Consider the following 115,343-nt stretch of genomic DNA (forward strand, 5'->3'; position numbering starts at 1 on the left):
GGATTGGTCGCGATTACGTCGAGCGTCTAGCTGGACTGGCCTTTGCTGCCGTTGCCGAGGGGCGAATTACTGCTGAACCCCCCGGATCCGCCGGCGTTTGTGGAGGCGCCAACAGCGCCTCCGTTGCCGCCACCGTTCGCGTGGCCGGTTGCCCCGGCGCCTCCGGCACCTCCAAGATCACCATTGGTACCCGGACCGCCGTCACCGCTATTGACAGGACTATCGGCGACGGCGCCGCCGCCGCCGCCCCCGCCGGTGCCGAGACCGAATGTTCCGGCTGTGCCGCCGCTGTAGTGCTTCTTAACGCCACCGGAGTAGTTGAAGGCGTCACCTCCCGCGCCACCATTGCCAGCCGCGTGGGTAATGGAGTTCGAGGCGCCGCCACCGCCCCCACCACCACCAAAGGCCGAACCTTGCGCCGCCACGCCACCTGCCCCGCCGCCGCCACCCCCGCCGCCTGATCCGCCGCTAGTGGCCGAGGGGCCGGATCCGAGTCCGCCTCCGCCGCCACCGCCGCCTACGCCCTCGGCCTGAGTAGTGCCGGCAAACACCGAGGTAGCGGTGCCCCCGGCTCCGCCGCCGCCGCCGGTACCTCCGGCCCCCCCGTGGCCGGCGTTACCGCTGCCGGTACCTGCGTCACCCCCTCCGCCACCCGCGCCCCCGCCGCCGCCTCCGCCGCCGATGGTGGACACTAGGGACTTGATGCCGGTGGAGTTGGCGCCGCCGTGACCGCCCGCCCCGCCGCCGCCACCGTCGCCGCCGTTGCCGTTGGTGCCCCCGTTGGGGGTGCCGCCTCCGACGCCGCCGGTTCCGCCGTGGCCGCCGTTACCACCCTGCCCACCGACAGTGGTCAGAGTCGGATCTCCCGTATTGCTGTCGCCGCTGCCGCCCGAGCCGCCGCTACCACCCTGCCCGCCGGTACCGCCAATTCCACCGCTGCCCGTGCCGGTGCCGACGTCGCCGCCCGCGCCGCCCCCACCACCGTCGCCACCGCCGCCACCATTGCCGCCGGTGCCTTTCGCGGTGGTATAGCTGTAGCCGTCTCCGCCCGCACCACCCTTGCCGCCGTTACCGCCGTCGCCATGGGTTCCGCCATCACCTGCGCTGCCGCCATTGCCGCCGGCACCTCCCGTGCCTCCCTTGTAACCCGTGCCCGCGAGGGTCTGGCCGGCGCCACCGTCGCCACCGTCGCCACCCTGGCCGCCGTCGCCGCCGATGCCCGCAGCCCCGACGTGGCCTGCGGTCAAACCCAGTAGCCCGGCCGTGCCAGCGGCTCCGCCCGCTCCGGCGCTACCACCGCCACCGCCGTGGCCGCCCATGCCGCCGTTCGTCGCAACGCCGATGCCGCCCGCACCGCCCGCGCCTCCGAGGCCGCCGGCACCGCCCAGCCCGCCGTCGCCGCCGCTACCGAATAGCGCGCCAAGCCCGAATAACCCCGAGTTGGCGCCACCGGCGCCGCCGGCGCCACCGGCGCCACCGCTCATACCGAGCCCGCCGGTTCCACCGCCCGAGACGCCCACGCCACCGGCGCTCCCTGCGCCACCGTTACCGCCAGCGCCGCCGGCACCGCCCGAAAAGCCCAGCAACGCTCTGTCTGCGCCACCGGCCCCACCGGCCCCACCGGCCCCACCGGCCAAGCCGAGCAGACCGGCCGGGCCGCCAGCTTTCCCGTTACCGCCCATCCCGCCGGCCCCGCCGCTGCCGGCCAGCCATCCCCCCGCACCGCCCGCGCCACCAGCGCCGCCGGCGCCGCCTGGGGCAGTGGCATTACCGCCTTGCCCGCCGACGCCGCCATCGCCGAAGAGACCCGCCGACCCGCCCGCTCCACCAGCTTGTCCAGGGGCTCCGGAACCGCCTCGGCCACCGTTGCCCAACAGGATGCCGCCGGCCCCGCCGGATTGACCGGTCCCCGCAGCCCCGTCGGTGCCATTACCAATCAGGGGACGCCCCAGCAGCGCGTTGGTCGGCGCATTGATGACCGCCAATAGGTCCTGTCCCCAGGTCTGCAGCTGCGACGCGGCAGCTGCCTCGGCGGTTGCGTAGCTCAGCCCGCTGCCGGTGATGGTCTGTACGAACTGGTCGTGGAACAGCGCGACCTGGGCGCTCAAAGCCCGATACTGCTGCGCGTAGTCGCCGAACAGCGCAGAAATCGCCATTGATACTTCGTCTTGCGCGGCGGTCACGATCGTCGTCGTTGAAATCGCCGCCGCCGCGTTGGCCTGCCGAATCGCCGAACCTATTTCTGTTAGCTGTGCGGATGCGGCCGCAATGCCATCCGGTGTGGCGATCAAGTACGACAACGTTGGTTCCCCCATGCGTCTGGTTTGACATCCCCGATCAGCTCGGGATGCGACTCTACTGAAGTTAGGCGGCTCAAGGCCGGGAGATCGTTTGAACCTTGTTCTAAGAGTGGCGGATCCGGCGAGGAGCCTGGGAGATCGGATTTTCCGTTGGCACAATCCTCTTGACACTTCGGTTTCCACGAGTGTCGCCGCCACAACGACCGCATCGATTAATCGGCTCCGCCGGATCTGCTGGCCTGGGCGCACCAGGGACGCCAGGACTGCGACCCCGCGGATTAGTCGCACGACGGTTTCGGTTGCGCAAAGTTACGGCAGCTTCGCGGCTGCGGGTGCGCCGATATGGCCACCTTGGCGATAGCGTTGGCTGCTATGGCCACACCGAACCGCTACGTGAAGCGCTGGCGCACAGCGCTTCACGTAGCCATGTCGGCGTTGGCAGGTGCCCTGCTCGGACTCGGCGCAGCTCCGGTGGCTCAGGCGGCCGCGGCCACGGCGACTTTGTCGGTGACATCGACGTGGCAGACCGGCTTCATCGCAAGCTTCGTCGTCACAAACCCGAACCTGGCGCCGATGTCAGATTGGCGGCTTGAATTCGACATGCCGGTGGGGCAATCCGTCTCGCACACGTGGAATAGCTCCATTGCCCAATCCGGCACGCACTTTGTGCTCACCCCCGCGAACTGGAATCGCATTATTGCGCCGGGTGGTACGGCCACCGGAGGTATGCGAGGTGTGCTGACCGGCACCTACTCGCCACCGGTGAATTGCCGGATCAACGGGCAGCCCTGCTCCTAGCGGCGGTACTTCGCCGTCGTTGACCCATCCGCCGAAACGGCGCAGTGACTGGTGTGACACGTGTGGTCCCGCGGCTCGATGCCGCCCGCGCGGCAACCATCGTGCCCGTCGGGGCGTGCTAGGCTGCCCGGCAGTCGACATCCTTTAACGGACCGTCCAGAGAGGCGGAGAAGGAGGTCAAGCGCTCGCATGTGTGCTGCCCAGAAATCGCGAGAGTTGATGTCAGCGGCCGACGTTGGTCGCACAATCTCCCGCATGGCGCATCAGATCATCGAGAAGACCGCCCTGGACAACCCCGATTCGACGCGGGTGGTGCTGCTCGGCATCCCCACTCGTGGAGTGACTCTGGCCAATCGCCTGGCCGCCAACATCGCCGAATACAGCGGCGTCGACGTCGACCACGGCTCCCTGGATATCACGCTCTACCGCGACGACCTGATGATCAAACCGCCGCGACCCCTGGAAGTGACCTCGATCCCGGCCGACGGCATCAACGGAGCGCTGGTGATCCTGGTCGACGATGTGCTGTATTCCGGGCGCTCCACCCGTTCGGCCCTGGATGCGTTACGTGACGTCGGCCGCCCGCGCGCTGTGCAGTTGGCCGTTTTGGTCGACCGCGGCCACCGCGAATTGCCGGTACGCGCCGACTACGTCGGCAAGAACGTGCCCACCTCGCGCAGCGAGAGCGTGCATGTGCAACTCAGCGAACATGACGGCAGAGACGGGGTGGTGATAACCCGATGAGCACCGCGGCAGTGACGATGCACAGCGCAGCGATGAGGAGGGACGGCGCCAATGATGGCTAGGCATCTGCTCGCGGCCGGCGACCTGAGCCGCGACGAGGCGACCGCGATCCTCGACGACGCCGACCGGTTCGCCCAGGCGCTGGTCGGCCGCGACATCAAGAAGCTGCCGACGCTGCGCGGGCGGACCGTGATCACCATGTTCTACGAGAACTCCACCCGTACCCGGGTGTCCTTCGAGGTGGCCGGCAAATGGATGAGCGCGGACGTGGTGAACGTCAGTGCTTCCGGTTCCTCGGTGGGTAAAGGAGAATCGTTGCGCGACACCGCGCTGACCCTGCGAGCGGCCGGGGCCGACGCGCTGATCATCCGTCACCCAGCGTCCGGCGCCGCGCAGCTGCTGGCGGAGTGGACAGCCGGCGCGCACGGCGGCCCCTCGGTGATCAACGCCGGCGACGGCACCCACGAGCACCCCACCCAGGCGCTGCTGGACGCCCTGACCATCCGGCAACGCCTCGGGGGCTTCGACGGTCGCCGCATCGTGATCGTCGGCGACATCCTGCACAGCCGGGTCGCGCGGTCCAACGTGATGCTGTTGCACACGTTGGGCGCCGAGGTGGTGCTGGTGGCCCCGCCCACCCTGCTGCCGCGCGGTGTCGAAAGCTGGCCGGTGACCGTGTCCAACGACTTCGACGCCGAACTGCCCGCCGCCGACGGCGTGCTGATGTTGCGCGTGCAGGCTGAGCGGATGACCGGCGGCTTCTTCCCCTCCGCGCGGGAGTACTCGACCCTGTACGGGTTGTCCGCCCGCCGCCAGGCGCTGCTGCCCGGCCATGCCGTGGTGCTGCACCCGGGGCCGATGCTGCGCGGAATGGAGATTTCCTCATCGGTGGCCGATTCATCGCAATCGGCTGTGCTGCAACAGGTTTCCAATGGTGTGCATGTGCGAATGGCGGTGCTGTTCCATGTGCTGGTGGGGGCAGAAGAGGTCGCGGCATGAGCGTGCTGATCCGGGGTGTCCGGCTCTACGGCGAGGGCGAGCCCGTTGATGTGTTGGTCGACAAGGTGGGCTATGGATCGCAGATCGCCGAGATCGGTCCGAAACTCGATATCCCCGACGACGCAGACGTTATCGACGCCACCGGCCAGATCCTGCTGCCCGGCTTCGTCGACCTCCACACCCACCTGCGTGAACCGGGCCGCGAATACGCCGAGGACATCGAAACCGGTTCGGCCGCAGCCGCTCTCGGGGGGTATACGGCGGTATTCGCGATGGCCAATACGGACCCGGTCGCCGACAGCCCCGTGGTCACCGATCACGTCTGGCATCGCGGCCAGCAGGTCGGTCTAGTCGACGTGCATCCGGTCGGCGCGGTCACCGTCGGGCTGGCCGGCAAGGAACTCACCGAGATGGGCATGATGGCCGCGGGCGCCGCCCAGGTGCGGATGTTCTCCGATGATGGCATCTGCGTGCACGACCCGCTGGTGATGCGCCGCGCTCTGGAGTACGCGACCGGGCTTGGCGTTCTGATCGCACAGCACGCCGAAGAACCCCGGCTGACCGTCGGCGCCGTCGCTCACGAGGGGCCGGCAGCCGCACGGCTCGGACTCGCCGGCTGGCCGCGTGCCGCCGAGGACTCGATCGTCGCGCGCGACGCCATTCTGGCGCGCGATGCCGGCGCCCGCGTGCACATCTGCCACGCGTCCACCGCGGGCACCGTCGAAATCCTGAAATGGGCTAAAGGCCAAGGTATTTCGATTACAGCCGAGGTAACCCCGCACCACCTGCTGCTCGACGACAGCCGGCTGGCCAGCTACGACGGGCGTAACCGGGTCAACCCGCCGCTGCGCGAGGCCTCCGACGCGGTCGCGCTGCGCCAGGCGCTGGCCGACGGGATCATCGACTGCGTGGCCACCGATCACGCCCCGCACGCCGAGCACGAAAAGTGTGTCGAATTCTGCGCGGCGCGCCCGGGGATGCTTGGCCTGCAGACCGCGTTGTCGGTAGTGGTGGCGACCATGGTGCAGCCCGGGCTGTTGAGCTGGCGAGATGTGGCGCGGGTGATGAGCGAGAACCCGGCGCGCATTGCGGGGCTGCCAGACCAGGGCCGCCCGCTGCGGGTGGGGGAACCGGCCAACCTCACCGTGATCGACCCCGAGGCCAGCTGGACGGTCGCCGGCGACGAGCTGGCCAGCCGCTCGGCCAACACCCCCTACGAGTCGATGACGTTCCCTGCCACGGTGACCGCGACCTTGCTGCGCGGGAAGATCACCGCCAGGGACGGGAAGAGTCCGGTATGAACTCAGGCACGCTGGTGGGATCGCTGATCTTCGCGGCGGTGTTGGTGGTGGTTATTGCGGTGGTGATCCAGCTGATGATGCGCGGCTGGCGCCGCCGTGCCCAACGGCAGGTGGAACTGATTGGCGACCTGCCCCCCTTGCCCGACGAGGTGGGCGCCGCCTTGATCACCACCCCCGGCCTGTACGTGGGATGCACGTTGTCTCCGGCCTGGAACGACCGCGTGGCAGTTGGCGACCTCGGCTACCGCAGCAAGGCGGTGATGACCCGCTATCCCCGCGGGATTCTGGTGGAACGTATTCGCGCGCAACCTATTTGGATACCGAAGGAATCGATAGTGAACATCCGGACCGAACGCGGCGTCGCCGGCAAGGTGGCGGCACGCAACGGGATCCTGGCCATCCGGTGGCGGCTGCCGTCAGGCACCGAGATCGACACCGGATTCCGGGCGGACAATCGCGACGAGTACGCCAACTGGCTGAAGGAGAGCGCATGACTGGCGGGGGAACGGAGCGGCGGCCATGACTAAAGCCCAATTGGTGCTCGAGGACGGCCGCGTTTTCACCGGCACCGCGTTCGGGGCGATCGGACAAACTCTGGGAGAGGCCGTGTTCAGCACCGGCATGTCCGGCTACCAGGAGACGCTGACCGATCCCAGCTACCACCGCCAGATCGTGGTTGCCACCGCCCCGCAGATCGGCAACACCGGCTGGAACGGTGAAGACGGCGAGAGCCGCGGCGACAAGATCTGGGTCGCCGGTTACGCGGTGCGCGACCCTTCGCCGCGGGCCTCCAACTGGCGGGCCACCGGCACCCTCGAAGACGAGCTGGTACGTCAGCGCATCGTCGGGATCGCCGGAATCGACACCAGGGCGGTGGTGCGTCATCTGCGCAGCCGCGGCTCGATGAAGGCCGGGGTGTTTTCCGGCGCCGCACTAGCCGATCTCGAGGAGCTGCTCGAGCGGGTACGCGCGCAGGACCCGATGCTGGGCGCCGACCTGGCCCGAGAGGTCAGCACGCCCGAGACCTATACCGTCGAACCCGAAGGTGCGCAGCGCTTTACCGTGGTCGCCTTAGATCTCGGAATCAAGACGAACACGCCGCGGAATTTCGCTTGCCGTGGTATCCGCAGCCACGTGCTGCCCGCCACGGCGACCTTCGATGAGATCGCCGAACTCAAGCCGGACGGGGTGTTTCTGTCCAACGGCCCCGGAGACCCGGCGACCGCCGATCACACCGTCGCGCTTACCCGCGACGTGCTCGGAGCCGGAATCCCTTTGTTCGGAATCTGTTTCGGCAACCAGATCCTTGGTCGGGCACTCGGCCTGTCAACCTACAAGATGGTGTTCGGCCACCGCGGGATCAACATCCCGGTGATCGACCACGCCACCGGCCGGGTCGCGGTGACCGCCCAGAACCACGGCTTCGCGTTGGAAGGGGAGGCGGGTCAGACGTTCGACACCCCTTTCGGCTCCGCACAAGTCAGTCACACCTGCGCCAACGACGGTGTGGTCGAGGGTGTCAGACTCGTTGACGGGCGGGCGTTTTCAGTGCAGTACCACCCCGAGTCCGCCGCTGGACCGCACGACGCTGAGTATCTCTTCGACCAGTTCGTCGACCTGATGGAGGGCGGACGATGATCGCGAGCGCGTCCGTAGGTACGCCGAAACCCGCTTGTGGGCGTACATATGTGGACGCTCGCGCCCAGAAAGGGGCCCGCTAGTGCCGCGACGCCAAGACCTCAACCATGTGCTGGTGATCGGCTCCGGTCCCATCGTCATCGGCCAGGCCTGCGAGTTCGACTACTCCGGTACTCAGGCCTGCCGGGTGTTGCGGGCCGACGGGCTGCAGGTGAGCCTCGTCAACTCCAACCCGGCCACCATCATGACCGACCCCGAGTTTGCCGACCACACTTACGTCGAGCCCATCACCCCGGCGTTCGTCGAGAAGGTGATCGCCCAGCAAGCCGAGCGCGGAAACAAGATCGACGCCCTGCTGGCAACTTTGGGTGGGCAGACCGCGCTGAACACCGCCGTGGCGCTCTACGAGAACGGCGTCCTGGACAAATACGGTGTCGAATTGATCGGGGCCGACTTCGAGGCCATCCAGCGCGGTGAGGACCGGCAACGGTTCAAAGACATCGTGACCAAGGTCGGCGGCGAGTCGGCCCGCAGCCGAGTGTGTTTCACCATGGACGAGGTCCGCGAGACGGTCGCCGAACTCGGCCTGCCGGTGGTGGTACGGCCCAGCTTCACGATGGGCGGGCTGGGTTCGGGCATGGCCCGATCCGTGGACGAGGTCGAGCGAATGGCCGGGGCAGGGCTGGCCGCCAGCCCGAGTGCCAACGTGCTGATCGAGGAATCGATCTACGGCTGGAAGGAATTCGAACTCGAGCTGATGCGCGATGGCAACGACAACGTCGTGGTGGTGTGCTCGATCGAGAACGTCGACCCGATGGGCGTGCACACCGGTGACTCGGTCACCGTGGCCCCGGCGATGACGCTGACCGACCGCGAATACCAGAAGATGCGCGATCTGGGCATCGCCATCTTGCGTGAGGTCGGTGTGGACACCGGCGGCTGCAACATCCAGTTCGCCGTCAACCCCGACGACGGGCGGCTCATCGTCATCGAGATGAACCCCCGGGTGTCGCGATCCAGTGCGCTGGCATCCAAGGCCACCGGCTTTCCGATCGCCAAGATCGCCGCCAAGCTTGCCATCGGCTACACCCTCGACGAGATCGTCAACGACATCACCAAGGAAACCCCGGCCTGTTTCGAGCCGACGCTGGACTACGTGGTGGTCAAGGCGCCCCGCTTCGCCTTCGAGAAGTTCCCCGGCGCCGACCCCACCCTCACCACGACGATGAAGTCCGTCGGCGAGGCGATGTCGTTGGGCCGCAACTTCGTTGAGGCTCTTGGCAAGGTGATGCGGTCGCTGGAGACGACGCGCGCCGGATTCTGGACCAAGCCGGACACCGAAGGTTCGCTGGAGGACGCGCTAACCCGGCTGCAAACCCCCACCGAGGGGCGCCTTTACGACATCGAATTGGCGCTGCGGCTGGGCGGCTCGGTGGAACAAGTGGCCAAGGCCAGCGGCGTCGACCCATGGTTCGTAGCCCAGATAGACGAACTGGTGGCGTTGCGCGCCGAGCTCGTGGATGCGCCGGTGCTCGACGCCGACCTGCTGCGGCACGCCAAGCACAGCGGCCTGTCGGATCGCCAGATCGCCTCATTGCGACCGGAATTGGCCGGCGAAGACGGGGTGCGCTCACTGCGCGAGCGCCTGAACATCCACCCGGTGTACAAGACCGTCGACACCTGTGCCGCCGAGTTCGAGGCCAAGACGCCGTATCACTACAGCAGCTATGAACTCGATCCGGCCGCCGAGTCCGAGGTCGCCCCACAGACGGGCAGACCCAAGGTGTTGATCCTGGGGTCAGGCCCCAACCGCATCGGACAGGGCATCGAGTTCGACTACAGCTGTGTGCACGCGGCAACCACATTGAGTCAGGCTGGTTTTGAGACGGTGATGGTCAACTGCAACCCGGAGACGGTGTCGACCGACTACGACACCGCGGACCGGTTGTACTTCGAGCCGCTGACCTTTGAGGACGTGTTGGAGGTGTTCTATGCCGAGGAACAATCCGGCGCGGGTGGCCCCGGCGTCGCGGGTGTCATCGTGCAACTCGGCGGCCAGACTCCGCTCGGGCTGGCCCAACGCCTCGCCGACGCCGGTGTTCCGATCGTCGGTACCCCGCCGGAAGCGATCGACCTGGCCGAGGACCGCGGCGCGTTCGGCGACGTGCTGACCGCCGCCAGTCTGCCCGCGCCCAAGTACGGCACCGCAACCACCTTCGACCAGGCCCGGCGGATCGCCGCCGACATCGGCTATCCGGTGCTCGTGCGGCCGTCCTATGTGCTGGGCGGGCGGGGCATGGAGATCGTCTACGACGAGGAGACCCTGCGCGGCTACATCACCCGCGCCACCGAGCTCTCACCCGAACATCCGGTGCTGGTGGACCGGTTCCTCGAGGATGCGGTCGAGATCGACGTCGACGCGCTGTGCGACGGCACCGAGGTTTACATCGGCGGGATCATGGAGCACATCGAGGAAGCTGGGATCCACTCCGGTGACTCGGCCTGCGCATTGCCGCCGGTCACGCTGGGACGCAGCGACATCGAGAAGGTCCGCAAAGCGACCGAGGCCATCGCGCACGGCATCGGCGTGGTCGGCCTGCTCAACGTGCAGTACGCGCTCAAGGACGACGTGCTCTACGTGTTGGAGGCCAACCCCAGGGCGAGTCGCACCGTTCCCTTTGTGTCCAAGGCCACCGCCATCCCGCTGGCCAAGGCCTGTGCCCGGGTGATGTTAGGCGCCAGCATTTCTCAGCTACGCCAGGAGGGAATGCTGGCCGAGTCCGGTGACGGTGCCAGTGCGGCGCCCGACGCGCCGATCGCGGTCAAGGAAGCCGTGTTGCCGTTTCACCGGTTCCGGCGTGCAGACGGTGCGGCGATCGATTCGCTGCTTGGGCCGGAGATGAAGTCGACCGGCGAAGTGATGGGCATCGACCGCGATTTCGGCACTGCCTTCGCCAAGAGCCAGACGGCAGCCTACGGTTCGCTGCCCGCGCAGGGCACGGTGTTCGTGTCGGTCGCGAACCGGGACAAGCGGTCCCTGGTGTTCCCGGTTAAGCGACTGGCCGACCTGGGCTTTCATGTTCTGGCGACCGAAGGAACGGCGGAGATGTTGCGCCGCAACGGAATTCCGTGTGACGAGGTTCGCAAGCATTTCGAAGCGCCGCAGGACGGCCGTCCGGCGGTGTCGGCCATCGACGCGATCCGGGCCGGCGAGGTGGACATGGTAATTAACACACCCTTTGGCAACTCCGGCCCGCGGATCGACGGCTACGAGATCCGCTCGGCCGCGGTGGCCGTTAATATCCCTTGCATCACAACGGTTCAGGGCGCTTCAGCTGCCGTGCAGGGAATCGAGGCGGGGATCCGCGGCGACATCGGAGTGTTGTCGCTACAGGAACTGCATCGCAACCTCGGTGCCCGGAGCGGCCGCCGGTGAATAGCTTCGGGGTTCGGCTGGCTGCGGCGAAGGCGCAGTGCGGTCCGTTGTGTCTGGGCATCGATCCGCATCCGGAGCTGTTGCGGGCCTGGGATCTGCCGGTCGACGCCGACGGGCTGGCTGCGTTCTGCGACGTGTGCGTGCAGGCTTACCAGGGTTTCGCGGTGGTCAAGCCGCAGGTGGCGTTCTTCGAGGCCTACGGGTCGGCCGGCTTTGCTGTGCTGGAACGCACCATCGCCGCGCTGCGCGACAGCGGGGTGCTGGTGTTGGCCGACGCCAAACGGGGGGACATCGGGACCACGATGGCCGCTTATGCCACCGCGTGGGCCGGTGCTTCGCCGCTGGCGGCGGATGCGGTGACGGCGTCGCCCTATCTGGGGTTCGGCTCGCTACGCCCGTTGATCGAGGTCGCCACGGCCAATGACCGCGGGGTGTTCGTGCTGGCTACCACGTCCAACCCAGAAGGCGCGACCGTGCAGCGCGCCGACGTCGGCGGCCGCACGGTCGCCCAGCTGATCGTCGACCATGTCGCGGCCGCGAATCAGGCAGCTACCGGCGGTGCGCAGCCCGGATCGTTCGGCGTGGTAGTCGGCGCGACGGCCCTCGAACCGCCCGATCTGAGCGCGCTGGGCGGGCCGGTACTGGTGCCCGGTGTCGGTGCCCAGGGCGGGCGTGCCGAGGCGCTGGCGGGGCTGGGTGGCGCCGAGTCGCACCAGCTGCTGCCCGCGGTCTCCCGTGAGGTGCTGCGGGCCGGGCCGGGCGTCGCGGAGGTGCGGGCGGCTGCCGAACGGATGCGCGACTCGGTGGCCTACCTGAGCGGCAGCTAAGCCCCGCCGGAACCGGCGGTCTCGACGATCACTGTGGTGGCCTTGACGACGGCCACCGCGACACTGCCGGGTTGTATCTCGAGTTCCCGCGCGGCGTCCGTGCTCATCAACGACACCACGGAGAACGGGCCGCACTGCATCTCCACCTGGGTCATCACCCGGTCACTGGTGACCTTGGTGACGAGGCCGACGAACCTGTTGCGCGCCGAGCTGCCGACGCCGAGCGGGTCGGGCGGGGCAGGCGGCGCGTTCTCGCGGGCGAATTCGGCGAGCGCGTCGCTGGCGATCACCTTGCGCCCGGCCGCGTCGAGGCTGACCGGTAGCGCACCCTGCTGGATCCAGCGGCGCACTGTGTCGTCGCTGACGCCCAGGAGGCCGGCCGCCTGACGGATTCGCAGGTTCGGCACGGCGCGATCGTAGCCGACCTAACCGGCGGTAGGGGTCGTGGCGGCGTGGAGCCGGGCCTCGGCGTTCACGGTGCGACACGCGCGGACTCGCAGCCAAATGCGTGATTCGCGGCACCGTGCTCTCGCGCTGCTGCTCAGCTGGTCCGGGCGACGGCGGCCTAGGCGGGGCTGCCAGGCGACCCACCAAACCGAAAACCGCAGCTCAACGTGGTAATCGGGATGCGGAAGCCGGGTTCGCCGGCGCAATCGGTGGCGCCGCGGACGGCATCGGGCCATCGCTCTGGGCGCCGCGCAGGGGTGTGCACCAGTGCGTCGGAGATGGACCCAAGCTGGACAAATGACCGCCAAACGGGGGGGTCGGGTTAGATTTCGTCAGCAAGCGTGAGTACGGTCGTCTGCGCTGGCTGGAGTACCCGGCCGAGACAAGTTAGATCGACAGATATCCCGAAAGATATCGCTGAGAGACGGAGGAATCGTGGCCCTTCCCCAGTTGACCGACGAGCAGCGCGCGGCAGCGTTGGAGAAGGCTGCTGCCGCACGTCGAGCGCGAGCAGAGCTCAAGGATCGGCTCAAGCGTGGCGGCACCAACCTCACCCAGGTGCTCAAGGACGCCGAGACCGACGAAGTGCTGGGCAAGATGAAGGTCTCTGCGCTGCTGGAGGCCTTGCCGAAGGTGGGCAAGGTCAAGGCACAGGAAATCATGACCGAGTTGGAGATCGCCCCGACCCGCCGCCTGCGTGGCCTCGGCGACCGTCAGCGCAAGGCGCTGTTGGAGAAGTTCGGCTCCTAGTCGGTTAACCGACCCGGGAGCACCAGTGAGCGCCGGCGGGGGACCGGGCGCAGGACGCGTCGTCGTGCTGTCCGGTCCCTCCGCGGTCGGCAAGTCGACCGTGGTGCGGTGTCTGCGCGAGCGGATTCCGAACCTGCATTTCAGCGTCTCGGCCACGACGCGGACGCCGCGGCCGGGCGAAGTCGACGGCGTCGACTACCGCTTCGTCAGCGCGGCTGAATTCCAGCAACTCATCGACCGGGGTGAATTACTGGAATGGGCAGAAATCCACGGGGGGCTGCATCGGTCCGGCACCCTTGCCGAGCCCGTCCGCAGCGCAACCGCGGCCGGTTTGCCGGTGCTGATCGAGGTCGACCTGGCCGGTGCCCGAGCGGTCAAGAAAGCGATGCCCGAGGCGCTTTCGGTCTTCCTGGCCCCGCCCAGCTGGGCTGATTTGGAGGCCAGGCTGGTGGGCCGGGGCACCGAAACCGCCGACGTCATCGCCCGCAGACTGGACACCGCGCGCACCGAATTGGCCGCTCAGGACGACTTCGACGTCGTGGTCGTGAACAGTCGATTAGAGTCTGCGTGCGCCGAATTGGTATCCTTGCTAGTGGAATCTGCCCCTGGCCCTGCTTAGAGCAACACGGGCTACAGCGTGCGCCAGCGGAGACCTACCGAAAAATGAACTTCTAACCATGTCGCTCTACGCCGCCAGGAGATTTTCTACGTGACCATTCCGCAGTCCGACGCGTCGTTGGCCGCCGTCGATCAGTTCGATCCCGCGGCCGGAGGGGCCAGCGCCTACGACACCCCGCTGGGCATCACCAATCCGCCCATCGACGAGTTGCTGGACCGCGTCTCGAGCAAGTACGCGCTGGTGATCTACGCGGCCAAGCGTGCCCGGCAGATCAACGACTATTACAACCAGCTCGGCGAGGGCATCCTCGAGTACGTGGGCCCGCTGGTCGAGCCCGGGTTGCAGGAGAAGCCGCTGTCGATCGCGATGCGTGAAATTCACGCCGACCTGCTCGAACACACCGAGGGCGAGTAACAGGGTCCGGCGCGCGGTGGACAGTAAGCGGATCATCGTCGGCGTCTCCGGCGGTATCGCGGCCTACAAGGCCTGCACCGTTGTCCGCCAGCTCACCGAGGCCGGCCACCGCGTCCGGGTTATTCCCACCGAAGCCGCACTGCATTTCGTCGGTGCTGCCACCTTCGAGGCGCTCTCGGGTGAGCCCGTCGACACCGGTGTCTTTCAGGATGTTCCGGCCGTCCCGCACGTGCGCCTCGGCCAGCAGGCCGACTTGGTGGTGGTCGCCCCGGCCACCGCTGATCTGCTGGCCCGCGCCGTGTCCGGGCGCGCCGATGACCTTCTGACCGCGACGTTGCTCACTGCCCGGTGTCCGGTCATGTTCGCGCCCGCCATGCACACCGAGATGTGGCTGCACCCGGCGACCGTTGACAACGTCGCCACCCTGCGCCGGCGTGGTGCGGTCGTACTCGAGCCCGCCTCCGGGCGGCTCACCGGTGCCGACAGCGGGTCCGGCCGGCTGCCGGAGGCCGAGGAGATCACCACGCTGGCTCACCTGCTACTCGAGCGTCCCGAGGCCTTGCCCTACGACTTGGCGGGCTGTCGGGTGCTGGTGACCGCCGGCGGTACGCGCGAGGCGATCGACCCGGTGCGGTTCCTCGGTAACCGCAGTTCGGGCAAGCAGGGCTACGCGGTTGCGCGGGTGGCCGCCCAACGCGGCGCCGAGGTGACCCTGATTGCCGGGCACACCGCCGGGCTGGTCGACCCCGCCGGTGTCAACGTGGTGCACGTCAGTTCGGCCGAGCAGCTCGGTGAGGCGGTGTCCAAGCACGCCGCGGAGGCGAATGTGCTGGTGATGGCGGCGGCAGTGGCCGATTTCCGCCCGGCGCAGGTCGCCACCGCCAAGATCAAGAAGACGGCCGGCGGACTGCCCACCATCGAGTTGCTGCGCAACGACGATGTGCTGGCCAACGCCGTGCAGGCGCGCGCGCACGGGCAGCTGCCTAACATGCGCGCCATCGTCGGGTTCGCCGCCGAAACCGGCGACGCCAACGGCGACGTGTTGTTCCACGCGCGGGCCAAACTGCAGCGCAAAGGCTGCGACCTGCTGGTGGTCAACGCCGTTGGCGAAGGAACGGCGTTCGAGGTGGACAGCAACGACGGGTGGCTGCTGGCATCCGACGGTACCGAGTCCGCGCTACAGCACGGATCCAAGACCGCAATGGCGAGCCGTATCGTGGATGCAGTTGTCTCGTTCCTTCGGGCAGATCACGGAGCAGACAGCGGATAACGCGTGGCGGGCAGCGTCGCCCGACCGGAACCCCGAAATTTGCGCGGCATCGGGTCGCTCCGGTTTGCTTAGCGCAGCAAGAATAATTCGTCTAACTAATATTCGGGCGAAGTGACCGGAAGGATGACAAGAGTGAGCGAGAAGGGTCGGCTGTTTACCAGCGAATCGGTGACCGAGGGGCATCCAGACAAGATCTGTGACGCGATCAGTGACTCGGTCCTCGATGCCCTGCTGGCCGACGACCCCCGCTCGCGTGTCGCGGTCGAGACGCTGGTTACCACCGGGCAGGTGCACGTCGTCGGCGAGGTGACTACCACAGCCAAAGAAGCGTTCGCCGACATCACCAACACGGTGCGCAAGCGCATCCTCGACATTGGCTACGACTCCTCGGACAAGGGATTCGACGGCACGACCTGCGGGGTCAACATCGGCATCGGCGCTCAATCGCCCGATATCGCCCAGGGTGTGGACACCGCGCACGAGGCGCGCGTCGAGGGTGCGGCCGACCCGCTGGACTCCCAGGGCGCCGGCGACCAGGGACTGATGTTCGGCTATGCGATCAATGACACCCCCGAGCTGATGCCGCTGCCGATAGCGCTGGCCCACCGGCTGTCGCGGCGGCTCACCGAGGTCCGCAAGAACGGCACGCTGGCCTATCTGCGGCCGGACGGCAAGACCCAGGTCACCATCGCCTACGAGGACAACATCCCGGTGCGGCTGGACACCGTGGTCGTCTCTACCCAGCACGCTGATGGCGTCGACCTGGCGAAGACGCTGGACCCCGACATCCGCGAGCACGTGCTGCAGACCGTGCTGGAAGAGCTGGCCCACGAAACCCTGGACTCCTCGTCGACGCGGGTGCTGGTGAACCCGACCGGCAAATTCGTACTGGGTGGCCCGATGGGCGACGCGGGCCTGACGGGGCGCAAGATCATCGTCGATACTTACGGAGGCTGGGCCCGACACGGTGGCGGCGCTTTCTCGGGCAAGGACCCCTCCAAGGTGGACCGCTCGGCGGCGTACGCGATGCGCTGGGTGGCCAAGAACGTCGTCGCAGCCGGGTTGGCGGAGCGCGTCGAGGTGCAGGTGGCTTACGCCATCGGAAAGGCCGCGCCGGTTGGGCTGTTCATCGAGACGTTCGGCACCGAGGCGGTCGACCCGGTGAAGATCGAGAAGATCATTCCCGAGGTATTCGACCTGCGTCCCGGGGCGATCATCCGGGACTTGAACCTGCTCCGGCCCATCTATGCGCAGACCGCCGCATACGGGCACTTCGGGCGCACAGACGTCGAGTTGCCGTGGGAGCAGCTGGACAAGGTCGACGACCTCAAGCGGGCCATCTAAGCGTTAGGTGGGCGGCAGCGGATGGTCGGGCTCCAGCCCGGCCAGGCCGTCGATGCTGCGCTGGTTGCGGCCGATGGCTTGCGAGTACGCCTGTGGTGGCTGTTTGCCGTGAAACGTGTCGAGTACTGGCCGCTCGTCGATGAGTTCGTAGTAGGGCACCGCGAAACCGCAGGCATCGGCGATCCGCTCCACCTCGACGACGATCGCGCCACGTACGCCCGACCGCTGACCGAAATGGCTTCTGATGCGGGCGAATTCGTCGTCGTCGGGACGCAGTAGCCGCCCGGTGCCGAACAACCGCAGAATGCGGGAATTGCGGTTGAACGAGCAGAACATGATCGTGATGCGGCCGTTGTCTCGCAGGTGGGCGATGGTTTCCACGCCGCTGCCGAACAGGTCGAGGTAGGCCACGGTGTGGTCGTCGAGCACCGCGAAGGTGTCGGTGTAACCCTTGGGGGACAGGTTGATTCTGCCGCCCTGCGACGGTGCGGTCGCGACGAAGAACATCGCCTGCTCGGCGATGAACTCTCGCAACGACGCGTCGATGTGCGAAAACTCCTTGGCCACCCTTCGAGGGTAGTGCAGCAGCGGCTACCGGCCGGGCTTCAAGGCGGTCAGGCGGACGTCGCCGCCGTAGAAAGCAACCACTCTCGGGTCCATCACCCGTCGCCATAACGGCGGGATCATCGCCAGCGCGATCATGGCGCTGTAGCCACTGGGCAGCTGCGGTGACTCTTCGACGTGCCGCAACGCCTGATAGCGGCGTAGCGGGTTGGCGTGATGGTCGGAGTGCCGCTGTAGGTGGAACAGGCAGACGTTGGCGATCACCGTATCGCTGTTCCAGCTGTGCGATGGGCGCACCCTTTCGTAGCGTCCGCTGGGCAGCTTTTGCCGCCGCAGGCCGTAGTGCTCAACGTAGTTGACCGTTTCCAGCAGACCGATGCCGATGATCGCCTGGCCGATCAGCCAGGGCAGGACGACCGGCCGGAACCAGACGGCCAGCACAGCGAACAAGACGACGCTGATCAGCCACGCGTTGAGCACGTCGTTGCGCAGCGTCCACCGGGACTTGCCGTCTCGGGCCAGCCGGGCGGCTTCCAGGGTCCATGCAGAGCGCAGACCGCCGGTCACCGACCGGGGCAGGAAGGCGTACAGGATCTCACCGAAACGGGCGCTGGCCGGGTCTTCGACCGTGGCCACCCGCACGTGATGGCCGCGGTTGTGCTCAACAAAGAAGTGCCCGTAGCAGGTCTGGGCCAATGCGACTTTGGAGAGGCGTCGCTCGTGCACTTCTCGGGTATGGCCCAGGTCGTGTGCGGCGTTGATCGCTAGCCCGCCGATTAGTCCCACGGTCGTCATCAGGCCGAGCTTGTCGACGAAAGTCATTGTGACCCAGCCCCCGCCGGCCCAGATCCAGCAGGCAAGCAAAACCGATCCGTATTGGTTCGGCAAGTACAGGTAGGTGGCACAGCGATAGAACCGGTCGCTCTCCAGCCGAGCGAGAACCTCGTCGGGCGGATTGCCGCGGTTGGGTCCGATCGCATGGTCGAGTACCGGGATGACCACGAATGCCAGGAACGGACCGCTCCACCAAAACAAGCCGACGCCGGTCACCTTGACCAACAGCCACGACGCCGCCACCAATCCCGGTACTGCGGCGGCAAGCAGCCACAGGTATCGCTTCGGATCTCGCCATGCCCGCGGCTTCAATGGCCGAGCAGCTGCCCCTTCAGCAGATTCGTTCAGTCGCGATTCATTCCTGAAAAACGTCTGGACACTCATGTATATGAGTATTACCATACTATAAGTACGTATAAACCTGCAATATGATTAACAACAGTCTGTTCAGTTGGGGGGCCAGTCGTGGATCAGGCGGGAAATACGCAGCAGGGGCGGCGCCTTAACCGACGTCGCTTCCTGGGTGCCGCCGCGTGCGCGGCTCTCGGGGCCGTCGGTGCCGGTGCGTATGAGCTGGGGACTAGCCGTACCGTCTCCGCAACGCGCCCCAAGAGCCACTACCGCGCCATCGTGATCGGCAGTGGTTACGGCGGCGGAGTGACCGCGTTACGGCTCGGTGAAGCCGGAATTAACACCCTGATCCTGGAGAAGGGCAGACTCTGGGACGCTGCCGACCGCGACGGTAAACGCTTCTCCCGCATGCTTCCCGCGGACAATCGGGCCGGATGGTTCACGTCGGTACCACCCAGCCTGGTGCCGTCGTTCCGTGGGGTTTCGATGGAACAGGTGGCCCGCCGCGCTCCGTCCTCGCAGCCGGTCCAGGCCGGCATCTGTGACAAGGTGCAGCACGGCGCGCACAACGTGTTTCGCGGCGTCGCCGTAGGCGGAGGGTCGATGATCAACGCCGCCATCGCCGCGATTCCGACCGCGGCGCAGATCCGGGCGGCCTTTCCCGACATCGACCCTAATGTCTTCCTCGGCACCTACATCGAACGCGCAAAAGCCATGCTGCGCATCAGCTATCGCGATCCGAACTGGTTCGAACGTACCCCGTATTTCCAGTACGCGCGGGTCGGACGGCAGTACGCGGCCACCGCAGGTTACGGCGTCGATTACAACGGCAGCGCCTACTCCTTCGACTACATGAGAAAAGAAGAAGCGGGTCAGGTTCCGCGCTCGGCGCTCGATTTCGAGCAGCAGTACGGCAACAACTACGGCAGATTCGGCAGCGTGGATCAGACCTACATCGCGGCCGCGCTGCGGACGGGCCGGGTTACGCTGCGGCCGCTCACCGAGGTGACCAGCATCCGGCGCGAGCCGTCCGGCGAGTACGTGGTGGCCACCCGCGAGATCGATAGATTCGGCAAGGAGTTACACCGCGACGAAATCGGTTGTGACGAACTGTATCTCGCTGGTGGCGTGCTCGGCACCACCGAACTTTTGCTGCGAGCCCGGGAAACCGGGTCGCTGCCCGACCTGAGCGACGAGATCGGGCGGGGCTACGGCAACAACGGCGACATCATGGTCGCCCACATGCTGGCGCCTAGCGATCCGGCCGGGACGCAGCAGTCCTTGATGGGCATGATCAACCTGGATGGCCGCGACGACCCGGACAATCCGGTCTACGCCAGCATGTTCTCGCTGCCTCTCCCGGTCGAAACCTATGCGCTGGGCTACTACGTGATGGTGCGCACCGGCGACCGCGCCGACATTCGGTTCGACCGGGCCGCCGACGCGATTCGCATCGATTGGCCCCAGGGACACACCGAACACCTTCGCGAACGCGCCAAGCTGGTGTTCGACCGGATTACCGCGGCCAACGGAGTGGATTATCGCGACGACCTCTTCGGTGGAAAGGTGTTCAAGTCCAACACTGTTCACCCCATGGGTGGCGTGGTGCGGGGTAGGGCCACCGACGCGTTCGGCCGAGTCAACGGCTACCGGAAGCTGTACGTCAACGATGCGTCGCTGCTACCGGGCTACCTGGGCTGCAACCCGTTCATGACCATCACGGCCCTGGCCGAGCGCAATGTCGAGGCGATTCTGCAGGGCCGTTGATCAGGCGCTGAACCGGTAGTCTTCGAGGTCGAAATGCCTACTGCGCCAATAGGCTTCGACGGTGGTGGTGGGACGCAACGGCACGTCGCCGTTCTTGTCGAAGTAATAGCTATTGGCCAATCGGCAACTGTCCTGCCAGAAGATCTGCCGGTAGCGGCGGCGCATCATTTCGGCGAAATACCTGTCGTTGGCCTCGGCTCTCACCTCGACCCGGGTGGCGCCGTCATCGCGGGCCCGTTTCAGGCAGCGCAGGATGTGGTGGGTCTGGGTCTCGATCAACGCGAAGTACGACGATCCGACATAGCCGTAGGGGCCGAACACCGCGAAGAAATTCGGAAAGCCGGGGATGCTCACCCCCTCGTACGCCTGCGTCCGATGCTCGTCCCAGAACTGGCTTAGTGACTGCCCGCCGGAACCGGTGATGGTGAAAGTCAGCACCTCGTCGGTGTCGAGCACTTTGAAGCCGGTGGCCAGGATCAGCACGTCGACTTCGTGGCCGGTGCCCTCGGCGGTCACCACCGACGTCGGGGTGACTTTAGCGATCGGATCGGTGACCAGGTCGACGTTCTCGCGGTTGAAGGTGGCCAGATAAGTGTTGTGGAATCCGGGCCGCTTACAGCCCACCGCGTAACGTGGGGTGAGTTTGTCGCGCAAGGCCGGGTCCTTGACCTGCTGGGCAAGATATCGCCGGCCGGCCACTGCGGTCCCCCGGGCCAGCGGGAACACCTTGAAGTAATGCGCTGAGATGGGAAAGGTGGCCTCGACGTAGGCCTGGCTGAGCCAGCGCTGAATGACGTTGCCGCCCGGTACCCGCATCGCCCAACGGACTGGGGCCGGCAGCGGGAAGTCGAGTTTGGGGAAGCACCAGATTGGGGTGCGCTGAAATACGGTGAGCCGACTGACAATCGGCGCAATCTCGGGGATGATCTGGACGGCCGATGCACCGGTGCCGATGATGGCGACTCGTTTGCCGGCCAAGTCCTGACTGTGGTCCCAGCGCGCGGTGTGCATACTGATGCCGGCGAAGGAGTCCACGCCGTCGATGTCGGGCAGCTTGGGCGCCGTCAGCACGCCGCTGGCGCCGATCACGAAGCGGGCCGTGATCTCGCCGCCCGGATCGGTCTGCAGCCGCCACAGGTCGTTTTCGTCGTCGAACTCGGCCGAAATCACCCTGGTGTTGAATCGGATTCGGGACCGGATCCCGTACTTGTCGACGCAGTGCTCGGCATAGGCTCGCAGCTCGTGCCCGGGTGCGTAACTGCGCGACCAGTTTGGGCTCTGCTCGAACGAAAACTGGTAGGAGAAGGACGGAATATCCACCGCGATACCGGGATAGGTGTTCCAGTACCAGGTGCCGCCGACTCCGTCGCCGGCTTCGATGACCAGGTAGTCGGGCAGGCCGGCCTCGTCGAGCTTGATGGCGGCGCCGATGCCGGAGAATCCAGCGCCGACAATGACGACATGATGGTCGGGTGCGATTGTCATGAACGACCTTCTGCGAGAGGGTGCACCCCGCACGGGGCACCTTTTAGGAATACAACGCCTTCTTCAATGCCGCTAGCCCGCGGCCGGTGGCCTCGGCGGCGGCTGGCACCACCAGGGCGAAGCTGGCGTAACCGTGCACCATCGTCGGTTCGATGCTCACCTCCACCGGGACCCCGGCGGCAGCGAGCAGCTCCGCATACCGTGCGCCGTCGTCGCGCAGCGGATCGTGCTGGGCGATGCCGATGAATGCCGGCGGCAGATCCCTGAGCTCGCCGTTGCCGGGAGCGAGGTGGGCGGGCAGCATCGTGTGGTCGCTGAGGTCGAGGTGCGGCACGTACCAGGCCAAGAACGCGTCGATGACCTCTTCGTCCAGGATCGGGTCCTGGCGGTGCTCCAGGAACGACGGCAGCGTCCGGTCGCCGATGCACGAGGGGTACCACAGCAGCTGATAGACCAGCGTCGGACCACCCTGGTCGGAATTGTCGCGGGCCAGTTGAGCCATGACCGCCGAGATGTTTCCGCCCGCTGAATCGCCGGCGACGGCGATGCGGCTGGGGTCGCCGCCGAGCTGAGCGGCGTTTTCGCCGACCCACCGTAGCGCCGCCCAACTGTCCTGCACGGCGGCGGGAAAAGGATGCTCGGGCGCCAGACGGTAGCCCACCGACACCACGATGGCGTCGGCACCAACGGCATGGGCGCGCGCGACGTGGTCGTGAGTGTCCAGGTCGCCCAATGACCAACCGCCGCCGTGGTAGAAGACGACCACCGGCAGGTTGTCGTGCGCCGCGGTCGGCGGCCAGTAGATCCGCACCGGGATGTCGGTGTGTTCGCCGTGGCCGATTCGGCGCTCCTCAATTCGCAGCTGTGGGAGTAGCTCCGGGGGCGCTTTCAGTGCCGCCAATTGGGCGCGGGCCACCGCGACGCCGTCAGCGGCGTTGAAGGTCATCGGGAGGGCATCGAGCAACATCTTGAGGAGCGGATCGATGCTGGCTGGTTCGATGGGCGGCTCCGTCATGGCATAACGGTACGCACAATCGCAACTATCCGTGCAGCGCAACGCGCAGTCTTGTTAACCCGCGGTCCATCGCGGCGGTGGCCGCGGGCACTACCCCGGCGTAGCCGAGGTAGCCGTGCACCATGGTCTCGGCGTTGTGCACCTCTACCCGGACTCCGGCGTCGGCCAGCAGCTCGCCGTACCGGATGCCGTCGTCGCGCAGTGGGTCGTAGGCAGCGACCGCGATATAGGCGGCTGGCAGGCCGGACAGGTTCTCCGCCCGGCCGGGGGCCATCCCCGATGGCGGATCTGACATGTCGACGTCGCCCGCATACCAACGGGAGAAGTCCGAGATCGCCTTGGCGCCCAGGATTGGCGCGTCGGCGTTCTCGGTGAACGACGGCAATGACGCATCCCACATCGTGGACGGGTACCACAGCAGTTGGAACGTGATCGGTGGCGCGCCCTCGTCGCGGGCCTGCTGCGCGATCGCCGCCGCGATGGTGCCGCCCGCCGAATCTCCGGCCACTGCGATCCGGCGGGTGTCGGCACCGAGATCGGCCCCGTGCTCGGCGACCCATCGCGTTGCGGCCCAAGCGTCCTCGACCGCGGCGGGGTAGGGATGTTCGGGGGCCAGTCGGTAGTCGACGGACACCACGATCGCCTCGGCGCCCACGGCGTGCTGGCGCGCCGTGCCGTCGTGGGTGTCCAGGTCACCCATCACGAAGCCGCCGCCGTGGAAGAACAGTACGACCGGCGCGCAGTCGGATGCTATTGGTGGCCAATAGATCCGGATCCCGACGGGGCCGCCGGGGCCGTCCAGTGTCCGGTCTTCGACGCGAAGTTCGGGATGCAGCGGCCGGCGCGGCAGGTCTCGCAGACGTTGCCGGACGGCGTCGAGTCCATCTTCGGTCGATAGCCGAAACGGAACGGCATCCAGTACCTTCAGCAGGATGGGGTCGACACCGGGTTTCTCATCGGCGGCGTTGTCCAAAGTGGGCATGGAGGTACCGTACGCACCGCGGCTGATGGTCGGTGGCTGGGTGGCCGCCGGATGGGCGGGCATTGCGTACGGCATTTACCTGACCGTGATCGCCGTGCGCTTGCCTCCTGGTAGCGAACTCACCGGGCAGTGGAGCTTGCAGCCGCTCTTCAAGGCATCGATGGCGGTGCTACTCGCGGTCGCCGCGGTCGCGCATCCGGTGGCCCGTGAACGGCGCTGGCTGCTGCCCGCACTACTGTTCTCTGGCGCGGGTGACTGGTTGCTTGCGATGCCGTGGTGGAAGATGTCGTTCGTGTTGGGGCTGGGCTCATTTCTGTTGGCGCACATATGTTTTTTGCTCGCGCTGCTGCCGCACGTCGCTCCGTCGCGAGGGCGGGTCGCGGCGGCCGCGGTGATGGTCTTGGCCTCGGCTTCGATGCTGGTCTGGTTCTGGCCGCACCTTTCCCAAGGCAGCGAGAATTTGACGGTCCCGGTAACGGTCTACCTCTCCGTGCTATCGGCGATGGTGTGTACGGCGCTGCTAGCGCGGTTGCCCACCATCTGGACCGCGGTGGGCGCGGTGTGCTTCGCCGCATCGGACTCGATGATCGCGATCGGCAAGTTCATTCTGGGCAACGAAGCGCTGGCGGTACCGATCTGGTGGTCCTACGCCGCTGCCGAGATCCTGATCACCGCCGGGTTCTTCTTCGGCCGCGAGGATCTGAAGGGGCCCTCGGACATCGTCGTGGCCGCTGGTGAGTCAGACCAGAAAGACCTTGACTAGCAACATATCTCGCGTTGCCGCCGAGGTAGAACCGGTCGCGCGGGTGTTGCCGATGCTGTCGGTACCGCATCTGGACCGCGAGTTCGACTATTTGGTCTCGCCCGAGCAGTCCGACGACGCGCAGCCGGGCGTCAGGGTCCGGGTGCGCTTCCACGGGCGTTTGGTCGACGGGTTCGTGCTGGAGCGTCGCAACGACACCGATCACCACGGCAAGCTGGGCTGGCTGGATCGCGTCGTGTCTCCCGAGCCGGTACTCACGCCGGAGATTCGCCGGCTGGTGGAGGCGGTTGCAGCGCGCTACGCCGGCACCCGGGCCGACGTGCTGCGATTGGCGATCCCGGCTCGGCACGCCAGGGTGGAAAAAGAAGTGTCCGCCGTCGCGGCGCTACCCGTGGTGGCGCCCGTCGACCCGTCCGGCTGGCAGGTCTACAGCCGCGGCGCTCAGTTTCTGGATGCGTTGGCCGCCGCCCGGGCCGCTCGCGCCGTTTGGCAGACGCTGCCGGGGGAGCAGTGGGCAGACCGCCTTGCCGAGGTGGCGGCCCAGACCGTGGCTGCGGGACGAGCAGCCTTGGCGATCGTGCCAGACCAGCGCGACATCGACACGTTGTGGCAGGCGACGGTCCGACACGTCGACCCCAGCGGCGTCGTCGCGCTGTCCGCCGGGCTCGGGCCCGCCGCGCGGTACCGGCGCTGGCTGGCCGCGTTGCGGGGCAGCGCGCGGGTGGTGATCGGTACGCGCAGCGCCGTATTCGCCCCGATGTCCGACCTCGGTCTGGTCATGGTGTGGGCCGACGCCGACGACAGCCTCGTCGAGCCCCGCGCACCGTACCCGCATGCACGGGAGGTCGCGATGCTGCGCGCGCACCAGGCCCGTTGCGCCGCCCTGATCGGCGGTTACGCCCGAACTGCCGAGGCGCAGGCGTTGGTGCGCAGCGGCTGGTCACACGATGTCGTCGCGCCCCGGCCGCTGGTACGAACCCGCGCGCCGCGGGTGGTGGCCCTCGACGACAGCGGTTATGTCGACGAACGCGACCCGGCGGCACGGAGCGCGCGGCTGCCGTCGATTGCCCTGCGCGCGGCGCGTTCTGCACTTGACGCCGGAGCCCCCGTGCTGGTCCAGGTGCCGCGGCGCGGGTATGTGCCGTCCTTGGCGTGCGGGCGTTGCCGCGCTATCGCGCGGTGCCGGCACTGCACGGGCCCGTTAGCGCTGCAGGAGCGAGGTGGGGGCGCGCAGTGCCGGTGGTGCGGCCGGGTCGACCTGGCGCCGCGGTGCGCGCGCTGCGGGTCGGATGCGGTGCGGGCCGTGGTGGTGGGGGCCCGGCGTACCGCCGAGGAACTGGGCCGCGCTTTCCCTGGCACCGCGGTGGTCACGTCGTCGGGCGAAACCGTGGTGTCGGAGGTGCCCGGGCTGCCCGCACTGGTGGTCGCGACACCGGGGGCCGAGCCGCGCGCGGTGGATGGCTACGGGGCCGCGCTGCTGCTGGACACCTGGGCCTTGCTAGGCCGCCAGGATTTGCGTGCGGCCGAGGATGCACTGTGGCGCTGGATGGCTGCCGCCGCACTGGTGCGGGCCCGTGGCGAGGGCGGCGTGGTCACCGTGGTGGCCGAATCCTCCCTTCCCACGGTGCAAGCGCTGGTCAGGTGGGATCCAGTGGGACACGCCGATGCAGAGTTGGCGGCACGTGCCGAGGTGGGTTTGCCGCCCAGTGTGCATATCGCCGCCCTGGACGGCGGCGCCGGGGCGGTGGCCGCGTTGCTGGCAGAGGCGCGGTTATCCGACAGCCCGGGCCTGGGCGCGGAGTTGCTGGGACCGGTGGAGCTACCGGCGGGTGCGCGGCGCCCGGCGGGGACCGCTGCCGAGGTTCCGGTGATCAGGATGCTGGTCAGGGTCCCGCGGGATCGCGGTCTTGCATTGGCGGCGGCGCTGCGCTCTGCCGTTGGCGTGCTCAGCGCCCGGCAGACGCACGACCCGGTTAGGGTGCAGATCGACCCGCTGCATATCGGCTGATTCGCAACGAATTAAGACTGAGAAAGTATGGCCCTCAGTAACATTTGATTCTAGAAACAATCACTCCCTACGACTGTAAAGCTGTTACGCTTTCCTCGCTCTCGTGAGCGTCGAGCAAGCGTCCGGGAGACCCCGGGGAAAGGGGCCGAGATGCCGACGGAGAACGGGACGGTTGCCGACGAATCCGTTGACATGATTACCGACTCGTTGCTGACGGCCTCTCGGTTGCTGGTGGCCATCTCCGCTCGCTCGATTGCACAGGTCGACGACACCATCACCATTCCTCAGTTCCGCACCTTGGTCATTCTCTCCAATCGGGGCCCGGTGAATCTGGCGACTCTGGCCACGTTGTTGGGTGTGCAGCCGTCGGCAACCGGCCGGATGGTCGACCGGTTGGTCGGTGCCGGAATGATCGACCGGTTGCCGCATCCGACCTCGCGCCGGGAACTGCTGGCCGCGCTGACCAAACGCGGCCGCGACGTGGTCCGACAGGTCACCGCGCACCGGCGTAAGGAAATCGCGCACATCGTCGAACAGATGCCTGCAAGCGAACGGCACGGCCTAGTGCGTGCGCTCACCGCATTCACGGCTGCCGGCGGCGAACCCGACGCTCACATCGGCATCGAGGAGATGTAGGACCGCGCGTTGCGCGGCCGCTGTGACCCCGTCACCGCTTCTCTGCGGTGAGCAGCAGGTATTCCCATCCCATCACGCCGTCACTCAGGTACTCCTCAGCGAGTTCGATCAGCTGAGTGTCGAGTTCGGCGGACAGCACGGTGTTGCCGCCGATGTTCTCGTAGGCCTCGATGGTCGGGCCGTAGTGGTTTTTGAAGTATTCGTGGACACCACGTGCGGTTTCGAAGCGGGTCACCTCGAGCAGGCCGCGCTGCGCCTCGACGTTCGTGACATCGTCGCCGAGCATGCCGCGGATGTAGGCCTCGCGTCCCCACAGCGCCGACGGCGGCAGTGCCGCTGAAAGGCTCGGCCGGTAAGGCCGGATCGTGGCGAGCATCCGGCCGAAGAAGCCCTCGTGCGTCCAGCTGATCAGCCCGATTGTTCCGCCGCGTCGGCAGACCCGCACCAGCTCGTCGGCGGCCCGCTGGTGATCGGGTGCGAACATCACTCCGATCGCCGATATCACGGTGTCAAACTCGTTGTCCCCGAATGGGAGTGCATGAGCGTTGGCTTCCTGGTACTGCAGTTTTAGGCCCTCTTCGGCAGCACGGGCCTGCGACCGCTGCAACAGCTCCGGAGTCAGGTCGCTGGATACCACCGTCGCGCCGGTCCTGGCGGCGGGCAGCGAGATGTTGCCCGACCCGGCGGCGACGTCGAGCACCCGAACGCCGTGGCCGATGCCCGCGGCGGCGACGAGGATGGGCCCGAGCGGCGCCATCACCTCTTCTGCCATTAGTGCGTAGTCGCCCTGGGCCCAGATCTGGCGATGGGTGTCGGCCAGGGACTGGTGCTCGCGGATGGGTGTGCCGATGGTCATCAAACCTCCTGCGGAAAAGAGTTGAGGATGTGTACGACATCGTCGTCGCCGAACCGCATAATCGTGCAGCCAGACACAGTATGCATACGAAACATTGTTACTAGCTGAGAGTTTGCTGGGCGACTCGTGGTCCACGACACGTCGGGCAAGCTTTCTAGACTGTTGCGGTGCGTCTCGTCTTCGCTGGCACCCCCGAACCCGCGCTGCCCGCCCTGCGGCAGCTGATCGACTCGTCTGCGCACGACGTCGTCGCCGTTCTGACCAGGCCCGATGCAGTATCGGGACGACGCGGGCGGCCCGAGCCTTCGCCGGTGGCTCGGGAGGCGCTCGATCGCGGCATCCCCGTGCTGCGCCCGGCGCGGCCTAATTCGGCGGAGTTCGTCGCTGAATTGCGTGACCTGGCTCCGCAGTGTTGCGCGGTAGTAGCCTACGGCGCGCTGCTCGGCGATGGGCTTCTCGCGGTGCCCCTACACGGCTGGGTCAACTTGCACTTCTCGCTGTTGCCGGCCTGGCGCGGCGCGGCCCCGGTGCAGGCCGCGATCGCCGCCGGCGACCCGATCACCGGGGCGACCACCTTCCAGATCGAGCCCAGCCTCGACTCCGGCCCGGTATACGGCGTTGTCACCGAGACAATCCGTCCCACCGACACCGCCGGGGATTTGCTTGAGCGGCTTGCGGTTTCGGGTGCGGAGTTGTTGGCGGCCACCCTTGATGGCATAGCCGCGGGGACGTTGACGCCGCGGCCGCAGCCCACCGAGGGTGTCAGCCTCGCGCCCAAGATCACTGTGCAGCAGGCCCGGGTCCGCTGGGATCTGCCGGCCCAGGTGGTCGAACGTAGGATCCGCGCCGTCACGCCCAATCCGGGTGCCTGGACCATGATCGGTGATCTGCGCGTGAAAGTCGGCCCGGTGCAAATTGATTCGGGCGCTGCCGGTGAGCTCGCGCCCGGCGCGATCCACGCCGGACGCGCCGGCGTATGGATCGGCACCGCGTCGGACCCGGTGCGGCTCAACCAGGTCCAGCCACACGGCAAGAAGCTCATGAACGCCGCGGACTGGGCGCGCGGCGCCCGGCTGGACGACACGGCCACCGCGTCATGAGCCAGGACAGGCAATTCCGCAACCGGCCGAATCGGCAGAACCAACAAAACCGAAACCCACCCGGCGCTCAGCGCCCCAAGGGCCCACGCCGAAAACCCCTGGACCCCGCGCGCAAGGCCGCTTTCGATGCGCTACGTGCGGTCACCGAGCGCAATGCCTACGCCAACCTGGTACTGCCCGCGTTGCTGCGCGAACGCGCAATCAACGGACGCGACGCTGCTTTCGCCACCGAACTGACCTACGGCACCTGCCGCACCCGCGGCCTGCTGGACGCCGTGATCGGCGCGGCCGCCGGCCGCGCGCCGGAGACCATCAACCCGGTGCTGTTGGACTTGCTGCGGTTGGGGGCTTATCAGCTACTGCGCACCCGGGTGGAGGCGCACGCCGCAGTATCCACCACCGTGGACCAGGCGGGTATCGAATTCGATTCGGCGCGGGCGGGTTTCGTCAACGGTGTGCTGCGCACGATAGCCGGCCGCGAAGAGAAATCCTGGGTTGAGGAATTGGCCCCGCGCAACGACCCGGTAGGGCGAGCGGCGTTCGTCCACGCGCACCCGCGGTGGATCGCCCAGGCCTTCGCCGATGCACTGGGTGCGGACGCCGGCGAACTCGACGCGGTGCTGGCCAGCGACGACGAGCGCCCGCAGGTGCATCTGGCGGCCCGGCCGGGGACGCTCAGCGCCACCGAACTGGCCGCAACGGTGGAGGGCGCGGTAGGCCGGTATTCGCCCTATGCGGTGTATCTGAGTGGCGGTGATCCCGGCCAGTTGGCGCCGGTGCGTGACGGCCGAGCCCTGGTGCAGGACGAGGGCAGCCAATTGGTGGCGCGGGCGCTCACACTGGTCCCGGTCGACGGCGACACCGGGCGTTGGCTGGACTTGTGTGCCGGACCGGGCGGCAAAACCGCGCTGCTGGCCGCCATCGGAGCCCAGCTCGGTGCCACGGTGACAGCGGTGGAACCGGCCCCGCATCGCGCTGACCTGGTGATGGAGAACACCCGTGGGCTACCGGTGCAGGTGGTTCGGGGCGATGGACGGGACCCCCAACTCCTGGACGGTCCGCAATCCGGATTCGACCGGGTCCTCCTCGACGTGCCCTGCACCGGGCTGGGCGCTCTGCGTCGTCGGCCCGAAGCGCGGTGGCGGCGGCAGCCCACGGATGTTCCCGTCCTGGCCAAGCTGCAGCGCGAGTTGCTGGCCGCGGCGATCTCGCTGACCCGGCCGGGCGGCGTCGTGCTGTATTCGACCTGCTCGCCGCACCTGGCCGAGACGGTCGGCGTGGTGGCTGACGCGTTGCGCCGTCATCCGGTGACGGCGCTGGACACCCGGCCGTTCTTCGCGCCGGTGGAGCACGGTTTGGCGCAAGGTCCGTCGGATAACTATGTGCAGCTGTGGCCGCACCGACACGGCACCGACGCTATGTTCGCAGCGGCCCTGCGCCGCCAGTAAGGTGTCGCTCATGCCTTCTACGGGGGGGCCGTTGATCGCGCCGTCGATTCTGGCCGCCGATTTCGCCCGACTTGCCGACCAAGCCGCCGCAGTCGAAGGGGCCGACTGGTTGCACGTCGACGTGATGGACAACCATTTCGTGCCGAACCTGACGATCGGCCTGCCGGTGGTGGAGAGCCTGTTGGCGGCCAGCGACATCCCGATGGACTGCCATCTGATGATCGACAACCCGGATCGCTGGGCGCCGCCGTACGCCGAAGCCGGCGCCTATAACGTCACCTTTCACGCCGAAGCAACCGACAACCCAATCGGGGTGGCACGCGACATCCGGGCGGCGGGGTCCAAAGCGGGCATCAGCGTTAAGCCGGGAACGCCCTTGGAGCCTTACCTCGAGATCCTGTCGCACTTCGACACCCTGCTGATCATGTCCGTCGAGCCCGGCTTCGGTGGGCAGAGCTTCATCCCGGACGTACTCAGCAAGGTGCGCGTGGCGCGAAAGCTGGTGGATGCGGGGGAGTTGACGATCTTGATCGAGATCGATGGTGGTATCAACGAAGACACCATCGAGCAGGCCGCCGAAGCCGGCGTCGACTGTTTTGTCGCCGGATCCGCGGTTTACGGTGCCAGCGACCCGGCTTCGGCAGTCGAAGCGCTGCGCCGGCAAGCGCGCGCCAAGTCGCCGCACCTGTGGATGGGCCGGGGGAGCGGCGCATGACCAGCGTGGAGCAGGTCAAAAGCATCGAAGAGGCGATGCGCCTGGCTATCGAGCACTCCTACCAGGTCAAAGGCACCACTTACCCCAACCCGCCGGTCGGTGCCGTGATCGTAGACCAGGAGGGAAGGGTGGTGGGCGTCGGCGCCACCCAGCCGGCCGGCGGCGACCACGCCGAGATCATCGCGTTGCGCCGCGCGGGCGGGCTGGCCGCCGGTGGGATCGCCGTGGTCACCATGGAGCCGTGCAACCACTTCGGCAAGACACCGCCCTGTGTGAACGCGCTCATCGAAGCCCGGGTCGGGACGGTGATCTTCGGCGTCAACGACCCGAACGGCATTGCAGGCGGGGGCGCCGGCCGGCTCAATGGGGCGGGTGTGCAGGTGCGGTCCGGCGTCCTGGCAGACCAGGTCGCGGCCGGCCCATTGCGGGAATGGCTGCACAAGCAGCGCACCGGGCTTCCGCATGTGACGTGGAAGTACGCCACCAGCATCGACGGTCGCAGCGCCGCCGCCGACGGCTCCAGTCAATGGATTTCCAGCGAGGCTTCCCGTGCGGACCTGCATCGCCGCCGGGCCATCGCCGACGCGATTGTGGTCGGCACCGGCACCGTTTTCGCCGACGATCCCGCCCTGACCGCGCGGCTGCCGGATGGGTCGCTGGCCCCGCAACAACCGTTGCGCGTGGTGGTCGGCAAGCGCGAGGTGCCGCCGGAAGCCAAGGTGCTTAACGACGATTCACGCACCATGGTGATTCGCACCCATGAGCCCCTCGAGGTGCTCAAGGCGCTCGCGGACCGCACCGACGTTCTCCTGGAAGGTGGACCCACCCTGGCCGGGGCGTTCCTGCGGGCCGGCGCGATCAACCGGATCCTTGCCTACGTCGCACCGATTCTGCTTGGCGGACCGGTGACCGCGGTCGACGACGTCGGGGTGTCCAGCATGGCGCACGCTTTGCGCTGGCAGTTCGACAGCGTAGAACAGGTCGGTCCGGACCTCCTGCTCAGCCTGGTTGCTCGGTAGCCGCCGGCGCCGGTTGGGCTTCGTCGACGGCCGGCTGCCCAGGTGCCGGCGGTTCGGTAGCCGAACCTTCCTCCGCGTGCTCGTGGCGGGCGCCGATCAGCAAGCCGAGCAGGGCGCCGACTACACAGATCGCCACGGTGACCTTGAAGATGTCCCCATACATCAGCGCGAAGGCCTCAAGGTAGGAGCCGCCCGCGCGCGGCAACCCCGCCAAGATCTGATTGAACCGATAGAGCCCCCACGCGCTCAGCGCCGCTACACCGATCAACATGCCGGTCATCCTGGCCACGACGACGGCCGCCGACGCTATGCCGTGCTGAGCGGCCGGAACCACCCGCAGCGCCGCCGAGGACAGGGGTCCGATCACCAGGCCGAGTCCCAATCCGGCCACCAGCAGGTCGGTGTGCACCGCGGGAAGCGTGAACAGCCCGAGAATGTTGTGCTGTCGGGACAGCAGGTCGGCACGCCAATACGAAATGAGCCAATAGCCGCTGCCCGCGATCAGCAATCCGATGAAGACGATGATGCGGTCGCCAGTTCGGGTGGCGATCCACCCGCCGAGTACCGCGCCGATCGGCAGTGCGATCAAGAACCACAGCAACAGGCCCGCCGCCTGATTCTGATCCATCCTGAGGACGCCTTGGCCGAACAGTTCCACGTTGACCAGGGTCACCATCAGCGCCGCACCGGCGCACACCGATGACCCCAATGCGGACAGAAACGGCCCGAAATGCACGCCGGCCGGTTCGATGAGCCGGGTGCGAGCGAAGCGCTCCCACGCGAAGAACAAGACACCGACTGCCACTGCACCGACCACTAGCGGCAGACCGTAGCTCGGCAGGACTTGCTTGCCATCCGGATTGGGGTTGTACAGACCGATCACCGCCAAGCCCAGCGCGACCGCCAGCAACAAACCGCCGGCTATGTCGACCTTTTCCGGCTCTGCGCTGCGGTCGTGCGACGGCAGGCTGAAGTGGATCATCACCATGGCAATCAAGGTCAGCGGCACGTTGACCCAGAACACGTCGCGCCAATCGTGGAACAGCCACACGATGAAGATGCCGTACAGCGGACCCAGCACGCTGCCGAGTTCCTGGGCGGCTCCAATTCCGCCCAGCACGCCGGCCCGGTTGCGTTCTGCCCACAGGTCGGCGCCCAGCGCCAGCGTTACCGGTAGGAGGGCGCCGCTGGCGATGCCCTGAATGGTGCGCCCGGCAATGAGAATGTGAAACGCCCGGTTGGGGTCGGGATCGACCATGTAATCGCCGAATTCGGGATTCCAGGTGCCGAGTTTCACCGATAGCGCGGTGATCACCGAGCCGACGATGAACAGGGCCAGGCTGGATTGCAGGACAAACTTGCGTCCGAAGCGGTCCGATGCCCTACCCAGCAGTGGCATTGCGGCGATATAGCCCAGCAGGTACATCGTGACGATCCAGGTGATCCGCTGCAGCTGATTGACCGGTATGCCGACACTGAACATGATGTCGCGCATGATGGTGACCACGACATAGGTGTCGAGGGCGCCAAGCAGTACCGCAAGGCTGCCCGCGCTGATTGCTACTCGGCGTCCTGCTCGCATTGTCAGCTCCCCGGCTTCGTGACCTGGACGGGCTGGTTCCAATTCGACAAGGTCATCTGGATCGAATTGCCGGAACCCTTATCGAGCATCACCTGCGCGAGCTGGTGATCGCCGGTCTCCTGGATCCAGACGGTGGTGGGAATCGGGCCAGTCGCGTTCAGTGGTGCGAGTTTGTTCACAACGTCGGCGTTGACCTTTCCGCTGATGCGAATTGTGCTCTGCCCGTTGATCATGTCGCGGCCCTCAGCTTTCGGATCGTTGAGGTTTGCTACCACGTTCGCGACGCCTGTTTCGGGGTTGAGAATCGCTGAAGGGTCGTAATGCAGCAGCTCGTCGATCTTGCCCACGTCGGTCCATTGACCCGGGGACAGCGCGGTGGTGTAGAGCTCGCCGTCCAAAATGACGAAGTCGGCCTCAACCTCGCTGCCGAAGACGATGATTCTCGCGTTGCCCTTGCCCGCAGTGGTCGGAGTGGTGGTCAAATCTCCGCTCAGGGTCTTGAGAGGAAGCCCGGCAATCTTGCCGGTCACCGTCAGGTTCAGGTGCGCACTCTTGACGCCCTTGGTGACTTCGGCGGATTGGGTGACCAGAGTCTTCGCGTCGGGCAGTGGACCACCCTTGGCCTTCTTGCTGATCGAGCAGCCGGCGACAAGCGTGGTCGCGATGCTCAGTGCAGCAAGGACAGCCAGAAGGCGTCGGGGGGTTTGCATACCCAGCATCGTAGAGGGTGCCTATGAGTGGGCCCGGGAGCCAGGCGGGTGCGGGAGGCACGTCGTACTTATTAACCTGGTGCGATGTTCACCGGAATTGTGGAGGAGCTGGGTGAGGTGACCGGCCGTGATGGCCTGGCCGACGCGGCACGGCTGATCATCTGCGGACCCACCGTCACCGCCGACGCCGGTCACGGCGACTCGATCGCCGTCAACGGTGTGTGCCTCACCGTGGTCGACGTACTGCCCGACGGACAGTTCAGCGCCGATGTGATGGCCGAGACGCTGAACCGTTCCAATCTGGGCGAGTTGCGACCGGGCAGCCGGGTGAACCTGGAGCGTGCGGCCGCGATTAACAGCCGGCTCGGCGGTCATATTGTGCAGGGACATGTCGACGGGACCGGAGAAATTGTCGCCCGCACCCCCTCTGAGCACTGGGAAGTGGTGCGGGTGCAGATGCCGGAGACGGTTGCCCGCTACGTGGTGGAGAAGGGTTCGATCACTGTCGACGGGATCTCCCTGACTGTCTCGGCGCTGGGCGAACGGCCTTACGACTGGTTTGAGGTCTCGCTGATTCCGACCACGCGGGAGCTGACGACGTTGGGGTCGGCGCCGGTGGGGACCCGGGTGAACCTCGAGGTCGACGTGATCGCGAAATATGTGGAGCGGCTGCTGCACGTCCCGTTGAACAAGCAGGGGCAATAACTGAACCGCTGTGGTGGTTCATACTGAGTGGATCACGGGGGCTTCCCGTGGGCGCCGCGACAGCTTTAACAGCAAAAGGTAGCAACGATGACGAGGTTGGACTCCGTCGAAAGGGCGGTTGCCGACATTGCGGCCGGAAAGGCCGTCGTCGTCATCGACGACGAGGAACGCGAGAACGAGGGCGACCTGATCTTTGCGGCCGAAATGGCCACCCCGGAGTTGGTCGCGTTCATGGTCCGCTATACCTCGGGCTATCTGTGTGTGCCGTTGGACGGCTCGATCTGTGACCGTCTTGGGCTGCTGCCGATGTACGCGGTCAACCAGGACAAGCACGGCACCGCCTACACCGTGACCGTCGATGCGAGAATCGGTGTTGGAACTGGGATTTCGGCCTCCGACCGGGCCACCACGATGCGGTTGCTGGCAAATCCGACGAGTATCGCCGAGGACTTTACCCGGCCGGGTCACGTGGTTCCGTTGCGCGCCAAGGACGGTGGCGTGCTGCGCCGCCCGGGCCACACCGAGGCCGCCGTCGACCTGGCCCGGCTGGCCGGCCTGCAGCCCGCCGGCGCGATCTGCGAGATCGTGAGCCAGAAGGACGAGGGGTCGATGGCGCAGACCGACGAGTTGCGCGTCTTTGCTGACGAGCACGGTCTGGCCCTGATCACCATCGCCGACATCATCGAGTGGCGCCGCAAGCACGAGAAGCACATCGAGCGGATCGCGGAGGCCCGCATCCCCACCCGGCACGGGCAGTTTCGCGCGATCGGGTACGCCAGCATCTACGAGGACGTCGAGCACGTCGCGCTGGTTCGCGGTGAGATCGCCGGGCCCAACGCCGACGGCGACGATGTGTTGGTGCGGGTGCACTCCGAGTGCCTGACCGGCGACGTGTTCGGCTCGCGGCGCTGCGACTGCGGCCCGCAGCTGGACGCCGCGATGGCCATGGTCGCCCGGGAGGGCCGCGGGGTGGTGCTCTACATGCGCGGCCACGAAGGTCGCGGCATCGGCCTGATGCACAAATTGCAGGCCTACCAGTTGCAGGATGCCGGCGAGGACACCGTCGACGCCAACCTCAAGCTCGGATTGCCAGCTGATGCAAGGGATTACGGCATCGGCGCGCAGATCCTGGTCGATCTTGGCGTTCGTTCGATGCGGCTGTTGACCAACAACCCGGCCAAGAGAGTCGGCCTGGACGGTTACGGGTTGCACATCATCGAGCGGGTGCCGCTGCCGGTGCGGGCCAACGCCGAGAACATCCGCTACCTCATGACGAAACGCGACAAGATGGGCCACGACCTGGCCGGGTTGGACGATTTTCACGAATCCGTGCATCTGCCCGGTGAATTCGGAGGTGCGTTGTGACCGTCTTCGGCGATGCAGAACCTAGTGATGCTGAGGAGCGGCCCATATGAGCGGTGGCGCCGGTGTGCCGGACATCCCGGCGCTCGACGCGTCGCAGGTGCGGCTGGCCATCGTCGCCAGCACCTGGCACGACAAGATCTGCGACGCGCTACTCGATGGTGCCCGTAAGGTGGCCGCCGGTGCCGGGATCGACGAACCGACGGTGGTTCGAGTGCTGGGCGCGATCGAGATCCCGGTGGTGGCGCAGGAATTGGCCCGCACACACGACGCCGTCGTCGCGCTGGGCGTCGTCATCCGGGGCGAGACCCCGCATTTCGACTATGTGTGCGATGCGGTGACCCAGGGCCTGACCCGGGTCTCGCTGGATGCCTCCACTCCGGTGGCTAACGGGGTGCTGACCACCAACACCGAAGCGCAGGCACTCGACCGCGCCGGGCTGCCCACGTCGGCCGAAGACAAGGGCGCGCAGGCGGCGGCGGCGGCGCTGACGACCGCGCTGACCTTGCGCGACCTGCGCGCTCAATCGTGACACCCGAATCGGCAGCGGACGACTGGGATTTCGTCTGCCGTCCGCATTTGACGCCGATTTTCGCCTATGTTGCAGCATTTCTGATTTTGGTGGCGCACATCGCGGGTGGGCTGGTGCTCAAGATCGGAGCCACCGGCGTGGTGTTCCAGACAGCCGACCAGGTTGCGATGGCACTGCTGGGGGTGGTACTGGCGGGTGCCGTGTTGCTGTTGACGCGGCCGCGGCTGCGGGTTGGATCTACCGGTATATCGGTGCGTAACGTGCTGGGGGACAAGCTGATTCCATGGCCTGATGTGGTGGGGGTGTCGTTTCCGCTCGGTAGCCGGTGGGCCCGGGTCGAATTGCCCGACGATGAATACATCCCGGTGATGGCGATCCAGGCGGTGGACAAGGAGCGCGCCGTGCAAGCCATGGACGCCGTTCGCTCCCTGCTGGTGCGCTACCGGCCGGACCTGCACGCGCGCTGAGCCCCGGTCCGGCCCACGCGAGGCCCGTCGCGGCTGCCGAACGACGACGTGGCGCACGCTGACTCCAGGCGGAATTGCGTATTGCGCAGTCTTGCGCGAATCGCTCGGCCGCTATTGCGGTGAGCGGCCTCGTACGTGCAGTGAAATGGCCTTATGACCGGCATTTTGGGGTCGGCCGCGGGTGGGGGACTCCGCCGCCCACCCGGCAACCACTAGCCTTGATCACGTGCCAGATCCCGCCACCTACCGTCCGGCTCCCGGGTCTATTCCCGTCGAGCCGGGGGTGTACCGATTCCGGGATTCGCACGGTCGGGTCATCTACGTCGGCAAGGCAAAGAGCCTGCGCAGCCGGCTGACCTCGTACTTCGCCGACGTCGCCAGCCTGCATCCGCGCACCCGACAGATGGTGACTACCGCGGCCAAGGTCGAGTGGACGGTGGTCAACACCGAGGTCGAGGCGCTGCAGCTGGAATACAACTGGATCAAGGAGTTTGATCCGCGCTTCAACGTCCGCTACCGCGACGACAAGTCCTACCCGGTGCTGGCCGTCACTCTTAACGAGGAGTTCCCTCGGCTGATGGTGTACCGGGGGCCACGGCGCAAGGGGGTGCGCTATTTCGGGCCGTACTCGCACGCCTGGGCGATCCGCGAAACGCTGGACCTGCTCACCCGGGTGTTCCCGGCACGCACCTGCTCGGCCGGGGTTTTCAAGCGGCACAACCAGATCGACCGGCCTTGCCTACTGGGTTACATCGACAAGTGCTCGGCGCCCTGCATCGGCCGGGTGAGCGCCGAGCAGCACCGCCAGATCGTCTTGGACTTCTGCGACTTTCTGTCCGGCAAGACCGATCGCTACGCCCGCGAGCTGGAACAGCAGATGCAGGCCGCGGCCGCCGAACTCGACTTCGAGCGCGCCGCCCGACTGCGTGACGACCTGGGCGCACTCAAGCGGGCCATGGAGAAGCAGGCGGTGGTGCTCGGCGACGGCACCGACGCCGACGTGGTGGCATTCGCCGATGACGAACTCGAGGCCGCGGTTCAGGTCTTCCACGTCCGCGGCGGGCGGGTACGCGGCCAGCGCGGTTGGATCGTCGAGAAGCCCGGCGATCCCAGCGAGTCCGGCGAAGAACAGCTCGTTGAACAGTTTCTCACCCAGTTCTACGGTGATCAGGCCGAATTAGACGGCGCGGCAGACGAATCCATCAACCCGGTGCCGCGCGAGGTGCTGGTGCCCTGCTTGCCTTCCAACCACGACGAACTGACCGACTGGCTGTCCGGCCTACGCGGGTCTCGTGTCGCGTTACGGGTGCCGCGCCGCGGCGACAAACGCGCCCTCGCCGAGACCGTCGAACGCAACGCGAAAGAAGCTCTGCAGCAACATAAGTTGAAGCGAGCCGGCGATTTCAACGCCAGATCCGCGGCGCTGCAGAATATTCAGGAAGCCCTGGGGTTGGCCGACGCCCCGCTGCGCATCGAGTGCGTGGACATCAGCCACGTGCAAGGCACCGATGTCGTCGGGTCGCTGGTGGTGTTCGAGGACGGTTTGCCGCGCAAGTCGGACTACCGGCACTTCGGGATCCGCGAGGCTGCCGGACAGGGCCGCTCCGACGACGTCGCATCGATCGCCGAAGTGACACGGCGCCGTTTCCTGCGCCACCTCAGCGACCAGAGTGATCCGAATATGCTTTCCCCGGAAGGTAAGTCGCGACGATTCGCATACCCGCCCAATCTGTATGTCGTCGACGGCGGCGCGCCGCAGGTCAACGCCGCCAGCGCGGTGCTCGACGAACTGGGTATCACCGACGTCGCGGTGATCGGTTTGGCCAAGCGGCTGGAGGAGATCTGGGTGCCGTCGGAGCCCGACCCGATCATTATGCCGCGCAACAGCGAGGGCCTGTACCTACTGCAGCGGGTGCGCGACGAGGCGCACCGGTTTGCCATCGCCTACCATCGCAGCAAGCGATCCAAACGGATGACAGCCTCGGCGCTCGATGCGGTTCCCGGACTGGGCGAGCACCGCCGCAAGGCGCTGGTCACCCATTTCGGATCGATAGCACGCCTCAAGGAGGCCACCGTCGACCAGATCACTGCCGTCCCCGGTATCGGCGTGGCCACCGCCACCGCCGTCTTGGAAGCGCTGCGGCCGGACTCCGCAGGAGCGGCCGAATGACCAACGGCGAAGATGGCCCCGCAGGCATCGACGTGGTCCTGGTGACCGGTCTGTCGGGCGCCGGGCGCGGTACCGCGGCCAAGGTACTTGAGGACCTCGGCTGGTATGTCGCGGATAACCTGCCACCCCAGTTGATTACCCGCATGGTCGATTTCGGGTTAGCCGCAGGGTCGCGGATCACCCAACTCGCCGTCGTAATGGACGTGCGGTCGCGCGGATTCACCGGAGATCTGGACGAGGTCCGCACCGAGCTGGCCACCCGCAACATCAGCCCGCGGGTGGTCTTCATGGAGGCATCCGACGACATGCTGGTCCGCCGCTACGAGAACAACCGCCGCAGCCATCCGCTGCAGGGTGAACAGACGCTGGCCGAGGGCATTGCCGCCGAGCGCCGGATGCTGGCCCCGGTCCGCGCCACCGCCGATTTGATCATCGACACGTCGACGCTGTCGGTGCGGGGTCTGCGGGAAAGCATCGAGCGCGCTTTCGGCGGCACCGCTACCGCGACCACCAGTGTCACCGTCGAATCCTTCGGCTTCAAATACGGACTTCCGATGGATGCGGACATGGTGATGGATGTGCGTTTCCTGCCCAACCCGCACTGGGTGGACGAGTTGCGGCCGCTGACTGGGCAGCATGCACCGGTGCGCGACTATGTGTTGAGCCAGCCAGGCGCGGCTGAATTCCTGCAGACCTACCACCGATTGCTGTTGCTGGTGGTCGACGGTTACCGACGAGAGGGCAAGCGCTACATGACGGTGGCGGTCGGGTGCACGGGGGGTAAACACCGCAGCGTGGCGATCGCTGAGGCCCTGATGGGCCTGCTTGGGGCAGACCCGCAACTGACGGTGCGGGTCTTGCACCGGGATCTGGGCCGCGAATGAACTCGCCGGCAAATCCGAGCATCGTCGCCTTGGGCGGCGGGCACGGCCTGTATGCCACGCTGTCGGCGGCTCGTCGGCTGACCCCCTACGTCACCGCGATCGTGACGGTCGCCGACGACGGTGGCTCCTCGGGTCGGCTGCGCAGCGAACTGGACGTGGTGCCGCCGGGTGATTTACGAATGGCGTTGGCGGCGTTGGCATCCGACAGTCCCTACGGGCGGTTGTGGGCGACCATACTGCAGCACCGCTTCGGTGGCAGCGGGGCGCTGGCCGGGCACCCGATCGGCAACCTGTTGCTTGCCGGCCTGTCAGAGATGCTGGCCGACCCGGTCGCGGCACTCGACGAAATCGGGCGTGTCCTGGGCGTCAAGGGCCGGGTGCTGCCGATGTGTCCGATCGCGCTGCAGATCGAGGCCGACGTCTCCGGCCTGGAGTCCGACCCGCGGATGTTCCGGCTGATCCGGGGCCAGGTCGCCATCGCGACGACACCGGGCAAGGTGCGCCGGGTGCGGTTGCTGCCGACCGACCCGCCGGCCACTCGGCAGGCCGTCGACGCCATCATGGCCGCCGATCTTGTCGTGCTCGGACCCGGCTCGTGGTTTACCAGCGTGATTCCCCATGTGTTGGTGCCCGGCCTGCTTAAGGCGCTGCGGGCGACCACCGCACGTAAGGCGCTGGTGCTCAACCTGGTGGCCGAACCGGGGGAAACCGCCGGGTTTTCGGTGGAGCGGCACCTGCATGTGCTGGCACAGCATGCACCGGAGTTCCGCGTCGACGACATCATCATCGACGCAGAACGGGTGCCCAGCGATCGTGAGCGGGACCAGCTGCGTCGGACCGCAACACTGCTGCAGGCCGAGGTCCACTTCGCGGATGTGGCCCGACCTGGTACACCTTTACATGACCCGGGCAGGCTGGCCGCTGTGCTGGACGGGGTTCGAGCAGCTGGCAAGAATCCGGCAGGGAGATCCGAGCCGTCGGTGACGGCCACGGAAGAGATACCGATCGACGGCGGCCGTCGGGAACGAACCAAGGGGTGACGACGCGTGGCGATGACGACTGAAGTCAAGGACGAGCTGAGCCGTCTGGTGGTCAAGTCGGTCAGCGCTCGGCGCGCGGAGGTCACCTCGCTGCTGCGGTTCGCTGGTGGCTTGCACATCGTGGCTGGCCGGGTGGTTGTCGAGGCCGAGGTCGACCTCGGTAGCATCGCGCGGCGGCTGCGCAAAGACATCTTCGACCTGTACGGCTACAACGCCGTGGTGCATGTGTTGTCGGCCAGCGGAATTCGCAAGAACACCCGGTACGTGCTGCGGGTCGCCAGCGACGGGGAAGCGCTGGCTCGCCAGACGGGCCTGCTGGACATGCGCGGACGTCCGGTGCGCGGCCTGCCCGCCCAAGTGGTGGGTGGCAGCGTCGGCGATGCCGAAGCCGCCTGGCGGGGAGCCTTTTTGGCCCACGGGTCGCTGACCGAGCCGGGTCGTTCCTCGGCGCTGGAGGTCAGCTGCCCCGGGCCCGAGGCCGCCCTGGCGCTCGTCGGCGCGGCGCGTCGGCTGGGAGTCAGCGCCAAGGCTCGCGAGGTGCGCGGCGCCGACCGGGTGGTGGTTCGCGACGGTGAGGCCATTGGTGCGCTGCTCACCCGGATGGGCGCGCAGGACACCCGGCTGGTCTGGGAAGAGCGCCGGCTGCGCCGGGAGGTGCGGGCCACCGCTAACCGGCTGGCCAATTTCGACGACGCGAACCTGCGCCGCTCGGCGCGCGCGGCGGTGGCGGCGGCGGCCCGGGTGGAGCGCGCGCTGGAAATCCTCGGCGACACCGTGCCCGACCACCTGGCCACCGCGGGTCAGCTGCGCGTCGAGCATCGGCAGGCCTCACTGGAGGAGCTGGGTCGCCTCGCCGACCCGCCGATGACCAAAGATGCTGTGGCAGGACGTATTCGGCGTCTGTTGTCGATGGCCGACCGTAAAGCAAAGGTCGACGGCATTCCCGACACCGAGTCTGCGGTCACCCCTGACCTGCTAGAAGACGCGTAACTTCCCTTCCCGCCTTCTTTTCCCGCGGGTACGACCGGGCTGTGATTTCGCCCCCAGGATTTCTGGGTGTAGTTACATTCGTGGCCGGGGGCGGGCTACGGTCTTCTAATGAAACGGCTCTCGAGTGTTGATGCGGCGTTTTGGTCGGCCGAAACTTCCGGCTGGCACATGCACGTCGGTGCACTGGCGATCTGCGATCCCAGCGATGCGCCCGAGTACAGCTTCGATCGCCTGCGGGAATTGCTGATCGAGCGGCTGCCGGAAATCCCGCAGCTGCGTTGGCGGGTGACCGGGTCTCCGCTGGGCCTGGATCGGCCGTGGTTCGTCGAGGACGAGGAACTCGACATCGACTTTCATATCCGCCGCATCGGTGTGCCGGCGCCGGGCGGCCGGCGCGAGGTCGATGAACTCGCTGGCCGGCTGATGTCTTACAAGCTGGACCGGTCCCGGCCGCTGTGGGAATTGTGGGTAATCGAGGGTGTCGAAGGTGGCCGCATCGCGACGCTGACCAAGATGCATCACGCCATCGTCGATGGTGTCTCGGGTGCCGGCCTGGGCGAAATCCTCTTGGATATCACGCCCGAACCCCGGCCGCCGCAGAAGGAGACGATCGGATTCGTCGGGTTCACCATTCCGGGCCTCGAACGGCGCGCGTTGGGTGCGCTGGTGAACCTGGGCATCATGACTCCCTTCCGGATCGCCCGGTTGGTGGAGCAGACGGTGCGTCAACAGATCGCCGCACTGGGGGTGGCGACCCGGCCACCGCGCTTCTTCGAGGCGCCCAAGACCCGATTCAATGCGCCTGTGTCGCCGCACCGCCGGATCACCGGCTGCCGCATCGAGCTGGAGCGGGCCAAGGCCGTCAAGGACGCCTTCGGGGTCAAGCTCAACGACGTCGTCCTGGCGATCGTGGCCGGCGCGGTCCGGGAGTATCTGCTCAAGCGGGACGAGCTGCCGTACAAGCCGTTGATCGCGCAGATCCCCGTCTCCACCCGTACCGACGAGAACAAGTCCGATGTCGGCAACCAGATTAGTTCGATGACGGCGTCGTTGGCCACCGATATCGAGGACCCAGCCGAGCGGCTGAAAATCATTCACGAGAGCACTCGCAGCGCCAAGGAAATGGCCAAAGCGCTTTCCGCACACCAGATCATGGGGCTTACCGAGACCACTCCGCCGGGCCTGCTGCAGTTGGCAGCGCGGGCGTACACGGCCACCGGGTTGTCACGCAACCTGGCGCCGATCAATCTGGTGGTGTCCAATGTGCCCGGCCCGCCCATTCCCCTCTACATGGCCGGCGCCAAGCTAGACTCGCTGGTTCCGTTGGGGCCGCCGGTGATGGATGTCGCTCTCAACGTCACCTGCTTCTCCTACCAGGGATACCTGGACTTCGGTTTCGTGACGACGCCCGAGGTGGCCAACGACATCGACGAGATGGCCGACGCCATCGAACCGGCACTCGCCGAATTGGAGCGCGCCGCCGATCTGTGATCGGTTAACGGTCGCCCAGGTACTTCGTCACGTACACCCAGGACAGGAATCGCGCAACCGCCTCGGCGGACTTGCTGGCCCGCGGGGACGCGAAGATGTCGAAAGCGTGCTGCGCATTGGGCAGCTCGGCGTAGGCGACCGGCGCTTTGGACACCGCGCGCAGCTCGTCGACGAACTCCCGCGCCTCCTGCACCGGGATCAGCGAGTCGTCGGTTCCGTGCAGGACGAAGAAAGGTGGTGCGTCGGCCCGCACGTAGGTGATGGGGGAGGCGTCGACGTAGATGTCGCGGTGCGTGCTTATCTTCTTCTTGACTACCAGCCGGGCGAGCACCTCGAGGAACTCTCCCCGCCCTGGTTCGTCGATCGAGAACCAGTCGTAGCGGCCGTAGAACGGAACCGCGGCGGCCACCGAGGTGTCGGATTCTTCGAATCCCGGCTGGAACTTCGGGTCGTTGGGTGTCAGGGCCGCCAACGAGGACAGATGTCCGCCAGCCGAACCACCGCTGATCACAACGAAATTGGGGTCCCCGCCGTACTCGGCAATGTTGTCCTTGACCCAGGTCAGCGCGCGCTTGACGTCGACGATGTGGTCGGGCCAGGTGTGCAGCGGCGATACCCGGTAGTTCATCGACACACATACCCAGCCACGCGAAACCAGGTGTTCCATCAGCGGATACGCCTGCGGGCGGCGCCACCCGATCATCCACGCTCCGCCGGGCACCTGCAGCAACACCGGCGCTTTGCCGTCTCGCGGCAGGTCGCGGCGGCGCCAGATGTCGGCCAGGTTCGCGCGCCCGTGCGGACCGTAGCGCACGATGTTCTGCTTGTCGACGTAGCGCCGCCGGGCCACCGTCGACCGCAGTGGCGGGTTGCGCCGACCTGGCCGGTCGGCAAGCTCAGTGGGCAGTTCGCGCAGCGCGTCGGAGTAATTCGGGCCGAGCTGTTCGGTCAGCGCCGATTCCAGCACGGGCCCAGGGGTTTTCACGCCGCGGTAGGCGATCACGCCTAGGATCGCCCACGAGGCAGCGGTCAGTGCCAGCGCCACCTTGCCCTTGGGTCCGTCGAAATCGCCGCGCCGGCTGCGACGTGCCGCGTCCAGGGCCGAGACGGCGGCGTAGACACCCGGCACCTCTGAGGTCGGCCAGCCGAACCAAAACACTGTTGGAGCAGCCCAGGGATTACGGGTGATGGGACGTAACCCGTTGGCGGCGTTGACGATCTCGGCCGTCGCGCGGGTAAGCGGCCGGGGCCGGCGCAATTGCGTGATCACTTGACGAAGGTTCATGAGTCGCTCACCCGGGCCTTCAGTTCGTTGCGCAGAATCTTGCCGGTGCTGCCGCGGGGAAGCTCGTCGAGCACGGTGATCTCGCGGGGCACCTTGTAGTTGGCCAGGTTGTCGCGGACGTGTTGCTTGAGGGCATCGACGTCTGCGGTCGCCCCCGGTTCGAACACCACGAACGCAGCCAGCCGCTGTCCGTACTGCTCGTCGTCCACGCCGAGTACCGACGCTTCGGCCACCTCGGGATGGGTGGCCAGGGTTTTCTCCACCTCGATCGGGTAGATGTTCTCGCCGCCGGAGACGATCATCTCGTCGTCGCGGCCGACCACGAACAGCCGCCCGTCTTGGTCCAGGTATCCGAGGTCTCCGGAAGACATGAAGCCAGCGTGAAAATCCTTGGTCTTACCGGATGTGTAGCCGTCGAATTGGGTGTCGTTTCGCACGTAGATGGTGCCGACTTCGCCGGTGGGGAGTTCGTTCAACTCGGGGTCGAGGATCAGGATCTCGGTCCCGCCGGCTGGCTTGCCGGCGGTGTCGGGTGCGGCGCGCAGGTCCGTCGGCGTGGCGGTGGCGATCATGCCGGCCTCGGTGGCGTTGTAGTTGTTGTAGATGACGTCGCCGAACTGATCCATGAATGCGATCACGACGTCGGGACGCATTCGCGATCCTGAGGCCGCAGCGAATCGTAACGACTTGCCGCTGTAGCGGTTTCGCACCTCTTCGGGAAGGTCCATAATGCGGTCGAACATCACCGGCACCACCGCGAGTCCCGTCGCCTGGTACTCGTCGACGAGAGCCAGTGTCGCTTCCGGGTCGAACTTGCGTCGGGTGACGATCGTGCATGCCATGGACGCGGCGAAGATCAGCTGAGAGAAGCCCCAAGCGTGGAACATCGGCGCCGCGATCACAATGGTCTCCTCGGCCCGCCACGGCGTGCGGTCCAGAATCGCCTTGAGCGTGCCTATTCCGGCGCTGCCGCCAGATTGCTTGGCGCCCTTGGGTGCTCCGGTGGTGCCCGAGGTGAGCAGGATGATCTTCCCGGTGCGGCTGTGCCGCCGCGGCTGCTGACCGGCATGCGCGGTGATCAGCTTCTCCAGGTTTTCGAGGTGAGGTTCCTGCGCAGTGTCGGTCCACGCCAGAATGCGGGTGGCGTCCGGGACGTCGGCCAGCGCGCGGTGGACGGTGGCGGTGAACTCCTCGTCGTAAATCACGGTGTCGACGCCTTCGCGAGTCACCACCTCCGCCATCGCCGGTCCGGCGAAAGACGTGTTGAGCAACAGGATGTCAGCGCCGATGCGGCTGGCGGCCACCACCGCCTCGACGAAGCCTCGATGGTTGCGGCACATGATGCCGACCACCTTCGGTTGCCCGGACGCCAGCTGTTGCAGTGCCGCGGCCAGCGCGTTGATCCGCTCGTCGAGTTGCCGCCAGGTTAGCGGGCCCAGTTCGTCGATCAGGGCAAGACGGTCGGGGCAGCGCTGGGGCGCTCCGGCGAATCCCGCCGTCATCCCCATGCCTTCGCGGCGCATCGCGGCGATCATCTTCAGGTAGCGGTCGGGCCGCATCGGCGCGATCATCCCGGCGCGCCTCATGGTGCGGATGACGCCGAGGGCTTCCTCGATGCGGGACGCCATGGCTCAGCCGACAATCGGGAAGCGACGCTTGGCGGCCAGCTCGTTGAGACCCGCTTGCATCACCGACCGCACGTGCTGGTCGACCGAGTCGACATCGGGGTCCGCGCCGAATTCGGCGGCGATATCAATCGGTTCCAGCACCTGCATCACAATCTTGGCGGGCAGCGGCAGATTGGGTGGGATCGCCGCACTGAACCCGAAGGGAAAACCGAACGACAGCGGCAAGATGTCGCTGCGGATCAACCGCTTCAAGCCCAGGCGCTTGGCCAGCCAGGTGCCTCGGCTCAGATACAGCTGGGTCTCCTGACCGCCGATACCCACTACGGGCACGATGGGAACTCCGGCCGCGATTGCAGTGCGGACGTACCCCTTACGCCCGTTGAAGTCGATGACGTTCTCGGCGGTGGTCGGGCGGTATGCGTCGTAGTCGCCGCCGGGGAAGACGACCACCACTCCACCGGACCGCAGTGCCGCGGCGGCGTTCTCCGGGTTGGCCCGGATATAGCCGGTTTTGCGGAAGATGTCTCCGGTCGGGCCCATGAACAAGATGTCGTGGCTCAAGGTCAGCACCGGGCGCTCATAGCCGAACTTCTCGTAGAAGTCGACGCTGAAAATCGGTACGTCCATCGGGAACTGGCCACCGGAGTGGTTGGCGACCACCAGCGCGCCGCCGGACGGGAACGAGTCCAGGCCGTGCACCTCGCTGCGGAAGTACGTTTTCAACACCGGCCGCATGACGGAGATCATCCGTTGGGTCATGCCGGGGTCGAATTTGCCGATGTCGTCTTCGCTCACTGAGGCTCCTTTGCTGACGAGTTCCTAGATCGTAGCGACCGGGTCGGAACGCCAGATAGGAAACCTCAACGTAGGAGGGCTGTGATCGCTCGCTCGGCTCCGTCGATGTCGCGCTGCTCGCCGGTGATGAGGTCGGCGTAGAGGAAGGACTCGATGATTCGCATGATCAGGTAGGCCAGGTCGTGGGGTGGCAATGGCGGGTTTAGCCGACCACGCGAAATCTCTTCGTCCAGAAGGGTTTCGACGGCCTCAACGACACGCGCCTGGATGGTGCCGGCACGCGTGGTCAGAATCCGCAGTGCGCGTTCTGGTTCGCGACGCAGGAACGCCCTGAAGAACTCGGCGTCGTCCATTAGCCGGGCGAATCGTCCCGAGATCGCCGCGATGCGCTGGCCACCTTCACCGGGTGCCTCCTGAACCGCCAGTGCCAGTGTGGGTTTGGCCAGTGACCAGAGGATCTCGGCCAGTAGTTCGTCGCGGCTGCCGACCCACCGGAACAACGTGGCCCGGTTCACGCCGAGTTCGGTGGCCAGTTCCCCCATCTCGATGCGGCGGCCGTCGATGAAGCGGCGCCTGGCGATGCGGAACGCGGTCAGCGCGTCCGGCCGTCGCTCCTCGGCGAGCAGGCGCGCCAGTGGGGTCTCGCTCATCGACAACCTCCCCGGGCGCAGGTCGTAATGATGCATCAGGCTAGCAAAACGATACAAAGTGAAATATATCTCCAACTGCTGTAACTATGCAACAAATCACGATATGGTGCAAGACCACCTAACCCGACCGAAGGGACCGCGCAGTGACCATCCTCGACAGCTTTCGTCTCGATGACCGCGTCGCGATCGTCACCGGCGCATCCAGTGGTCTGGGTGTCGGCTTCGCCGCCGCCCTCGCGCAAGCGGGGGCAGACCTGGTCCTCGGTGCCCGGCGCGCGGATCGGATGGCTCGGACCCGATCGCTGGTTGAGCAGGCCGGCCGCCAAGCCGTCGCGGTCCGGACCGACGTCACTGAGCCAGGCGATTGCCAGAATTTGGTCAAGGCGGCGATGGACAGGTTCGGGCGGGTCGACATCCTGGTCAACAATGCTGGCGTGGGGACCGCGGTCCCGGCGCTGCGCGAAACGCCCGAGCAATTCCGATCGGTGATCGAACTCAACCTCAACGGCAGCTACTGGATGGCGCAGGCCTGCGCACAGGTGATGCGGCCCGGCAGCTCGATCGTCAACATCAGCAGCGTGCTCGGTCTGACCACCGGCGGCCTTCCGCAGGCCGCTTACTCGGCCTCCAAGGCAGGCGTGATCGGCCTGACTCGCGATCTCGCTCAGCAATGGACCGGGCGTAAAGGCATTCGGGTCAATGCACTGGCGCCCGGGTTCTTCGAATCCGAGATGACCGACGAGCTGCCGGCCGGCTACCTCGACAAGACGGTCATCCCGCGCACGCTGGCGGGCCGCATCGGCCGCGTCGAAGAGCTCAGTGCCGCGTTGATCTTCCTCGCCAGCGATGCCAGCAGCTACATCACCGGCGTCACGCTGCCCGTCGAAGGCGGCCTGCTCGCCAACTGAGCACCGAAAAACCAAGGAGCCGTTCATGAAACAACTCACCGGGCTGGATGCCGCGTTCCTGCACATGGAGACGTCGACGACGTTCGGGCATGTCACCGGGTTGATGATCTTCGAGCGACCCCGGCCGGACTACGACCCCTATGCCGCCGTGTACGCCAAGTTCGGGTCGCTGGTGGGTGAGCTCGAACCGCTGCGCCGGCGTCTGGTCGGGGTGCCGTTCGGGCTCGACCACCCTTATTGGGTGGCTGATCCGAATCTCGATCTCGACTTCCACATTCGTGAATTGCACTTGGCACAACCGGGTTTGGTCGACCAACTGGCCGAGCAGGTGTGCCGGATCGTCGGGCGCCCGATGGACCGGACCCGGCCGCTATGGGAGGTCTACGTCCTCGACGGCCTCGCCGACGGGCGGTGGGCACTACTCACCAAGTATCACCACGCCACGATCGACGGAGCCTCCGGGCAGCTGATGCTGCAGATCGTCACCGACACCGAGCCCGATGCCCCGCCGCCCGGGGAAAGCCCCTCGTGGCAGCCGGAGGTGCTGCCCAGCAGCGTCGAACTATTGCGCCGCACGGCAATCCGGTTGGCGGGCAACCCGTTCCGGGCAATGCGAGTGCAGGCCCGGATCGTACGCCAGCTGGCCGACGCCGCGGGTATCCGCGGCGTCGCTAGCGCGGCGGGAGTGGCCGGATCCGCGGTCAAGCGGGTGGCCAGGATTGGTGCCGGCGATCTGCCACGGGTCTCGTTACCGAGCGTGTCCGCCCCGCCGACGCCCTGGAACAGGACCATCACCGCACACCGCCGATTCGCAATGCGCACAACGTCTTTGGAGAATATTAAGCGACTCAAGAATGCAACGGGCGGTACCGTCAACGATGTCGTGATGGCTATCTGTGCCGGCGGGTTGCGCGAATACCTGTTGGCGCACGACGCGTTGCCCGATCGGCCGTTGCGAGCCATGGTGCCCGTCTCAATCCGCACGGGGGACGAAGACGACCCCTGGACTAATCGCGTCTCGGCAATCGTGGCCGACCTGCCGACCGACTGCCCAGATCCGGCCGAACGGGTCGAGCGGTGCAAGGCGGCCATGCGACAGGCCAAGCGCCGGTTCCAGCTGGTGCCCGCCACCGAACTGGCCGATCTCACTCAATACTCGGCGCCGGTGCTGTCGACCTCCGCGGTCCGGTTGGCCTCGCGGCTGCAGTTGGCCAACCGTGTCGGACTGCCGTTCAATGTGGTGATCTCCAACGTCCCCGGACCCCGGCAGTCGTTGTACTTCGCGGGCGCCAAGCTGTGCCACCAGTTCCCGGTGTCGATCGTCACCGACGGTCAGGGGCTCAACATCACCGTGGTCAGCTACCTGGACCGGCTCGACTTCGGGTTCATCGTCGACCGCGAGCTAGTGCCAGATGTGTGGGATCTGGCCGACATGCACGTCGCCGAGATTGGCCGGTTGTTCGATGCCACCGGCGCGCAGTGGGCCGAACCGCTGCAGCCGGCCGCGCCGCGCCGGGGCCGGCCTGGTGCAGACTGACGCTGACCAACGCCGGCAAAAGCGGTCCGTCGCCGCCTCGGGACGGGCAGAGTGTGGCGGGATACATTTGGATCCGCTGGTTTCACTTCGGGAATGAGGCAGTCATGGGGTTCATGTCACCAGACCTTCCGGACGTTGATCACGACACTTGGCCGATGCTGCCGCGCGCGACGCGGTTGCAGGTCGTCACCAGGCACTGGGCAGAAAACGGCTTCGGGACGCCGTATGCGGTGTATCTGCTGTACCTGATGAAGATCGGGCTGTACGTCGCCGCGCCGGCCGCCATCATCTCGCTCACGCCCGGCCTGGGCGGGCTGAGCCAGATCGCGCACTGGTGGACCGAGCCGATCGTCTACCAGAAGGTCGTCGTCTTCACGTTGCTGTTCGAGATTCTGGGCCTGGGTTGTGGGTCAGGGCCGTTGACCGGACGTTTCATGCCCCCGATCGGGGGAGTGCTTTATTGGTTGCGGCCCAACACGATTCGTCTTCCGGCCTGGCCGGACAAGGTGCCGTTCACCCGCGGCGACTCCCGCTCGGTCATTGACGTCGCGTTGTACGCCGTGGTGCTGGGCAGCGCAGTGTGGGCGTTGCTATCAGTTGGTGTACCCGGGCCGGGCACTGCGTCGATCCCCGCCGGTGTCGGGTTGATCGACCCGATGCTGGTCCTACCGGCGATCGTCGCCTTGGCGCTGCTCGGTCTGCGCGACAAGACCATCTTCCTGGCCGCCCGCGGCGAACACTATTGGCTGAAGCTGATCGTGTTCTTCTTCCCGTTCGCCGACCAGATCTCGGCGTTCAAGCTCATCATGCTGTGTCTGTGGTGGGGGGCGGCGACCTCCAAACTCAACCACCACTTCCCCTACGTGGTTGCGGTGATGACAAGCAACAATGCTCTGCTGCGCAGCAGGCTGTTTCTGCCGCTCAAGCACCTGCTTTACCGCGACCACGTCAACGACCTGCGCCCCACCTGGTTGCCCAAGCTGATGGCCCACGGCGGAGGAACTACTGCCGAGTTCATAGTTCCGACGGTGCTGGTGTTCGTCGCGGGCGATGCGCCATGGCGCTGGTTCTTAATCGCGTTCATGGTGATCTTCCACCTCAACATCCTGTCCAACCTCCCGATGGGAGTTCCGTTGGAGTGGAACGTCTTTTTCATCTTCTCGCTGTTCTACCTGTTCGGGCACTACGGCGCGATCCGTGCGACCGACATCCAGTCGCCGCTATTGCTGGCCCTCATCCTGGTCGCAGCCGCCGTCGCCATCGCGGGAAACCTGTTCCCCGCCAAGATTTCGTTCCTACCCGGGATGCGCTACTACGCCGGCAACTGGGCCACCAGCCTGTGGTGCTTCCGCCCCGGCGCCGAGGACAAGATCGAAGCCGATGTCGTCAAAAGCTCTGCGCTGGTTGTCAATCAATTGGCAAAGCTCTACGACGCTAAGACCGCCGAAGTGATGGCCGATAAGGTGGCGGCGTTCCGCGCCATGCATACCCACGGCCGTGCGCTCAACGGCCTGCTGCCCCGGGCGCTGGGCGCCGAAGAGGCCGGTTACAAAGTGCGCGAAGGTGAAATCGTGGCCGGCCCATTGGTCGGCTGGAACTTCGGGGAAGGTCACCTGCACAACGAGCAACTGCTGGAAGCCGTGCAGCGGCGTTGCAACTTCGAGGACGGCGATGTGCGCGTCATCGTCCTGGAAGGCCAGCCGATTCACGTCCAAAAGCAGTGGTATCGCATCCTCGACGCTAAGACCGGTTTGATCGAAGCCGGGTACGTCAATGTCTCGGACATGCTGACGCGCCAGCCGTGGCCGGAGCCTGGTGACGAATTCCCGGTCCACGTCACCTCGCAACGTTCCGTACCGGCATGACGACCGCGGTCGTTGTCGGCGCCGGCCCCAACGGCCTGGCCGCGGCAATACATCTCGCGCGCCAAGGCATCGACGTACAGGTGCTTGAAGCGCAGGACACCATTGGTGGGGGAGCGCGCTCGGGTGAATTGACGGTGCCCGGCGTCATCCACGACCACTGTTCGGCGTTCCACCCGCTCGGCGTCGGCTCCCCGTTTTGGAAGGAGATCGGCCTCGAGAGCTACGGGCTGTCGTGGAAGTGGCCGGAGATTGACTGCGCACATCCGCTCGATGACGGCAGCGCGGGTCTGCTCTATCAGTCAATTTCGAAGACGGCTAAAGGACTTGGTGCCGATCGCCGCCGGTGGAAGGCGGCGGTCGGTGGACTGGCCAAGGGCTTCGACGACCTGGCCGAAGACCTGCTGCGCCCGGTCCTCAACATCCCGCGCCATCCGATCCGGCTGGCGGCGTTTGGTCCACGGGCGGTGCTGCCTGCCACCGCGGTGGCCGGTTGGTTCCACACTGAGCAGGCGCGCGCCCTGTACGGCGGGGCGGCCGCGCACGCCTTCACCCGGCTGGATCGGCCGCTGACCGCCTCGCTCGGGCTGATGATTCTGGCCAGCGGACATCGCTATGGCTGGCCGGTCGCCGAAGGTGGATCCGGATCCATCGTCCGCGCGCTGGGTGCGGCGCTGAGTGCCGCGGGCGGACAGGTGAGCACCGGGGTCCCTGTCAGCCGACGCCGCGACATCCCGACCGCCGACATTGTCATGCTCGACCTCAGCCCAGCGCAGGTGCTCGAGCTCTACGGCGACGCGATGCCGACCCGAATCAGGCGGTCCTACCGGCGCTACCGCGAAGGGTCGTCGGCGTTCAAGGTCGACTTTGCGATAGAAGGCGACATCCCCTGGACCAATCCCGATTGCGGGCGGGCCGGAACGGTGCATCTGGGCGGCAGCTTCGAGGAGATCGCCGACATCGAAGCTCAACGCGCACAAGGCAAGATGGTGTCACGCCCGTTCGTGCTGCTGGGCCAGCAGTACCTGGCCGACCGGTCCCGGAGTGCGGGCAACATCAACCCGATCTATGCCTACGCGCACGTGCCGTACGGCTACACCGGGGATGCGACGGCCGCAATCGTCGAGCAGGTCGAGCGATTCGCTCCCGGATTTCGCGACCGCATCGTCGCGACCACGTCCACCAGTACCGGTGAACTGCAGGCCCGCAATCCCAGCTTCATCGGTGGCGACATCATCGGGGGCGCCAACGACCGGCTGCAGATCATCTTTCGGCCGCGGATCGCCGTCGACCCGTATGCAGTCGGTGTGCCGGGCGTCTACCTGTGCTCGCAGTCCGGGCCGCCGGGCGCTGGCATCCACGGCCTGTGTGGCTATCATGCCGCCGAGGCAGCACTGCGCTGGCTGCACAAGCGCTGACAGCCGGGACGCTCGTAAGTCCAGCAAGGGGCGCGGCGGGCCAAGCTCTTACGCTCAGCGGCGCCCAAACGCGGGCGTGGCCGAACCGTGACGAAGGCTTGACCGAATCGCCCATCATGCGCTGCGCTTTCCCTGATCAGCAGGCCTTTAGCATCGCTATTGCAACTATGTCAGTTAGAGGGAGTCCGAAATCAGTGCGCATGCGCCGCATAGCCATCGGGCTGCTGCGAAGGTCGGCAATGACCTTGCGCAGCGGTACGCCGTCCAACGGGCGTCCGCTGCGTCGACTTGTCGCCAAAGCGCGGCCTTCGCCGGCGCTGCGCCTGTTGCAAATCACCCGTCCACCGCCGGTGAATCGAATTCTGTAATGCGCGACTGATCATTCTGATCCCGCCGAATTACGCATGGTGCGTATCGGCGGCGTCGGCTATTCGCGTATAAAACCGAATTGAATTCTATTCGTATTTCTAATTCGGAAAACGGTGCGCGTTGCGTGACGAACTTTGCAAATTAGAATCGCTCCGAGTCTGCTGACCTAGATTGCGTGAACAGCACACGACGAATGGGCCCCCGGGTGGTGTTTCACTCGGGGGCCCATTCAACCTTGGAATCAGCCCGCAGGCCCGGGCCGGTAGGGCTGACCCGGCACCGGACCACCCGGCACTGGGCGAGTCGGTTCGCCCTTGCCGGTTCCCGACATATCGGTGATCGGGGCGGCGGCCGCCGCCGGACCGAGGTCGACCAACGGCGTGCCGGCCGCGATGACCGGTGCGATCGGCACGGGGACCCCTCCGGCGACGGGCGCGCCAATCGGGACCGGCGCTCCAACGGGTACGGGTGCGCCGATGGGGACGGGTGCGCCGATGGGTACGGGTGCGCCGATGGGGACGGGTGCGCCGATGGGGACGGGTGCGCCGATGGGGACGGGTGCGCCGATGGGGACGGGTGCGCCGATGGGGACTGGTGCGCCGATGGGGACGGGTGCGCCGATGGGCACGGGCGCGCCGACGGGCACGGGCGCTACCACCGGCACTGCGGCCGGACCTGGCACCACCACCGGTACACCGGCCATGTCGGTCAGTGGCGCGCTGGCCGGCGCGCACGCGCCAGCAGCTGCCGGCCCCGCGGGGGTCGTCCCCCCGGTGGGCGTTGTCCCTCCGGCGCCTGCCGGTCCGCCCCCGGCGCCACCGGGGTATGCGCAACAGGTCGTGGCTGTGCCGGTAGCTCCCGGAGTTCCGGCGGGCGCCGGGGCGCCGGCTGCTGCTCCCGCCGCGCCGTAGGCGCAGCACGCCGCGGCCGCTGCCGCCGCGCCTCCCGCTCCCGCGGGTGCGGCCTCCCCGGCCATACCCTGGATGCACGCGGCGCCGCCTGCTTTGAACGGGATGGCAGCTGCTACCGGGCTCAACGACAGCGCGGCCCCGCACAACCCGACGGAAGCGGCAATTACCTTGAAGTTGAATCGATCAAAGATCGTCATCAACGTCAACTCCTTTATTAGTGCTCATGCGTGCATGCTCAATTCTTGGCTGTCAGACGGACCCAATTCTCGGACGCCAACCGGAGCGTAATGCCGCGCCGCACCGCGTCGTATCCAAATGGTGACTTTCGGGCAGGTTTAACGCCAGGAAAAGGCACCGCACCCCAGGGTTAAAAGGGTCAGCCGGGCGCCCGCGGACGCGACCGCTCACCGGGGTGCGCTCGAATTTGGAGCGGTTGCGCAGTGGTCGGGGCGGCGAGCGACGCCACTGCGCGCGGGCGTGCGGTCTTACCGCCCCAGCACCGGTGACAGCCCTGTTCTAGGCTGACCACGAGCGCTGAATCAGCGGACACAGAAGACATAAGGAGAGACACGTGACGGTCCGAGTTGGCATCAACGGCTTTGGTCGAATCGGACGCAACTTCTACCGCGCCCTTTTGTCCCAGCAGGAGCAGGGCAAGGCCGCCGACATCGAGGTGGTGGCGGTCAACGACCTCACCGACAACGCCGCGCTGGCGCATCTGCTGAAGTTCGACTCAATCCTCGGCCGACTGCCCCAGGATGTCAGCCTGGACGGCGACGACACCATCGTCATCGGCGGCAACAGGATCAAGGCGCTCGAAGTCAAGGAAGGCCCGGCTGCGCTGCCCTGGGGCGATCTTGGGGTCGACGTCGTGGTGGAGTCGACCGGTATCTTCACCAACGCCGCCAAAGCCAAGGGCCACCTGGACGCCGGGGCCAAGAAGGTCGTCATCTCCGCGCCGGCCACCGACGAGGACATCACCATCGTGCTGGGCGTCAACGACGACAAGTACGACGGCAGCCAGAACATCATCTCCAACGCGTCGTGCACCACCAACTGCCTCGGACCCATCGCAAAGGTGCTCAACGACGAGTTCGGCATCGTCAAAGGCCTGATGACCACCATCCACGCCTACACCCAGGACCAGAACCTGCAGGACGGCCCGCACAAGGATCTGCGCCGAGCGCGTGCGGCCGCGCTCAACATCGTGCCGACCTCCACCGGTGCGGCCAAGGCCATCGGTCTGGTGCTGCCCGAACTCAAGGGCAAGCTCGACGGGTACGCGCTGAGGGTGCCGATTCCCACCGGATCGGTCACCGACCTGACTGCGGAGCTGTCGAAGTCGGCCAGCGCTGACGAGATCAACGCCGCGATGAAAGCCGCCGCCGACGGACCCATGAAGGGCATCCTGAAGTACTACGACGCCCCGATCGTCTCCAGCGACATAGTCACCGACCCGCACAGCTCGATCTTCGACTCGGGGCTGACCAAGGTGATCGACAACCAGGCCAAGGTGGTGTCCTGGTACGACAACGAATGGGGTTACTCCAACCGGCTGATCGACCTGGTCGGCCTCGTCGGCAAGTCGCTCTAGCCGTGAGCGTCCCAACTCTGGATGACCTGCTCGCCGAAGGCGTTTCGGGTCGCGGCGTGTTGGTGCGCTCCGACCTGAACGTGCCGCTAGACGACGGCGGCAACATCACCGATCCCGGACGTATCAGCGCATCGGTGCCGACGCTGAAAGCACTTCTGGATGCCGGCGCCAAGCTGGTGGTCACCGCGCATCTAGGCCGCCCCAAAAGCGGCCCGGATCTCCGATTCTCACTGGCGCCGGTGGCGGCGGCGCTCGGTGAACAACTGGGCCGGCACGTACAGTTGGCCGGTGATGTGGTCGGCGCGGACGCGCTGGCCCGCGCCGAGGGGTTGACTGACGGCGACATCCTGCTGCTGGAGAACATCCGCTTCGACAAGCGCGAAACCAGCAAGGACGACGACGAACGCCTGGCCCTTGCCAAGCAACTCGCCGAATTGGTTTCACCCGGTGGGGCTTTCGTGTCCGACGGGTTCGGAGTGGTGCACCGCAAGCAAGCCTCGGTGTACGACGTAGCGACGCTGCTGCCGCACTACGCCGGCAAGCTGGTCGCCGACGAGATCCGGGTGCTCAAGCAGTTGACCAGCTCCACCGAACGGCCCTACGCCGTGGTACTGGGTGGCTCGAAAGTGTCCGACAAGCTCGGCGTCATCGAGTCCTTGGCGACGAAGGCCGACAGCATCGTGATCGGTGGCGGGATGTGCTTCACATTCCTTGCTGCGCAAGGTCATTCGGTTGGCAAGTCATTGCTCGAAGAGGAAATGGTGCAGACCTGTCGCGACCTGCTGGAGACCTACCACGACGTGCTGCGACTTCCCGTCGACATCGTGGTGACCGAGAAGTTCTCCGCCGATTCCCCGCCACAAACAGTGGACGCCAACAAGATTCCCGATGACCTGATGGGGCTGGACATTGGCCCAGGCTCCGTCAAGCGGTTCACCACGTTGCTCCGCAACGCCAGGACCGTCTTCTGGAACGGGCCGATGGGAGTCTTCGAATTCCCCGACTACGCGGAGGGTACCCGCGGTATCGCCGAGGCGATCGTCGCGGCGACGGGTAAAGGCGCGTTCAGCGTGGTGGGTGGCGGCGACTCGGCCGCCGCTGTCCGAGCGCTGGGTATTCCCGAGGACGCCTTTTCGCACATTTCCACCGGTGGCGGAGCATCGCTGGAATACCTTGAGGGCAAGTCACTTCCCGGCATCGAGGTGCTTGGCAAACCCCAGCCCGATCAAGAATAGAGAGGCGAAGACCTGTGAGCCGCAAGCCGCTGATCGCTGGCAACTGGAAGATGAACCTCAACCATTTTGAGGCGATCGCCTTGGTGCAGAAGATCGCATTCGCGTTGCCCGACAAGTACTTCGACAAAGTCGACGTCACGGTGATCCCGCCGTTCACCGACCTGCGCAGCGTGCAGACCCTGGTCGACGGCGACAAGCTGCGTCTCACCTATGGGGCGCAGGATATTTCGCAACACGACTCCGGCGCCTACACCGGTGAGATCAGTGGTGCATTCCTGGCCAAGCTGGGCTGCACCTTCGCTGTGGTCGGGCACTCCGAGCGCCGGACTTATCACAATGAGGACGACGCGTTGGTGGCCGCCAAAGCCGCCGCCGCGCTCAAGCACGAGCTCACCCCGATCGTCTGCATCGGGGAGCACCTGGAGGTACGCGAGGCCGGAAACCACGTGTCGCACAACGTCGAACAGCTGCGCGGCTCGTTGGCCGGACTGTCCAAGGAGCAGATCGAAAAGGTCGTCATCGCTTACGAACCGGTTTGGGCGATCGGCACCGGGAGAGTCGCCAGCTCCGCCGACGCCCAGGAAGTGTGCGCGGCGATCCGTACCGAATTGGCGTCGCTGGCCTCGCCGGAAATCGCCGAGACGGTTCGGGTGCTCTACGGCGGATCGGTGAACGCCAAGAACGTCGGCGACCTCGTCGCGCAGCAGGACATCGACGGCGGACTGGTTGGGGGCGCGTCGCTGGACGGCGAACAGTTCGCGACGCTGGCGGCGATCGCGGCCGGCGGTCCGCTGCCGTAGCCCCTGCTCGTCAGAGGCTGATCAGTATCGTCAGCAACAGGAAGAGCAGTAGCACGGCGAACGGCACCACCATCACCGCGACGGTGAGGCCCACACCGTTGAAGCTCTGCGGCGGTGTTCCGAGTGAGCCGGCGCTATAGGACCACGCCGGCGCCTTGTACTCCAGCTCCACTACGTGACCGGGATGTACATCCACGACCGCGTCGGCCGGCCCGATCTTTGACGGCAGGAAATACGGCACGTGGACGTGCACGTGGTGCCGGCCGGGCTGGGCCGGCAGCATCGTGCGGCCCCACCCGGCCGGGGGCATCTCGTAGCCGTCGATGAAGACCTTCGGCTTGACGAGAGCAAGCATGAAACCCAGCGGGAAGTAGCGCGTGGTGACGCCGATGCCGCCAGCCCCGGCGGGTAGCTGTCCGGGTGGGCCATAGGGTTGGGGGACTGGTGGCCGGGCCTGCGGAGGCTGGTAAGGCTGGTGGGGCTGGTGCGCGCCGGGCGGATAGTTCGGGTAGGGCGGCCGATACGGCTGCTGGCGATATGGCTGCTGCGGATAGCTCACCAGAGCGTCACTTGTACTTGATCAGCAGCGCCATGCCGATGATGGAGACCAGCCAAATACCGACGATGAACAGCGTCAACCGGTCGAGGTTCTTCTCCACCACGGTCGACCCGGACAAGCTGGACTGCACACCGCCGCCGAACAGCGTCGACAGGCCGCCGCCCTTGGCGCGGTGCAGCAGCACCAGCAACACCACCAGCACGCTGGTGACCACCAACGTGATCTGCAGGGCCAATTCCATACCGGGCAGCGTACCGAACGATCACCCGATGACAGGCGCCGACCGCCCCGGTCGCTAATACTGGGACCCATGGTTGAGGCTTCCGACACCGCTCTTGAGCCGATCGGCGATGTCCACCGGACCAAGCTGGGCCGCGAGGCCACCGAGCCCATGCGGGCCGACATCCGGTTGCTCGGGGCCATCCTTGGCGACACCGTCCGCGAGCAGAACGGTGAGGAGGTCTTCGACCTGGTCGAGCGGGCACGAGTGGAGTCATTCCGGGTGAGGCGCTCCGAGATCGACCGCGCTGAGGTGTCACGCATGTTCGACGGCATCGACATTCACCAGGCGATTCCGGTCATCCGGGCGTTCACCCATTTCGCGCTGCTGGCCAACGTGGCCGAGGACATCCACCGGGAACGCCGCCGCAACATTCACGTCGCAGCGGGTGAGCCACCGCAGGACAGCAGCCTGGCCGCCACCTACATCAAACTCGACGCCGCCGGCCTGGATTCGACCACTGTGGCCGACGCCCTGCGGGGCGCGCTGGTCGCGCCGGTGATCACCGCCCACCCGACCGAGACTCGGCGGCGCACCGTATTCGTCACCCAGCACCGCATCACCGAGCTGATGCGCCTACATGCCGAGGGCCACACCGAGACCGACTCCGGTCGCAGCGTCGAGCTCGAGTTGCGCCGTCAGGTGCTCACCCTGTGGCAGACCGCCATCATCCGGCTGTCCCGGTTGCAGATCACCGACGAGATCGCGGTGGGGCTGCAGTACTACCGGTCGGCGTTCTTCGAGGTGCTGCCGAAGGTCAACGCCGAAGTCCGGGACGCGCTGCGGGCCCGCTGGCCCAACGCCGACCTGCTGTCCACCCCGATACTGCAGCCTGGATCCTGGATTGGCGGCGACCGCGACGGCAACCCCAACGTCACCGCCGACGTGGTTCGGCTGGCCACCGGCAGCGCCGCCTACACCGCGTTGTCCCACTACCTCACCGAGCTCGACCACCTCGAGCAGGAGCTGTCGATGTCGTCGCGGTTGCTCGACGTGACGCCGGAGTTGGCCGAGCTCGCCGCCGGCTGCCACGACAAGGCGCGTGACGACGAGCCGTACCGGCGTGCGCTGCGGGTGATCCGTGCCCGTCTGAGCGCCACCGCCGCCGAGATTCTCGACGAGGAACCGCTGCACCTGCTCAACCTTGGTCTGTCCGGCTACCCGACGCCGGGGGAGTTGCGGGCCGACCTGGACACCATCGACGCATCGCTGCGCACGCACGGCAGTGCGCTGCTGGCCGACGACCGGCTGGCGCTGCTGCGGGAAAGCGTGCACGTCTTCGGTTTCCACCTGAGCGGCCTGGACCTTCGACAGAACTCCGATGTGCACGAGGAGGTGGTCGCCGAGCTGCTGGCCTGGGCCGGCGTTCACGACGACTACGCCTCGCTGCCCGAAGACGAGCGGGTTGAGCTGCTGGTGGCTGAACTGAGCACCCGTCGGCCATTGATCGGTGACCGCACCGGATTGTCCGAGCTGGCCCGCAAGGAGCTCGAGATCGTCGGTGCGGCCGCCCATGCGGTCGAAACCTACGGTCCCGCAGCGGTTCCCAACTATGTGATCTCGATGTGCCGATCGGTGTCCGACATGCTGGAGGCGGCGATTCTGATGAAGGAGGCCGGCCTGCTGGACGCCTCCGGAGGCGAACCGTACTGCCCGGTGGGCATCTCGCCGCTGTTCGAGACGATCGACGACCTGCACAACGGAGCCGCGATCCTGCGGGCGACGCTCGAGCTTCCGCTCTACCGGGGCATGGTGGCCGCCCGCGGAGACATGCAGGAAGTGATGCTGGGTTACTCCGACTCCAATAAGGACGGTGGTTACCTGGCCGCCAACTGGGCGGTGTACCGAGCGGAACTGGCCCTGGTGGAAGCCGCCCGCAAAGGTGGAATCCGGTTGCGGCTCTTCCACGGTCGTGGCGGCACCGTCGGGCGCGGGGGTGGGCCCAGTTATCAGGCGATCCTGGCTCAGCCACCTGGGGCGGTGAACGGCTCGCTGCGGCTTACCGAGCAGGGCGAGGTGATCGCGGCCAAGTACGCCGAACCGCAGATGGCGAGACGCAACCTGGAGAGCTTGCTGGCCGCGACCCTGGAGTCGACGTTGCTGGACGTCGAGGGTCTGGGCGATTTCGCCGAGCAGGCGTACGCGGTGCTGGACGAGGTGGCTACCCTGGCGCAGCAGGCCTATTCCGAATTGGTCCACGACACACCGGGTTTCGTCGAGTACTTCAAGGCGTCAACACCGGTTAGCGAGATCGGATCGCTGAACATCGGCAGCCGGCCGAGTTCCCGCAAACCCACCGAGTCGATCTCGGACCTGCGCGCGATCCCCTGGGTGCTGGCGTGGAGCCAATCGCGGGTGATGCTGCCCGGTTGGTATGGCACCGGGGCCGCATTCGAGCAGTGGATCGCAGCGGGACCCCAGAGCGAAGACGAGCGGTTGGCGGTGCTGCACGAACTCTACGAGCGGTGGCCGTTCTTCCGCAGCGTGCTGTCCAATATGGCCCAGGTGATGGCCAAGAGCGATCTGGGGCTGGCCTCGCGCTACGCGGGGTTAGTCGACGACGAATCGTTGCGGATCCGGGTATTCGACAAGATCGTCGACGAGCACAAGCGCACCATCGCAATGTACAAGCGCATCACCGGCGAGGAGGACCTGCTGGCCGACAACCCGGCCCTGGCGCGTTCGGTGTTCAACCGGTTCCCGTACCTGGAGCCGCTCAACCATCTGCAGGTCGAGTTACTGAGGCGTTATCGATCCGGCGAGGATGACGAACTGGTGCAGCGCGGCATCCTGCTGACGATGAACGGGTTGGCAAGCGCGTTACGCAACAGCGGATAGCGGGCAATCCCTGCACACGGAGGGAGTCTGTTGTGTCAGAAAACGCGATGCCTGGAGGCCTGACGTCGGCCACCGCGGCGCAGGTCGCCCAGAACGGCGTGTTCGAAAGACTCGCCCGCGCCGGGTTCGTGGTCTCCGGTCTGCTGCATCTGATCATCGGGTACCTGGCCATCCGCATCGCCCTCGGCGACGGCGGTACCGCCGACCAGTCCGGTGCGTTGGCCACCCTGGCGGCCCGACCGGGCGGGCCCGCCGCCCTGTGGCTGGCCGCCGTCGCGCTGTCGACGCTGGGTTTGTGGCGGATCGTCGAAACCATCCTCGGGCGTTCGATCGACCGTGATTCGCCAGACGCCACACCCGGCATCACCGACCGCGCAAAGTCGCTGGGGATCGCGGTGGTCTATCTCGGATTCGCCTACTCCACATTCGGATTCGCCCGCGGCGCCGGCAAGTCCACCGGCGAGCAGAGCCTGGCGATGAGCGCGCGCCTGATGCGGACCACTGCCGGCACCGTCGCGCTCGTCGGCTGCGGCATTGGCGTCGTCGCGGTGGGCGCCTACCACGTGTACAAGGGCGCCGCTCGCACGTTTGTCGACGATCTCACCGACAGGCCCGGGAAGCTGGTTCGCCGACTCGGGGTGGCCGGTTACGTGGGCAAGGGCGTGGTGCTCGCCGCGACGGGATTGCTGGTGGTCCTCGCGGCGTGGCGCTCGGAGCCGGCAAAGGCCACCGGGCTCGACGGGGCGCTCAAGACGCTGGGGGCTCAACCTTTCGGGATGGCAATGCTGATCGCCGCCAGCACCGGATTCATCACTTACGGCCTCTACAGCTTCGTCCTGGCACGATCAACCAAGATGTGAGCGACCATCGAAAATGTTGTCGCGCAGCGTTCCCGGCGTCACCGAGGGGTCGACAAACCACTCGTACCTGAAGACCGCACCCAACACCGGGGGCGGCAGTCGCAACAGCGCGCCGTAAACCCGTGCACTCAGGCCGCTACCCAGCTGCGAGCGGTGTGCGGCCATCGCATCGCGCTTCTGCCGCGCGAATCGGCGCACGTCGACCCGGTGGGTGATGCTCGCGCCCACGGTGTAGGCGCTGCCGACGACTTCCGGATCGTACGGCGGCGGCAGCCGCAGCACCCGGCACACATCGCCGACCCGCTGCAGCACTTCGCGCGGCATTGTCGCCTCGAGAAGCTTTGGCGTGCGAGCTATTTCGGCTGCCCGCTGGCCGACATGATGCACTTGCACGTGGTCGCGGTGGCCGTAACCGCCGTTGGCTTGATAGCTCAGTAGCAGTTCGGCTTCTTCGGCGATGAGTATCGCGGCTAGACGGTGCGCCGCCTCGTCGACATCGGCCCGCGCGAACCGGACCCGGCCGGGTGGGTCGGCGTAGAAGTCGGGCCCGTACCCGCTATCGGCGTAGTCCAGGCACTCCGTCCGATGTGCGCCGAGAGATCTGGTGCTCGAACGCAATTCGTCTAGACGGATGTGATCGTCCTCGTTGCCCATCCGCCCGTCGGTGGCGGTTACGACCACCACCCGATGCCCGTCCGCGACGGCTTTGGCAATGGTGCCGCCGGTGAGGATTACCTCGTCATCGGGGTGGGCGTGGAAGGCGACGACGGTGGACATGGGTGCCCGTTTCAGGATGCCGTGCGGCGGTGCGATCGAGGCGCGGGGACGGCCGTTTTCGCTATCGGTTCCAGTGCGCCGGCCAGTCGTGGATACATGATCGCCGGCCCGACCCAGCGGGCCAGAAATCGGCGCAACTCATCCGGCCTTCGAGTATCGCGTTCGGTGAGGAACGAGTACAGCAGCCGGATGCTGAACTCCGACAATTCGTCGAGGGCGGCCTCGTCGAAACCGTGTGCCTCCCAGTCGACATCGAATCGGTGCAACATCGAACGACTGAAGGTCAACGCGGTGTCCGAGGCGATCGCGGTGGTGACCTTGCCGCCGGGCCGATTGGTCAGGATGAAGTTGATTCGTGGATCGTCGGCCAGCTTCTCCACCGCGAACGCCATGCCCTCCACGACGGCGTCGACGGGTTCGGTGAGTCCGCGCACGCGCGCGGCGAGTTGCTCGAGAAAGCCGTCTCCCGAACGCATCGAGGTGGTCAGGATGAGTTGTTCGGCGTTCGGGAAGTAGCGGTAGACGGTTTGGCGTGTCACACCGAGAGTCCGTGCCACGTCGGCGATCCGCAGTGACGGCCCCCGTTCGACGAGAAGTCGTTCCGCCGCGTCGAGGATGCGGCTGATCGCTTCCTCGTCGGAGCCCGGGGTGTCGCCCGACCATCCATGGCTGCGCATTGCTAGCCGACCGCCGCGTTGACAGACATAACCGGATCATAAACGGTGCACCGACGAACCTGCCCAAGGTTGACCATACGTGCGTGAGGGAATGTATGGTGAGGCATGGCTGAGTCGACGTTGCCTCACACTCGCGAATCGGATGTTCAGGCGCTGATCGGTCTGCCGTTCAACGACTCCGATGACGTCATTCGCGCCGCTATCGAGCAGGCCAGCGTGCCTGCCCTGCTCATGTCGATGGTCCACATGACCGGCGACATCAGCCTGCTCGAGGAACTGCCGAAACCGTTCATGCTGATTGCGATGGACCTGCAGGGCGGCATGAGCGAGCCCGACAAGCGGATCGTGCGCGAGCGCGCCTTCGACGTGGTGCGCGACTACCGCGATCGCGGTTGCCCAGCGCCGTTCGTTCCCACCGGCGAACAGATCCGGGTGATGCTGGACGTCATAACTGCAGGACAGGTCACCGACGAGTACTTCGACTACGTCGCCGCCGACCTGCGGTTCACCGACGAAGACCAGTACGGGCCCGCGCTGGCGTCCACTGTCCGGCAGCGCAGCGAATTCCCGGTCGTCATCGTGGGTTGCGGCGAGGCCGGCCTGCTGGCCGGAATCAAACTGAAACAGGCGGGCGTGCCGTTCACCATCGTGGAGAAGCAGGACGGAGTGGGAGGCACCTGGCGGGCCAACCGCTACCCGGGCTGCCGCGTCGATATCGCCAACCAGTACTACGCGTATTCCTTTGAGCCCACCGACCACTGGACCCACCTGTACTCCGAACAACCCGAGATCCTGCAATACCTGACCGACGTGATGGCCAAACACGGCATCGCCCCACACGTGCGCTTCTCCACCGAAGTCACCGCCGCGACGTGGGATGACCACACGGCTACCTGGCAGGTGCAGATCCGCGATGCCGACGGCTGTTCGGACACACTCACCGCCCGCGGGCTGATCTGCGCGGTCGGCCAGTTTAGCAACGCGGTAATCCCGGACATCAAGGGCGCCAACGACTTCCGCGGCCCGGCGTTCCACACCGCGCAATGGCCGGACGCCATCGACCTCGCCGGTCGGCGGGTTGCCGTGATCGGCGCGGGCGCCAGCGGATTCCAGCTCGTCCCCGCGATCGCGGACACCACCGCGCACGTCGACGTCTATCAGCGCACACCGCAGTGGATCGCTCCGAACGTGCACTACCACGAGCCGGTCGGCGCGGGCGCGCAGTGGGCCATCCGGCACCTGCCCTACTACGGGCGCTGGGTGCGGTTCGTGTCCTGGTGGCCGCTCACCGACGCCATCCGCGAACAAGGTCTGATCGACCCTGCCTGGGACACCGGCGGCAAGTCATGCAGCGAAAGCAACCAGGCGATCCGGGACATCTTCATCGCGTGGATGCGGGCGTTCACCGACGACGAGGAACTGCTGGCCAAGGTCGTCCCGGACTACCCGCCGCTGGGCAAAAGAACCTTGCAGGACAATGGAACCTGGATCACAACGCTACAGCGGCCCGACGTCGATCTGATCAACGACCGTATCGCCGAGATCACTGAGGACGGGGTCACCACCGTCGACGGTGTACATCGCCCGGCCGACATCCTGGTCTGGGCGACGGGATTCGACGTCAACCACCAACTCGGCCCGATCAACGTCCGCGGCCTTGACGGGATTGCCCTCAACGACGTGTGGGGCGACGCCCCGTACGCGTACCTGGGTGTCACCGTGCCCGGATTCCCCAACTTCTACTGCATGTATGGGCCAGGCACCAACGCCGTCAACGGAGCAAGCATCATGTACAACTCCGAGTGCCAGATGCGCTACGTCATGGCGTGCATCGACATGGTGCTCACCGCGGGTGTTAGGTCGGCGATGCCGCGCGCCGACGTGTGCGCGGAGTACCATCGCAACAACCAGGACAGGCTGCACCATGGTCTATTCCCACCCGAAAGTGGCGAGCTACTACAAAAATTCGTCGGGTGCGCTGCCGACTCTGTACGGCGGGCGGATCGTCGACTACTGGAAATGGACCCGTCAAGCCAACCCCGCCGACTACGAGTTGCGGCCGTAGCGGTAGGCGCAAACCCATGACAACCGTCGACTATGCCGAGATCGACCCCGAGTTGCGCAGGATCGCCCGGATCCTGCCGAAGGGTTACGCGCTGCACCGGGGGATCACGCTGCCGCGCGCGCTGATGGGCCTGGCCGGCAAAATCGGTGCGATGCGCGACGTCGAGGTGGCGCAGGTCGACAGCCACGTCAGCGTCCGCGTGCATCGACCAGTATCCACCAGGCGCCCCGGACCCGCGCTGCTGTGGATTCACGGCGGCGGAACGGTGATGGGCTCCGCGGCGCAGGAGGACAAGTACTGCCGCAAGCTGGCCAACTCCACCGACGTCACCGTCGTCGCGGTGGAGCACCGGCTAGCGCCCGAACATCCCTACCCGGTGCCGGTGCAGGATTGTTACGCCGCGCTGCAGTGGCTCGCCCGTCAACCGTGGGTCGACCCTCACCGGCTGGCGGTGGGGGGCGCCAGCGCGGGCGGCGGCTTCACCGCGTCAGTCGCCCAACTCGCTTGTGACCGTGGCGAAATCGCACTGTCGCTGCAGCTGATGGTTTACCCGATGCTTGACGACCGCACTGGCGCATCCCCGGACGGCAAGACCCGGGTGATGTGGTCGGAACGGGACAATCAGATCGCCTGGGGCTGGTATCTGGGCGGCGCGGATCCGGCCGAGGCCGCGCCCGCGCGTCGCGCGAGCCTGTCCGGGCTCGCGCCGGCCTGGATCGGCGTCGGCACGCTGGACCTGTTCCACCGGGAGTGCCTCGACTACGCCCAGCAGTTAGGGAAGGCCGGGGTGCCGGTGCAGCAAGAGATCATCCCCGGCGCTTTTCACGCCTTCGACCTGCTGGTCCCCAATGCCGCGGTGTCACAACGGTTCTTCGCCAGCCAATGTCGCGCCGTGCGCTGCGCGCTCGTCGGCAATTAGTGCACGGTTCGATTGCGCAGCCGGTCCAGCATGCCGCGCATCACGTGCTCGGTCATGTTGAGCGGCGTCATCATCGTCTCGCCCCAGCTGACGATGTTGTCCATCCGCTCAAGAATGGCTTCCACCGGCTGCAGCACCGTCAATAGCCTTTTGGCCAGGTCGTCCAGGCTCACCAGGGTGCCGTCCAGATGGTCCAGGCCGGCCTCCAGCCGCTCTACGGTGCCGTTGAGCGCAGCCAGTGACTTATTCAGCTCCACTAGCGAGGTGCCCAGGCCGTCGAGCACATCCTCGACCTGCTCCACAGTCTTGTCGGCGTTCAACGCCGCCTGGGTGAGCGTCTTCATTCTTTGCCGAGCCGGAGTGGTCCGCCCACCGCTTCTGTCTGCCATGAGGTCATTATGACCCTGTTGACAGCGGGCAACCTAGCACTGGTTGCAACCGTGCATTGTCAAGAAGGAAGTTTGCCCGCTGCGTCCTGGTCGAGTAGCCAGAGCGTGGTCTCGCTGCCGGTCGCCCCGGCGGCGGGCAGCGTCACCGGGGCGGCGCCGTTGACGGCGGCGGCCACTGCGTCGGCTTTGCCCGCACCCGACACCATCAACCAGACTTGACGGGAACGTCGAATTGCCGGCAATGTCAAGGTAATTCGCTGGGGCGGCGGCTTGGGCGAGTCCTGGACCGCGACTACCAGGCGACTGGTCTCGCGCACCGCGGGGGTATCGGGGAATAGCGAGTTGACGTGTCCCTCGGGCCCCATCCCCAGGAGGTGGACGTCGAATCTGGGCGCCGGGTCTCCGGGTGCGGCGTTGGCGGCCAGTATCTGCTCGTAGGCGAGGGCGGCCGCGTCGATGTCGGTGCCGTATTCGCCGTCGGCTGCGGCCATGGGATGCACCTGACTGGCCGGGATGTCGACATGGTCGAGCAACGCCTCGCGGGCCTGCTTCTCGTTGCGCTCGTCGTCATCCTCGGCGACGTAGCGGTCGTCGCCCCAGAACACCTGTACTTTCGACCAGTCGATGAGCCCTTCCCTGGTGGCCAGATAACGCAACAGCCCCGTCCCGTTGCCGCCACCGGTCAACACGACGGCGGCCTGGCCGCGTGCCTTCACCGCGTCTGCGATGACGCCGATCAGTCGTTCGCCGGCTGCTTCGACGAGTTCGTCGGTGCCGGGGAAGATCTCGATCTCGGTACTCACGCGTATTGCACTTTCTTGATGCCTTCCAGAGCTGACAGGTAGATCTCGTCCGCGTCGAGCCTGCGCAGGTCTTCGGCCAGGCATTCGCCGGTGTCCCTGCGCGGCAGCGGAACCAGGGCCTCCGGCTTGGACGTGCGGCTCAGCGTCGCGGTGGTCCCGTCCTGGGGCCGGCTGAGAGTGATAGTCTCGCTGGGCCGCACCAACTCGACCCTGAGGTCACCGACCTCCCGGCGCACCGGCCCGTCGATGCGGCTGGCCAGCCAGCCGGCCAGCACGTCGAGCGCGGGTTCGGTCCGCAAACCCGAGATCAGAGCTGATTCGATCGGCTCATGCGGCGGCTGGTCGACCGCCGAGGTGAGCAACGCCCGCCAGTAGGTGATGCGGCTCCACGCCAGATCGGTGTCGCCGGCGGTGTACCCGGCCAGCCGACTCTTGATCGCCGACAGTGGGTCCATGCCGTTCGTGGCGTCGGTGATGCGCCGAATAGCCAACTTGCCCAACGGATCCTGGGCGGGCACCGACGGCGCGACGTCGGGCCACCACGCCACCACCGGGATGTCGGGCAGCAGGAAGGGGAGGACGACGCTATCCGAGTGACCGGACAGCGGCCCCGATAGCCGCAGGATCAACACCTCGCCGGCGCCACCGTCGCGTCCCACCCGGATCTCGGCGTCCAGTCGCGGCTCGTCTGCGTAGGCGTCACCGCGCATCGCCACGATGACCCGGGCCGGATGTTCGTGGCTGGCGTCGTTGGCGGCTTGGATGGACTCTTCGAGCACGGTGTCGCTATCCGGGGCAATGATCAGGGTCAGGACGCGGCCCATCGTGATGATGCCGGCCTTCTCGCGTAACTCGTCGAGCTTCTTGTTGACCGCGGTGGTGGTGGTCTCGGGCACGTCAACGATCACTGCCGCCGCTCCTCCTCATCGCTTCGCTCTGCATCGTCGCTGCCGCGGGCAATCACTGGCGCCGCTCCTCGGTGTCCAGTCACGGCCGCCGCCACTCCCGGCCGGTGCGGCGCAGCATCTCGAACGCCGACTCCGGACCCCAGGTGCCGGCCTCATAAGGTTCTGGCCTACCGTGGGAGGCCCAGTTGTCAAGAACGGGATCCAATATCTCCCAGGCCAATTCGACCTCTTCGTTGACCGGGAACAAGGACGGCTCGCCGAGCAATACGTCGAGGATCAGCCGCTCGTAAGCCTCGGGGGACTCCTCGGCGAACGCCGAGCCGTAGGAAAAGTCCATGTTGACGTCGCGGACCTCCATCGCCGTGTCGGGCACCTTGGAGCCGAATCGCAGCGTGATGCCCTCGTCGGGCTGGACCCGAATTACCATGGCGTTGGCGCTCAGCTCGTCGGTCATCACCGCGTCGAACGGCAGATGCGGAGCCCGCTTGAACACTAGTGCGATCTCGGTGACCCTGCGCCCCAACCGTTTTCCGGTACGAAGATAGAATGGCACTCCGGCCCACCGGCGGGTGTCGACCTCGAGAGTGATGGCGGCGAAGGTCTCGGTGGTGGAGTCCTCGGCGAAGCCCTCCTCCTCGAGCAGGCCGACCACTCGCTCACCGCCCTGCCAGCCGGCGGTGTACTGGCCGCGACTGGTCGTCTCATCGAGCGGCTCGGCAAGCCGAGTCGCCGAGAGCACCTTGATCTTCTCTGTCTGCAACGACTTCGGGGTGAAGCTAACCGGTTCTTCCATCGCGGTCAGTGCGAGCAATTGCATCAGGTGGTTCTGGATCACGTCGCGAGCAGCGCCGATGCCATCGTAATAGCCGGCGCGGCCACCCAATCCGATGTCCTCGGCCATGGTGATCTGGACGTGGTCGACATAGTGCGCGTTCCAGATCGGGTCGAACAACTGGTTGGCGAACCGCAGTGCCAGGATGTTCTGTACCGTCTCCTTACCCAGGTAGTGATCGATGCGGAAGACGGATTCCTCCGGGAAGACCGCGTTGACCGACTTGTTCAGTTCCTGCGCACTTTTCAGATCGTGGCCGAACGGCTTCTCAATAACAACCCGAGCCCACCTGTCCTTTTGCGGGCGGGCCAGCCCCGACTTGTGTAACTGGTCGCACACCACCGGAAACGACTTGGGCGGAATCGCTAGATAGAAGGCATGATTACCGCCGGTACCGCGCTCGGCGTCGAGTTTCTCCAGCGTCTCGGCGAGTCGGCTGAAGGCGTCGTCGTCGTCGAAAGAGCCTGGCACGAAACGGAATCCCTCGGCCAGTCGGTCCCAGTTCTCCTGCCGGAATGGTGTGCGACAGTGCTCCTTGACGGCCTTGTACACAACGTCGCCGAAGTCTTCGGTGCTCCAATCGCGGCGCGCGAAGCCCACCAGAGCGAAGGTCGGTGGCAGCAGGCCACGGTTGGCCAGATCGTAGATCGCCGGCATCACCTTTTTGCGAGCCAGGTCACCGGTGACCCCGAAGATGACCATGCCGCAGGGGCCGGCGATGCGGGGCAGCCGCTTGTCTCGCTTGTCGCGCAACGGGTTACGCCACTGCCTGGCTTCCGCGGTACCCGGGTCCGCAGGGCTCATTTGTTGGCGCTGTCGAGCTGCCCTTGAGTCGCCTCCAGAAGTTCGTTCCAGGAATCCTCGAACTTCTCCACGCCCTCATCCTCGAGTACCACGAACACGTCGCTCAGGTCGATTCCCAGTGCTTCGAGCTTGTCAAACACCGCTTGGGATTCGGCGGCCGTACCCCTGACCGTGTCGCCGGTGACTATCCCGTGGTCGGCGACCGCCTCAATCGTCTTCTCCGGCATGGTGTTCACCGTGTTCGCGGCAACCAGCTCGGTGACGTACAGGGTGTCGGAGTAGTCCGGGTTCTTCACGCCGGTGGATGCCCACAGCGGCCGCTGCACCCGCGCGCCATCGCCGGCCAACGCCTGGAAGCGCTCACCACCTTCGAAAACCTGCTGGTAGGCAGCGTAAGCCAACCGGGCGTTGGCGACGCCGGCCTGGCCGCGCAGTGCGAGTGCCTCCTCGGATCCGATATCCTCCAGCCGCTTGTCGATCTCGGTGTCCACCCGGGATACGAAAAAAGAAGCCACAGAATGGATCTTGGCTAGATCGTGGCCGGCCTCGCGGGCCTTCTCCAGCCCGGCCAGGTAGGCGTCCATCACCGCCCGATGGCGCTCAACCGAGAAGATCAGCGTGACGTTGACCGAGATCCCTTCCGCCAGAACGGCGGTGATGGCCGGTAGGCCGGGCTCGGTGGCGGGGATCTTGATGAACAAATTGGGCCGGTCGACGATCTTCCACAGTTCGATAGCCTGCTGGACCGTCTTGTCGGCATCACGTGCCATGCGCGGGTCGACCTCGATCGACACCCGGCCGTCGACACCGTCGGATGCCTCCCACTGTGGGGCTAGCACGTCGCATGCGTTGCGCACGTCGTCGGTGGTGACGGTGCGGATCGTCGCATCCACGTCGGCACCGCGCTCGGCGAGTTCGGCGATCTGGCTGTCGTAGGCGTTGCCGTCCGACAGCGCCTTCTGGAAGATCGACGGGTTGGTGGTGACGCCGACCACGCTCCGGGTGTCGATCAGCTCCTGCAGGTTGCCCGACTTCAACCGGTCTCGCGACAAGTCGTCCAGCCATACTGATACGCCGGCGGCGCTCAGCGCGGCGAGGTTGGGGTTCTGGGTCATCTGAATCACCTTTTTCTAGTTGTCGAGCGCTTCCTCCGCCGCGGCAGCGACGGCCTCTGCAGTGAAGCCGTACTCCCGGAACAATGTCTTGTAGTCGGCGGATTCCCCGTAATGCTCGATCGACACGATCTTTCCGGTGTCACCGACCAACTTGTGCCATGACTGCGCAACGCCGGCTTCGACGGCCACGCGTGCCGACACCGTCGGAGGCAGCACGCTGTCGCGGTAGTCCGACGGCTGCGACTCGAACCACTCCACACACGGCATCGACACCACCCGCGCCAGAATGTCCTTGTCCGCCAACAATTTCTGCGCCTCGACCGCCAGCTGCACCTCGGAACCGGTGGCGATCAGCACCACGTCCGGATCTTCGGTATCCTCGCCGGCGCCGCCACCGAGCACATAGCCGCCGCGGGCCACGCCGTCACGGTCGGTGCCCTCCAGGATGGGGACGTTCTGCCGGGTCAGGATCAGGCCGACCGGCCCGCTGCCGTTGCCCCGGGCCAGAATCGTATGCCATGCGGAGGCGGTCTCGTTGGCGTCTGCCGGCCGTACCACCGACAGATTGGGGATGGCACGCAGCGCCGAAAGGTGCTCGATCGGCTGATGTGTCGGACCATCCTCGCCCAGACCAATCGAGTCGTGCGTCCACACGTAGATGGTGTCGATGTCCATCAGCGACGCGAGTCGCACGGCCGGCCGCATGTAGTCGGAGAACTGCAGGAACGTGCCGCCGTAGGCGCGGGTGGGTCCGTGCAGCACGATCCCGGACAGGATGGCGCCCATGGCATGTTCGCGAACCCCGAAGTGCAAGGTGCGGCCATACCAGTCCGCGGTGTAGTCCTTTGTCGAAATCGACGGTGGGCCAAAGGATTTAGCGCCTTTAATGGTAGTGTTGTTGCTGCCTGCCAGGTCGGCGGAACCACCCCACAGCTCGGGTAGCTTGGGTCCCACCGCGTCCAGCACGTCGTTGGAGGCCTTACGGGTGGCGATCGCGTCGGAGCCGGGCTCCCACCGCGGCAGGTCAGCGTCCCAGCCGTCGGGCAGCCGCTCGGCGGTCAACCGGTCCAGCAATGCCTTGCGATCGGACTCACGTTGCGCCCAGGCGGCGAACTCGGTCTGCCATTTCTCGTGCGCTTCCTTGCCGCGTTGGACCAGTTTGCGGGTGTGCTCGATGACCTCGTCGCGCACCTCGAAAGTCTTGTCGGGGTCGAAGCCGAGGATCTTCTTGGTGGCGGCCACCTCTTCGTCGCCCAGCGCGGCGCCGTGCGCCTTGCCGGTGTTCATCAGGTTGGGCGCAGGGTAGCCGATGATGGTGCGCAGCGAGATGAACGACGGGCGTTCGGTCTCGGCTTTCGCGTTGGCGATCGCCTGCTCGATGCCGACCACGTTCTCGCCGCCCTCGACCTCCTGCACGTGCCAGCCGTACGCGCGGTAGCGCGCGGCGGTGTCCTCACACAGGGCGATGTTGGTGTCGTCCTCGATCGAGATCTGGTTGTGGTCGTAGAACACGATCAGGTTGCCCAGCTGCTGCACCGCGGCGAGCGAGGACGCCTCCGACGTCACGCCTTCCTCGATGTCCCCATCGGAGGCAATCACGTAGATGTGGTGGTCGAACGGGCTGGTGCCCGGTTCTGCATCGGGGTCGAACAGTCCCCGCTCATAGCGAGCGGCCATGGCCATTCCCACCGCGGAGGCCAGGCCCTGACCCAACGGGCCGGTGGTGATCTCCACGCCGTCGGTGTGCCGGAACTCCGGATGTCCGGGTGTCTTGGACCCCCAGGTGCGGAGCGCCTCGATGTCGGACAACTCGAGGCCGAACCCTCCGAGATACAGCTGCAGGTACAGCGTCAGGCTGCTGTGTCCGGCCGACAGCACGAATCGGTCGCGGCCAAGCCAGTGGACGTCGCTGGGGTCGTGCCGCATGGCGCGCTGGAACAGCGTGTACGCCAGCGGTGCCAGGCTCATCGCGGTGCCGGGATGTCCGTTGCCGACTTTCTGGACCGCATCGGCAGCCAGTACGCGGATGGTATCGACCGCAGCCGAATCGATCTCGGTCCAGTCGTCGGGGTGGTGCGGTTGGGTAAGCGCAGAGATCTCTTCGCGTGTGGTCACTAATTCAGTCCTCAGTTCAGTCCGCAGGCCAGGGTCGTCAAACTGATCAATCCCACCCTAGTGCGGGATCGCGGGCGACCGCAGGTCCAGATTCGGGGTACCCAATGCGGCCGGTGTGAAAATATCGTGTCGGGGGTTTGGGGCTTGCAGTCAGCGCCGCAATACTTCGTTATCGGCTGCCAAACGGGAGGGAAAATCCTGCGAATCGACCCTGCGGGGCAGCGACCGAGGTCCCGCCGTCTACCATCGTGTGTAGTAGAAGCTGCGCGCGGCTGCGATTTTTCCCGAGGAGTTAATGCGTGAGCGTTCGCGGGCGCCCAGAAGTCGCGACCCCGGCCCGGACCACCAGCGAGGATCCGAGCCGGTTGGCCGGCCGGCTCACCAGTGCGGTCCTGGCTTATTTGGCGTTGACCAAGCCGCGGGTGATCGAGCTGTTGCTGGTCACCGCTATTCCGGCGATGCTGCTCGCACACCGCGGCAGCGTCCAGCCGTTGCTCATCCTCGACACGCTGGTCGGCGGGATGATGGCCGCGGGCGGCGCCAACACCCTCAACTGCGTGGCCGATGCCGACATCGACAAGGTGATGAAGCGGACCGCTCGGCGTCCCCTGGCGCGGGCCGCCGTGCCGAAGCTCAACGCGCTGATCTTTGGGCTTGTGCTGAGCGTGGGCTCGTTCTTTTGGCTGTGGTTGACAACAAACCTGCTGTCCGGCCTGCTCGCGGTGGCCACCATCGGGTTTTACGTGTTCGTCTACACGCTGCTGCTCAAACGGCGCACCTCGCAGAACGTGGTGTGGGGTGGCGCGGCCGGCTGCATGCCGGTGATGATCGGCTGGTCGGCGGTGACCGGGACCATCGGCTGGCCGGCGCTGGCGATGTTCGCGGTGATCTTCTTCTGGACACCGCCGCATACCTGGGCGCTGGCCATGCGGTACAAGGAGGATTACAAGGTCGCCGGTGTGCCGATGCTGCCCGCCGTGGCGACCGAGCGGCAGGTCACCAAGCAAATCCTGATCTACACCTGGCTGACCGTGCTGGCCACACTGACGCTGGCGTTGGCGGCCGGCTGGCTGTACGCCGCTGTCGCGGTGGTCGCCGGTGTGTGGTTCCTGGCAATGGCCCACCAGCTGTACTCCGGGGTGCGCGGCGGTGCGGAGGTCAAGCCGCTGCGGCTGTTCCTGCAGTCCAACAATTATCTTGCGTTGGTGTTTTGCGCGCTGGCCGTCGATTCGGTGATCGCGCTGCCGACGCTGCTCTGAGCGGCTATACCTGCCTGCCTTCCGAGCGCTCTCCGTCACACCGTTCATCATTCGCCCAAAATGGCCAAAATGGCTAAAATGGGCACTGTTCAGGTGAGCAAGGAGGGCAGCGCATGACCACTGTCTCGTTCCGCAACCGCGCCGGCCAGCTGGTCGACGTACCCACAGTGAGCGCCACCCGCCTCAAGAACGAGTTTGGCGCCGTGGTCGACCAAGCCGCACTCAATGGTGCGGTGGTGATCACCAAGCACGCCACCCCGAAAGCGGTGTTGATGTCGTACGCCGAATTCGAAGCGCTGACCACACCGGCCGTCCCCGCGCTCGACGACCTCAGCGAGCGCTTCGACGCGCTCTTGGCCGCCATGCAGACACCGAAGGCCAAGGCAGGTGTCGCCGCGGCATTCGATGCCGGCCCGGAGGAGCTGGGTGCCGCCGCGGTCAAGGTGGCGCGCGCCGCGCAGCCACGCTGACGCCGGCGCGGTCGGCGAATTCGCGAAGCTTCCATGGCGCCGCAGATTCATGTGGTGGCAGGCGTCAACGGCGCCGGCAAGAGCAGCATCGTCGGCGCCACGATCCGGGTGAAAGGTGGTCAGTACTACAACCCGGATGAAGCCGCCCGGGAAATTCGGGCTGCCAACCCCGGGCTGGGCCAGACCGAGGCCAACGCGGTCGCCTGGCAACAGGGACGACGTTTGCTGGAACTGGCTATCGAGAAGGGTCTGGACTTCACTTTCGAGACAACGCTCGGCGGAACTACGATGCCGCGGCTGCTGGCCGACGCCGCCAAGCGTGGCGTCGAGATTCACGTTCTCTATGTGGGGCTTGGCAGCGCCGAGGCACACATCGATCGAGTGCGTCAGCGGGTCCGCGCGGGTGGTCACGACATCCCAGAAGCCGACATCCGCCGCCGCTACCGGCACAGCCTGATCAACCTCCTGACATTGCTTCCGGTGCTGAGCGAGCTACGGGTGTACGACAACTCGGTGACCGCTGACCCCGCGACGGGCCGGGCGCCGCTGCCGGTCCTGGTACTGCACCTGGAACACGGCCGCATCGTCGGGCCGCCTGATCTGACCTTGACACCGATGTGGGCGAAGCCCGTCGTCGCGGCGGCGCTGCAGATTGGCTAACGTGCGCCGTGACTGCTTAAAGCCGAAACCTAAGGCACCAGGACGATCGAGCCGGTGGTCTGGCGGCCTTCCAAATCGGCGTGGGCGCGCGCGGCCTCGGCCAGCGGATAGGAGCCACCGACCGCGACTTGCACTGCGCCGCTGGCGATCACGCCGAACAGTTCGTTGGCTCGCCAGCTGAACTCCTGTGCCGTGCGGGTGAAATGGGCCAGCGACGGCCGGGTGAGATACACCGACCCCGCGGCGTTCAGCCGTTGCGGGTCGAATGGGGGAACAGGTCCACTGGCCGCGCCGAACAGGGCAAGCGTCCCGCGCACCGCCAGGCTCGCCAGGCTGGCGTCGAACGTCGTCGCACCCACACCGTCGTACACCGCGTCGACCCCGGCGCCGTCGGTGAGTTCGTGTACTCGCTGACCGAATCGTTCGGCGTCGTCGGGGTAGGGAAGCACCTCGGCGGCGCCCGCCTGCCGCGACAGCCGCTCTTTCTCCAGCGTCGACACCGTCGTGATCACCCGCGCCCCAAGGTGAGTCGCCCACTGGGTCAGGATCAGACCCACTCCGCCGGCGCCGGCGTGCACCAGCACGCTGTGCCCGGCCTGGACCGGAAACACCGATGTGAGTAGGTAATGCGCGGTGAGTCCCTTCAACAGGGCCGAAGCTGCCACTTCCGAGCTGACGCCGTCGGGCACTTCGCTCGTCAAAAAGGCTGGTGCAGTGCAGAATTCGGCGTAGCCACCGTTGGCTGCAGCGCTGACCACCCGGTCGCCCACGGCGACGGTGGAATCGGCGTCGGGTCCGACGGCAACGACCGTGCCGCATATCTCGGAGCCCAGCACGAACGGCAGCGGCCGCGGGTACTGGCCGGTGCGGAAATAGGTGTCGATGAAGTTGACGCCGATAGCTTCAGCTTTGATCAGCACCTCGCCGGGTCCGGCTTCCGGTCGGGGCACCTCGGTGTAGTTCAGGACTTCAGGGCCGCCGGTTTGGCTGACTTCGATGGCATGCATGTCGCTATCATGCCCGGGCATGAAGCTAGCCCGACCCGACACCTTCCATCCCCGCATCGTGTTGACGGGTGAACCGCAGGACGCCGCGGGTGATGATGGCGGGCTGGTGGCCGCACTGCGTACCCGCGGCCTGCATGCACGATGGCTGCCGTGGGACGACCCGGAAACCGCCACAGCGGATCTGGTGATCCTGCGCTCTGCGCGGGGCCATGCAAGCCGTCTCGACCGATTCCTGTCCTGGACTCAAGCCGTGCCGAACTTGTTGAACCCGCCTGCCGTCGTCGCTTGGAACAGCGACCGGCGCTATCGCGACGACCTGGCTGAACGCGGTGTGCCGATGCTGCCGGCCACACGCTACGCGGTCGGCGACGACATCCGATTGGCCCGCGGTGACCATTACTTCGTCGGGGCGTCGGGGACCGGGACGCGGCGATTCAGCGACCGGTCCGCGGCGCAACGCTACATCGCCGAATGTCATCAAGCCGGTCAGGACGTGTGGGTGCAATCGGCCCAGACGGCGCCCGAGACGGTACTGGTATTCCTCGGTGGAAAGCCGTCGCACGCGTTTGTCACCACCGGCGACGCGCTGCACCAAGGGGATGCCGACTTTGAACAATGGGATGCCGGCGCCGCCCCACTGACCGCCGCGCCGGGTGAGCTGCTGTATGCGCGGGTGCATTTAGTCGGGAAGCGGGTGCTGGAACTAGAGCTGATCGACCCGTCGCTGGGCTGGCTGCGGCTAGATGTCCAGACGCGTGGACTAGCCCAGCGTCAGTTCGCGCTGGCGGTGGAGTCAGCTCTGGAGCGACTCGGGCTGGGTCCGTTGTCGCATCGACGCCCATAGCGCCGCAGTGGCAGCCGTACACGCCGCCGCCCCGGCCACGTGGATGGCGACCAGGGCCGCGGGCACCCCGGCGTAGAACTGCGCGGTGCCCACCGCCGCCTGCGCGAACACCAGCGCCACCAACACCGCAAGGCGCCGAGTAACGGCGGGTGCGGCATGCACCGCGACGAGGCCGAACCCCAGACCCACCAGCAGTGATAGGTAGGACACCAGCAGCGACGAGTGCGCGTGCACCAAGGTGGTGATCTCGACCGTCAGGCGCGGCACGGTGCGGCTAGGGCTCTTGTCGCCGGCGTGCGGGCCGGCGGCGGTCACCAGGGTGCCGGTCACCAGCACCGCCGCAAGATTCAGCGCGCTGAGCGCGGTGAGCAATCGCAACGGTGTGGCGACCCGCTGTTCGACGACCCCATCGTCGGGCTCCCCGACCTTGACGTAGAGCAGCACCGACAGCCACACCATCGTCATCGACGTCAGCAGGTGGATAGCCACCGTCCACCAGAGCAGCCCGGTCCGTACCGTGATCCCGCCGATGACAGCCTGCACCACCGTGGACGCCGGCATCAGCCATGCATAGACCAGTACTTCGCGGCGTCGCCGGGCGCGGACCACCGCCAACACCGCCAGTGCGGCGGTGATGACGACAGCGAAAGTGATCATCCGGTTGCCGAATTCGACGGCCTGGTGGATTCGTGGCACTTCGGCGACCGCGACAGGGGTGAAACTGCCCGGAAAGCACTGTGGCCAGGTCGGGCACCCCAGCCCGGAGGCGGTGACGCGCACGATGGCGCCGGTCACGGCGATGCCACCCTGGCTGAGGATGACGGCGGCAGCGATGATGCGCTGGACGCGGAGGCTGGGGTCGGGGAGCAGGTCCACCGCGCGCATCAATGGTCGTCCGACAGCCACCGCCCGATCGTAGCGACAGCCGTTGTGTGCGTTGCCTCACCGCGCGATCATGCCCACGCAGAGCAATTACTCAGGTGAAGCGGAACCAGCGCCGCGCCGCCACCGCGGCCAACGCGCCCCAGCCGGCAAGAACGGCGATCCCGAACCAGTCCACTCGCTGCCCCATGGCCTGGGTCAGCGCCTCGGTGAGCGCACCGGACGGCGTGACCCGTGCCGCCCACTTGACGCCGGTGGGCACCAGGTTCGTCTCGAGCGTCAGCGCGCCCAGTCCGGCGAAGACGAACCACAGCAGATTGGCCAACGCCAGAACCACCTCAGCCTTCAGGGTGCCGCCGAGCAACAGACCCAGCGAAGCAAAACCCGCGGTGCCCAACGCTATCACCAGCGCACCCAGCGCCAGCGCGGCCAAGGACGGTCGCCAGCCCAAAGCAAAACCTATGCCGCCCAAGATGATCGACTGCAGGAACACCGTAAAGACCACAGCCAGCGACTTGCCGGCGATGATGCCCCATACCGGCAGCGGGGTGGCCCCGAGCCGCTTCAAGGCGCCGTAGCGACGGTCGAACGCGACCGCGATGGCCTGCCCGGTGAACGCGGTGGAGATGACCGCCAACGCCATGATCGCCGGGGTGAACACAGCGGCCCGCGGCTCGCGGAAGGATCCGAATGGAAGCAGGGTGAGCCCGACCAACAGCGTGATCGGGATGAACATGGTCAGCAGCAGTTGCTCGCCATTTCGCAAGAGCAACTTCGCCTCAAGACTGAACTGAGCGGCCAGCATTCGAGGCACCGCGCTGGGTCGCGGATCGGGGGTGAAGGTGCCAGGCGGAAACACGTCGCTCACTGCCGCAGCCTCCTGCCGGTGAGTTCGAGGAAGACGTCCTCGAGGCTGCGCTGTTCGACGCGCATGTCGGTGGCCAGGGCGTCGATCTGCGCGCACCACGCCGTGACCGTGGCCAGCACCTGGGGGCCCACCTCGCCTTCGACCAGGTACTCCCCGGGTGTCAGCTCAGTGGCCTGGTAGCCCTCCGGCAACGCCGCGGCCAGCAGCGACAGGTCAAGGCGCGGTGGCGCGCTGAAACGCAACTGCCCTTTGGCGCCGCTGCGCATCAGATCGGCGGGTTTGCCTGCGGCGACCGTCGTCCCGTGGTCGATGATGACCAAGCGGTCGGCGAGTTCCTCGGCTTCCTTGAGGTGGTGCGTAGTGAGCACCACGGTGACGCCGTCGCGGCGCAGTGCATCGATCAGCTCCCAGACCAGGACTCGGGCATGCGCATCCATGCCGGCGGTCGGCTCGTCCAGAAACACCAGCTCGGGGCGCCCCACTAGGGCGCACGCCAACGCCAGCCGCTGCTGCTGGCCACCAGAGAGCCGCCGATATGTGGTGCGCGCAGCATCAGTCAGGCCCAATGTCTCGAGCAGCCAGCCCGGATCGAGCGGGTCGGCCGCGTAGGAGGCGACCAAATTCAGCATCTCGCCGGCTCGCGCGGCGGGATAGCCGCCGCCGCCCTGCAACATCACCCCGATACGCGGGCGCAGCCGCGCGTTGTCGGCGATCGGATCGAGGCCGAGAACTTCGACGGTGCCAGCGTCCGGGCGCACGAAGCCCTCGCACATTTCTATGGTGGTCGTCTTACCGGCGCCGTTGGGACCCAGCAAAGCGAACACCTCGGCGGCATGCACCTCGAGGTCGAGATCGGAGACGGCCTGGACCGATCCGTACTTTTTGCACAGGCCGCGCAGCCGCACCACGATCTCGCGGGTCTGGGGGACGGGGCTCACGTGGAATCAGCGTAGGCGTCCGGGGTGTTGGTCGTCCGTAGGGTAGGTCCAGGGACATCGTCAGTGACCGGGGTCTCGGCCGTCTCCGGTGCCTTATCTTCGGGCAGCGGCCGCCAGGGCAGTCGGTGGTAGGTCACTGAAATCAGCGCGACCACGATGAATGCGCTGGCCAGCGTGGCGTCGACGATCTGGAACAGCGCGAAGCGATCACCGTTGGCGGTGGGGCCGAAGATGCCGACGATGAGGGTGATGACGATCGCGGCGGCACGGAATCCGGTTCGGGTGGCCCAGGCGGCCAGCGGGATGATTGCCCACAGCAGATACCAGGGCTGCACCACTGGAAACAGCAGTACGGTCAGGCCCAGCGCTACCCCAAGGCCGCCGATCGGGTGCAGTCGGCCGCGGAAGACAGCCAGTAACAGCCAGCAGACCATCACCATGATGATCAGGACACCGATGGCACGGGTCAGTGACAGGATCGCGGTGGTGTGATCGCCCAGGCCCAGCAGAATCCCTACCTGCCCGGTGCCCAGCGCCAGCAGGGTAGGCGGCGACATCCAGCTGCGCACCACGTTCGCGGTGCCCAGGGTGTACATCCAGCCGAATCCCAGGCCACTGGCCCAGCCGACAATGCCCATCACCGCTAGCGCCACGCCCGCCATGGCCGTGCCGGACAGCAGCAGCGCCTTGACGGTGCCGCCCAACCGGTAGGCCAACGCTCCGGTGACGAACCCCAGTGCCAGCAGCGATGGCAGTTTGACCTGCGATGACAGCACGATTAAGACGGAACCGGCCAACAGCATGCCCAGTGGTTCCCAGTCCGCGCCGATCCGCCACGACGGGGGCTTCAGTGGGCGTTTCGAATCGATACCCCGCAGCGCGAATTCGGCGCCACTGAGCATCAGCCCCAGCATCAGCGCCTCGTTGTGGATGCCGGCGACCAAATGCATGAACAGCAGCGGGTTGGCGGCCCCCAGCCACAGGGCGCTGACCTCGGCGACTCCGCAGCGCCGAGCCAGCCGCGGTGTGGCCCACACGATCAGCGCCACGCCGAACAGCACCACCAGGCGGTGGCAGAGCACAGCGGCAACGATGTTCTCCCCGGTCAGTGCCGAGATGCCGCGGCCGATCCACAGGAACAGCGGTCCGTAGGGGGCCGGTGTCTCGCGCCACAGGCTGGGTACCGACAGCGTGAACACATGGCCCAGCCCTAGGCCCGATGCGGGCCCCACCCGATAGGGGTCGAGTCCCTCCAGCGAGATCTGGCTCTGGGCCAGGTAGGAGTAGACGTCCTTGCTGTACATCGGCGGGGCGATGAGCAGCGGCAGCATCCACAGCACCAGGGTGCGGTCCAGCTCGCCGCGCGACATCCGCCGCTTACCCGACACGAACCGGCCCAGCATCAGCCAGGCCAGCGCCATCATCACCGCGCCGGTGGTGGTCATGGTCAAGGCCACCGTCTGGATACGGGACGGGAGGTTCAGCAGCCGCACCCCGAAGGTGGGGTCCTGGACGACGGGCCGGGCGCCGTCGCCCAGGGCGCCGATCGCCATCAGGACAGTCCCAGTCGCACCGAAGAGTCGGGTGCGTTTGAGCGCCGACAGCTCGGTGGCGTTGAGTGGTTTGCCCACCGTCTGCTCGTCGCCGTGCAGGGCGGCGATCGACGAGCTCAGCGTGTGGTGGCGGGCAGCCATCAGAGCAGCGTACTGGCAGCGATCGCGGGCCCTGTTGCCCTCGTCACGTAAGGGCCCCCTTGCTGGACGGGCTACCGGAATTGCGACACACTGGTGTTGTGAAAATCTATTCGGAGCTGGATGCTGCCGTGCCGGCAGCTGCGGTCGCCGGATCGGACGGACACACCCGGCGCGCGATCGTGCGCCTGCTGCTCGAATCGGGATCCATCACCGCCACCGAGATCAGCGACCGGCTGGGTCTATCGGCGGCCGGGGTGCGGCGTCACCTCGACGCGCTGATCGACGCCGGCGACGCCGAATCGGTGCCCGCCGCGCCCTGGCAACAGGTGGGGCGGGGACGGCCGGCCAAGCGCTACCGGCTGACCGCGGCCGGGCGGGGGAAGCTTGACCACTCCTACGACGACTTGGCTGCTGCCGCAATACGACAACTGCGCGAGATCGGCGGGGACGAGGCGGTCAAGACATTCGCGCGGCGCCGTATCGACTCCATCTTGTCTGGTATCACGCCCGCCGAGGGGCCCGACGACGGTGCCCTCGAAGCGGCTGCCGAGCGCATTGCGCAGGCGCTGTCGGAGGCCGGCTACGTCGCCACTACCACCCGGGTGGGCGGCCCGATTCACGGTGTGCAAATCTGCCAGCATCACTGCCCGGTCTCCCATGTCGCCGAGGAATTCCCGGAACTGTGTGAGGCCGAGCAGCAGGCCATGTCCGAAGTGCTCGGCACCCACGTGCAGTTGTTGGCGACGATCGTCAACGGGGACTGCGCATGTACCACGCACGTACCACTCAGTCCGGCGCCCAGCCCACGCCGAGTCGACACAAGCAACGAAGGAGCGTCCTCATGACACTCGAAGCGGCCAGGGAGCCCTTGACCCAGGAACAGACGATCGATTCGCTGGGACGGTACGGCTACGGGTGGGCAGATTCCGACGTCGCGGGGGCCAGTGCAGCGCGCGGGCTGTCCGAGGCGGTGGTTCGCGACATCTCGGCGAAGAAGAACGAGCCCGAGTGGATGCTGAACATCCGGCTCAAGGCGCTGGGAATCTTCGATAAGAAGCCGATGCCGAACTGGGGCTCCAACCTCGAGGGCATCGACTTCGACAACATCAAATACTTCGTGCGGTCCACCGAGAAGCAGGCGGCGTCCTGGGAGGATTTGCCGGCTGACATCAAGAACACCTACGACCGGCTGGGCATCCCGGAAGCCGAGAAGCAGCGGCTGGTGGCCGGCGTTGCGGCGCAATACGAATCTGAGGTGGTGTACCACCAGATCCGCGAGGACCTGGAAGCGCAGGGCGTCATCTTCCTCGACACCGACACCGGGCTGCGCGAGCACCCCGAGATTTTCCAGAAGTACTTCGGCACCGTGATTCCGGCCGGTGATAACAAGTTCTCCGCACTGAATACGGCGGTGTGGTCGGGAGGCAGTTTCATCTATGTCCCGCCCGGTGTTCGCGTGGACATCCCGCTGCAGGCTTACTTCCGGATCAACACCGAGAACATGGGACAGTTCGAACGGACCCTGATCATCGTCGACGAGGACGCTTACGTCCACTACATCGAAGGGTGCACCGCGCCGATCTACAAATCAGATTCGCTGCATTCAGCGGTGGTCGAGATCATCGTGAAGCCCGGTGGCCGTTGTCGTTACACCACAATCCAGAACTGGTCCAACAACGTCTACAACCTGGTCACCAAGCGCGCTCGGGCCGAGGCAGGCGCCACCATGGAATGGGTCGACGGGAATATCGGATCCAAGGTGACGATGAAGTACCCCGCGGTCTGGATGACCGGCGAGCACGCCAAGGGCGAGGTGCTCTCGATCGCATTCGCTGGCGAGGACCAGCATCAGGACACCGGCGCCAAGATGCTGCACCTGGCGCCGAACACGTCGAGCAACATCGTGTCCAAGTCGGTGGCGCGCGGCGGTGGCCGCACCTCCTACCGCGGCCTGGTCCAGGTGAACAAGGGCGCGCATGGCTCCAAGTCGAGCGTGAAATGTGATGCGCTGCTGGTCGATACGATCAGCCGCAGCGACACCTACCCCTACGTCGACATCCGCGAGGACGACGTGACGATGGGCCACGAGGCTACCGTGTCCAAGGTCAGCGAGAACCAGCTGTTCTACCTGATGAGCCGCGGCATGACCGAGGACGAGGCGATGGCGATGGTGGTGCGCGGCTTCGTCGAGCCGATCGCCAAGGAACTCCCGATGGAGTACGCGCTGGAGCTCAACCGGCTGATCGAGCTGCAGATGGAGGGCGCGGTCGGATGACTTCGCCTGTCACGCAAACCCCTTCGCACACACTGAACAAGGGGGAGCTTTTCTCCTCCTTCGACGTCGACGCGTTCGAGGTACCGCACGGCCGCGACGAACTCTGGCGGTTCACCCCGCTCAAGCGCCTGCGCGGTCTGCACGACGGCTCGGCCAACGCAACCGGTCGCGCCAACATCACCGTCACTGAGCACGAGGGCGTCACTACCGAGCAGGTACGCCGTGGCGACGAGCGGCTCGGTCAGGCTGGTGTGCCCGCCGACCGGATTGCGGCTCAAGCATTTTCGTCGTTCAACTCCGCAACGCTGGTCACCGTCGGACGAGACACGCAGATCGCCGAGCCGATCAACATCACGGTGGAGGGGCCCGGGGCCGGCTCGACCGCCTACGGGCACCTGCAGATCCGGGTGCAGGAGCTCGGTGAGGCCGTCGTCGCCGTCGACCATCGGGGCAGCGGAACCTACGCAGACAACCTCGAATTCGTGGTCGCAGACGCCGCCCGGCTCACCGTCATCTGGATTGCCGACTGGGCCGACGACGCCGTGCACGTCAGTGCGCACCACGGCCGCCTCGGTAAGGACGCGGTGCTCAAGCACACCACCATTACCCTGGGTGGCGAGGTGGTCCGCATGTCAGCCACCGCACGCTTCGCCGGCCCGGGCGGCGACGCGGACCTGCTGGGGTTGTACTTCGCCGACGACGGTCAGCACCTTGAGTCGCGGCTGCTGGTCGACCACGCCAAGCCCAACTGCCGGTCCAACGTGCTTTACAAGGGGGCGTTGCAAGGGGATCCGTCGTCCAAGCGGCCCGATGCGCACACCGTCTGGATCGGCGATGTTTTGATCCGTGCCGAGGCCACCGGCACCGACACCTTCGAGATGAACCGCAACCTGGTCCTCACCGACGGCGCGCGCGCCGACTCGGTGCCGAACCTGGAGATCGAGACGGGTGAGATTGCCGGGGCCGGACACGCCAGTGCCACCGGGCGTTTCGACGATGAGCAGCTGTTCTACCTGCGCTCGCGTGGCATCCCCGAAGAGCAGGCCCGTCGCCTGGTGATCCGCGGATTCTTTGGCGAGATTATCGCCAAGATCGCGGTGCCCGAGATTCGCGAACGCCTGAGCGCAGCCATCGAACACGAGTTGGAACTTACGGAGAAAGCCGAGAAGACCGAAGCCCTATGACCACTCTGGAAATCAAAGACCTACACGTCAGCGTCGCCGGCGACGGCGACGGTGAAATCCCCATCCTCAAAGGCGTCGACCTGACCGTGAAATCCGGTGAGACGCACGCCCTGATGGGCCCCAACGGCTCCGGCAAGTCGACGTTGTCCTACGCCATCGCCGGCCATCCTAAGTACCTGGTGAACTCCGGGTCGATCACCTTGGACGGCGAAGACGTACTGGCCATGAGTGTCGACGAACGCGCAAGGGCCGGACTGTTTTTGGCCATGCAGTACCCCGTTGAGGTGCCGGGCGTGTCGGTGTCAAACTTCCTGCGCTCGGCCGCCACCGCGATCCGCGGTGAGGCACCCAAGCTGCGGCTGTGGGTTAAGGAAGTCAAGGCGGCAATGGCCGCGCTAGAGATCGACCCGGCGTTCGCCGAGCGCAGTGTCAACGAGGGCTTCTCCGGTGGCGAGAAGAAGCGTCACGAGATCCTGCAACTCGAGTTGCTCAAGCCCAAGATCGCGATCCTCGACGAGACCGACTCCGGTCTGGACGTCGACGCGCTGCGTGTGGTTAGCGAGGGCGTGAACCGATACGCGCAGACCAACGATGGCGGCGTCCTGCTGATCACGCACTACACCCGGATCCTGCGCTACATCCACCCCGAGTTCGTGCACGTGTTCATCGGTGGTCGCATCGCCGAATCCGGTGGCCCGGAGCTGGCCGACGAGCTCGAACAGAACGGTTACGTGCGCTTCACGCAAGCGGCGACTGCCGGAGCGTAGCCATGCTGGATATCGCGGCAATCCGGGCTGACTTTCCGATCCTCAAGCGCGTTATGCGCGGCGGAAATCAGCTGGCGTATCTGGATTCCGGCGCCACCTCGCAGCGGCCTTTGCAGGTGCTCGATTCTGAGCGCGAGTTCCTGGTCACCTCCAATGGCGGGGTGCATCGCGGCGCGCACCAGTTGATGGAGGAGGCTACCGACGCCTACGAACAAGGCCGCGCGGATATCGCCGCGTTCGTCGGCGCTGACACCGACGAACTGGTGTTCACCAAAAATGCCACCGAGTCGCTGAACCTGGTGTCATATGTTCTGGGAGACAGCCGCTTTCCGGAAGCGGTCGGCCCGGGTGATGTGATCGTCACCACCGAACTCGAGCACCACGCCAACCTGATTCCGTGGCAGGAGCTGGCCAGGCGTACTGGTGCCACCCTGCGCTGGTACGGCGTGACCGAAGACGGCCGCATCGACCTGGACTCGCTACATCTCGACGGCAACGTCAAAGTCGTCGCCTTCAGCCATCATTCGAATGTCACCGGCGCACTGGCGCCGGTGAGCGAATTGGTGTCGCGCGCAAAGGCCGTTGGGGCCTTGACCGTCTTGGATGCCTGCCAGTCGGTGCCGCACCAGCCGGTCGACTTGCACGCGCTCGGCGTCGACTTCGCCGCGTTCTCCGGTCATAAAATGTTGGGGCCCAACGGTATCGGGGTCTTGTATGCGCGTCGTGAGCTGCTGAACGTGCTGCCACCATTCCTTACCGGCGGGTCGATGATCGAGACCGTCACCATGGAAGTTTCCACCTACGCGCCTGCCCCACAGCGCTTCGAGGCGGGCACGCCGATGACCTCCCAGGTTGTCGGACTGGCCGCCGCCGCGCGCTATCTCGACGCGGTCGGAATGGAGGCTGTCGAGGCCCACGAGCGCGAGTTGGTAGCGCTGGCCCTGGATGGGCTGTCGGCCATCAAGGGAGTGCGCATCATCGGACCCACTTCGATGCAGAACCGCGGGTCGCCGGTGTCGTTTGTTGTCGATGGCGTGCATGCCCACGATGTCGGCCAGGTGCTCGACGACGAAGGCGTTGCGGTGCGTGTTGGGCACCACTGCGCGCTACCGCTGCACCGCCGCTTCGGCCTGGCAGCCACCGCGCGCGCATCGTTCGCGCTGTACAACACGCCCGACGAGGTCGAACGCCTGGTTGCCGGTGTGCGGCGGGCGTTGGAATTCTTTGGGAGAGACTGACTTTGCGTCTCGAGCAGATGTACCAGGACGTGATCCTGGACCACTACAAGCACCCGCATCACCGTGGACTGCGGGAGCCGTTCGGCGCGCAGGTGTTTCACGTCAACCCGGTGTGCGGAGACGAGGTCACGCTACGGGTCGCGTTGTCCGAGGACGGCGGGACCGTCGCCGACATCTCCTACGACGGGCAGGGCTGCTCGATTAGCCAAGCGGCGACGTCCGTGCTGACCGACCAGGTGATCGGACAAAGCGTGCCGCAGGCGCTGCAGACCGTCGACGCGTTCACCGAGATGGTGTCCTCGCGCGGGAACGTGCAGGGCGACGAAGATGTGCTGGGCGACGGAGTAGCGTTTGCAGGTGTGGCCAAGTATCCGGCGCGGGTCAAATGCGCACTGCTCGGCTGGATGGCGTTCAAAGATGCACTGGCGCAGGCCCACGCAACCTTCGAGGAGGTCGACAAATGAGCGAAACCGCGCTGCCCGGTAGCGAGACCACCGGCCCCGACGAGGAACTGCTCGCCGACATCGAAGAGGCGATGCGCGACGTCGTTGACCCCGAACTCGGGATCAACGTTGTCGACCTCGGCCTGGTCTACGGCCTCAACCTGGAAGATGGGGAGGAAGGCACCGTCGCACTGGTCGACATGACCCTGACGTCGGCGGCCTGTCCGCTGACCGACGTCATCGAGGATCAGTCACGCTCGGCGCTGGTGGGCAGCGGCTTAGTCGACGAGATCCGAATCAACTGGGTGTGGAACCCGCCCTGGGGCCCGGACAAGATCACCGAAGACGGCCGCGAACAACTCCGGGCCCTGGGCTTCACCGTCTGACGGCCCGGCTCAGCGGTGATGGGGTTCGCCCCCTTCGGTGCACTTGCCCTTATGGGCTGGTTGCAGGCTGATGGACGTCGCCTGTAGCGCGCCGTTATTCTCGCTGCCGCGTGCGGTGAGGCACTTGCCCTGCGTGATGGCTTGTGAGTTGGTTGGGGCCTCTTTGGTGTACCTCGTCTTATCGGTGACCGTCACCGTCTGAGAACCTGAGGCGGTGTTCACCGTGATCGTGTTGCCCGCGACGGATGCCACGGAACCTTCGACCGCCGGCTTCTTGCCCGGGCCGGTCGTCGTGGGCGTCCCAGATGGCGTGGGCGTGGTTGGCTGCCTGGCTTCCGGGCATTTGCCGTTGTTGGCAGGGCTGACTCGCACCGATGCAGCGGTGACGGGGCTGCCGGGCTGAGATTCGTCCTTGGACCGCGCGGTGATGCAATTGCCCGCAGTGACGTCGGTCAGGGCCGCCGCAGCAACCTCGGTGACCTTTGTTGAATCGGTGAAATCGACTGTGGCAGTGCCATTTTGTTGAGTCACTTGGGCAGCGTTACCGGAGACCGAGGCAATCAATCCACGAACCTGCGTCTCGCCCTTGGGTGGTGCCGACGAGGCCGCCGTTGTCGGAGAGGCGACCGCCGTGCTCGACGTGGCGCTTGGGCTGGAGGTGTTGGACGAGCTACACGCCGCGGCGGACAACGCGGCGGCGCCGGCAATCGCAGCGAGTGCGAATCGAGTACTTAACAACGGTCCTCCCAAATCGTCGGTGGTTCTGACGATCGGGTCTACCTGGTGAAGCTGTGCGATATCTGTGTGCTACTTAGAAGGCATCTTCGTCCAAGCGCATGATGTCGTCATCGGTGTGCTCGATGACGGTGCGCAGGCCCGCCAGCTTGGGCAGCATGTTCTTGGCGAAGAAGCCCGACACCGCCACCTTGCCTTGGTAGAACGCGCGGTCGGTGTCGGAGACGTCGCCTTGCAACGCTGCCTGGGCGACGCCGGCCTGCACCAGCAGCCGCCAGCCGATGATCAGGTCGCCGACGGCAAGCAGGTATCGCACCGATCCCAGACCGACCTTGTAGATATCGGTCGGATTCTGGGCCGCCGACATCAGGTAGCCCATCAGCGCGGTCGTCATGGCCGTGACGTCTTCCAGCGCGGCCTGCACTAGTTCGGCTTGGTCCTTGAGCGACTCGTCGACGTTCTCCAGGGTCTTGTTGATTTGCGTCGTCACGTGCTCCAACGCCTGGCCGTGGTCGCGGACGATCTTGCGGAAGAAGAAGTCCATGGCCTGAATCGCGGTGGTGCCTTCGTAGAGCGAGTCGATCTTGGAGTCGCGGATGTACTGCTCGATCGGGTAGTCCTGCAAGAAACCCGAACCGCCCAGTGTCTGCAGGGATTCGGTCAGCACCTCGTAGGCGCGCTCGGAGCCGACGCCCTTGACGATCGGCAGCAGCAGGTCGTCGACGCGGTGCGCCATGCTCGGATCCGCACCCGAAACCTGTTGTGCGACAGCGTCGTCCTGATGTGCCGCCGCATAGAGATACAGCGCGCGCAGGCCCTCAGCGTACGCTTTCTGGGTCATCAGGCTGCGCCGCACGTCGGGATGGTGCATGATCGTCACCCGCGGCCCGGTCTTGTCGGTCATCTGAGTTAGGTCGGCGCCCTGCACCCGCTCCTTGGCGTAGGCCAGCGCGTTGAGGTAGCCGGTGGACAAGGTGCCGGAGGACTTGACGCCGATCGTCATGCGGGCGTGCTCAATCACGGTGAACATCTGCGCGATGCCGTTGTGCACGCCGCCCACCAGGTATCCGACGGCCGGAACGTCGGTGGCGCCGAAGGTCAGCTCGCAGGTGGGAGAGGTCTTGAGCCCCATCTTGTGTTCCAGGTTGGTGACGTACACGCCGTTGCGGGCGCCGAGTTCTCCGGTCTGCGGGTCGAAAAGATAGTTGGGCACATAGAACAAGCTCAGTCCTTTGGTGCCCGGGCCGGCGCCTTCGGGGCGGGCAAGCACCAGATGGAAGATGTTTTCGGTGGTGTCGCCGACGTCGCCGCCGGAGATGAAGCGCTTGACGCCTTCGATGTGCCAGGTGCCGTCCGGCTGCTCGAACGCCTTGGTGCGGCCAGCACCCACGTCGGAGCCGGCGTCTGGCTCAGTGAGCACCATGGTGGCTTGCCAGCCTCGCTCGATTCCCATTGCAGCCCAACGTTTTTGCTCCTCGTTGCCTTCGAGGAACAGCGGCTGGGACAACACCGGGCCGAAGTTCAAGAAGGACACCGACGGGTTGGCGCAATAGATCATCTCGTTGACCGCCCAGGTGAGGGGCGCCGGCGCGGCCATGCCGCCGATCTCCTCGTCCAGGCCCAGACGCCACCACTCGGCGTCTTTGATCGCCTGCAGTGTCCTGGCCACCTCCGGCGGGATGCTGACGCTGTGCGCGGCCGGGTCGAATACCGGCGGGTGCCGGTCGGCGAACGCAAAAGTCTCGGCGATCGGCCCCTCGGCCAATCGTGCCGCTTCCGCCAGGATGGTGCGTGCGGTGTCGATGTCCAGATCGGCGTAGCGACCGGTGCCCAGCACCGTGCCGAGGTCAAGAACCTCGAACAGGTTGAACTCGAGATCGCGCACGTTGGCGATGTAGTGCCCCAATGCGGTTCCTTCCACTCAAGCGTGGTTGGCCTAAGTGTGGACGACGCCGGAAAACGTACGCAACCGTAGGTAGCGACGGACTTGGTCGGGCAGTGGGTGGTTGACCGGCGCCGGGTGGGGTGCGTTGCTGCGGCGGCCTCGCGTTATGCGTTGTGCCATAGGTCAATTCGGTGGGATTCCGAAGGCATACCGAAACTGAACCGAGACCTCAGGCGATGTCTGCATCAATAGAATCGGTGCATCCTGACCAATTCCCACCCCTGCCTGAGGCTGCCGCAATGACCGTCACCGCAATCGAAGTGGCTGCCGCAGAGGCAGTTGTCGACCGCGTCTCATCCACAGCCGGCCGTCCGCTGGGTTGGCTCGCAGCATTGTGGTCGGTGATGTCGGTGCGCTGGGCGGCAGTGGCGCTGGTGCTGTTCGCCGCCGCCCTGGCGACTCAGGTCAGCGGTGCGCCGCCGGACGTCTGGTGGTCGCTGTATCTGGCCTGCTATCTGGCCGGTGGCTGGGGTTCGGCGTGGGCAGGTGCGCAGGCGTTGCGAAACAAGGCGCTCGACGTGGACCTGCTGATGATTGTGGCCGCGGTCGGTGCGGTGGCCATCGGACAAATCTTCGACGGTGCGCTGCTTATCGTGATCTTCGCGACCTCGGGTGCCCTCGACGACGTCGCCACCAGGCATACGGCGGATTCGGTCAAGGGCTTGTTGGACCTGGCGCCCGAAACGGCCGTGGTGATCGACGGCCACGGCGACGAGCGGGTGCTGGCGGCCGACGAACTGGTGGTCGGCGACCGGGTGGTGGTGCGGCCGGGGGAGCGCATCCCCGCCGATGGTGCGGTGCTGTCGGGGCGTTCCGACGTCGACCAGTGCTCCATCACCGGCGAATCGATACCGGTCGTCCGGACCGTCGGTGACGAGGTGTTTGCCGGCTCGGTCAACGGGTCCGGCGTGTTGCATATGGTCGTCACCCGCGACCCGTCACAGAGTGTGGTCGCCCGGATCGTCGAAATGGTGTCCGAAGCCTCGGCGACCAAGGCGAAAACCCAGCTGCTCATCGAGAAAATTGAGCAGCGCTACTCGGTGGGTGTGGTGGTGGCCACCCTCGCACTGGTCGTAGTTCCGTTGCTTTGGGGCTCGCCGCTGCAACCGGTCCTGCTGCGTGCCATGACATTCATGATCGTCGCCTCTCCGTGCGCGGTAGTGCTGGCCACCATGCCGCCCTTGTTGGCCGCCGTCGCCAACGCTGGCCGACACGGGGTGCTGCTCAAGTCCGCGGTCGTCGTCGAACATCTCGCCGACATCACCGTGGTCGCCTTGGACAAGACGGGCACGCTGACTGCCGGGACGCCCCGCCTCACTACGGTGCAAACGTTGCGCCCCGACTTGATCGACGAGCGAAGAATGCTCCAATTAGCTGCTGCTGCAGAGCAATTCAGTGAGCATCCACTGGGTCGCGCGATTGTCGAGGAAGTTCGCCAGCGTGGTCTTGCTATTCCGCCGGCCGAGGATTTCCGCGCCTTGCCGGGGCACGGCGTGCGCGCTGTGGTCTGCGACGATTTCGTCGAAGTGTGCAGTCCCCAGAGCTTTCGGGGTACGCCGCCGACCACGCTGGCACCGATTGTGCAGTCCGGAGCCACCTGCGCGCTCGTCGTAATGAATGGGGTCGCCGTCGGCGTGCTCGCGCTGACCGATGTGATCCGGCCCGACGCCGCGGAGTCGGTGGCGGCACTGACTGGGCTGATGGCGACGCCACCGGTGCTGCTGACCGGGGACAACGCGCCTGCGGCCCAGCGGGTAGCCCGCGATGCCGGGATCTCCGACGTGCGCGCGGCGCTCCTCCCCGAGCAAAAGGTGGACGCGGTGCGTGCTTTGCAGGCCAGGGGACACCGGGTGCTCGTCGTCGGTGACGGCGTCAACGATGCGCCTGCGATGGCCGTGGCTTGTACATCGCTGGCGATGGGCGCGGGTGCGGACCTCACCCTGCAGACCGCCGACGGTGTCACCGTGCGCGACGAGCTGCACACCATCCCGACCATCATCGGGTTGGCCCGACAGGCCCGCCGGGTGGTGACGGCGAACCTGGTGATTGCCGGAAGCTTCCTCACGGTGCTGGTGGTCTGGGATCTGTTTGGGCAACTGCCATTGCCGCTCGGGGTGGCCGGTCACGAGGGATCCACGCTGTTGGTCGCCCTCAACGGCCTGCGACTGCTGACCAACCGAACTTGGCGCGCCGCCGCGTCGCGGTGACGTACGCTCGACGCCAAATGACAGCAGCAGCGACGCGAGACCTCACCGTTGTCGACTTTCGGCAGGCGGTCAAAGGCAACGACCATGTCTTCGTCTACTTCTGGGCGCCCAACTGCGCGCCGTGTGAGCTGTTCACGCCGAACTACGAAAGGTCGGCCGCGGACTGCCCGGACATTGTGCACGCGAAGGTCAACTTTGAAACCGAGCAGGAGCTGGTCAAGACTGCCGGGATCAAGCTGCTTCCGACGCTGATGGCGTTCAAGAAGGGGCAACTGGTGTTCAAGCAGGCGGGCATCGCCAATCCCGCGGTGATGGCGGACCTGGTCCGGCAGCTGCGGGCGTATCGAACCTCGACCGCTAGTTTGCTGTAACCGTCGGGAACAACCACTGGGGGCGACGCGTTACCGCAGACGTGACTACCCAAGACCTGACTGCCGCGCAGTTCAACGACACCATCAACGGCAACGACATCGTTCTCGTCGACTTCTGGGCGTCCTGGTGTGGCCCGTGCCGGGCCTTCGCGCCGACGTTCAAGGCGGCCTCGGAGAAGCATCCCGACGTCGTGTTCGCCAAGGTGGACACCGAGGCCGAGCAGGAGCTGGCCGCGGCCGCCCAAATTCGGTCCATCCCCACCTTGATGGCGTTCAAGAAGGGCAAGCTGCTGTTCAACCAGGCCGGTGCGCTACCTCCGGCCGCCCTGGACGATCTGGTGCAACAGCTCAAGGATTATGAACAACCCGAGGTAACCGAGGTCTAGGCTCCGCGAGAGCTTCTGGGCGCCTGCAGCTGCGCTGCTATCGGGTGGCCCGGATTTCGAGGCGGCGTCACACCGGGGAAGCCGCGTCCTTCCTGCGATACCGTGCACGGGTGAATCTGGTCCTCCTGGAACACCCGCGCCCCGAGATCGCCCTAATCACCCTCAACCGTCCCGAGCGGATGAACTCCATGGCATTCGATGTGATGGTGCCGTTGCGGGAAATCCTGGAACAAGTCGGTTACGACAACTCGGTGCGGGTGGTGGTGCTCACCGGGGCCGGTCGCGGATTCTCGTCGGGAGCCGATCACAAATCCGCGGGCAGCGTTCCGAACGTCGACGGTCTGACCCGACCGACGTACGCATTGCGTTCCATGGAGGTCCTCGACGACGTCATCCTCAAGCTGCGCCGCCTGCACCAGCCGGTGATTGCCGCGGTAAACGGCGCGGCGATCGGCGGCGGACTGTGCCTGGCTTTGGCTGCCGATATCCGGGTGGCCTCTACCAGCGCTTATTTCCGAGCAGCCGGCATCAACAACGGTCTGACCGCGAGCGAGCTGGGCCTGAGCTACTTGCTGCCCAGGGCCATCGGGGCGTCGCGGGCGTTCGAGATCATGCTGACCGGCCGCGACGTCAGCGCCGAAGAAGCCGAGCGGATCGGTTTGGTGTCCTGCCAAGTGCCGGACAACCAGCTGCTGGACACCTGCTACGCAATCGCAGCACGCATGGCGGCGTTCTCCCGGCCCGGCCTTGAGTTGACCAAACGCACACTATGGAGTGGACTGGACGCCGGTAGTCTTGAGGGGCACATGCAGGCTGAGGGCCTGGGACAGCTATTCGTCCGTCTGCTCACCTCCAACTTCGAAGAAGCGGTTGCCGCACGTGCGGAAAGACGGCCAGCGGTGTTCACCGACGACAAGTGACAACTAAGGAGCAGATGTGATCACGGCAACGGACCTCGAGGTCCGCGCTGGTGCGCGCATCCTGCTCTCGCCGGACGGACCCGATCTACGGGTGCAGCCCGGCGACCGGATCGGCTTGGTCGGACGCAATGGCGCGGGCAAGACGACCACCATGCGGATCCTGGCGGGGGAGGGCCAGCCCTACGCTGGCTCGGTCAGTAGAAGAGGCGAAATCGGTTATCTGCCACAGGATCCCAAAGAGGGCGACCTTGACGTGCTGGCCCGCGACCGGGTGTTGTCGGCCCGCGGTCTCGATGTGCTGCTCACCGATCTGGAAAAGCAGCAGGCGTTGATGGCCGAGGTTGCCGACGACGCCGCCCGCGACCGCGCCATCCGTCGTTATGGGCAGCTCGAAGAGCGCTTCGTCGCCCTGGGCGGCTATGGTGCCGAAAGTGAAGCGGGCCGCATCTGCGCGAGTCTCGGTCTGCCCGAACGTGTTTTGACGCAAAAGTTGCACACTCTGTCCGGTGGTCAGCGCCGGCGCGTCGAACTCGCGCGCATCCTGTTCGCGGCGTCGGAAGGGGGAGCCGGCGCCTCAGGTTCGGGGACAACGCTGTTGCTCGACGAGCCGACCAACCACCTAGACGCGGACTCGGTTGGCTGGCTTCGCGATTTCCTCCGCTCGCACAACGGCGGGCTCATCATCATCAGCCACAACGTCGAGCTGCTCGCCGACGTCGTCAACAAGGTCTGGTTCCTCGACGCGGTACGCGGCGAAGTCGACGTCTACAACATGGGCTGGCAAAAGTACCTGGACGCCCGCGCCACCGACGAGCAGCGACGACGGCGGGAACGCGCCAACGCCGAACGCAAGGCCACCGCGCTGCGCAACCAGGCCGCCAAGCTGGGCGCCAAGGCCACCAAAGCCGTTGCGGCGCAGAACATGTTACGGCGTGCCGATCGCATGATGGCTGCCCTGGACGACGAGCGCGTCGCCGACAAGGTGGCCCGCATCAAGTTCCCCACCCCGGCCCCGTGCGGCCGCGTCCCGCTAGTGGTCAAAGGGCTGAGCAAGACCTACGGTTCGCTCGAGGTCTTTACCGGACTGGATCTGGCGATCGACCGCGGCTCGCGTGTTGTCGTGCTCGGTCTCAACGGTGCCGGCAAGACAACCCTGCTGCGGCTGCTGGCCGGAGTCGAGACACCCGACACCGGTGGTCTGGAACCCGGACACGGCTTGCGGATCGGTTACTTCGCGCAGGAGCACGACACCCTCGACAACGACGCGACGGTCTGGGAGAACATCCGCCACGCCGCACCGGAATCAGGCGAACAGGAGTTGCGGGGTTTGCTCGGCGCATTCATGTTCAGCGGCGCGCAACTTGAGCAGCCGGCCGGCACTTTGTCCGGCGGCGAGAAGACCCGGCTGGCACTGGCCGGTCTGGTCGCCTCGACGGCCAACGTGTTGCTCCTCGACGAACCCACCAACAACCTCGACCCGGCCTCGCGCGAGCAGGTACTCGACGCGTTGCGCAGCTATCAAGGTTCGGTTGTGCTGGTCACCCACGACCCGGGCGCTGCCGAGGCCCTCGACCCGCAGCGCGTGCTGCTGTTGCCCGACGGCACCGAGGACTTCTGGTCCGAGGAGTATCGCGACCTGATCGAGTTGGCCTGACCCGAACAAGTCCGTTTCGGCAAAACCTCCCATTTGTGGCGCCGGATTCTTACGCTATGTGCCATGCGGAAGTCAACCCAGACCCGCGAACAGTTGTTGCGTGAGCTGCGTAGCGCCTACGAGGGAGGCGCCAGCATTCGCAACCTGGCGGCCTCCACCGGCAGGTCCTACGGATGCGTGCACAGCATGCTGCTCGAATCGGGCGCCACGATGCGTGGCCGCGGCGGACCCAATCACCGCTCGCGCGCCTCACGCCTGACCTGACGCCGTGCCCACCGTTCGTTCGCCGCGAACGTGACGGGAAGGCAGAACCCCGGTGCCCGTAATCGCCGCCTCGTCACACTCGCTCAGGTGCGGACGGTGTTCGGACCGAGTTCTCCACCAGATCCAGCACGGCGGCCAGTCGCTGTGGGTCCTCGCCCGACGCCAGCCGGGCCACCAGGCCGTCGAGCACCAGGTCCAGGTAGCACTGCAGCACATCGGCGGGCACGTCGTTGCGCACCCGTCCGGCCTGCTTTTGGCGGCGCAGCCGCTCGGTGGTGGCCGCCGCCAGCTCCGCGGATCGTTCGGCCCAGCCGCGGCTGAACTCAGGATCGTGGCGAAGCTTGCGGGCGATCTCCTGCCTGGTGGCCAGCCAGTCGAATTCCTCTGGCGATGCCAGCATTTCGCGCATCACCTGGATCAGACCCGAGCGCTGCGTAACCTCTGCCATGCGTTGGGTGTCCTCCTGCGCTAAGGCGAAGAACAACGCATCCTTGTCGCGGTAATGGTGGAAGATCGCGCCGCGCGACAACCCGATCTCCTTTTCCAGCCGGCGCACGGTCGCCTGTTCGTAGCCGTATTCGGCGAAACAGCGGCGTGCGCCGTCGAGGATCTGGCGGCGTCGGGCCTCCAGATGGTCCTCGCTGACTTTTGGCACGAGCGCGGCCGGATCTTCGGGTACCCGCTAGCCCGACTTGAGCATGTTGCGCAGCACGTACTGCAGGATGCCGCCGTTGCGGTAGTAGTCGGCCTCCCCGGGGGTGTCGATACGCACCTTCGCGTCGAACTCGATCGGGTCTCCGGAGTCCTTGCTGGCCTTCACCTTTACCGTCTTCGGCGTCTTGCCGTCGTTGAGCACCTCGATGCCGGTGATGTCGAAGACCTCGGTGCCGTCCAGCCCCAGCGATTCGGCCGACTCCCCGTCGGGGAACTGCAGTGGGATGACGCCCATGCCGATCAGGTTGGAGCGGTGGATGCGCTCGAAGGACTCGGTGATCACCGCGCGCACCCCCAACAGTCGGGTGCCCTTTGCCGCCCAGTCGCGGGAGGAGCCGGAGCCGTACTCTTTGCCGCCCAGCACCACCAACGGAATATCTTGTGCCGCATAGTTTTGCGCCGCGTCGTAGATGAACGCCTGCGGGCCGCCGTCTTGGGTGAAGTCGCGGGTGTAGCCGCCGGAGACGTCGTCCAATAACTGGTTACGCAAACGGATGTTGGCGAAGGTGCCGCGGATCATCACCTCGTGGTTGCCGCGCCGCGAGCCAAAGGAATTGTAGTCCTTGCGCTGGACGCCATGCTCGTCGAGGTACTGGGCGGCCGGCGTGCCCGGCTTGATACTGCTCGCGGGCGAGATGTGGTCGGTGGTAACTGAATCGCCAAGCAGCGCCAGCACCCGCGCGCCCTTGATGTCGCTGACCGGCTCCGGCTCGGCGGGCATCCCGTCGAAGTACGGTGGTTTGCGCACGTACGTCGACTCTTCGTCCCACTCAAAGGTATTGCCGCTCGGGGTCGGTAGGTTCTGCCAGCGCTCGTCGCCTTTGAACACGTCGGCGTAGTTCTTGACGAACATTTCCTGGCTGATAGCCGCGGCGATGGTGTCCGAGACGTCCTTCTGCGACGGCCAGATGTCCTTCAGGTAGACCTCTTTGCCCTCTTTGTCGGTGCCCAGCGGTTCCTTGTCGAAGTCGAAGTCCATCGACCCGGCTAGCGCGTAGGCGACGACCAGTGGCGGCGAAGCCAGGTAGTTCATCTTGACATCGGGGTTGATGCGCCCTTCGAAGTTGCGGTTGCCCGAGAGCACTGCGGACACCGCAAGGTCGTTGTCGTTCACGGCTTTCGAGACTTCCTCGGGCAGCGGGCCGGAGTTGCCGATGCAGGTCGTGCAGCCGTAGCCGACCAGGTAGAAGCCCAGCTTCTCCAGGTACGGCCACAGGCCGGCCTTATCGTAATAGTCGTTGACCACCTGGGATCCCGGCGCCATGGTGGTCTTGACCCAGGGCTTGGATGACAAGCCCTTCTCGACTGCGTTGCGGGCTAGAAGTGCCGCGCCCAGCATCACCTCGGGGTTGGAGGTGTTGGTGCACGACGTGACGGCGGCGATGACGACGGCCCCGTGGTCGAGCACGAATTCGCCGTACTCGTCGGACTTGACCGTCACCGGGTTGCTCACTCGACCCTTCGAATGCACTGCGGCAGACTGCACCTTCGGGGCGTCGTCGGCGTGCCCGTTGTCGGGTGAACCTGGATCGCTGGCCGGGAACGACTCGTCGACCGTCTCGTCCAGCTTCGAGTACTGCTGCTGGCCGTCCTGGTCGCCGACATAGGTCGGAATCTGTTCGCGGAAAGTCGATTTGGCGTCCGACAGCGGAATCCGGTCCTGCGGACGCTTCGGTCCGGCGATCGACGGCACCACGGTAGACAGGTCGAGTTCGAGGTACTCGGAGAACTTCGGCTCGTGGTCCGGGTCGTGCCACAAGCCCTGCTCTTTGGCGTAGGTCTCGACCAGCGCCAGCTGTTCCTCGCTGCGGCCGGTGAACTTCAGGTAGTCGATGGTCTCCGCGTCAATCGGGAAAATTGCTGCGGTGGAACCGAATTCGGGGCTCATGTTGCCCAGGGTGGCCCGGTTGGCCAGCGGAACCTCGGCCACGCCGGCGCCGTAGAACTCGACGAATTTGCCGACCACCCCGTGCTTGCGCAGCATCTCGGTGACGGTGAGCACGACGTCGGTCGCGGTTACGCCGGGCTGGATCTCACCGGTCAGCTTGAAGCCGACGACGCGGGGGATCAGCATCGATACCGGCTGGCCCAGCATGGCGGCCTCGGCCTCGATGCCGCCGACGCCCCAGCCCAGGACGCCGAGCCCGTTGACCATGGTGGTGTGCGAGTCGGTGCCCACGCAGGTGTCGGGGTAGGCGACGCCGTCGCGGTTCATCACCACACTCGCCAGGTATTCGATGTTCACCTGGTGCACGATGCCCGTGCCGGGTGGCACCACCTTGAAGTCGTCGAACGCGCCCTGCCCCCAGCGCAAGAACTGGTAGCGCTCGCCGTTGCGTTCGTACTCGATCTCCACGTTGCGCTCGAAGGCGTCGGCGCGGCCGAACAGGTCGGCGATCACCGAGTGGTCGATCACCAGGTCGGCGGGCGCCAGCGGGTTGACCTTCTCGGGGTCGCCGCCCAGGTCACCGATCGCTTCCCGCATGGTGGCCAGGTCGACGATGCAGGGCACGCCGGTGAAGTCCTGCATCACCACACGCGCTGGCGTGTATTGGATTTCGATGCTGGGTTCGGCGTCGGGATCCCAGTTGGCAATGGCCTGGATGTGGTCCTTAGTGATGTTGCTGCCGTCCTCGTTACGCAGCAGGTTCTCGGCAAGCACCTTGAGGCTGTAGGGGAGTTTCTTGGTTTCTGGGACGGCGTCGAGGCGATAGATCTCGTAGCTGTTGTCGCCCACTTTGAGGGTGTCGCGGGCTCCGAATGAATTCACCGAACCTTTGCTGGTCACATCAACTCCCGTGGATTAAGTTCTTCGCCGCCGACGGGCCGTGTCGACGGTGCGGTGCAACTTTAACAGTACGCTTGTCCTGCAATGTGTGGCACCCGTGCTTTTCCAGTCTTGTCCTGTCGCGGGCCTGGCGAAACCCCTGGCGGCGAGCCCTTCGGTGAATCCTTTCTCGGCCTTTGGGCAGTGAACGGCGCACGTGATCACCGGTACCCAACCAGCGAGGGCCGCCACCGACACGGCACAGGTACGGTGCTCCTAGCACTACGGGAGGAGCGAGACCAATGACCGGACGCGAACTATTCGGCGAACTGCCGCTGCCGCAGACAATCCCGTTCCTGCCCGAGTACATCCCGGTCGACGTCGACATCGCCGCGGTCAAGGCCCAGGTCGCGGCCGACGGCGTGGCCGCCCCGCCGGGACCGGAGCCGGGACTGCTCGACGTCGTCAACCACGCGCGCAGCGACGGCATCACCCTCAAGATCGTGCTGCTCGATCACAACCCGCCCCACGACACCGCGCTGCGCGATATCGCGACCGTCATCGGCGCCGACTACCCGGACTCCACCGTGTTGGTACTCAGTCCCAGTTATGTCGGCAGCTACAGCTCGCACTTCGCACGGGTCACCCTCGAGGCGGGCGAAGACCATTCCAAAACCGGTAATCCGGTGCAGTCCGCGCAGAATTTTCTGCACGAACTCGAGACCCCTGAGTTTCCCTGGACTGCGCTCACCATTGTTTTGCTGATCGGGGTGTTTGCGGCCGCGGCCGGCACCCGCTTCCTGCAGCTGCGCAACAGGCAGCCAGCAACGTCGGAAGCTGGCGCTGTAGCGCCGTCCAGCAAAGACGCCTAGCGCATCTACACAGGTCACAACCCTGTAACAACTCTTCAGCGGTGCCTAGGCCGCCGCAGTTGGCAAACGGTTCAGGTCACTGTTCGGTCACAGTAAACGCACTTCCAGAGTGCGATTTGTGACTTGCGTTTCTTCAGCGTCATCTGTGACGTACGGTGCGAATGATGCTTCTGATGCTATTGGCGCTTTCAGCTAAAACGAGCGCCGTCCGTCCGATTTAAGCCCTAGGAGATTCAAGTCGTATGAGACGGACACGCCCCGGCACCGCCTCTCAAACCGCCGCCCGCTTGATGCGCCCAGCGGTTCCGGTGGTGCTGAGTGTGGCGTTGATGCTCTGCAACCCGGAGCTGGTCAGCGGAGTAGCAAATGCCGAGCCGGCCCCCGACTCGATGGCCATGCTGATCGCCAACGTCGCCAAGGCGAACCAGCGTCTCGAGGACCTCAGCTCTACCGTCGAGCAGGAACAGGAGAGCGTCAACAAGGCACTGGTAGCCGTCGAGGAAGCGCGCGAACACGCCGACGCGGCGGCACGTGACGTGGAAGCCAGCCAGCAGGCGGTCAAGGATGCCACCGCGGCGATCGCCACGGCCCAACAGCGGTTCAACACCTTCGCGGTGGCCACGTATATGAAGGGCCCGTCCGGCGGATATCTGATGGCGCGCAGCCCGGAGGACATGATCGCCGCGGCCATCGATGCCCGCGCCATAGCGACCAGTGCGCAGACGGTCATGGCCAAGTTGCAGCGAGCGCGCACCGAGCAGGTGAACAAAGAGTCGGTGGCCCGGCAGGCCAAGCAGAAGGCTGACAAGGCCGCGGCCGACGCCAAGGGGAGCCAAGACGCGGCCGTAGCGGCGCTGGCAGAGACCCAGCGCAAGTTCGACGAACAGCGTGACGAAGTCAATCGCCTGGCCGCCGAGCGTGACGAGGCCGAATCACGGCTGCAGCAGGCAAGGTTCGTGGCCTGGACCCAATCCGGCGGACAAGGCACCCCGCCCGGCATGTGGGACAGCGCGTCCGGCCCGAACGGCGGGCGCCGCTGGGACGGCTGGGACCCCACCCTCCCGCAGATCCCCAGCGCCAACATCCAGGGCGACCCGATTGCGGTGGTCAACCAGGTGCTGGGCTATTCGGCCACCTCGGCACAGGTCACCGCGCAGATGGGGCGCAGCTTCCTGCAGCAGCTGGGGATCCTGCGGCCCAACGACAGCGGCATCACCAACGCACCGGCCGGGGCCACCTCCGGACGGATTCCGCGGGTGTACGGCCGACAGGCCTCCGAGTACGTAATCCGTCGCGGCATGTCTCAGATCGGCGTGCCGTACTCCTGGGGCGGTGGAAACGCGGCCGGCCCCAGCCACGGCATCGACTCCGGGGCCAATATCACCGGTTTCGACTGCTCGGGTCTGGTCCTGTACTCGTTCGCCGGGGTGGGCATCAAGCTGCCGCACTATTCGGGCTCGCAGTACAACCTCGGGCGCAAGATTCCTACCTCCCAGATGCGACGCGGCGACGTCATCTTCTACGGCCCGGGTGGCAGTCAGCACGTGACGATCTACCTCGGCGACGGTCAGATGCTCGAGGCCCCCGACATCGGTTTGAAGGTGCGCACAGCGCCCGTGCGCACCAGCGGCATGACGCCCTTCGTGGTCCGCTACATCGAGTATTAACGAGGTTTTATGCGGCACAACAGATTTCGATTGATCGGTCTAGCCTGGATCACCACCTTGGTATCCGGGCTATTGATCGCTGTCGCAGCGCCGGCCGCTGCCGACCCCGGCGAATGGGACCCCACCCTGCCGGCGGCAACCAGCGCCGGGGCACCGGGCGACCCGCTGGCCGTCGCCAACGCCTCGCTGCAGGCTACTGCGCAAGCTACCCAGACCACTTTGAACCTGGGTCAGCAGTTTCTTAGCGGGCTGGGCATCAACTTGGGCGGCGCCACGCCGGCGGCCAACAACACCACCGGCAGTCGCATTCCACGGGCGAATGGCAGGCAAGCCATCGAGCACGTGATACAGCGCGCCGGATCGCAAATGGGTGTTCCCTACTCCTGGGGTGGTGGCTCGCTTGATGGCCCGAGCAAGGGCGTGGAGGACGGTGCCAACATCACCGGCTTCGACTGCTCGGGCCTGATGCGCTACGCCTTCGCCGGCGTTGGCGTGCTGATACCGCGGTTCTCCGGTGACCAGTACAACGCCGGACGCCACATCCCCCAGAACGAGGCCAGGCGTGGCGATCTGATTTTCTACGGTCCCAATGGCAGGCAGCACGTCACCTTGTATCTGGGCAACGGGCAGATGCTGGAGGCCTCCAGCCTGGCTGGCAAAGTCACCATCAGCCCGGTGCGCAAGCCCGGCATGACGCCCTACCTGACTAGGATCATCGAGTACTGAGCCGGATGCGCGGGGTGCATGCAGCCCCGTCAGCGATTCGGTGACGTCGACGGATTCCGGGACGCCTGGAATAGTTGAACGCGGGCACGAAGCTGCCCGGCGACATTGGTCGTGACAGCAAGTCGTGTCCGAAGAGCTGTGGAGGGTTATTTAATGACACAAGCAGGTGGCGGTTACCCGGGCCAGGGTGCTCACTCGGGCCCACCCACCCAGGAGGCGCCGGCGGGCGGTGCCGACGGGTTGGCCGCCGAGGTGCACACCCTGGAGCGGGCGATATTCGAGGTCAAGCGCATCATCGTCGGCCAGGACCAATTGGTCGAGCGGATGCTCGTAGGCCTGCTCGCCAAGGGGCACGTACTGCTCGAAGGTGTCCCCGGCGTCGCCAAGACGCTGGCGGTCGAGACCTTCGCGAAGGTCGTCGGCGGCTCGTTCGCGCGCATCCAGTTCACCCCTGACCTGGTACCCACCGACATCGTCGGAACCCGCATCTACCGGCAGGGCAAAGAGGAGTTCGACACCGAACTGGGTCCGGTGGTGGTCAACTTCCTGCTCGCCGACGAGATCAACCGCGCGCCGGCCAAGGTGCAGTCGGCGCTGCTCGAGGTGATGGCCGAACGCCACGTGTCCATCGGTGGCAAGACTTTCCCGCTGCCCAACCCGTTCCTGGTGATGGCGACGCAGAACCCGATCGAGCAGGAGGGGGTGTACCCGCTGCCGGAGGCGCAGCGCGACCGCTTCTTGTTCAAGATCAACGTCGGCTATCCGTCGCCGGAAGAGGAACGCGAGATCATCTACCGGATGGGTGTCACGCCGCCGCAGCCCAAGCAGATTCTGGGCACCGGCGACCTGCTGCGCCTGCAGGGCGTCGCGGCCAACAGCTTTGTGCACCACGCGCTGGTCGACTACGTGGTGCGTGTCGTTATGGCGACTCGACACCCCGAGCAGTTGGGGATGAACGACGTCAAGACGTGGATTGCATTCGGCGCCTCGCCACGTGCCTCGCTGGGCATCATCGCCGCCTCGCGAGCGCTGGCCCTGGTGCGTGGGCGCGACTATGTGATCCCGCAGGACATCATCGACGTGATTCCTGACGTATTGCGGCACCGGCTGGTGCTCACCTACGACGCGCTAGCCGACGAGATCACCTCGGAGACCGTGATCAGCCGGGTGTTGCAGACGGTAGCGCTGCCGCAGGTCAATGCCGTTCCGCAGCAAGGGCATTCGGTTGGTCCGGTTATGCAGGGTGCCACCGTGGCGGCTGGCGGTCGGTGACCGACTCGAAACCCGCCGCGGATAAGCCCGCGGTTCGTCATCCGCCGTCGATGATGCGCGGCACCATCGACGACCCAAAGTTGTCGGCGGCGCTGCGCACCCTCGAGCTGACGGTCAGCCGCAAGTTGGACGGCATCCTCCACGGCGACCATCTGGGGTTGATACCCGGGCCGGGCAGCGAACCCGGGGAGTCGCGCATCTACCAGCCCGGCGACGACGTGCGCCGGATGGACTGGGCGGTTACCGCACGCACCACCCACCCGCATGTACGGCAGATGATCGCCGACCGCGAGTTGGAGACCTGGCTGGTGGTGGACATGTCGGCCAGCCTGGACTTCGGCACGTCGACGTGCGAGAAGCGTGACCTCGCGGTGGCGGCCGCGGCGGCCATCTGTTACCTCAACGTCGGTGGCGGTAATCGGCTTGGTGCGCTGATTTCCAATGGCGCCAACACGATTCGAGTACCGGCGCGATCCGGCCGCGAGCACGTGCAGACGCTGCTGCGCACCATCGCGACCACGCCGAAGGCGCCGGTCGGGGTGCGTGGCGACCTGGCCGAGGCCATTGACGCGCTGCGCCGGCCGGAGCGCCGCCGCGGCATGGCGGTCATCATCAGTGACTTCCTGGGGCCCATCAACTGGATGCGGCCGCTGCGTGCCATCGCGGCGCGCCACGAGGTGCTGGCCATCGAGGTGCTCGACCCCCGCGATGTGGAGCTACCGGACATCGGCGATGTCGTGCTGCAAGACGCCGAGTCCGGAGCCGTTCGTGAATTCACCATTGATGCACAGCTGCAAACTGATTTCTCCAGGGCCGCGGCGGCTCACCGCGCCGACGTAGCCCGCACGATCCGCGGTTGCGGTGCCCCGGTCATGACGCTTCGTACCGACCGGGACTGGATTGCCGACATTGTGCGCTTTGTTTCCCATCGCCGGCGCGGGGCTATGGCGGGGCGCCGGTGACCGGCTGCTACAAGATGACGGGTCTGTTATGACGTTGCCGTTGCTGGGGCCGATGTCGCTGTCCGGCTTCGCACATTCCTGGTGGTTTCTTTTCCTGCTGCTCGTGGCCGGGCTGGTCGCACTGTATGTGGTGTTGCAGCTCGCACGGCAGCGGCGCATGCTGCGCTTCGCCAACATGGAGTTGTTGGAAAGCGTTGCGCCCAAACGTCCTTCGAAGTGGCGACACGTGCCGGCGATCCTACTGGTGTGTTCGTTGGTGTTGTTGACGGTCGCCATGGCCGGGCCCACCAACGATGTCCGGATTCCGCGGAACCGTGCGGTGGTGATGCTGGTGATCGACGTGTCGCAGTCGATGCGCGCCACCGATGTCGAACCGAACCGGATGGCCGCGGCTGAGGAGGCGGCCAAGCAGTTTGCCGGTGAGTTGACCCCGGGAATCAACCTCGGCTTGATCGCCTATGCGGGTACCGCCACGGTGTTGGTCCAACCCACTACGAACCGGGATGCGACAAAGGCCGCGCTGGACAAGTTGCAGTTCGCTGACCGCACCGCCACCGGGGAGGCGATCTTCACCGCCTTGCAGGCCATCGCCACCGTCGGCGCGGTGATCGGCGGAGGCGACACGCCTCCGCCGGCGCGCATCGTCTTGTTCTCCGACGGCAAAGAGACGATGCCGACTAACCCCGACAACCCGAAGGGCGCCTATACCGCCGCCCGCACCGCCAAGGACCAGGGCGTGCCGATTTCGACGATCTCGTTCGGCACCCCCTACGGCTTCGTCGAGATCAACGACCAGCGCCAGCCAGTTCCCGTCGACGACGAGACGATGAAGAAGGTCGCGCAGCTTTCCGGCGGTAACTCCTACAGCGCCGCGACGCTGCAGGAGCTGAAGCAGGTGTACTCGTCGCTGCAGCAGCAGATTGGGTACGAGACGATCAGGGGTGACGCGAGTACCGGGTGGTTGCGGTTGGGTGCGTTGGTGTTGGCGACCGCCGCGCTGGCGGCCTTGCTGATCAACCGCCGATTGCCGACCTAGCTTTTCTGGTGGCGCGAATGGCACCGGGTTGTGGGTTTCGGTAGCCGGGGGTGACGACAAAAACCCAAGGCGCGCCGTCGCGAGCCGATTTCGGCGCAACCACAGTGAGGCGATAGGTTGACGGGGTGACTGATACAGCCACCGATACAGCAAACGAGCCTGCCTCCGACGGCGCCAAACCCACATTCGTAGCCCGATCAGTCCTGGTCACCGGCGGTAACCGGGGCATCGGGCTGGCGATCGCGCGGCGGTTGGCTGCCGACGGACACAAGGTGGCCGTCACGCACCGCGGCTCCGGGGCTCCCGAGGGGTTGTTCGGCGTCGAGTGTGACGTCACCGACAGCGACGCCGTCGACCGCGCGTTTAAAGAGGTCGAGGAGCACCAGGGTCCGGTCGAGGTCTTGGTCTCCAACGCCGGCATCTCCGCGGACGCGTTCCTCATCCGAATGACCGAGGAGCGGTTCCAGAAGGTCATCGACGCCAATCTCACCGGAGCGTTCCGCGTAACTCAGCGGGCGTCGAGAAGCATGCAAAAGAAGCGCTTCGGCCGGATCATCTACGTGGGTTCGGTATCCGGCAGCTGGGGCATCGGCAACCAGGCCAACTACGCGGCGTCGAAAGCCGGCCTGATCGGTATGGCCCGCTCGATCTCGAGGGAATTGTCCAAGGCCAATGTCACCGCGAACGTGGTGGCCCCCGGTTATATCGACACCGAGATGACCCGCGCGCTCGATGAGCGGATCCAGAAGGGGGCGCTGGATTTCATCCCGGCCAAGCGTGTCGGCACCTCCGAAGAAGTCGCCGGGGTGGTCAGCTTCCTGGCGTCCGAGGACGCCAGTTATATCGCCGGTGCGGTCATCCCGGTCGACGGCGGCATGGGCATGGGGCACTAGGAACTAGGAGAGGGACGGACATATGGCAGGACTGCTCGAGGGCAAACGAATCCTGGTCTCCGGGATCATTACCGACTCGTCGATCGCGTTCCACATCGCCCGGGTCGCCCAGGAACAGGGCGCCCAGCTGGTGTTAACCGGATTCGACCGAATGCGGCTGATTCAGCGCATCGCCGACCGGCTGCCCGAGAAGGCGCCACTGATCGAGCTCGACGTGCAGAACGAGAAGCATTTGGCCAGCTTGGCCGAGCGCGTCAAAGCCGAGATTGGCGAGGACAACAATCTCGACGGCGTGGTGCACTCGATCGGCTTCATGCCGCAGACCGGTATGGGCATCAACCCGTTCTTCGACGCCCCTTACGAGGACGTATCCAAAGGCATTCACATCTCGGCGTATTCGTACGCCTCGCTGGCCAAGGCGCTGCTGCCGATCATGAACCGCGGTGGCTGCATAGTCGGGATGGACTTCGACCCTACGCGCGCGATGCCGGCCTACAACTGGATGACGGTGGCCAAGAGTGCGCTGGAATCCGTCAACCGTTTCGTGGCCCGTGAGGCCGGCAAGGTCGGTGTCCGGTCAAATCTCGTTGCCGCAGGGCCAATCCGGACATTGGCCATGAGCGCGATCGTGGGCGGAGCGCTCGGTGAGGAAGCTGGCGCCCAGATGAAGTTACTCGAAGACGGCTGGGACCAACGTGCCCCGATCGGCTGGGACATGAAGGATCCCACTCCGGTCGCCAAGACGGTGTGTGCGTTACTGTCGGAATGGCTGCCGGCGACGACGGGCGACATCATCTACGCCGACGGCGGCGCGCACACACAGTTGCTCTAGGGCGCAATGGATTTTGACGCTGTCCTGCTGCTCTCGTTCGGCGGGCCGGAGGGGCCGGAGCAGGTTCGGCCGTTCCTGCAGAACGTCACCCGGGGCCGCAATGTGCCGCCTGAGCGCCTCGACGAGGTGGCGGAGCACTACCTGCATTTCGGCGGCGTGTCGCCGATCAACGGCATCAACCGCGCGCTGATCGATCAGCTGCGAGCCGCCCAAGAGCTGCCCGTCTACTTCGGCAACCGCAATTGGGGGCCGTACGTCGAAGACGCAGTAAAAGAGATGCGCGACAATGGTATTCGTCGTGCGGCAGTTTTCACTACCTCGGCGTGGAGCGGCTATTCCAGCTGCACGCAGTACGTGGGGGACATCGCCCGGGCGCGCCAGGCCGCCGGCGACAACGCGCCCGACCTGATTAAACTGCGCACCTACTTCGACCATCCGCTGTTCGTCGAGATCTTCGCCGAAGCGGTGACGAATGCCGCCGAAAAACTGCCCCAAGCGCGCTTGGTATTCACCGCGCACTCCATTCCGATCATCGCCGACCAGCGTTGTGGTCCCAACCTGTACTCTCGTCAAGTTGCATATGCCGCAAAGCTTGTCGCGAAAGCGGTGGGCTACGCAGATTACGACCTGGTGTGGCAGTCGCGCTCAGGCCCACCGCAGGTTCCGTGGCTCGAGCCCGACGTCGGCGATCACTTGACCGTGCTGCACCAACAAGGTGTCAAGTCCGTAGTCGTCTGTCCCATCGGCTTTGTCGCCGACCACATCGAGGTGGTGTGGGACCTCGACCAGGAGTTGCGGCTGCAGGCCGAGGCGCTGGGGGTAGCCTTTGCCAGAGCCGCGACGCCCAATGCTGACCCTCGATTTGCCAGGCTGGCAACCGATTTGATCGACGAACTGCGCCAGGGCAGGGAGCCGGTACGGGTCGCCGGTGCCGACCCGGTCGACGGTTGCTTGGCCAGCGGCAACGGCGCACCGTGCCGTCCGCCGCATTGCGCGGCGAAACCCGGCTAGTCTGTCCAGGCCGAACTCAGGATCGCATCGACTGCGGCCATGCGCGCCGAGCGCACCACTGCGGTCAGCGGCCGGAGTGCGTCGGTGGCGATCCGGACCTCCGAAGATGATTGTGTCCCACCGAGTTCCGGTGCGGAGGTCACCCGGTCGGACGGCCGACTCGATCCGGCGCTGACCGCAATGATCGCATCGACATGCGCAGCGTTTTCTAGCACCCGCAGCGCGCGGGTGGGCGCATGATCGGGAACCCGGTGCTGGCGCGCGGATTCCAGCATCTGCTCGACGAGTCCTCGTGGATTGTCAACGTCGCTGGCAGATTCCAGACCCATGGCGCTTAATGCATCGGCGGCTGAACGCACTGCCGATCGCAGTGCGTATTCGGCCCCGCCGAGATCGTGACAGTCGTACGCCGGAGGACCGGGCAGCGAGTACACCATCCAGGTGAGAGCAAGCAGTTCGGGCTCGCCGCTTTCGGTGTCGTCGTCGGTGTCGCTGTAGGTGAAGTCGGGCACCAGGCCGATCGCGGTGTTTGGGTCGGTCGGATGGCTGATGATGACCGCCTCACCGGCAACCAGCGCGTCGCTCGCAAACTGTGTTCCGGCAAAAAGTCCGCGCACGTCGCCGGGCACCGGCAGCACCACGTTGATGGTGCCACGCAACGACGACGACGGCGCCGGCGAGCGCCCGACGGCCCCCCGCAGGGTCTGCAGTAGGCACACCGTCCCGGCGTCACTCACATCGGGCCAGGGCAATCCGGTGTGACCTGCCGCGACAGCGTCGTATGCGGCAACGGATTGCCTTGGCGCCCAGAGGGATAACGCGTCGAGAACGTCGTCGGGCGCAGCCTTTCCGGCGAGCCAGGCATTGGCCCACATCGACAGCGAGACACTCGGGCACCACATGGTCTCGCAGTGTAGTGGCTCGCCGCCGTTGACGTGGTTTGTCGGGGATCCCGCGTATTCTGTGCCCATGCCCGTCGCGCTGATCTGGCTAATCGGAGCGTTGGTTCTCGTCGGTGCTGAAGCGCTTACCGGCGACATGTTCCTGCTGATGCTCGGTGGGGGCGCGCTGGCCGCGGCCGGCGCCAGTTGGCTGACGGACTGGCCGCTGTGGGCAGACGGACTGGTGTTCCTGTTTGTCTCGGTGTTGCTGCTGGCTACCGTCCGGCCAACCTTGCGTCGTCGTCTGACATCGGCCAAGGCGCCGGTGATGGGAGTAAAGGCGCTGGAGGGCAAGAACGCGTTGGTGCTCGACCGGGTCGCCCACGACAACGGCCAAGTCAAGCTTGACGGTCAGGTGTGGACCGCGCGCCCGCTGAACGACGGTGACGTCTACGAGGCCGGTCAGTCGGTCACCGTCGTGCACATCGACGGCGCGACCGCGGTGGTCTTCAAGAACGCGTAGAGGAGGAATTTCGGTGGGTGTGACAGTGCTGGTTTTGTTGCTCGTGCTGGTGGGGTTCACCGTCATCATCGTGGCCAAGTCGGTGGCCCTGATTCCGCAGGCCGAGGCGGCGGTGATCGAGCGGCTAGGGCGGTACAGCCGCACCATCAGCGGACAGCTGACGTTGCTTGTGCCATTTATCGACCGCGTGCGAGCCCGGGTGGACCTGCGCGAGCGGGTGGTGTCGTTCCCGCCGCAGCCAGTCATCACCGAGGACAACCTGACGCTGAACATCGACACCGTCGTCTACTTCCAGGTCACCGTCCCGCAGGCGGCGGTGTACGAGATCAGCAATTACATCGTCGGTGTGGAACAGCTCACCACCACCACGCTGCGCAATGTCGTCGGTGGCATGACCCTCGAGCAGACGCTGACCTCCCGCGACCAGATCAACGCCCAATTGCGCGGCGTGCTCGACGAGGCCACCGGTCGCTGGGGCTTGCGGGTCGCGCGGGTGGAATTGCGCAGTATCGACCCGCCGCCGTCCATTCAGGCGTCGATGGAAAAGCAGATGAAGGCCGACCGGGAAAAGCGGGCGATGATCCTGACCGCCGAGGGCACCCGCGAAGCCCAGATCAAGCAGGCCGAAGGACAGAAGGCAGCACAGATCTTGGCCGCCGAGGGCGCCAAGCAGGCAGCCATTCTGGCCGCTGAGGCCGATCGGCAGTCCCGGGTGCTGCGGGCCCAAGGTGAGCGCGCAGCTGCCTATCTGCGGGCCCAAGGGCAGGCCAAGGCCATCGAGAAGACGTTCGCCGCCATCAAGGCCGGCCGGCCTACCCCGGAGATGTTGGCATACCAGTATTTGCAGACGCTGCCCGAGATGGCGCGCGGCGATGCCAACAAGGTGTGGGTGGTCCCCAGCGATTTCAACGCGGCGCTGCAGGGGTTCACCCGACTGCTCGGCAAGCAGGGCGAGGACGGGGTGTTCCGGTTCGAGCCCTCGCCGCCCGACGACACCGCCAAGCATGCCGCCGCCGACGACGACGCCGAGGTCGCCGACTGGTTCTCCACCGACACCGGCCCGGCCATCTCCCAGGCGAAGGCCACCACCGATGTCGTTGCCCGCAATCCGCTGGGTACCTCACCCGAGATTCGTCAATAGGATTGCGCAATGAGCCCTTTGACATCACCGAAGACCTATGCCGGCCTCGCCGCCTTCCACGCGGTAGATGCGGTGCTGTGTGCACTGCAGGTGCCACCGATCAAGAAGGCGTTGGACACCGTCGAATGCCCGGAAAACATCCGCCCGGTGTTTCCGGTGGTGAAGGTGGCGGCAGCGGTTGGGCTGGCCTCGGTGACCCGATTCCCGGGGTTGGCGCGGCTGACGACGGCAATGCTGACGCTGTATTTCATCTTGGCAGTCGGCGCGCATGTGCGGGTGCGCGACAAGGTCGCCAACACGATTCCAGCGGCGACCTTCCTGGCCGTTTTCGCGGCGATGACGGTGAAGGGCCCGGACACGGACGCTTAGTGTGGCCTCCGGATCCGGGCAATGGGCGTGTACTGAAGTTGGGTCCCAACGCATCCGACCTCAACGGGGTCGTTTCCCGGATTCGGCAGGCCCAGTGGCGTAGCGGTGGATGTGGCAGGCCGGTCTCAGCTCTGCGAGGGCGCTCAGGTGGCCCTGAGCGCCCTTGTGCAGAGTAAGGGCCTTAGCGCGGGGGAGTTGCCGACGCGCTCGGCGGCGGGGTCGGCGATGCCGGGGGCTGTCCCGGCCCAGGCCGTTGCTGTCCACCGGGTCCGCCGGGCGGCATAGGACCGCCCACCGGGGGCGGCCCAACGGGCAACGGAGGCGGCATCATGCCGGGCCCGCCCGGGCCCATGGGGGGAGCCATGCCCAACGGGCCGCGCGGTCCCGCCATAGGACCACCTGGCCCACCAGGGCCCGGGTAGCCGAAAGGCGCGGGCGGCCCAAACCCTGGTCCGGACGGCCCGAACCCCGGCCCGGCTGGCGCCGGGGGTCCTCCGAAAAACATCAGCAGCATCGCAGCACCCGCGGTGAGCACGGAGCCGACGAAGCCGCCCAACAAGCCGGCGCCGATCAGGACGCGGGTGGAGTGGCGTCGTTCCTCGGCCGCGGCGGGCGCCGCTGGCGTAACGGGAGCGGCGGGCGCGACGGGCGCCGCCGGGGCAGCGGGCGCGACGGCTGCCGGGTCGGTAGTCGGCGCGTGGTCGTCGGGGGTCATGTGACTCCTCGTGGTCGCTGGATTTGTTGGTAACTGCGACGGTAGAAGCCGAAGTTGAAGCGAATCTGAAGAAAGCAGGCCGGGCCGGGCGGTAAGCGCGCCGAGCGTAACGTCACGACGAAACCGGCCCGAAGTTCGCGGCCATGCCACGCACGCAACTAAGAAGGGATCATGACCGAAAGCCGTCCAGCGACCGACCAGTTCAGCGTCGGCGCACCCCGGGTGTTGGTGGTCGAGGACTCCGAAACGATCCGGGAAATGGTCAGCGA

General features: G+C 66.1%; 105 protein-coding genes and 3 pseudogenes (1 of these 108 cut by a window edge). 72 read left to right on the forward strand and 36 right to left on the reverse strand.

Going from position 1 to position 115,343, the window contains the following annotated elements; all coding sequences use genetic code 11:
* Positions 1–26 precede the first annotated feature (26 nt).
* A complete protein-coding gene (locus H0P51_RS28935) occupies positions 27–2,300 on the reverse strand; it encodes a PE family protein (RefSeq protein WP_281373980.1) in 2,274 nt (757 codons plus the stop codon).
* Between the two features lie 372 nt (positions 2,301–2,672).
* Here H0P51_RS28935 and H0P51_RS11920 point away from each other — a divergent pair, with 372 nt between their 5' ends.
* The 8 genes from H0P51_RS11920 to pyrF all read left to right on the forward strand — a co-directional run bounded on the left by H0P51_RS11920 (position 2,673) and on the right by pyrF (position 12,043).
* A complete protein-coding gene (locus tag H0P51_RS11920) occupies positions 2,673–3,098 on the forward strand; it encodes a cellulose-binding domain-containing protein (RefSeq protein ID WP_180918232.1) in 426 nt (141 codons plus the stop codon).
* 189 nt (positions 3,099–3,287) lie between these two features.
* Positions 3,288–3,842, forward strand: coding sequence for a bifunctional pyr operon transcriptional regulator/uracil phosphoribosyltransferase PyrR (gene pyrR, locus H0P51_RS11925; RefSeq protein ID WP_180918233.1), 555 nt, complete (start codon positions 3,288–3,290; stop codon positions 3,840–3,842).
* A 51-nt stretch (positions 3,843–3,893) separates the two neighbouring features.
* Positions 3,894–4,841, forward strand: coding sequence for an aspartate carbamoyltransferase catalytic subunit (locus tag H0P51_RS11930; RefSeq protein WP_180918234.1), 948 nt, complete (start codon positions 3,894–3,896; stop codon positions 4,839–4,841).
* Positions 4,838–6,142, forward strand: a complete 1,305-nt coding sequence (locus H0P51_RS11935) for a dihydroorotase (RefSeq protein ID WP_180918235.1) — start codon at positions 4,838–4,840, stop codon at positions 6,140–6,142. The genes H0P51_RS11930 and H0P51_RS11935 overlap by 4 nt, the downstream gene beginning before the upstream one ends.
* Positions 6,139–6,636: a PH-like domain-containing protein gene (locus H0P51_RS11940; protein ID WP_180918236.1), complete on the forward strand. Its 498-nt coding sequence runs from the start codon at positions 6,139–6,141 to the stop codon at positions 6,634–6,636. The genes H0P51_RS11935 and H0P51_RS11940 overlap by 4 nt, the downstream gene beginning before the upstream one ends.
* 25 nt (positions 6,637–6,661) lie before the next feature.
* On the forward strand, positions 6,662–7,780 hold the full coding sequence (carA, locus tag H0P51_RS11945) for a glutamine-hydrolyzing carbamoyl-phosphate synthase small subunit (protein WP_180918237.1): 1,119 nt from the start codon (positions 6,662–6,664) through the stop codon (positions 7,778–7,780).
* An 82-nt stretch (positions 7,781–7,862) separates the two neighbouring features.
* Positions 7,863–11,216 (forward strand): carbamoyl-phosphate synthase large subunit, encoded by a 3,354-nt coding sequence (gene carB / locus H0P51_RS11950; RefSeq protein WP_180918238.1) that lies wholly within the window; start codon positions 7,863–7,865, stop codon positions 11,214–11,216.
* Positions 11,213–12,043 carry an orotidine-5'-phosphate decarboxylase gene (gene pyrF, locus H0P51_RS11955; protein ID WP_180918239.1) on the forward strand — a complete coding sequence of 277 codons (831 nt, stop codon included), beginning with the start codon at positions 11,213–11,215 and terminating at the stop codon, positions 12,041–12,043. The genes carB and pyrF overlap by 4 nt, the downstream gene beginning before the upstream one ends.
* Here pyrF and H0P51_RS11960 read toward each other — a convergent pair.
* Positions 12,040–12,450 carry a TOBE domain-containing protein gene (locus H0P51_RS11960; RefSeq protein ID WP_180918240.1) on the reverse strand — a complete coding sequence of 137 codons (411 nt, stop codon included), beginning with the start codon at positions 12,448–12,450 and terminating at the stop codon, positions 12,040–12,042. The genes pyrF and H0P51_RS11960 overlap by 4 nt on opposite strands.
* A gap of 475 nt (positions 12,451–12,925) precedes the next feature.
* Between H0P51_RS11960 and mihF the strand changes: the two genes are divergently transcribed.
* From mihF to metK, 5 genes are all read left to right on the forward strand, one after another.
* On the forward strand, positions 12,926–13,240 hold the full coding sequence (mihF, locus tag H0P51_RS11965; RefSeq protein WP_007171927.1) for an integration host factor, actinobacterial type: 315 nt from the start codon (positions 12,926–12,928) through the stop codon (positions 13,238–13,240).
* A gap of 25 nt (positions 13,241–13,265) precedes the next feature.
* Positions 13,266–13,859: a guanylate kinase gene (gene gmk / locus H0P51_RS11970; RefSeq protein WP_180918241.1), complete on the forward strand. Its 594-nt coding sequence runs from the start codon at positions 13,266–13,268 to the stop codon at positions 13,857–13,859.
* A gap of 90 nt (positions 13,860–13,949) precedes the next feature.
* Positions 13,950–14,273, forward strand: coding sequence for a DNA-directed RNA polymerase subunit omega (gene rpoZ / locus H0P51_RS11975; protein ID WP_180918242.1), 324 nt, complete (start codon positions 13,950–13,952; stop codon positions 14,271–14,273).
* Positions 14,274–14,289: 16 nt separating this feature from the next.
* The gene (coaBC, locus tag H0P51_RS11980) at positions 14,290–15,543 is read left to right on the forward strand and encodes a bifunctional phosphopantothenoylcysteine decarboxylase/phosphopantothenate--cysteine ligase CoaBC (protein ID WP_180918243.1); all 1,254 of its coding nucleotides are present in this window, start codon (positions 14,290–14,292) and stop codon (positions 15,541–15,543) included.
* A 132-nt stretch (positions 15,544–15,675) separates the two neighbouring features.
* Positions 15,676–16,887 carry a methionine adenosyltransferase gene (gene metK / locus H0P51_RS11985; protein WP_180918244.1) on the forward strand — a complete coding sequence of 404 codons (1,212 nt, stop codon included), beginning with the start codon at positions 15,676–15,678 and terminating at the stop codon, positions 16,885–16,887.
* A gap of 3 nt (positions 16,888–16,890) precedes the next feature.
* Here metK and H0P51_RS11990 read toward each other — a convergent pair whose 3' ends face one another.
* Both H0P51_RS11990 and H0P51_RS11995 read right to left on the reverse strand, forming a co-directional pair.
* Positions 16,891–17,454, reverse strand: coding sequence for a pyridoxamine 5'-phosphate oxidase family protein (locus tag H0P51_RS11990; RefSeq protein ID WP_180918245.1), 564 nt, complete (start codon positions 17,452–17,454; stop codon positions 16,891–16,893).
* 24 nt (positions 17,455–17,478) lie between these two features.
* Positions 17,479–18,597 (reverse strand): alkane 1-monooxygenase, encoded by a 1,119-nt coding sequence (locus tag H0P51_RS11995; RefSeq protein ID WP_246398573.1) that lies wholly within the window; start codon positions 18,595–18,597, stop codon positions 17,479–17,481.
* A 153-nt stretch (positions 18,598–18,750) separates the two neighbouring features.
* Between H0P51_RS11995 and H0P51_RS12000 the strand changes: the two genes are divergently transcribed.
* Entirely contained in the window at positions 18,751–20,403 is a 1,653-nt protein-coding gene (locus tag H0P51_RS12000) for a GMC oxidoreductase (RefSeq protein WP_180918247.1), read from the forward strand.
* Here H0P51_RS12000 and H0P51_RS12005 read toward each other — a convergent pair whose 3' ends face one another.
* Genes H0P51_RS12005 through H0P51_RS12015 form a run of 3 tightly spaced genes read right to left on the reverse strand, consistent with a single transcriptional unit; the run spans position 20,404 to position 23,885 of the window.
* On the reverse strand, positions 20,404–21,882 hold the full coding sequence (locus tag H0P51_RS12005) for a flavin-containing monooxygenase (RefSeq protein WP_180918912.1): 1,479 nt from the start codon (positions 21,880–21,882) through the stop codon (positions 20,404–20,406).
* Positions 21,883–21,931: 49 nt separating this feature from the next.
* Entirely contained in the window at positions 21,932–22,903 is a 972-nt protein-coding gene (locus tag H0P51_RS12010) for an alpha/beta hydrolase (RefSeq protein WP_180918248.1), read from the reverse strand.
* A gap of 25 nt (positions 22,904–22,928) precedes the next feature.
* Complete coding sequence (locus H0P51_RS12015) at positions 22,929–23,885, reverse strand: alpha/beta hydrolase (protein WP_180918249.1); 957 nt, start codon at positions 23,883–23,885, stop codon at positions 22,929–22,931.
* On the opposite strand from H0P51_RS12015, the gene H0P51_RS12020 reads away from it, so the two are divergent.
* The 3 genes from H0P51_RS12020 to H0P51_RS12030 all read left to right on the forward strand — a co-directional run bounded on the left by H0P51_RS12020 (position 23,884) and on the right by H0P51_RS12030 (position 27,292).
* Positions 23,884–24,648 (forward strand): lysoplasmalogenase, encoded by a 765-nt coding sequence (locus H0P51_RS12020; RefSeq protein WP_180918250.1) that lies wholly within the window; start codon positions 23,884–23,886, stop codon positions 24,646–24,648. The two genes, H0P51_RS12015 and H0P51_RS12020, sit on opposite strands and share 2 nt — an antisense overlap.
* A 52-nt stretch (positions 24,649–24,700) precedes the next feature.
* Positions 24,701–26,656 carry a primosomal protein N' gene (locus H0P51_RS12025; RefSeq protein WP_180918913.1) on the forward strand — a complete coding sequence of 652 codons (1,956 nt, stop codon included), beginning with the start codon at positions 24,701–24,703 and terminating at the stop codon, positions 26,654–26,656.
* Positions 26,657–26,806: 150 nt separating this feature from the next.
* Complete coding sequence (locus tag H0P51_RS12030) at positions 26,807–27,292, forward strand: MarR family winged helix-turn-helix transcriptional regulator (protein WP_180918251.1); 486 nt, start codon at positions 26,807–26,809, stop codon at positions 27,290–27,292.
* A 31-nt stretch (positions 27,293–27,323) separates the two neighbouring features.
* On the opposite strand, the gene H0P51_RS12035 is transcribed toward H0P51_RS12030, so the two are convergent.
* Positions 27,324–28,148 carry a class I SAM-dependent methyltransferase gene (locus tag H0P51_RS12035; RefSeq protein WP_180918252.1) on the reverse strand — a complete coding sequence of 275 codons (825 nt, stop codon included), beginning with the start codon at positions 28,146–28,148 and terminating at the stop codon, positions 27,324–27,326.
* Positions 28,149–28,315: 167 nt separating this feature from the next.
* Here H0P51_RS12035 and fmt point away from each other — a divergent pair, with 167 nt between their 5' ends.
* The 4 genes from fmt to ribD are packed head-to-tail and all read left to right on the forward strand — an operon-like array spanning position 28,316 to position 32,430.
* Positions 28,316–29,248, forward strand: a complete 933-nt coding sequence (fmt, locus tag H0P51_RS12040; protein ID WP_180918253.1) for a methionyl-tRNA formyltransferase — start codon at positions 28,316–28,318, stop codon at positions 29,246–29,248.
* The gene (locus H0P51_RS12045; protein ID WP_180918254.1) at positions 29,245–30,696 is read left to right on the forward strand and encodes an RsmB/NOP family class I SAM-dependent RNA methyltransferase; all 1,452 of its coding nucleotides are present in this window, start codon (positions 29,245–29,247) and stop codon (positions 30,694–30,696) included. Before fmt ends, H0P51_RS12045 begins: the two co-directional genes overlap by 4 nt.
* A gap of 1 nt (position 30,697) precedes the next feature.
* Positions 30,698–31,411: a ribulose-phosphate 3-epimerase gene (gene rpe, locus H0P51_RS12050; RefSeq protein ID WP_180918255.1), complete on the forward strand. Its 714-nt coding sequence runs from the start codon at positions 30,698–30,700 to the stop codon at positions 31,409–31,411.
* Positions 31,408–32,430 (forward strand): bifunctional diaminohydroxyphosphoribosylaminopyrimidine deaminase/5-amino-6-(5-phosphoribosylamino)uracil reductase RibD, encoded by a 1,023-nt coding sequence (gene ribD, locus H0P51_RS12055; protein ID WP_180918256.1) that lies wholly within the window; start codon positions 31,408–31,410, stop codon positions 32,428–32,430. Before rpe ends, ribD begins: the two co-directional genes overlap by 4 nt.
* On the opposite strand, the gene H0P51_RS12060 is transcribed toward ribD, so the two are convergent.
* Positions 32,411–34,012 (reverse strand): MFS transporter, encoded by a 1,602-nt coding sequence (locus H0P51_RS12060; RefSeq protein WP_180918257.1) that lies wholly within the window; start codon positions 34,010–34,012, stop codon positions 32,411–32,413. The genes ribD and H0P51_RS12060 overlap by 20 nt on opposite strands.
* 2 nt (positions 34,013–34,014) lie before the next feature.
* Entirely contained in the window at positions 34,015–34,722 is a 708-nt protein-coding gene (locus tag H0P51_RS12065; protein ID WP_180918259.1) for an LppX_LprAFG lipoprotein, read from the reverse strand.
* Positions 34,723–34,806: 84 nt separating this feature from the next.
* Here H0P51_RS12065 and H0P51_RS12070 point away from each other — a divergent pair, with 84 nt between their 5' ends.
* From H0P51_RS12070 to H0P51_RS12110, 9 genes and pseudogenes are all read left to right on the forward strand, one after another.
* Positions 34,807–35,427 carry a riboflavin synthase gene (locus H0P51_RS12070; RefSeq protein WP_180918260.1) on the forward strand — a complete coding sequence of 207 codons (621 nt, stop codon included), beginning with the start codon at positions 34,807–34,809 and terminating at the stop codon, positions 35,425–35,427.
* An 87-nt stretch (positions 35,428–35,514) separates the two neighbouring features.
* Positions 35,515–36,792, forward strand: coding sequence for a bifunctional 3,4-dihydroxy-2-butanone-4-phosphate synthase/GTP cyclohydrolase II (locus H0P51_RS12075; protein ID WP_180918262.1), 1,278 nt, complete (start codon positions 35,515–35,517; stop codon positions 36,790–36,792).
* A 46-nt stretch (positions 36,793–36,838) separates the two neighbouring features.
* Positions 36,839–37,321 (forward strand): 6,7-dimethyl-8-ribityllumazine synthase, encoded by a 483-nt coding sequence (gene ribH, locus H0P51_RS12080; RefSeq protein ID WP_180918263.1) that lies wholly within the window; start codon positions 36,839–36,841, stop codon positions 37,319–37,321.
* Positions 37,318–37,788 (forward strand): PH domain-containing protein, encoded by a 471-nt coding sequence (locus H0P51_RS12085; RefSeq protein WP_180918265.1) that lies wholly within the window; start codon positions 37,318–37,320, stop codon positions 37,786–37,788. Before ribH ends, H0P51_RS12085 begins: the two co-directional genes overlap by 4 nt.
* A gap of 226 nt (positions 37,789–38,014) precedes the next feature.
* Positions 38,015–39,958 (forward strand): excinuclease ABC subunit UvrC, encoded by a 1,944-nt coding sequence (gene uvrC, locus H0P51_RS12090; RefSeq protein WP_180918266.1) that lies wholly within the window; start codon positions 38,015–38,017, stop codon positions 39,956–39,958.
* Complete coding sequence (rapZ, locus tag H0P51_RS12095) at positions 39,955–40,842, forward strand: RNase adapter RapZ (protein WP_180918267.1); 888 nt, start codon at positions 39,955–39,957, stop codon at positions 40,840–40,842. Before uvrC ends, rapZ begins: the two co-directional genes overlap by 4 nt.
* A pseudogene (locus H0P51_RS12100) lies at positions 40,839–41,898 on the forward strand (YvcK family protein). Before rapZ ends, H0P51_RS12100 begins: the two are co-directional and overlap by 4 nt.
* Complete coding sequence (whiA, locus tag H0P51_RS12105; protein WP_180918269.1) at positions 41,895–42,872, forward strand: DNA-binding protein WhiA; 978 nt, start codon at positions 41,895–41,897, stop codon at positions 42,870–42,872. Before H0P51_RS12100 ends, whiA begins: the two are co-directional and overlap by 4 nt.
* A 108-nt stretch (positions 42,873–42,980) precedes the next feature.
* Positions 42,981–44,363, forward strand: coding sequence for a WS/DGAT/MGAT family O-acyltransferase (locus tag H0P51_RS12110; RefSeq protein WP_180918270.1), 1,383 nt, complete (start codon positions 42,981–42,983; stop codon positions 44,361–44,363).
* Positions 44,364–44,367: 4 nt separating this feature from the next.
* Here the strand turns inward: H0P51_RS12110 and H0P51_RS12115 are convergent, their stop codons facing one another.
* From H0P51_RS12115 to H0P51_RS12130, 4 genes are all read right to left on the reverse strand, one after another.
* Positions 44,368–45,648: an alpha/beta hydrolase gene (locus tag H0P51_RS12115; RefSeq protein ID WP_180918271.1), complete on the reverse strand. Its 1,281-nt coding sequence runs from the start codon at positions 45,646–45,648 to the stop codon at positions 44,368–44,370.
* Positions 45,645–47,276, reverse strand: a complete 1,632-nt coding sequence (gene fadD12, locus H0P51_RS12120) for an acyl-CoA ligase FadD12 (protein ID WP_180918272.1) — start codon at positions 47,274–47,276, stop codon at positions 45,645–45,647. The genes H0P51_RS12115 and fadD12 overlap by 4 nt, the downstream gene beginning before the upstream one ends.
* Positions 47,277–47,279: 3 nt before the next feature.
* Entirely contained in the window at positions 47,280–48,035 is a 756-nt protein-coding gene (locus H0P51_RS12125) for a lysophospholipid acyltransferase family protein (protein ID WP_180918914.1), read from the reverse strand.
* A 101-nt stretch (positions 48,036–48,136) separates the two neighbouring features.
* Positions 48,137–48,721: a QsdR family transcriptional regulator gene (locus tag H0P51_RS12130; protein WP_180918273.1), complete on the reverse strand. Its 585-nt coding sequence runs from the start codon at positions 48,719–48,721 to the stop codon at positions 48,137–48,139.
* A gap of 143 nt (positions 48,722–48,864) precedes the next feature.
* On the opposite strand from H0P51_RS12130, the gene H0P51_RS12135 reads away from it, so the two are divergent.
* The 4 genes from H0P51_RS12135 (at position 48,865) to H0P51_RS12150 (ending at position 54,446) form a co-directional block, all read left to right on the forward strand.
* Positions 48,865–49,629 (forward strand): SDR family NAD(P)-dependent oxidoreductase, encoded by a 765-nt coding sequence (locus H0P51_RS12135; RefSeq protein ID WP_180918275.1) that lies wholly within the window; start codon positions 48,865–48,867, stop codon positions 49,627–49,629.
* A 25-nt stretch (positions 49,630–49,654) separates the two neighbouring features.
* The gene (locus tag H0P51_RS12140; RefSeq protein WP_180918276.1) at positions 49,655–51,166 is read left to right on the forward strand and encodes a WS/DGAT/MGAT family O-acyltransferase; all 1,512 of its coding nucleotides are present in this window, start codon (positions 49,655–49,657) and stop codon (positions 51,164–51,166) included.
* A gap of 104 nt (positions 51,167–51,270) precedes the next feature.
* Complete coding sequence (locus H0P51_RS12145; protein ID WP_180918278.1) at positions 51,271–53,031, forward strand: DUF3556 domain-containing protein; 1,761 nt, start codon at positions 51,271–51,273, stop codon at positions 53,029–53,031.
* The gene (locus H0P51_RS12150) at positions 53,028–54,446 is read left to right on the forward strand and encodes a phytoene desaturase family protein (RefSeq protein ID WP_180918279.1); all 1,419 of its coding nucleotides are present in this window, start codon (positions 53,028–53,030) and stop codon (positions 54,444–54,446) included. The genes H0P51_RS12145 and H0P51_RS12150 overlap by 4 nt, the downstream gene beginning before the upstream one ends.
* Positions 54,447–55,056: 610 nt before the next feature.
* On the opposite strand, the gene H0P51_RS12155 is transcribed toward H0P51_RS12150, so the two are convergent.
* Positions 55,057–55,923, reverse strand: a complete 867-nt coding sequence (locus H0P51_RS12155) for a beta-xylosidase (protein ID WP_180918281.1) — start codon at positions 55,921–55,923, stop codon at positions 55,057–55,059.
* 374 nt (positions 55,924–56,297) lie between these two features.
* Between H0P51_RS12155 and gap the strand changes: the two genes are divergently transcribed.
* Genes gap through tpiA form a run of 3 tightly spaced genes read left to right on the forward strand, consistent with a single transcriptional unit; the run spans position 56,298 to position 59,355 of the window.
* Complete coding sequence (gap, locus tag H0P51_RS12160) at positions 56,298–57,320, forward strand: type I glyceraldehyde-3-phosphate dehydrogenase (protein WP_180918288.1); 1,023 nt, start codon at positions 56,298–56,300, stop codon at positions 57,318–57,320.
* A 2-nt stretch (positions 57,321–57,322) separates the two neighbouring features.
* Positions 57,323–58,555: a phosphoglycerate kinase gene (locus tag H0P51_RS12165; RefSeq protein WP_180918290.1), complete on the forward strand. Its 1,233-nt coding sequence runs from the start codon at positions 57,323–57,325 to the stop codon at positions 58,553–58,555.
* A 14-nt stretch (positions 58,556–58,569) separates the two neighbouring features.
* Positions 58,570–59,355, forward strand: a complete 786-nt coding sequence (tpiA, locus tag H0P51_RS12170; protein ID WP_180918292.1) for a triose-phosphate isomerase — start codon at positions 58,570–58,572, stop codon at positions 59,353–59,355.
* 10 nt (positions 59,356–59,365) lie between these two features.
* Here the strand turns inward: tpiA and H0P51_RS28485 are convergent, their stop codons facing one another.
* A complete protein-coding gene (locus H0P51_RS28485) occupies positions 59,366–59,914 on the reverse strand; it encodes a hypothetical protein (RefSeq protein WP_246398575.1) in 549 nt (182 codons plus the stop codon).
* Between the two features lie 7 nt (positions 59,915–59,921).
* Positions 59,922–60,155, reverse strand: a complete 234-nt coding sequence (secG, locus tag H0P51_RS12180; protein WP_180918294.1) for a preprotein translocase subunit SecG — start codon at positions 60,153–60,155, stop codon at positions 59,922–59,924.
* A 69-nt stretch (positions 60,156–60,224) separates the two neighbouring features.
* On the opposite strand from secG, the gene ppc reads away from it, so the two are divergent.
* A complete protein-coding gene (gene ppc / locus H0P51_RS12185) occupies positions 60,225–63,032 on the forward strand; it encodes a phosphoenolpyruvate carboxylase (RefSeq protein ID WP_180918296.1) in 2,808 nt (935 codons plus the stop codon).
* Positions 63,033–63,079: 47 nt separating this feature from the next.
* On the forward strand, positions 63,080–63,892 hold the full coding sequence (locus H0P51_RS12190) for a DUF1206 domain-containing protein (protein ID WP_180918916.1): 813 nt from the start codon (positions 63,080–63,082) through the stop codon (positions 63,890–63,892).
* Here the strand turns inward: H0P51_RS12190 and H0P51_RS12195 are convergent.
* Positions 63,878–64,669, reverse strand: coding sequence for a PIG-L deacetylase family protein (locus tag H0P51_RS12195; RefSeq protein ID WP_180918298.1), 792 nt, complete (start codon positions 64,667–64,669; stop codon positions 63,878–63,880). The genes H0P51_RS12190 and H0P51_RS12195 overlap by 15 nt on opposite strands.
* 11 nt (positions 64,670–64,680) lie before the next feature.
* On the reverse strand, positions 64,681–65,346 hold the full coding sequence (locus H0P51_RS12200; protein ID WP_180918300.1) for a TetR/AcrR family transcriptional regulator: 666 nt from the start codon (positions 65,344–65,346) through the stop codon (positions 64,681–64,683).
* Positions 65,347–65,451: 105 nt separating this feature from the next.
* On the opposite strand from H0P51_RS12200, the pseudogene H0P51_RS12205 reads away from it, so the two are divergent.
* Together H0P51_RS12205 and H0P51_RS12210 are read left to right on the forward strand one after the other, a co-directional pair.
* Positions 65,452–67,411: pseudogene (locus tag H0P51_RS12205) on the forward strand (flavin-containing monooxygenase).
* Between the two features lie 16 nt (positions 67,412–67,427).
* Positions 67,428–68,330: an alpha/beta hydrolase gene (locus tag H0P51_RS12210; protein ID WP_180918301.1), complete on the forward strand. Its 903-nt coding sequence runs from the start codon at positions 67,428–67,430 to the stop codon at positions 68,328–68,330.
* On the opposite strand, the gene H0P51_RS12215 is transcribed toward H0P51_RS12210, so the two are convergent.
* From H0P51_RS12215 to tkt, 6 genes are all read right to left on the reverse strand, one after another.
* Positions 68,327–68,719 carry an ATPase gene (locus tag H0P51_RS12215; RefSeq protein WP_180918303.1) on the reverse strand — a complete coding sequence of 131 codons (393 nt, stop codon included), beginning with the start codon at positions 68,717–68,719 and terminating at the stop codon, positions 68,327–68,329. The genes H0P51_RS12210 and H0P51_RS12215 overlap by 4 nt on opposite strands.
* 59 nt (positions 68,720–68,778) lie before the next feature.
* Positions 68,779–69,522, reverse strand: a complete 744-nt coding sequence (pgl, locus tag H0P51_RS12220) for a 6-phosphogluconolactonase (RefSeq protein WP_180918305.1) — start codon at positions 69,520–69,522, stop codon at positions 68,779–68,781.
* Complete coding sequence (gene opcA, locus H0P51_RS12225) at positions 69,519–70,430, reverse strand: glucose-6-phosphate dehydrogenase assembly protein OpcA (protein WP_180918307.1); 912 nt, start codon at positions 70,428–70,430, stop codon at positions 69,519–69,521. The genes pgl and opcA overlap by 4 nt, the downstream gene beginning before the upstream one ends.
* Before the next feature lie 79 nt (positions 70,431–70,509).
* Positions 70,510–72,066, reverse strand: a complete 1,557-nt coding sequence (gene zwf, locus H0P51_RS12230) for a glucose-6-phosphate dehydrogenase (RefSeq protein WP_180918309.1) — start codon at positions 72,064–72,066, stop codon at positions 70,510–70,512.
* Positions 72,063–73,181 (reverse strand): transaldolase, encoded by a 1,119-nt coding sequence (gene tal, locus H0P51_RS12235; protein WP_180918311.1) that lies wholly within the window; start codon positions 73,179–73,181, stop codon positions 72,063–72,065. Before tal ends, zwf begins: the two co-directional genes overlap by 4 nt.
* Before the next feature lie 15 nt (positions 73,182–73,196).
* Positions 73,197–75,296: a transketolase gene (tkt, locus tag H0P51_RS12240; protein ID WP_180918312.1), complete on the reverse strand. Its 2,100-nt coding sequence runs from the start codon at positions 75,294–75,296 to the stop codon at positions 73,197–73,199.
* Positions 75,297–75,595: 299 nt separating this feature from the next.
* On the opposite strand from tkt, the gene H0P51_RS12245 reads away from it, so the two are divergent.
* From H0P51_RS12245 to H0P51_RS12255, 3 genes are all read left to right on the forward strand, one after another.
* The gene (locus H0P51_RS12245; protein WP_180918313.1) at positions 75,596–76,555 is read left to right on the forward strand and encodes a heme o synthase; all 960 of its coding nucleotides are present in this window, start codon (positions 75,596–75,598) and stop codon (positions 76,553–76,555) included.
* A gap of 113 nt (positions 76,556–76,668) precedes the next feature.
* Complete coding sequence (locus tag H0P51_RS12250) at positions 76,669–77,025, forward strand: type II toxin-antitoxin system Phd/YefM family antitoxin (protein WP_180918314.1); 357 nt, start codon at positions 76,669–76,671, stop codon at positions 77,023–77,025.
* Positions 77,026–77,058: 33 nt separating this feature from the next.
* Positions 77,059–77,685 (forward strand): ATPase, encoded by a 627-nt coding sequence (locus tag H0P51_RS12255; RefSeq protein WP_180918315.1) that lies wholly within the window; start codon positions 77,059–77,061, stop codon positions 77,683–77,685.
* A 29-nt stretch (positions 77,686–77,714) separates the two neighbouring features.
* On the opposite strand, the gene H0P51_RS12260 is transcribed toward H0P51_RS12255, so the two are convergent.
* Positions 77,715–78,692 carry a quinone oxidoreductase family protein gene (locus H0P51_RS12260; protein ID WP_180918316.1) on the reverse strand — a complete coding sequence of 326 codons (978 nt, stop codon included), beginning with the start codon at positions 78,690–78,692 and terminating at the stop codon, positions 77,715–77,717.
* Positions 78,693–78,711: 19 nt separating this feature from the next.
* On the opposite strand from H0P51_RS12260, the gene H0P51_RS12265 reads away from it, so the two are divergent.
* Positions 78,712–79,536, forward strand: a complete 825-nt coding sequence (locus tag H0P51_RS12265; protein ID WP_180918317.1) for an ATP-grasp domain-containing protein — start codon at positions 78,712–78,714, stop codon at positions 79,534–79,536.
* On the opposite strand, the gene H0P51_RS12270 is transcribed toward H0P51_RS12265, so the two are convergent.
* The 4 genes from H0P51_RS12270 to mptB form a co-directional block, all read right to left on the reverse strand.
* Positions 79,486–80,421 (reverse strand): COX15/CtaA family protein, encoded by a 936-nt coding sequence (locus H0P51_RS12270; protein WP_180918918.1) that lies wholly within the window; start codon positions 80,419–80,421, stop codon positions 79,486–79,488. The genes H0P51_RS12265 and H0P51_RS12270 overlap by 51 nt on opposite strands.
* A gap of 91 nt (positions 80,422–80,512) precedes the next feature.
* Positions 80,513–81,223 carry an ABC transporter permease gene (locus H0P51_RS12275; protein WP_180918917.1) on the reverse strand — a complete coding sequence of 237 codons (711 nt, stop codon included), beginning with the start codon at positions 81,221–81,223 and terminating at the stop codon, positions 80,513–80,515.
* Between the two features lie 59 nt (positions 81,224–81,282).
* The gene (locus H0P51_RS12280; RefSeq protein WP_180918318.1) at positions 81,283–82,224 is read right to left on the reverse strand and encodes an ABC transporter ATP-binding protein; all 942 of its coding nucleotides are present in this window, start codon (positions 82,222–82,224) and stop codon (positions 81,283–81,285) included.
* Complete coding sequence (mptB, locus tag H0P51_RS12285) at positions 82,221–83,918, reverse strand: polyprenol phosphomannose-dependent alpha 1,6 mannosyltransferase MptB (protein WP_180918319.1); 1,698 nt, start codon at positions 83,916–83,918, stop codon at positions 82,221–82,223. The genes H0P51_RS12280 and mptB overlap by 4 nt, the downstream gene beginning before the upstream one ends.
* Before the next feature lie 59 nt (positions 83,919–83,977).
* Between mptB and H0P51_RS12290 the strand changes: the two genes are divergently transcribed.
* The 7 genes and pseudogenes from H0P51_RS12290 (at position 83,978) to H0P51_RS12320 (ending at position 90,211) form a co-directional block, all read left to right on the forward strand.
* Positions 83,978–84,763, forward strand: a complete 786-nt coding sequence (locus tag H0P51_RS12290; RefSeq protein WP_180918320.1) for a helix-turn-helix transcriptional regulator — start codon at positions 83,978–83,980, stop codon at positions 84,761–84,763.
* On the forward strand, positions 84,760–86,193 hold the full coding sequence (sufB, locus tag H0P51_RS12295) for a Fe-S cluster assembly protein SufB (protein WP_180918321.1): 1,434 nt from the start codon (positions 84,760–84,762) through the stop codon (positions 86,191–86,193). The genes H0P51_RS12290 and sufB overlap by 4 nt, the downstream gene beginning before the upstream one ends.
* On the forward strand, positions 86,190–87,377 hold the full coding sequence (gene sufD / locus H0P51_RS12300; RefSeq protein ID WP_180918322.1) for a Fe-S cluster assembly protein SufD: 1,188 nt from the start codon (positions 86,190–86,192) through the stop codon (positions 87,375–87,377). The genes sufB and sufD overlap by 4 nt, the downstream gene beginning before the upstream one ends.
* On the forward strand, positions 87,374–88,144 hold the full coding sequence (gene sufC, locus H0P51_RS12305; protein ID WP_180918323.1) for a Fe-S cluster assembly ATPase SufC: 771 nt from the start codon (positions 87,374–87,376) through the stop codon (positions 88,142–88,144). Before sufD ends, sufC begins: the two co-directional genes overlap by 4 nt.
* Before the next feature lie 2 nt (positions 88,145–88,146).
* A complete protein-coding gene (locus H0P51_RS12310) occupies positions 88,147–89,382 on the forward strand; it encodes a cysteine desulfurase (protein WP_180918324.1) in 1,236 nt (411 codons plus the stop codon).
* Positions 89,379–89,868: pseudogene (gene sufU / locus H0P51_RS12315) on the forward strand (Fe-S cluster assembly sulfur transfer protein SufU). Before H0P51_RS12310 ends, sufU begins: the two are co-directional and overlap by 4 nt.
* The gene (locus H0P51_RS12320; RefSeq protein WP_180918325.1) at positions 89,843–90,211 is read left to right on the forward strand and encodes a metal-sulfur cluster assembly factor; all 369 of its coding nucleotides are present in this window, start codon (positions 89,843–89,845) and stop codon (positions 90,209–90,211) included. Before sufU ends, H0P51_RS12320 begins: the two are co-directional and overlap by 26 nt.
* Positions 90,212–90,220: 9 nt before the next feature.
* Here H0P51_RS12320 and H0P51_RS12325 read toward each other — a convergent pair whose 3' ends face one another.
* A complete protein-coding gene (locus tag H0P51_RS12325; protein WP_246398578.1) occupies positions 90,221–90,742 on the reverse strand; it encodes a DUF5666 domain-containing protein in 522 nt (173 codons plus the stop codon).
* A gap of 55 nt (positions 90,743–90,797) precedes the next feature.
* Between H0P51_RS12325 and H0P51_RS28490 the strand changes: the two genes are divergently transcribed.
* Positions 90,798–90,998, forward strand: coding sequence for a hypothetical protein (locus H0P51_RS28490; protein ID WP_246398581.1), 201 nt, complete (start codon positions 90,798–90,800; stop codon positions 90,996–90,998).
* A gap of 24 nt (positions 90,999–91,022) precedes the next feature.
* Here the strand turns inward: H0P51_RS28490 and H0P51_RS12330 are convergent, their stop codons facing one another.
* Positions 91,023–92,852, reverse strand: a complete 1,830-nt coding sequence (locus tag H0P51_RS12330; RefSeq protein ID WP_180918920.1) for an acyl-CoA dehydrogenase — start codon at positions 92,850–92,852, stop codon at positions 91,023–91,025.
* Positions 92,853–93,130: 278 nt separating this feature from the next.
* Between H0P51_RS12330 and H0P51_RS12335 the strand changes: the two genes are divergently transcribed.
* From H0P51_RS12335 to H0P51_RS12360, 6 genes are all read left to right on the forward strand, one after another.
* Entirely contained in the window at positions 93,131–95,098 is a 1,968-nt protein-coding gene (locus H0P51_RS12335) for a heavy metal translocating P-type ATPase (RefSeq protein WP_180918327.1), read from the forward strand.
* A 17-nt stretch (positions 95,099–95,115) separates the two neighbouring features.
* Positions 95,116–95,469: a thioredoxin family protein gene (locus H0P51_RS12340; RefSeq protein ID WP_180918328.1), complete on the forward strand. Its 354-nt coding sequence runs from the start codon at positions 95,116–95,118 to the stop codon at positions 95,467–95,469.
* Positions 95,470–95,510: 41 nt separating this feature from the next.
* Positions 95,511–95,855: a thioredoxin gene (gene trxA / locus H0P51_RS12345; RefSeq protein WP_180918329.1), complete on the forward strand. Its 345-nt coding sequence runs from the start codon at positions 95,511–95,513 to the stop codon at positions 95,853–95,855.
* 92 nt (positions 95,856–95,947) lie between these two features.
* A complete protein-coding gene (locus tag H0P51_RS12350) occupies positions 95,948–96,775 on the forward strand; it encodes an enoyl-CoA hydratase (RefSeq protein WP_180918921.1) in 828 nt (275 codons plus the stop codon).
* Between the two features lie 16 nt (positions 96,776–96,791).
* Positions 96,792–98,429: an ABC-F family ATP-binding cassette domain-containing protein gene (locus tag H0P51_RS12355; RefSeq protein WP_180918330.1), complete on the forward strand. Its 1,638-nt coding sequence runs from the start codon at positions 96,792–96,794 to the stop codon at positions 98,427–98,429.
* A 63-nt stretch (positions 98,430–98,492) separates the two neighbouring features.
* Positions 98,493–98,693 (forward strand): helix-turn-helix domain-containing protein, encoded by a 201-nt coding sequence (locus H0P51_RS12360; protein WP_180918331.1) that lies wholly within the window; start codon positions 98,493–98,495, stop codon positions 98,691–98,693.
* Positions 98,694–98,766: 73 nt separating this feature from the next.
* Here the strand turns inward: H0P51_RS12360 and H0P51_RS12365 are convergent, their stop codons facing one another.
* The gene (locus H0P51_RS12365) at positions 98,767–99,348 is read right to left on the reverse strand and encodes a TetR/AcrR family transcriptional regulator (protein WP_180918332.1); all 582 of its coding nucleotides are present in this window, start codon (positions 99,346–99,348) and stop codon (positions 98,767–98,769) included.
* A gap of 27 nt (positions 99,349–99,375) precedes the next feature.
* Positions 99,376–102,195: an aconitate hydratase AcnA gene (gene acnA, locus H0P51_RS12370; protein WP_180918333.1), complete on the reverse strand. Its 2,820-nt coding sequence runs from the start codon at positions 102,193–102,195 to the stop codon at positions 99,376–99,378.
* Between the two features lie 281 nt (positions 102,196–102,476).
* On the opposite strand from acnA, the gene H0P51_RS12375 reads away from it, so the two are divergent.
* The 9 genes from H0P51_RS12375 (at position 102,477) to H0P51_RS12415 (ending at position 111,445) form a co-directional block, all read left to right on the forward strand.
* Positions 102,477–103,046: an Rv1476 family membrane protein gene (locus H0P51_RS12375; RefSeq protein WP_180918334.1), complete on the forward strand. Its 570-nt coding sequence runs from the start codon at positions 102,477–102,479 to the stop codon at positions 103,044–103,046.
* Between the two features lie 242 nt (positions 103,047–103,288).
* On the forward strand, positions 103,289–104,713 hold the full coding sequence (ripA, locus tag H0P51_RS12380) for an NlpC/P60 family peptidoglycan endopeptidase RipA (RefSeq protein WP_180918335.1): 1,425 nt from the start codon (positions 103,289–103,291) through the stop codon (positions 104,711–104,713).
* A gap of 9 nt (positions 104,714–104,722) precedes the next feature.
* Positions 104,723–105,439, forward strand: a complete 717-nt coding sequence (gene ripB, locus H0P51_RS12385; RefSeq protein ID WP_180918336.1) for an NlpC/P60 family peptidoglycan endopeptidase RipB — start codon at positions 104,723–104,725, stop codon at positions 105,437–105,439.
* A gap of 153 nt (positions 105,440–105,592) precedes the next feature.
* Positions 105,593–106,711 carry a chaperone MoxR1 gene (gene moxR1 / locus H0P51_RS12390; RefSeq protein ID WP_180918337.1) on the forward strand — a complete coding sequence of 373 codons (1,119 nt, stop codon included), beginning with the start codon at positions 105,593–105,595 and terminating at the stop codon, positions 106,709–106,711.
* 50 nt (positions 106,712–106,761) lie between these two features.
* On the forward strand, positions 106,762–107,673 hold the full coding sequence (locus H0P51_RS12395; protein ID WP_425489046.1) for a DUF58 domain-containing protein: 912 nt from the start codon (positions 106,762–106,764) through the stop codon (positions 107,671–107,673).
* Between the two features lie 28 nt (positions 107,674–107,701).
* Positions 107,702–108,709: a VWA domain-containing protein gene (locus tag H0P51_RS12400; RefSeq protein WP_180918339.1), complete on the forward strand. Its 1,008-nt coding sequence runs from the start codon at positions 107,702–107,704 to the stop codon at positions 108,707–108,709.
* A gap of 125 nt (positions 108,710–108,834) precedes the next feature.
* On the forward strand, positions 108,835–109,602 hold the full coding sequence (gene fabG1, locus H0P51_RS12405; RefSeq protein ID WP_180918340.1) for a 3-oxoacyl-ACP reductase FabG1: 768 nt from the start codon (positions 108,835–108,837) through the stop codon (positions 109,600–109,602).
* Between the two features lie 22 nt (positions 109,603–109,624).
* The gene (gene inhA / locus H0P51_RS12410; protein WP_180918341.1) at positions 109,625–110,434 is read left to right on the forward strand and encodes an NADH-dependent enoyl-ACP reductase InhA; all 810 of its coding nucleotides are present in this window, start codon (positions 109,625–109,627) and stop codon (positions 110,432–110,434) included.
* Between the two features lie 6 nt (positions 110,435–110,440).
* Positions 110,441–111,445 carry a ferrochelatase gene (locus H0P51_RS12415; RefSeq protein WP_180918342.1) on the forward strand — a complete coding sequence of 335 codons (1,005 nt, stop codon included), beginning with the start codon at positions 110,441–110,443 and terminating at the stop codon, positions 111,443–111,445.
* Here H0P51_RS12415 and H0P51_RS12420 read toward each other — a convergent pair.
* Positions 111,442–112,347, reverse strand: coding sequence for a hypothetical protein (locus H0P51_RS12420; protein WP_180918343.1), 906 nt, complete (start codon positions 112,345–112,347; stop codon positions 111,442–111,444). The genes H0P51_RS12415 and H0P51_RS12420 overlap by 4 nt on opposite strands.
* A 67-nt stretch (positions 112,348–112,414) precedes the next feature.
* Here H0P51_RS12420 and H0P51_RS12425 point away from each other — a divergent pair, with 67 nt between their 5' ends.
* From H0P51_RS12425 to H0P51_RS12435, 3 genes are read left to right on the forward strand one after another with little or no spacing between them, the layout of a single operon-like run.
* Positions 112,415–112,849 (forward strand): NfeD family protein, encoded by a 435-nt coding sequence (locus H0P51_RS12425; protein ID WP_180918344.1) that lies wholly within the window; start codon positions 112,415–112,417, stop codon positions 112,847–112,849.
* Between the two features lie 13 nt (positions 112,850–112,862).
* Complete coding sequence (locus tag H0P51_RS12430) at positions 112,863–113,990, forward strand: SPFH domain-containing protein (RefSeq protein ID WP_246398583.1); 1,128 nt, start codon at positions 112,863–112,865, stop codon at positions 113,988–113,990.
* A gap of 9 nt (positions 113,991–113,999) precedes the next feature.
* Positions 114,000–114,359: a DoxX family protein gene (locus H0P51_RS12435; protein WP_180918345.1), complete on the forward strand. Its 360-nt coding sequence runs from the start codon at positions 114,000–114,002 to the stop codon at positions 114,357–114,359.
* 181 nt (positions 114,360–114,540) lie between these two features.
* Here the strand turns inward: H0P51_RS12435 and H0P51_RS12440 are convergent, their stop codons facing one another.
* A complete protein-coding gene (locus H0P51_RS12440) occupies positions 114,541–115,074 on the reverse strand; it encodes a hypothetical protein (RefSeq protein WP_180918346.1) in 534 nt (177 codons plus the stop codon).
* Between the two features lie 171 nt (positions 115,075–115,245).
* On the opposite strand from H0P51_RS12440, the gene H0P51_RS12445 reads away from it, so the two are divergent.
* On the forward strand, positions 115,246–115,343 hold the beginning of the coding sequence (locus H0P51_RS12445; RefSeq protein WP_180918347.1) for a response regulator transcription factor. The gene runs 613 nt beyond the window's last position; the window shows 98 of its 711 coding nt (coding positions 1–98); it begins with the start codon at positions 115,246–115,248; its stop codon lies beyond the right edge, outside the window.

It is taken from the genome of Mycobacterium vicinigordonae, assembly GCF_013466425.1.
GTDB lineage: Bacteria > Actinomycetota > Actinomycetes > Mycobacteriales > Mycobacteriaceae > Mycobacterium > Mycobacterium vicinigordonae.

Excerpts from the sequence above, each read along its gene's own strand:
- whiA (WP_180918269.1), top strand. The coding sequence starts at position 41,895 with ATGACGACTGAAGTCAAGGACGAGCTGAGCCGTCTGGTGGTCAAGTCG.
- H0P51_RS12360 (WP_180918331.1), top strand. The coding sequence starts at position 98,493 with ATGCGGAAGTCAACCCAGACCCGCGAACAGTTGTTGCGTGAGCTGCGT.
- H0P51_RS12320 (WP_180918325.1), top strand. The coding sequence starts at position 89,843 with ATGAGCGAAACCGCGCTGCCCGGTAGCGAGACCACCGGCCCCGACGAG.
- H0P51_RS12010 (WP_180918248.1), bottom strand. The coding sequence starts at position 22,903 with ATGACGGAGCCGCCCATCGAACCAGCCAGCATCGATCCGCTCCTCAAG.
- carA (WP_180918237.1), top strand. The coding sequence starts at position 6,662 with ATGACTAAAGCCCAATTGGTGCTCGAGGACGGCCGCGTTTTCACCGGC.
- H0P51_RS12070 (WP_180918260.1), top strand. The coding sequence starts at position 34,807 with ATGTTCACCGGAATTGTGGAGGAGCTGGGTGAGGTGACCGGCCGTGAT.
- H0P51_RS12195 (WP_180918298.1), bottom strand. The coding sequence starts at position 64,669 with ATGTCCACCGTCGTCGCCTTCCACGCCCACCCCGATGACGAGGTAATC.
- secG (WP_180918294.1), bottom strand. The coding sequence starts at position 60,155 with ATGGAATTGGCCCTGCAGATCACGTTGGTGGTCACCAGCGTGCTGGTG.
- sufD (WP_180918322.1), top strand. The coding sequence starts at position 86,190 with ATGACTTCGCCTGTCACGCAAACCCCTTCGCACACACTGAACAAGGGG.
- H0P51_RS12250 (WP_180918314.1), top strand. The coding sequence starts at position 76,669 with ATGACCACTGTCTCGTTCCGCAACCGCGCCGGCCAGCTGGTCGACGTA.
- H0P51_RS12065 (WP_180918259.1), bottom strand. The coding sequence starts at position 34,722 with ATGCAAACCCCCCGACGCCTTCTGGCTGTCCTTGCTGCACTGAGCATC.
- ribH (WP_180918263.1), top strand. The coding sequence starts at position 36,839 with ATGAGCGGTGGCGCCGGTGTGCCGGACATCCCGGCGCTCGACGCGTCG.
- sufB (WP_180918321.1), top strand. The coding sequence starts at position 84,760 with ATGACACTCGAAGCGGCCAGGGAGCCCTTGACCCAGGAACAGACGATC.
- H0P51_RS11940 (WP_180918236.1), top strand. The coding sequence starts at position 6,139 with ATGAACTCAGGCACGCTGGTGGGATCGCTGATCTTCGCGGCGGTGTTG.
- zwf (WP_180918309.1), bottom strand. The coding sequence starts at position 72,066 with ATGAGCCCTGCGGACCCGGGTACCGCGGAAGCCAGGCAGTGGCGTAAC.
- H0P51_RS12265 (WP_180918317.1), top strand. The coding sequence starts at position 78,712 with ATGAAGCTAGCCCGACCCGACACCTTCCATCCCCGCATCGTGTTGACG.
- H0P51_RS12145 (WP_180918278.1), top strand. The coding sequence starts at position 51,271 with ATGGGGTTCATGTCACCAGACCTTCCGGACGTTGATCACGACACTTGG.
- moxR1 (WP_180918337.1), top strand. The coding sequence starts at position 105,593 with ATGACACAAGCAGGTGGCGGTTACCCGGGCCAGGGTGCTCACTCGGGC.
- inhA (WP_180918341.1), top strand. The coding sequence starts at position 109,625 with ATGGCAGGACTGCTCGAGGGCAAACGAATCCTGGTCTCCGGGATCATT.
- H0P51_RS12340 (WP_180918328.1), top strand. The coding sequence starts at position 95,116 with ATGACAGCAGCAGCGACGCGAGACCTCACCGTTGTCGACTTTCGGCAG.
- H0P51_RS12420 (WP_180918343.1), bottom strand. The coding sequence starts at position 112,347 with ATGTGGTGCCCGAGTGTCTCGCTGTCGATGTGGGCCAATGCCTGGCTC.
- H0P51_RS12215 (WP_180918303.1), bottom strand. The coding sequence starts at position 68,719 with ATGGCAGACAGAAGCGGTGGGCGGACCACTCCGGCTCGGCAAAGAATG.
- H0P51_RS11930 (WP_180918234.1), top strand. The coding sequence starts at position 3,894 with ATGATGGCTAGGCATCTGCTCGCGGCCGGCGACCTGAGCCGCGACGAG.
- ppc (WP_180918296.1), top strand. The coding sequence starts at position 60,225 with ATGGTTGAGGCTTCCGACACCGCTCTTGAGCCGATCGGCGATGTCCAC.
- sufC (WP_180918323.1), top strand. The coding sequence starts at position 87,374 with ATGACCACTCTGGAAATCAAAGACCTACACGTCAGCGTCGCCGGCGAC.
- mptB (WP_180918319.1), bottom strand. The coding sequence starts at position 83,918 with ATGGCTGCCCGCCACCACACGCTGAGCTCGTCGATCGCCGCCCTGCAC.
- H0P51_RS12020 (WP_180918250.1), top strand. The coding sequence starts at position 23,884 with ATGGAGGTACCGTACGCACCGCGGCTGATGGTCGGTGGCTGGGTGGCC.
- pyrR (WP_180918233.1), top strand. The coding sequence starts at position 3,288 with ATGTGTGCTGCCCAGAAATCGCGAGAGTTGATGTCAGCGGCCGACGTT.
- H0P51_RS12415 (WP_180918342.1), top strand. The coding sequence starts at position 110,441 with ATGGATTTTGACGCTGTCCTGCTGCTCTCGTTCGGCGGGCCGGAGGGG.
- H0P51_RS11935 (WP_180918235.1), top strand. The coding sequence starts at position 4,838 with ATGAGCGTGCTGATCCGGGGTGTCCGGCTCTACGGCGAGGGCGAGCCC.
- fadD12 (WP_180918272.1), bottom strand. The coding sequence starts at position 47,276 with ATGGCGTCCCGCATCGAGGAAGCCCTCGGCGTCATCCGCACCATGAGG.
- H0P51_RS12030 (WP_180918251.1), top strand. The coding sequence starts at position 26,807 with ATGCCGACGGAGAACGGGACGGTTGCCGACGAATCCGTTGACATGATT.
- H0P51_RS12140 (WP_180918276.1), top strand. The coding sequence starts at position 49,655 with ATGAAACAACTCACCGGGCTGGATGCCGCGTTCCTGCACATGGAGACG.
- H0P51_RS12115 (WP_180918271.1), bottom strand. The coding sequence starts at position 45,648 with ATGAACCTTCGTCAAGTGATCACGCAATTGCGCCGGCCCCGGCCGCTT.
- H0P51_RS12335 (WP_180918327.1), top strand. The coding sequence starts at position 93,131 with ATGACCGTCACCGCAATCGAAGTGGCTGCCGCAGAGGCAGTTGTCGAC.
- H0P51_RS12075 (WP_180918262.1), top strand. The coding sequence starts at position 35,515 with ATGACGAGGTTGGACTCCGTCGAAAGGGCGGTTGCCGACATTGCGGCC.
- H0P51_RS12255 (WP_180918315.1), top strand. The coding sequence starts at position 77,059 with ATGGCGCCGCAGATTCATGTGGTGGCAGGCGTCAACGGCGCCGGCAAG.
- ripB (WP_180918336.1), top strand. The coding sequence starts at position 104,723 with ATGCGGCACAACAGATTTCGATTGATCGGTCTAGCCTGGATCACCACC.
- H0P51_RS12045 (WP_180918254.1), top strand. The coding sequence starts at position 29,245 with ATGAGCCAGGACAGGCAATTCCGCAACCGGCCGAATCGGCAGAACCAA.
- H0P51_RS12400 (WP_180918339.1), top strand. The coding sequence starts at position 107,702 with ATGACGTTGCCGTTGCTGGGGCCGATGTCGCTGTCCGGCTTCGCACAT.
- H0P51_RS12025 (WP_180918913.1), top strand. The coding sequence starts at position 24,701 with ATGCTGTCGGTACCGCATCTGGACCGCGAGTTCGACTATTTGGTCTCG.
- H0P51_RS11920 (WP_180918232.1), top strand. The coding sequence starts at position 2,673 with ATGGCCACACCGAACCGCTACGTGAAGCGCTGGCGCACAGCGCTTCAC.
- H0P51_RS12190 (WP_180918916.1), top strand. The coding sequence starts at position 63,080 with ATGCCTGGAGGCCTGACGTCGGCCACCGCGGCGCAGGTCGCCCAGAAC.
- H0P51_RS12150 (WP_180918279.1), top strand. The coding sequence starts at position 53,028 with ATGACGACCGCGGTCGTTGTCGGCGCCGGCCCCAACGGCCTGGCCGCG.
- H0P51_RS12200 (WP_180918300.1), bottom strand. The coding sequence starts at position 65,346 with ATGCGCAGCCATGGATGGTCGGGCGACACCCCGGGCTCCGACGAGGAA.
- H0P51_RS12155 (WP_180918281.1), bottom strand. The coding sequence starts at position 55,923 with ATGACGATCTTTGATCGATTCAACTTCAAGGTAATTGCCGCTTCCGTC.
- H0P51_RS12425 (WP_180918344.1), top strand. The coding sequence starts at position 112,415 with ATGCCCGTCGCGCTGATCTGGCTAATCGGAGCGTTGGTTCTCGTCGGT.
- H0P51_RS12395 (WP_425489046.1), top strand. The coding sequence starts at position 106,762 with ATGATGCGCGGCACCATCGACGACCCAAAGTTGTCGGCGGCGCTGCGC.
- H0P51_RS12440 (WP_180918346.1), bottom strand. The coding sequence starts at position 115,074 with ATGACCCCCGACGACCACGCGCCGACTACCGACCCGGCAGCCGTCGCG.
- H0P51_RS12310 (WP_180918324.1), top strand. The coding sequence starts at position 88,147 with ATGCTGGATATCGCGGCAATCCGGGCTGACTTTCCGATCCTCAAGCGC.
- H0P51_RS12375 (WP_180918334.1), top strand. The coding sequence starts at position 102,477 with ATGACCGGACGCGAACTATTCGGCGAACTGCCGCTGCCGCAGACAATC.
- H0P51_RS12110 (WP_180918270.1), top strand. The coding sequence starts at position 42,981 with ATGAAACGGCTCTCGAGTGTTGATGCGGCGTTTTGGTCGGCCGAAACT.
- H0P51_RS12270 (WP_180918918.1), bottom strand. The coding sequence starts at position 80,421 with ATGCGCGCGGTGGACCTGCTCCCCGACCCCAGCCTCCGCGTCCAGCGC.
- rapZ (WP_180918267.1), top strand. The coding sequence starts at position 39,955 with ATGACCAACGGCGAAGATGGCCCCGCAGGCATCGACGTGGTCCTGGTG.
- H0P51_RS12035 (WP_180918252.1), bottom strand. The coding sequence starts at position 28,148 with ATGACCATCGGCACACCCATCCGCGAGCACCAGTCCCTGGCCGACACC.
- H0P51_RS12015 (WP_180918249.1), bottom strand. The coding sequence starts at position 23,885 with ATGCCCACTTTGGACAACGCCGCCGATGAGAAACCCGGTGTCGACCCC.
- H0P51_RS12260 (WP_180918316.1), bottom strand. The coding sequence starts at position 78,692 with ATGCATGCCATCGAAGTCAGCCAAACCGGCGGCCCTGAAGTCCTGAAC.
- H0P51_RS12130 (WP_180918273.1), bottom strand. The coding sequence starts at position 48,721 with ATGAGCGAGACCCCACTGGCGCGCCTGCTCGCCGAGGAGCGACGGCCG.
- ribD (WP_180918256.1), top strand. The coding sequence starts at position 31,408 with ATGACCAGCGTGGAGCAGGTCAAAAGCATCGAAGAGGCGATGCGCCTG.
- H0P51_RS12210 (WP_180918301.1), top strand. The coding sequence starts at position 67,428 with ATGACAACCGTCGACTATGCCGAGATCGACCCCGAGTTGCGCAGGATC.
- tal (WP_180918311.1), bottom strand. The coding sequence starts at position 73,181 with ATGACCCAGAACCCCAACCTCGCCGCGCTGAGCGCCGCCGGCGTATCA.
- ripA (WP_180918335.1), top strand. The coding sequence starts at position 103,289 with ATGAGACGGACACGCCCCGGCACCGCCTCTCAAACCGCCGCCCGCTTG.
- H0P51_RS12125 (WP_180918914.1), bottom strand. The coding sequence starts at position 48,035 with ATGACCCAACGGATGATCTCCGTCATGCGGCCGGTGTTGAAAACGTAC.
- H0P51_RS12435 (WP_180918345.1), top strand. The coding sequence starts at position 114,000 with ATGAGCCCTTTGACATCACCGAAGACCTATGCCGGCCTCGCCGCCTTC.
- H0P51_RS12060 (WP_180918257.1), bottom strand. The coding sequence starts at position 34,012 with ATGCGAGCAGGACGCCGAGTAGCAATCAGCGCGGGCAGCCTTGCGGTA.
- H0P51_RS12275 (WP_180918917.1), bottom strand. The coding sequence starts at position 81,223 with ATGCTGGCCGCTCAGTTCAGTCTTGAGGCGAAGTTGCTCTTGCGAAAT.